General features: G+C 74.0%; 88 protein-coding genes, 2 tRNA genes, 5 pseudogenes and 1 riboswitch. Of the genes and pseudogenes, 46 read left to right on the plus strand and 49 right to left on the minus strand.

The features are described 5' to 3' along the window. Window positions 1–102 precede the first annotated feature (102 nt). The gene (aspS, locus tag ABZ312_RS25525) at window positions 103–1,872 is read right to left on the minus strand and encodes an aspartate--tRNA ligase (protein WP_500331458.1); all 1,770 of its coding nucleotides are present in this window, start codon (window positions 1,870–1,872) and stop codon (window positions 103–105) included. A 108-nt stretch (window positions 1,873–1,980) separates the two neighbouring features. Between aspS and ABZ312_RS25530 the strand changes: the two genes are divergently transcribed. The 4 genes from ABZ312_RS25530 to ABZ312_RS25545 all read left to right on the plus strand — a co-directional run bounded on the left by ABZ312_RS25530 (window position 1,981) and on the right by ABZ312_RS25545 (window position 6,084). After that, the gene (locus ABZ312_RS25530; protein WP_500331456.1) at window positions 1,981–4,089 is read left to right on the plus strand and encodes an ATP-binding SpoIIE family protein phosphatase; all 2,109 of its coding nucleotides are present in this window, start codon (window positions 1,981–1,983) and stop codon (window positions 4,087–4,089) included. Between the two features lie 21 nt (window positions 4,090–4,110). Continuing rightward, on the plus strand, window positions 4,111–4,554 hold the full coding sequence (locus ABZ312_RS25535) for an SseB family protein (protein WP_499512817.1): 444 nt from the start codon (window positions 4,111–4,113) through the stop codon (window positions 4,552–4,554). 105 nt (window positions 4,555–4,659) lie between these two features. Continuing rightward, window positions 4,660–5,613 (plus strand): pirin family protein, encoded by a 954-nt coding sequence (locus ABZ312_RS25540; protein WP_500331454.1) that lies wholly within the window; start codon window positions 4,660–4,662, stop codon window positions 5,611–5,613. 231 nt (window positions 5,614–5,844) lie between these two features. Beyond that, on the plus strand, window positions 5,845–6,084 hold the full coding sequence (locus ABZ312_RS25545; RefSeq protein ID WP_500331452.1) for a DUF397 domain-containing protein: 240 nt from the start codon (window positions 5,845–5,847) through the stop codon (window positions 6,082–6,084). Window positions 6,085–6,106: 22 nt separating this feature from the next. Here the strand turns inward: ABZ312_RS25545 and ABZ312_RS25550 are convergent, their stop codons facing one another. Next, window positions 6,107–6,592 carry an ATP-binding protein gene (locus tag ABZ312_RS25550; protein ID WP_500331451.1) on the minus strand — a complete coding sequence of 162 codons (486 nt, stop codon included), beginning with the start codon at window positions 6,590–6,592 and terminating at the stop codon, window positions 6,107–6,109. A 193-nt stretch (window positions 6,593–6,785) separates the two neighbouring features. Between ABZ312_RS25550 and ABZ312_RS25555 the strand changes: the two genes are divergently transcribed. Both ABZ312_RS25555 and ABZ312_RS25560 read left to right on the plus strand, forming a co-directional pair. Continuing rightward, entirely contained in the window at window positions 6,786–7,655 is an 870-nt protein-coding gene (locus ABZ312_RS25555; RefSeq protein WP_500331449.1) for a Sco1979 family transcriptional regulator, read from the plus strand. Between the two features lie 140 nt (window positions 7,656–7,795). Beyond that, window positions 7,796–8,143: an anti-sigma factor antagonist gene (locus ABZ312_RS25560; RefSeq protein WP_500331447.1), complete on the plus strand. Its 348-nt coding sequence runs from the start codon at window positions 7,796–7,798 to the stop codon at window positions 8,141–8,143. Window positions 8,144–8,166: 23 nt separating this feature from the next. Here the strand turns inward: ABZ312_RS25560 and ABZ312_RS25565 are convergent, their stop codons facing one another. Then, window positions 8,167–8,589: a CBS domain-containing protein gene (locus tag ABZ312_RS25565; protein ID WP_499512811.1), complete on the minus strand. Its 423-nt coding sequence runs from the start codon at window positions 8,587–8,589 to the stop codon at window positions 8,167–8,169. A gap of 126 nt (window positions 8,590–8,715) precedes the next feature. Here ABZ312_RS25565 and ABZ312_RS25570 point away from each other — a divergent pair, with 126 nt between their 5' ends. After that, window positions 8,716–8,985 carry a DUF1876 domain-containing protein gene (locus tag ABZ312_RS25570; RefSeq protein ID WP_499512810.1) on the plus strand — a complete coding sequence of 90 codons (270 nt, stop codon included), beginning with the start codon at window positions 8,716–8,718 and terminating at the stop codon, window positions 8,983–8,985. A gap of 13 nt (window positions 8,986–8,998) precedes the next feature. Here the strand turns inward: ABZ312_RS25570 and ABZ312_RS25575 are convergent, their stop codons facing one another. Beyond that, window positions 8,999–10,183 (minus strand): magnesium and cobalt transport protein CorA, encoded by a 1,185-nt coding sequence (locus tag ABZ312_RS25575; RefSeq protein WP_500331444.1) that lies wholly within the window; start codon window positions 10,181–10,183, stop codon window positions 8,999–9,001. Between the two features lie 639 nt (window positions 10,184–10,822). Between ABZ312_RS25575 and ABZ312_RS25580 the strand changes: the two genes are divergently transcribed. Further along, entirely contained in the window at window positions 10,823–13,363 is a 2,541-nt protein-coding gene (locus ABZ312_RS25580) for a SpoIIE family protein phosphatase (RefSeq protein ID WP_500331442.1), read from the plus strand. Window positions 13,364–13,584: 221 nt separating this feature from the next. Continuing rightward, window positions 13,585–15,237, plus strand: coding sequence for a glycosyl hydrolase family 18 protein (locus ABZ312_RS25585; RefSeq protein ID WP_500331440.1), 1,653 nt, complete (start codon window positions 13,585–13,587; stop codon window positions 15,235–15,237). Between the two features lie 85 nt (window positions 15,238–15,322). On the opposite strand, the gene ABZ312_RS25590 is transcribed toward ABZ312_RS25585, so the two are convergent. Then, complete coding sequence (locus ABZ312_RS25590) at window positions 15,323–16,789, minus strand: cellulose binding domain-containing protein (protein ID WP_500438866.1); 1,467 nt, start codon at window positions 16,787–16,789, stop codon at window positions 15,323–15,325. Between the two features lie 170 nt (window positions 16,790–16,959). Continuing rightward, window positions 16,960–17,490 carry a YceI family protein gene (locus ABZ312_RS25595; protein WP_500438867.1) on the minus strand — a complete coding sequence of 177 codons (531 nt, stop codon included), beginning with the start codon at window positions 17,488–17,490 and terminating at the stop codon, window positions 16,960–16,962. 79 nt (window positions 17,491–17,569) lie between these two features. Between ABZ312_RS25595 and ABZ312_RS25600 the strand changes: the two genes are divergently transcribed. Next, window positions 17,570–18,076 carry a MarR family winged helix-turn-helix transcriptional regulator gene (locus tag ABZ312_RS25600; protein WP_500438868.1) on the plus strand — a complete coding sequence of 169 codons (507 nt, stop codon included), beginning with the start codon at window positions 17,570–17,572 and terminating at the stop codon, window positions 18,074–18,076. Window positions 18,077–18,079: 3 nt separating this feature from the next. Here ABZ312_RS25600 and ABZ312_RS25605 read toward each other — a convergent pair whose 3' ends face one another. The 4 genes and pseudogenes from ABZ312_RS25605 to ABZ312_RS25620 form a co-directional block, all read right to left on the minus strand. Beyond that, on the minus strand, window positions 18,080–18,841 hold the full coding sequence (locus ABZ312_RS25605) for an energy-coupling factor ABC transporter ATP-binding protein (protein ID WP_500322414.1): 762 nt from the start codon (window positions 18,839–18,841) through the stop codon (window positions 18,080–18,082). After that, window positions 18,829–19,590 (minus strand): cobalt ECF transporter T component CbiQ, encoded by a 762-nt coding sequence (gene cbiQ, locus ABZ312_RS25610; protein ID WP_500438869.1) that lies wholly within the window; start codon window positions 19,588–19,590, stop codon window positions 18,829–18,831. Before cbiQ ends, ABZ312_RS25605 begins: the two co-directional genes overlap by 13 nt. 2 nt (window positions 19,591–19,592) lie before the next feature. Next, window positions 19,593–20,608, minus strand: a pseudogene (locus ABZ312_RS25615) (energy-coupling factor ABC transporter permease). A 121-nt stretch (window positions 20,609–20,729) separates the two neighbouring features. After that, window positions 20,730–21,293, minus strand: coding sequence for a histidine phosphatase family protein (locus tag ABZ312_RS25620; protein ID WP_500322418.1), 564 nt, complete (start codon window positions 21,291–21,293; stop codon window positions 20,730–20,732). Window positions 21,294–21,590: 297 nt separating this feature from the next. Here ABZ312_RS25620 and ABZ312_RS25625 point away from each other — a divergent pair, with 297 nt between their 5' ends. Then, on the plus strand, window positions 21,591–21,812 hold the full coding sequence (locus ABZ312_RS25625) for a CbtB domain-containing protein (protein ID WP_500322420.1): 222 nt from the start codon (window positions 21,591–21,593) through the stop codon (window positions 21,810–21,812). Between the two features lie 16 nt (window positions 21,813–21,828). Beyond that, the gene (locus ABZ312_RS25630) at window positions 21,829–22,626 is read left to right on the plus strand and encodes a CbtA family protein (protein WP_500322422.1); all 798 of its coding nucleotides are present in this window, start codon (window positions 21,829–21,831) and stop codon (window positions 22,624–22,626) included. A gap of 37 nt (window positions 22,627–22,663) precedes the next feature. Here the strand turns inward: ABZ312_RS25630 and ABZ312_RS25635 are convergent, their stop codons facing one another. The 8 genes from ABZ312_RS25635 to ABZ312_RS25670 form a co-directional block, all read right to left on the minus strand. After that, window positions 22,664–23,944 carry a Tm-1-like ATP-binding domain-containing protein gene (locus ABZ312_RS25635; protein WP_500322424.1) on the minus strand — a complete coding sequence of 427 codons (1,281 nt, stop codon included), beginning with the start codon at window positions 23,942–23,944 and terminating at the stop codon, window positions 22,664–22,666. 40 nt (window positions 23,945–23,984) lie between these two features. Continuing rightward, the gene (locus tag ABZ312_RS25640; RefSeq protein ID WP_500322426.1) at window positions 23,985–26,099 is read right to left on the minus strand and encodes a SpoIIE family protein phosphatase; all 2,115 of its coding nucleotides are present in this window, start codon (window positions 26,097–26,099) and stop codon (window positions 23,985–23,987) included. A gap of 495 nt (window positions 26,100–26,594) precedes the next feature. Next, window positions 26,595–27,356, minus strand: a complete 762-nt coding sequence (locus ABZ312_RS25645; protein ID WP_500322427.1) for a DUF4118 domain-containing protein — start codon at window positions 27,354–27,356, stop codon at window positions 26,595–26,597. Between the two features lie 41 nt (window positions 27,357–27,397). Beyond that, complete coding sequence (locus ABZ312_RS25650) at window positions 27,398–27,934, minus strand: universal stress protein (protein WP_500322429.1); 537 nt, start codon at window positions 27,932–27,934, stop codon at window positions 27,398–27,400. A 147-nt stretch (window positions 27,935–28,081) separates the two neighbouring features. Then, a complete protein-coding gene (locus tag ABZ312_RS25655) occupies window positions 28,082–29,167 on the minus strand; it encodes an ABC transporter ATP-binding protein (protein WP_500438870.1) in 1,086 nt (361 codons plus the stop codon). Then, window positions 29,164–30,018: a molybdate ABC transporter permease subunit gene (modB, locus tag ABZ312_RS25660; protein ID WP_500438871.1), complete on the minus strand. Its 855-nt coding sequence runs from the start codon at window positions 30,016–30,018 to the stop codon at window positions 29,164–29,166. Before modB ends, ABZ312_RS25655 begins: the two co-directional genes overlap by 4 nt. Continuing rightward, window positions 30,015–30,842 carry a molybdate ABC transporter substrate-binding protein gene (gene modA / locus ABZ312_RS25665; protein WP_500438872.1) on the minus strand — a complete coding sequence of 276 codons (828 nt, stop codon included), beginning with the start codon at window positions 30,840–30,842 and terminating at the stop codon, window positions 30,015–30,017. Before modA ends, modB begins: the two co-directional genes overlap by 4 nt. A gap of 23 nt (window positions 30,843–30,865) precedes the next feature. Next, window positions 30,866–31,252 (minus strand): TOBE domain-containing protein, encoded by a 387-nt coding sequence (locus ABZ312_RS25670; RefSeq protein ID WP_500438873.1) that lies wholly within the window; start codon window positions 31,250–31,252, stop codon window positions 30,866–30,868. Between the two features lie 223 nt (window positions 31,253–31,475). Between ABZ312_RS25670 and ABZ312_RS25675 the strand changes: the two are divergent. From ABZ312_RS25675 to ABZ312_RS25705, 7 genes and pseudogenes are all read left to right on the plus strand, one after another. Further along, window positions 31,476–31,887, plus strand: a pseudogene (locus ABZ312_RS25675) (molybdopterin-binding protein). Between the two features lie 21 nt (window positions 31,888–31,908). Continuing rightward, on the plus strand, window positions 31,909–32,313 hold the full coding sequence (locus ABZ312_RS25680) for a pyrophosphohydrolase domain-containing protein (protein ID WP_500322439.1): 405 nt from the start codon (window positions 31,909–31,911) through the stop codon (window positions 32,311–32,313). 31 nt (window positions 32,314–32,344) lie between these two features. Next, window positions 32,345–32,515: a LysR family transcriptional regulator gene (locus ABZ312_RS25685; protein ID WP_500438874.1), complete on the plus strand. Its 171-nt coding sequence runs from the start codon at window positions 32,345–32,347 to the stop codon at window positions 32,513–32,515. 80 nt (window positions 32,516–32,595) lie between these two features. Further along, window positions 32,596–32,727: pseudogene (locus ABZ312_RS25690) on the plus strand (LysR family transcriptional regulator); the annotation flags it as partial. 77 nt (window positions 32,728–32,804) lie between these two features. Next, window positions 32,805–33,116 (plus strand): annotated as a pseudogene (locus tag ABZ312_RS25695) (LysR family transcriptional regulator substrate-binding protein); the annotation flags it as partial. Window positions 33,117–33,249: 133 nt separating this feature from the next. Next, window positions 33,250–33,648 (plus strand): DnaJ family domain-containing protein, encoded by a 399-nt coding sequence (locus ABZ312_RS25700; RefSeq protein WP_499512782.1) that lies wholly within the window; start codon window positions 33,250–33,252, stop codon window positions 33,646–33,648. 142 nt (window positions 33,649–33,790) lie between these two features. Further along, window positions 33,791–34,681: a YhjD/YihY/BrkB family envelope integrity protein gene (locus ABZ312_RS25705; protein WP_500438875.1), complete on the plus strand. Its 891-nt coding sequence runs from the start codon at window positions 33,791–33,793 to the stop codon at window positions 34,679–34,681. Here ABZ312_RS25705 and ABZ312_RS25710 read toward each other — a convergent pair. Continuing rightward, on the minus strand, window positions 34,651–35,079 hold the full coding sequence (locus ABZ312_RS25710; RefSeq protein ID WP_499512780.1) for a DUF7144 family membrane protein: 429 nt from the start codon (window positions 35,077–35,079) through the stop codon (window positions 34,651–34,653). The genes ABZ312_RS25705 and ABZ312_RS25710 overlap by 31 nt on opposite strands. 26 nt (window positions 35,080–35,105) lie before the next feature. Next, on the minus strand, window positions 35,106–35,591 hold the full coding sequence (locus ABZ312_RS25715; RefSeq protein ID WP_500322443.1) for a hypothetical protein: 486 nt from the start codon (window positions 35,589–35,591) through the stop codon (window positions 35,106–35,108). 96 nt (window positions 35,592–35,687) lie between these two features. Here ABZ312_RS25715 and ABZ312_RS25720 point away from each other — a divergent pair, with 96 nt between their 5' ends. The 6 genes from ABZ312_RS25720 to ABZ312_RS25745 all read left to right on the plus strand — a co-directional run bounded on the left by ABZ312_RS25720 (window position 35,688) and on the right by ABZ312_RS25745 (window position 41,839). Then, a complete protein-coding gene (locus ABZ312_RS25720; protein WP_500438876.1) occupies window positions 35,688–36,983 on the plus strand; it encodes a hypothetical protein in 1,296 nt (431 codons plus the stop codon). A 117-nt stretch (window positions 36,984–37,100) separates the two neighbouring features. After that, complete coding sequence (locus tag ABZ312_RS25725) at window positions 37,101–38,915, plus strand: APC family permease (RefSeq protein WP_500322447.1); 1,815 nt, start codon at window positions 37,101–37,103, stop codon at window positions 38,913–38,915. 59 nt (window positions 38,916–38,974) lie between these two features. Continuing rightward, on the plus strand, window positions 38,975–39,694 hold the full coding sequence (locus ABZ312_RS25730; protein ID WP_500322448.1) for a response regulator transcription factor: 720 nt from the start codon (window positions 38,975–38,977) through the stop codon (window positions 39,692–39,694). Beyond that, window positions 39,691–41,187 carry a sensor histidine kinase gene (locus ABZ312_RS25735; protein ID WP_500438877.1) on the plus strand — a complete coding sequence of 499 codons (1,497 nt, stop codon included), beginning with the start codon at window positions 39,691–39,693 and terminating at the stop codon, window positions 41,185–41,187. Before ABZ312_RS25730 ends, ABZ312_RS25735 begins: the two co-directional genes overlap by 4 nt. A gap of 47 nt (window positions 41,188–41,234) precedes the next feature. Further along, a complete protein-coding gene (locus ABZ312_RS25740) occupies window positions 41,235–41,630 on the plus strand; it encodes a hypothetical protein (RefSeq protein ID WP_500322450.1) in 396 nt (131 codons plus the stop codon). Then, on the plus strand, window positions 41,627–41,839 hold the full coding sequence (locus ABZ312_RS25745) for a hypothetical protein (protein ID WP_500438878.1): 213 nt from the start codon (window positions 41,627–41,629) through the stop codon (window positions 41,837–41,839). Before ABZ312_RS25740 ends, ABZ312_RS25745 begins: the two co-directional genes overlap by 4 nt. Here ABZ312_RS25745 and ABZ312_RS25750 read toward each other — a convergent pair whose 3' ends face one another. Beyond that, window positions 41,840–42,784, minus strand: coding sequence for a ribose-phosphate diphosphokinase (locus ABZ312_RS25750; RefSeq protein ID WP_500322452.1), 945 nt, complete (start codon window positions 42,782–42,784; stop codon window positions 41,840–41,842). Window positions 42,785–42,793: 9 nt separating this feature from the next. Then, window positions 42,794–44,002: a threonine synthase gene (locus tag ABZ312_RS25755; protein WP_500438879.1), complete on the minus strand. Its 1,209-nt coding sequence runs from the start codon at window positions 44,000–44,002 to the stop codon at window positions 42,794–42,796. Window positions 44,003–44,114: 112 nt separating this feature from the next. Between ABZ312_RS25755 and cbiE the strand changes: the two genes are divergently transcribed. Further along, window positions 44,115–45,356 carry a precorrin-6y C5,15-methyltransferase (decarboxylating) subunit CbiE gene (cbiE, locus tag ABZ312_RS25760; protein WP_500438880.1) on the plus strand — a complete coding sequence of 414 codons (1,242 nt, stop codon included), beginning with the start codon at window positions 44,115–44,117 and terminating at the stop codon, window positions 45,354–45,356. Beyond that, window positions 45,353–46,123 (plus strand): precorrin-4 C(11)-methyltransferase, encoded by a 771-nt coding sequence (gene cobM, locus ABZ312_RS25765; protein WP_500322456.1) that lies wholly within the window; start codon window positions 45,353–45,355, stop codon window positions 46,121–46,123. The genes cbiE and cobM overlap by 4 nt, the downstream gene beginning before the upstream one ends. Here the strand turns inward: cobM and ABZ312_RS25770 are convergent. Further along, window positions 46,120–46,548: a DUF3224 domain-containing protein gene (locus ABZ312_RS25770; protein ID WP_500322458.1), complete on the minus strand. Its 429-nt coding sequence runs from the start codon at window positions 46,546–46,548 to the stop codon at window positions 46,120–46,122. The genes cobM and ABZ312_RS25770 overlap by 4 nt on opposite strands. Before the next feature lie 39 nt (window positions 46,549–46,587). After that, window positions 46,588–47,688, minus strand: coding sequence for a cobalt-precorrin-5B (C(1))-methyltransferase (locus ABZ312_RS25775; protein ID WP_500322460.1), 1,101 nt, complete (start codon window positions 47,686–47,688; stop codon window positions 46,588–46,590). Window positions 47,689–47,709: 21 nt separating this feature from the next. On the opposite strand from ABZ312_RS25775, the gene ABZ312_RS25780 reads away from it, so the two are divergent. Continuing rightward, entirely contained in the window at window positions 47,710–48,468 is a 759-nt protein-coding gene (locus ABZ312_RS25780; protein ID WP_500322461.1) for a cobalt-precorrin-6A reductase, read from the plus strand. A 15-nt stretch (window positions 48,469–48,483) separates the two neighbouring features. Here the strand turns inward: ABZ312_RS25780 and ABZ312_RS25785 are convergent, their stop codons facing one another. From ABZ312_RS25785 to cobG, 3 genes are read right to left on the minus strand one after another with little or no spacing between them, the layout of a single operon-like run. Then, window positions 48,484–49,980, minus strand: coding sequence for a precorrin-2 C(20)-methyltransferase (locus ABZ312_RS25785; RefSeq protein ID WP_500322463.1), 1,497 nt, complete (start codon window positions 49,978–49,980; stop codon window positions 48,484–48,486). Continuing rightward, on the minus strand, window positions 49,977–50,609 hold the full coding sequence (locus tag ABZ312_RS25790) for a precorrin-8X methylmutase (protein ID WP_500359143.1): 633 nt from the start codon (window positions 50,607–50,609) through the stop codon (window positions 49,977–49,979). The genes ABZ312_RS25785 and ABZ312_RS25790 overlap by 4 nt, the downstream gene beginning before the upstream one ends. Then, a complete protein-coding gene (gene cobG / locus ABZ312_RS25795) occupies window positions 50,606–51,946 on the minus strand; it encodes a precorrin-3B synthase (RefSeq protein ID WP_500359144.1) in 1,341 nt (446 codons plus the stop codon). Before cobG ends, ABZ312_RS25790 begins: the two co-directional genes overlap by 4 nt. 127 nt (window positions 51,947–52,073) lie before the next feature. After that, window positions 52,074–52,159, plus strand: a riboswitch (cobalamin riboswitch). Between the two features lie 52 nt (window positions 52,160–52,211). On the opposite strand from cobG, the gene cobN reads away from it, so the two are divergent. Beyond that, a complete protein-coding gene (gene cobN / locus ABZ312_RS25800; RefSeq protein WP_500322468.1) occupies window positions 52,212–55,823 on the plus strand; it encodes a cobaltochelatase subunit CobN in 3,612 nt (1,203 codons plus the stop codon). 13 nt (window positions 55,824–55,836) lie between these two features. On the opposite strand, the gene ABZ312_RS25805 is transcribed toward cobN, so the two are convergent. Continuing rightward, on the minus strand, window positions 55,837–56,565 hold the full coding sequence (locus tag ABZ312_RS25805) for a DUF4142 domain-containing protein (protein WP_500359146.1): 729 nt from the start codon (window positions 56,563–56,565) through the stop codon (window positions 55,837–55,839). Window positions 56,566–56,802: 237 nt separating this feature from the next. Here ABZ312_RS25805 and ABZ312_RS25810 point away from each other — a divergent pair, with 237 nt between their 5' ends. Further along, window positions 56,803–57,267: a DUF4442 domain-containing protein gene (locus ABZ312_RS25810; protein WP_500438881.1), complete on the plus strand. Its 465-nt coding sequence runs from the start codon at window positions 56,803–56,805 to the stop codon at window positions 57,265–57,267. A gap of 115 nt (window positions 57,268–57,382) precedes the next feature. Then, window positions 57,383–58,912, plus strand: coding sequence for a PstS family phosphate ABC transporter substrate-binding protein (locus ABZ312_RS25815; RefSeq protein WP_500438882.1), 1,530 nt, complete (start codon window positions 57,383–57,385; stop codon window positions 58,910–58,912). A gap of 21 nt (window positions 58,913–58,933) precedes the next feature. Here ABZ312_RS25815 and ABZ312_RS25820 read toward each other — a convergent pair whose 3' ends face one another. Both ABZ312_RS25820 and ABZ312_RS25825 read right to left on the minus strand, forming a co-directional pair. Further along, complete coding sequence (locus tag ABZ312_RS25820; RefSeq protein ID WP_500438883.1) at window positions 58,934–59,149, minus strand: hypothetical protein; 216 nt, start codon at window positions 59,147–59,149, stop codon at window positions 58,934–58,936. An 11-nt stretch (window positions 59,150–59,160) separates the two neighbouring features. Next, entirely contained in the window at window positions 59,161–59,625 is a 465-nt protein-coding gene (locus tag ABZ312_RS25825; RefSeq protein WP_500438884.1) for a hypothetical protein, read from the minus strand. Window positions 59,626–59,858: 233 nt separating this feature from the next. On the opposite strand from ABZ312_RS25825, the gene ppk2 reads away from it, so the two are divergent. Next, entirely contained in the window at window positions 59,859–60,755 is an 897-nt protein-coding gene (gene ppk2 / locus ABZ312_RS25830) for a polyphosphate kinase 2 (RefSeq protein ID WP_500322474.1), read from the plus strand. A 231-nt stretch (window positions 60,756–60,986) separates the two neighbouring features. After that, a complete protein-coding gene (locus ABZ312_RS25835; RefSeq protein ID WP_500322476.1) occupies window positions 60,987–61,685 on the plus strand; it encodes a cyclase family protein in 699 nt (232 codons plus the stop codon). Window positions 61,686–61,771: 86 nt separating this feature from the next. Here ABZ312_RS25835 and ABZ312_RS25840 read toward each other — a convergent pair whose 3' ends face one another. From ABZ312_RS25840 to ABZ312_RS25850, 3 genes and pseudogenes are all read right to left on the minus strand, one after another. Then, window positions 61,772–63,448 carry an Ig-like domain repeat protein gene (locus tag ABZ312_RS25840; RefSeq protein ID WP_500358603.1) on the minus strand — a complete coding sequence of 559 codons (1,677 nt, stop codon included), beginning with the start codon at window positions 63,446–63,448 and terminating at the stop codon, window positions 61,772–61,774. 256 nt (window positions 63,449–63,704) lie between these two features. Beyond that, window positions 63,705–64,178 carry a hypothetical protein gene (locus ABZ312_RS25845; RefSeq protein ID WP_500322479.1) on the minus strand — a complete coding sequence of 158 codons (474 nt, stop codon included), beginning with the start codon at window positions 64,176–64,178 and terminating at the stop codon, window positions 63,705–63,707. Window positions 64,179–64,261: 83 nt separating this feature from the next. Beyond that, a pseudogene (locus tag ABZ312_RS25850) lies at window positions 64,262–64,894 on the minus strand (Ig domain-containing protein); the annotation flags it as partial. Window positions 64,895–64,959: 65 nt separating this feature from the next. Between ABZ312_RS25850 and ABZ312_RS25855 the strand changes: the two are divergent. The 5 genes from ABZ312_RS25855 to ABZ312_RS25875 all read left to right on the plus strand — a co-directional run bounded on the left by ABZ312_RS25855 (window position 64,960) and on the right by ABZ312_RS25875 (window position 69,407). Next, window positions 64,960–65,766, plus strand: coding sequence for a MerR family transcriptional regulator (locus tag ABZ312_RS25855; RefSeq protein WP_500322480.1), 807 nt, complete (start codon window positions 64,960–64,962; stop codon window positions 65,764–65,766). Continuing rightward, window positions 65,763–66,638 (plus strand): hypothetical protein, encoded by an 876-nt coding sequence (locus ABZ312_RS25860; protein ID WP_500438885.1) that lies wholly within the window; start codon window positions 65,763–65,765, stop codon window positions 66,636–66,638. The genes ABZ312_RS25855 and ABZ312_RS25860 overlap by 4 nt, the downstream gene beginning before the upstream one ends. A gap of 103 nt (window positions 66,639–66,741) precedes the next feature. Beyond that, window positions 66,742–67,605 carry a putative protein N(5)-glutamine methyltransferase gene (locus tag ABZ312_RS25865; RefSeq protein WP_500438886.1) on the plus strand — a complete coding sequence of 288 codons (864 nt, stop codon included), beginning with the start codon at window positions 66,742–66,744 and terminating at the stop codon, window positions 67,603–67,605. Window positions 67,606–67,960: 355 nt separating this feature from the next. Beyond that, the gene (locus ABZ312_RS25870) at window positions 67,961–68,422 is read left to right on the plus strand and encodes a transglycosylase SLT domain-containing protein (RefSeq protein WP_499512750.1); all 462 of its coding nucleotides are present in this window, start codon (window positions 67,961–67,963) and stop codon (window positions 68,420–68,422) included. 184 nt (window positions 68,423–68,606) lie between these two features. After that, window positions 68,607–69,407 (plus strand): maleylpyruvate isomerase family mycothiol-dependent enzyme, encoded by an 801-nt coding sequence (locus tag ABZ312_RS25875; RefSeq protein WP_500358610.1) that lies wholly within the window; start codon window positions 68,607–68,609, stop codon window positions 69,405–69,407. On the opposite strand, the gene ABZ312_RS25880 is transcribed toward ABZ312_RS25875, so the two are convergent. Then, complete coding sequence (locus tag ABZ312_RS25880) at window positions 69,394–69,981, minus strand: histidine phosphatase family protein (protein WP_500438887.1); 588 nt, start codon at window positions 69,979–69,981, stop codon at window positions 69,394–69,396. The genes ABZ312_RS25875 and ABZ312_RS25880 overlap by 14 nt on opposite strands. Window positions 69,982–70,006: 25 nt before the next feature. After that, window positions 70,007–70,951 carry a GlxA family transcriptional regulator gene (locus ABZ312_RS25885; RefSeq protein ID WP_500322487.1) on the minus strand — a complete coding sequence of 315 codons (945 nt, stop codon included), beginning with the start codon at window positions 70,949–70,951 and terminating at the stop codon, window positions 70,007–70,009. Window positions 70,952–71,021: 70 nt separating this feature from the next. Between ABZ312_RS25885 and ABZ312_RS25890 the strand changes: the two genes are divergently transcribed. Then, window positions 71,022–71,975 carry an NADP-dependent oxidoreductase gene (locus ABZ312_RS25890; protein ID WP_500438888.1) on the plus strand — a complete coding sequence of 318 codons (954 nt, stop codon included), beginning with the start codon at window positions 71,022–71,024 and terminating at the stop codon, window positions 71,973–71,975. Between the two features lie 25 nt (window positions 71,976–72,000). Here ABZ312_RS25890 and ABZ312_RS25895 read toward each other — a convergent pair. From ABZ312_RS25895 to ABZ312_RS25905, 3 genes are all read right to left on the minus strand, one after another. Beyond that, window positions 72,001–72,074: transfer RNA gene (locus ABZ312_RS25895), tRNA-Pro, on the minus strand. A gap of 12 nt (window positions 72,075–72,086) precedes the next feature. Continuing rightward, window positions 72,087–72,158: transfer RNA gene (locus tag ABZ312_RS25900), tRNA-Lys, on the minus strand. A 35-nt stretch (window positions 72,159–72,193) separates the two neighbouring features. After that, window positions 72,194–73,573: a hypothetical protein gene (locus tag ABZ312_RS25905; RefSeq protein ID WP_500438889.1), complete on the minus strand. Its 1,380-nt coding sequence runs from the start codon at window positions 73,571–73,573 to the stop codon at window positions 72,194–72,196. Between the two features lie 102 nt (window positions 73,574–73,675). Here ABZ312_RS25905 and ABZ312_RS25910 point away from each other — a divergent pair, with 102 nt between their 5' ends. From ABZ312_RS25910 to ABZ312_RS25920, 3 genes are all read left to right on the plus strand, one after another. Next, a complete protein-coding gene (locus ABZ312_RS25910; RefSeq protein WP_500438890.1) occupies window positions 73,676–74,398 on the plus strand; it encodes a Clp protease N-terminal domain-containing protein in 723 nt (240 codons plus the stop codon). Between the two features lie 67 nt (window positions 74,399–74,465). Further along, window positions 74,466–75,722, plus strand: coding sequence for an SLC13 family permease (locus ABZ312_RS25915; protein WP_500438895.1), 1,257 nt, complete (start codon window positions 74,466–74,468; stop codon window positions 75,720–75,722). 5 nt (window positions 75,723–75,727) lie between these two features. Then, a complete protein-coding gene (locus ABZ312_RS25920) occupies window positions 75,728–76,213 on the plus strand; it encodes a universal stress protein (protein WP_499516884.1) in 486 nt (161 codons plus the stop codon). Window positions 76,214–76,220: 7 nt separating this feature from the next. Here the strand turns inward: ABZ312_RS25920 and ABZ312_RS25925 are convergent, their stop codons facing one another. The 9 genes from ABZ312_RS25925 to ABZ312_RS25965 form a co-directional block, all read right to left on the minus strand. Further along, on the minus strand, window positions 76,221–77,336 hold the full coding sequence (locus tag ABZ312_RS25925; protein WP_500322493.1) for a CU044_5270 family protein: 1,116 nt from the start codon (window positions 77,334–77,336) through the stop codon (window positions 76,221–76,223). Next, complete coding sequence (locus ABZ312_RS25930) at window positions 77,333–77,962, minus strand: RNA polymerase sigma factor (protein WP_500358616.1); 630 nt, start codon at window positions 77,960–77,962, stop codon at window positions 77,333–77,335. The genes ABZ312_RS25925 and ABZ312_RS25930 overlap by 4 nt, the downstream gene beginning before the upstream one ends. Window positions 77,963–78,008: 46 nt before the next feature. Then, window positions 78,009–78,857 (minus strand): class II glutamine amidotransferase, encoded by an 849-nt coding sequence (locus ABZ312_RS25935; RefSeq protein ID WP_500322496.1) that lies wholly within the window; start codon window positions 78,855–78,857, stop codon window positions 78,009–78,011. Window positions 78,858–78,931: 74 nt separating this feature from the next. Next, window positions 78,932–81,358 carry a SpoIIE family protein phosphatase gene (locus ABZ312_RS25940; RefSeq protein ID WP_500322497.1) on the minus strand — a complete coding sequence of 809 codons (2,427 nt, stop codon included), beginning with the start codon at window positions 81,356–81,358 and terminating at the stop codon, window positions 78,932–78,934. Window positions 81,359–81,470: 112 nt separating this feature from the next. After that, window positions 81,471–81,995 (minus strand): GerMN domain-containing protein, encoded by a 525-nt coding sequence (locus ABZ312_RS25945; RefSeq protein ID WP_500322498.1) that lies wholly within the window; start codon window positions 81,993–81,995, stop codon window positions 81,471–81,473. Then, the gene (locus ABZ312_RS25950; RefSeq protein WP_500438891.1) at window positions 81,992–83,461 is read right to left on the minus strand and encodes an ATP-binding protein; all 1,470 of its coding nucleotides are present in this window, start codon (window positions 83,459–83,461) and stop codon (window positions 81,992–81,994) included. Before ABZ312_RS25950 ends, ABZ312_RS25945 begins: the two co-directional genes overlap by 4 nt. A gap of 7 nt (window positions 83,462–83,468) precedes the next feature. After that, a complete protein-coding gene (locus ABZ312_RS25955) occupies window positions 83,469–84,149 on the minus strand; it encodes an MtrA family response regulator transcription factor (RefSeq protein ID WP_499512737.1) in 681 nt (226 codons plus the stop codon). A gap of 17 nt (window positions 84,150–84,166) precedes the next feature. After that, complete coding sequence (gene murJ / locus ABZ312_RS25960; RefSeq protein ID WP_500438892.1) at window positions 84,167–85,825, minus strand: murein biosynthesis integral membrane protein MurJ; 1,659 nt, start codon at window positions 85,823–85,825, stop codon at window positions 84,167–84,169. Then, window positions 85,822–87,018 (minus strand): lipid II:glycine glycyltransferase FemX, encoded by a 1,197-nt coding sequence (locus ABZ312_RS25965; protein ID WP_500322501.1) that lies wholly within the window; start codon window positions 87,016–87,018, stop codon window positions 85,822–85,824. Before ABZ312_RS25965 ends, murJ begins: the two co-directional genes overlap by 4 nt. A 215-nt stretch (window positions 87,019–87,233) precedes the next feature. Between ABZ312_RS25965 and ABZ312_RS25970 the strand changes: the two genes are divergently transcribed. Then, window positions 87,234–88,448 carry a L,D-transpeptidase gene (locus tag ABZ312_RS25970; protein WP_500438893.1) on the plus strand — a complete coding sequence of 405 codons (1,215 nt, stop codon included), beginning with the start codon at window positions 87,234–87,236 and terminating at the stop codon, window positions 88,446–88,448. An 85-nt stretch (window positions 88,449–88,533) separates the two neighbouring features. After that, the gene (locus tag ABZ312_RS25975) at window positions 88,534–89,463 is read left to right on the plus strand and encodes an SDR family NAD(P)-dependent oxidoreductase (RefSeq protein WP_500322504.1); all 930 of its coding nucleotides are present in this window, start codon (window positions 88,534–88,536) and stop codon (window positions 89,461–89,463) included. A 24-nt stretch (window positions 89,464–89,487) separates the two neighbouring features. Here ABZ312_RS25975 and ABZ312_RS25980 read toward each other — a convergent pair whose 3' ends face one another. After that, complete coding sequence (locus tag ABZ312_RS25980) at window positions 89,488–90,453, minus strand: DUF1152 domain-containing protein (protein WP_500322506.1); 966 nt, start codon at window positions 90,451–90,453, stop codon at window positions 89,488–89,490. A gap of 113 nt (window positions 90,454–90,566) precedes the next feature. Here ABZ312_RS25980 and ABZ312_RS25985 point away from each other — a divergent pair, with 113 nt between their 5' ends. Beyond that, the gene (locus ABZ312_RS25985; protein WP_500358623.1) at window positions 90,567–91,433 is read left to right on the plus strand and encodes an alpha/beta fold hydrolase; all 867 of its coding nucleotides are present in this window, start codon (window positions 90,567–90,569) and stop codon (window positions 91,431–91,433) included. Between the two features lie 58 nt (window positions 91,434–91,491). Here the strand turns inward: ABZ312_RS25985 and ABZ312_RS25990 are convergent, their stop codons facing one another. Beyond that, window positions 91,492–93,267 carry an alkaline phosphatase family protein gene (locus ABZ312_RS25990; RefSeq protein WP_500438894.1) on the minus strand — a complete coding sequence of 592 codons (1,776 nt, stop codon included), beginning with the start codon at window positions 93,265–93,267 and terminating at the stop codon, window positions 91,492–91,494. Window positions 93,268–93,502: 235 nt separating this feature from the next. Between ABZ312_RS25990 and ABZ312_RS25995 the strand changes: the two genes are divergently transcribed. Continuing rightward, entirely contained in the window at window positions 93,503–95,176 is a 1,674-nt protein-coding gene (locus ABZ312_RS25995) for an LCP family protein (RefSeq protein ID WP_500322511.1), read from the plus strand. Window positions 95,177–95,306 lie beyond the last annotated feature (130 nt).

Below are 95,306 nucleotides of genomic sequence, written 5' to 3' on the forward strand. Positions count from 1 at the left end.
ACCGGGCAGGAGGCTCAAGGGCCTGTACCGAACCGCGTACGCCGAAGGGCCCGGAACCGTACGGTTCCGGGCCCTTCGGCGTACGCGGCGTGGTGCGGGCCGTCAGGCCTTCTTCTCCGGCGGCAGCCGCAGCGCGAGGTGGAGCTCCTTCAGCCGCGCCTCGTCGACCGTGCTCGGAGCGCCCATCAGGAGGTCCTGGGCGTTCTGGTTGAGCGGGAAGGCGATGGTCTCGCGGATGTTGGGCTCGTCCGCGAGCAGCATGACCATGCGGTCGACACCGGGGGCGATGCCGCCGTGCGGCGGGGCGCCGAAGTGGAAGGCGCGGAGCATGCCGCCGAACTCGTGCTCGACGGTGTCGCGGTCGTAGCCGGCGATCTCGAAGGCCTTGTACATGATCGCGGGCTCGTGGTTCCGGATGGCGCCGGAGGACAGCTCGACACCGTTGCAGACGATGTCGTACTGCCAGGCGAGGATGTCCAGCGGGTCCTTGGTCTCCAGCGCCTCCAGGCCGCCCTGCGGCATGGAGAAGGGGTTGTGGGAGAACTCGATCTGCCCGGTGTCCTCGTTCTTCTCGAACATCGGGAAGTCGACGATCCAGCAGAAGCGGAAGACGTCCTCCTCGAACTGGCCGGCCCGCTTCGCGGCCTCGACCCGGACGGCGCCCATGATCTTGGAGACCTCGTCGAACTCGCCCGCGCCGAAGAAGACCGCGTGGCCGGGCTTGGCGTCGACGGCGGCGAGCAGCGCCTTGACGTCGTCCTCGGTGAGGAACTTGGCGATCGGGCCGGTGAGGGTGAGGTCGTCGCCGACCCGGACCCAGGCCAGGCCCTTGGCGCCCTGCTCGACGGCGTAGTCGCCGAGGTTGTCGAAGAACTTGCGCGGCTGCTCGGCGGTGTCCGGCACCGGCAGGGCGCGGACGTGCTTGCCGGCGAAGGCCTTGAAGCCGGAGTCCGCGAACACCGACGAGACGTCGACCAGCTCCAGGCGGGCGCGCAGGTCGGGCTTGTCGTTGCCGTACTTGACCATCGACTCGCGGAACGGGATCCGCGGGAACGGCGAGGTCACGTGGCGGCCGCCGCCGAACTCCTCGAAGAGGTCGGTCATGACCTTCTCGATGACCCCGAAGACGTCCTCCTGCTCGACGAAGCTCATCTCGACGTCGAGCTGGTAGAACTCGCCGGGCGAGCGGTCGGCACGGCTGTCCTCGTCGCGGAAGCAGGGCGCGATCTGGAAGTAGCGGTCGAAGCCCGCGATCATCAGCAGCTGCTTGAACTGCTGCGGGGCCTGCGGCAGCGCGTAGAACGTGCCGGGGTGCACGCGGGAGGGCACCAGGAAGTCGCGGGCGCCCTCGGGCGAGGTCGCGGAGAGGATGGGGGTGGCCAGCTCGTTGAAGCCCAACGCCGTCATCTCGCGGCGCAGGAAGCTGATCACCTGGGTGCGCAGCATGATGTTGCGGTGCATGCGGGCGCGGCGCAGGTCGAGGAAGCGGTTGGTGAGCCGCATCTCCTCGTTCGCGTTGTCCTCCGGGAAGACCGGGAAGGGCAGCTGGTCGGCGGCGCCGAGCACCTCCAGCTCGGTGACCTCGACCTCGACCTCGCCGGTGGGCAGGTCGGGGTTGACGTTCTCCCCCGAACGGGCGACGACGCGTCCGTCGACGCGGAGCACCGACTCCTTGGACTGGTGGCTCAGGGCCTCGTACGCGGGCGAGCCCGGACGGGCGACGAGCTGGACCACCCCGTAGTGGTCCCGGAGATCGACGAACAGGATGCCGCCCAGATCCCGGCGATTGTGCAGCCAACCACTCAGGCGCACTTCCGCGTCTACGTCGGTGGCGCGCAGCTCACCGCAGGTGTGGGACCGGTACCGATGCATCGTTCATCCAAGTCGTCTGATTTCGGGGATGAGGCCTCCCCAGTCTACGGGGGTACGTGCGCCCGACCCCATTCGTATGAAAGCCGCGGAAAACCATAAACTATGCGAATGCGCATCGAGGACGTGCTGGCCGCGCTGGGCACGGGCGTCTGGCGCTGGGACAGCGCCACCGACACGGTGGAGCTCGACGCCGTGAGCGCCGGGCTGATAGGGCTTCCGCCCCAGCCACAGAAGGTCCATTCGGGGGTGACCCGGGCCCGTTACCACGCCTCCGACTACGTGGACATGGCGGCGGCGGTCGTCCTGGCGATAGCCGAGGGCACCGCGTCGGAGTCGCTGCTGCGCGTGGTCCGGGAGGACGGACGGGTCGTCCGCACGGTGGTGATGCGCACCTTCGGGCTCCCCTCCGCGGGCGGCCGGCCGGAGGAGGTCGTCGGCACGCTGCAGGAGGCCCCCGCGGTGCACGGTCTTCCGGGCGCGGGCACCGGCACCCGCCCCACCGCGGCGGCACCCGCCGCCCCCGCGGACTGGCGGCGGTCCCGCGAGGCCTTCCTGCTGGACGCGGGCCGGGCGCTGGCGGAGGCGGACAGCACCGAGGAGGTGCTCCGCGTGGCCGCCCACCTGTCCATGCCGGGGTTCTCCCCCGACCGCCTCGCCGTCTTCGGGGTCCAGGGCGACCGGCTCCGCGCCATCGGGTTCCACGGGCACCGGCCGGGCGACGAGGTGCCCTTCCTGGACATGCCGCTCCGCACGGAGTACCCGGCGGCGGTCGTGGTGCGCACCGGCCGTGCGGTCTACCTGCCGAGCCCGCAGGCGTACGAGGAACGCTTCCCGGCCACGTGGCCGCTGGTGCGGGACTTCGGGCGGTCGTCCTGGGCGTACCTGCCGCTGGTCGCCGCGGGCCGCACGATCGGCGCGTGGATGGCCGCCTTCAGGGAACGCGTCGCCTTCACCCCGGACGAGCGGTCGGTGCTGACCACCGTCGCCCGGATGCTCGCCCAGGCGCTGTCCCGGGCGCATCTGCACGAGTCGGAGCGGGAGCTCTCCGACGGGCTGCAGCGCGCGATGCTGCCGGGGCGGCGGCCGCAGGTCGAGGGGATGAGGCTGACCGCGCGCTACGTGCCGACCGGCGGCGGGCTGCAGGTGGGCGGCGACTGGTACGACGTGATCGACCTGCCGTCGGGGCGCACCGCCCTGGTCGTCGGCGACGTGCAGGGCCACGACGTCCGCGCGGCGGGGGTGATGGGGCAACTGCGCATCGCGCTGCGCGCGTACGCCGCCGAGGGGCACCGCCCGGACGCGGTGATGTCCCGGACCTCCCGCTTCCTGGCCGGCCTCACCCAGTGTTCCGCCGACGGGGAGGACGGCCGCTTCGCCACGTGCCTCTACCTGGAGGTCGATCCGGTCAGCGGCACCCTGGACGTCGTACGGGCGGGGCACCTGGACCCGGTCGTCCGGCTCGCGGACGGCACGACGATGATCCGGCGCACGGCCGGAGGCCTCCCCCTGGGGATCGCCCCCGACTCCGACTACCCGACCACGCGGCTCACCCTGGAGCCGGGCGAGACGATGCTCATCTGCACGGACGGGCTGGTCGAGACCGGCGGCCACGACCTGGGCACGGGGTGGCGGCGGCTGCGCTCGGTGCTGGAGGACGCGGTCGACGACGGGCTGGAGGCGCTCGCCGACACCCTGGTCGAAGCGGTGCACGGCCCGGCCTCGCACCATCTGACCGGCCCGTTCGCCGACCGCCGGGAGGACGACATCGCGCTGCTGCTGGTGCGCCGCGACCCCGCCGGGACGCTCCGTGACGTCCCGGTGCGGCGCAGCGTGCTCACCGTCGGCCAGACCGACCCCCGGCAGCTGCGGGCGGCCCGGGAGGAGGTCCGCGCGCTGCTGCACGACTGGACGTGCGGGGACCAGGTCGACGCGGCCGTGCTGCTGGTGTCGGAGCTGGTCACCAATGTGCTGCTGCACACGGACGACGACGCGGTGCTGGGCGCGCAGCTGCTCGGCGTGCCGGGTGTCCGGCGGCTGCGGGTCGACGTGACCGACCGCAGCGACGACATGCCGCACCGCCGCACCCCGGGCGAGATGGCCGCCTCCGGACGCGGGCTGCTGCTCCTGCAGGAGATGGCGGACGCCTGGGGCGTGGATCCGCTCGGCGACGGCAAGGCGATCTGGTTCGAACTCCACGAGGCTCCCGTGCCGGGCTAGCGGCCCGATACGCTGTGTGCCGTGTACGGCTACGACCAGAACGGGATGGCAGGGGCGGCACCGCCGATGGGCGGGGCGCCGATGGGCGCGGGCTACCCCGAGCCGTCACCGCCCTCGCTGGCGGACGCGGTGCGCGCGTTCACGACGGGCTCGATGTCGGCGGAGGACTTCCAGGCGGTCTTCGCCACGTCCAAGGTCTACTGCCCGCGCGGCGACAACCCCGGTTTCCTGGCGCTGCACGACACGCAGCAGCCGGTGATCCCCATGTTCTCCTCGCTGAAGCAGCTGCGCCGCTACGCCGGCAAGGAGTCCAAGTACTTCGTGATCACGGGTGCCGAGGTGCTGGACCTGCTGCCGACCGGCTACGGCTTCGTGCTGGACATGGAGGGCGAGCACCGGATGGTGTTCGACGCGAAGGCGGTCGAGCAGATGGTGGAGTTCACCATGCGGCGGATGTACGGCTGATCCGGCCCTCACCCCACGTAAACCGGACAAAGGCCGGGGAACGGTTGCGGGAAGTTCAGCGTTCAACTATGTTGAACGTTGAACAATCCGAGGAGGATCCTGGCCATGCCTGCAGTGACAGTCGAGAACCCGTTGACCCTGCCGCGCGTCCACGCCCCCGCCGACGCGGTGCAGCGGCGTGCGCTGCAGGTGACCACCGCCCCGAGCGGCTTCGAGGGGGAGGGCTTCCCCGTCCGCCGTGCCTTCGCGGGCATCGACTACAAGAACCTCGACCCGTTCATCATGATGGACCAGATGGGTGAGGTGGAGTACGCGCCCGGCGAGCCCAAGGGCACGCCCTGGCACCCGCACCGCGGCTTCGAGACCGTCACCTACATCATGGACGGCGCGTTCATCCACCAGGACTCCCACGGTGGCGGCGGCACCATCACCGACGGTGACACGCAGTGGATGACGGCCGGCAGCGGCCTGCTCCACATCGAGACGCCGCCGGAGGAGCTGGTCATGACCGGCGGCCTGTTCCACGGCCTGCAGCTGTGGGTCAACCTGCCCGCCCGGGACAAGATGATCGCGCCGAAGTACCAGGACATCCGCGGCGGCAACGTCAAGCTGCTGGCGTCCGAGGACGGCGGCGCGCTCATCCGGATCATCGCCGGCGACATCGACGGCCACCAGGGCCCGGGCGCCACGCACACCCCGATCACCATGCTGCACGTCTCGGTGAACCCGGGCGCCCAGCTCACGCTGCCCTGGCGCGCGGACTTCAACGCCCTGGCGTACGGCCTGGCCGGCCGCGGCACCGCGGGCCCGGAGAACCGGCCCTTCCGCATGGGGCAGGCGGTGGTCTTCGGGCGCGGCGATTCCCTCACGATCCGCGCCGACGAGTCCCAGGAATCGCGCAGCCCCAACTTCGAGGTCGTCCTTCTGGGCGGGCTGCCGATTCGTGAGCCGATGATGCAGTACGGCCCGTTCGTGATGAACACCCACGCCGAACTCGCCCAGGCCTTCGACGACTTCAAGGCCGGCAAGCTCGGCACCGTTCCCGCCGGTCAGGAGTGACGGCAGCGGCTCAGGTGCCTCCGGCATTAAACGGCCCCGCCCGGGAATCCGATTCCCGGGCGGGGCCGTCGCATACGGTGGGAGCAATTCCGGCGGGCGGTTCGTTGGCCCTTCATTGGCCGCTACATTCACCCTGAGTGACTGCACGTGCACCTGCACGTGCAGATGCACGTGACACCGTCTCTGGCTATCATCTCCCCTGTCCTGCACGGCACTTACCTGGAGAGAAGCATGCGCCACACGTACAACGGCATGGCAGCGTCCGATCTCCACGGACTGGTGTGGCAGAAGAGCCGGCACAGCAATGCGAACGGTCAGTGCGTGGAGCTGGCCGCGCTTCCGGACGGGGACGTGGCCGTGCGCAATTCACGTTTTCCGGACGGACCGGCGCTGATATATACGAAGGAAGAGATTGAATCCCTCATCGTGGGGATGAAGAACGGGGAGTTCGATCACTTCGTGGCGAGCTGACCGCGGTCGTCCCCGGTATGGCTCAATGTGACGGACCGTCGTCCTGTCCGGGCATACGGAAGAGCGCCCAGACGACTTTCCCCATGCCGGTGAGGGGGTGCCAGCCCCAGGTATCGCTGAAGGACTCCACCAGATGCAGCCCGCGCCCGGACTCGGCGACGAAGTCCGGGGCCTTGGCGACGGGTCCGTGGCTGCTGGGGTCGCGCACCGCGCACACTACGCGCGTTGACCACCTGACCAGGCTGAGCCGGACGCACCCGTGGGCCGCGTCCTCGGGGACCGCGTAGCGCAGGGCGTTGGTCACCAGTTCCGAGGCGACCAGTTCGATGCCGTCCTGGAGTTCTTCCAAGTGCCAGGCGTGCAGGGTCGTCCGCGCGAATCTTCGTGCGTCGCCGACCGCCTCGTAACGCGGCGGCAGTGGGCAGGAGGTGGCACTCGACGACGAAAGGCGCTCCGGAACCAGCCCGTCCCATAAAGGCTGCACCCCGGCCGAGCTCTCAGTCCACATGCGCACCACCCGGTATCGGCACGTACGCAATCGTCCCGTACGGCCTGCGGCCGATGCAAGAGGCGGATGCACGTGCATTTGCATGGCACGAGGCAGATGGGCCGGGAGTGACGATCGAGAGTGACCGATCGAGTACTGAACGCAGCGCGAAGGTGGCAGACTGCTGGATGCCACGGGGAGAAGGTAGGCGCAAATGACCACAGTGCAGTCAGGAAGCGGATCGATGGTGCGCCGCATCCTCCTGGGCTCGCAGCTGCGCAGGCTGCGCGAAGCGCAGGGCATCACCCGTGAGGCCGCGGGCTACTCGATCCGCGCGTCCGAGTCGAAGATCAGCCGCATGGAGCTCGGGCGCGTGAGCTTCAAGGAGCGCGACGTGGCCGACCTGCTCACCCTCTACGGCATCACGGACGACGGCGAGCGCACGGCCCTGCTCGGCCTGGTGCGCGAGGCGAACGTCGCCGGCTGGTGGCACGGCTTCGGCGATGTCCTGCCGGCGTGGTTCCAGACGTACGTGGGTCTGGAGGAGTCCGCCTCGGTCATCCGCTCCTTCGAGACGCAGTTCGTGCACGGGCTGCTCCAGGCCGACGACTACAGCCGCGCCGTCATCGAACTGGGCCACCCGGACGCCCCCGCCGACGAGGTGGAGCGCCGGCTGGACCTGCGGCACAAGCGGCAGAAGCTGCTGACCTCGGAGCTCGCCCCGCAGATCGTGGCCGTGATGGACGAGTCCGTGGTGCTCCGCAGGTTCGGCGGGCGGGAGGTGATGCGGGCCCAGCTCGTGCACCTCATCGAGGCCTCGCAGCAGCCGAACGTGACGGTGCAGCTGCTGCCGCTGGAGTTCACGGGGTACTCCGCGGGCGCCAGCGGGACCTTCACCCAGCTGACCTTCCCGGAGTCCGACGTCCCGGACGTCGTGTACGTGGAGCAGCTCACCGGGGCGATGTACATCGACAAGCGCGAGGAGGTCGACCAGTACCGCGTCGTCATGGCGAAGCTGCGCGCCGACAGCCTCTCGCCGGACGCCACCCGGGACCGGCTGAACGCCGTCCTCCGCGCCGTCTGAGCGCACCCGGCGGCGACGCCGGGTACCGCTCTCCTCCCCTGTGAACAGGGGTTTTGCAGCTTTTCACAGGTCTCACTCGATCGAGTGAAGTGGACCTTGACGCATTGGTCGGCTCATCGGCCCGGTGATCTTATGCTCCGGTGAGCCCGTACCTGCGTACCCGCACGATCGACGGGTGCGTCGTGGTGGAACTCAGCGGGGAGATCGACATCGTCGCGGCGATGGAGATCATTCCGCTGCTCGACGCGCTGACCCGCGCCCCTGGCCCCGGTCTCGTCGTCGACCTGGGCCCCGTCGACTTCATCGACTGCTCCGGACTCGCGGTCCTGTGCCGGCTGCGGAGCCGGGTCCGCGGCCACGGCGGGCAGGTGCAGTTCGTCTGCGCCCGCCCCCCGACCCTGAGGATCCTGCGCGCCACCGGGCTGATGAGGGCCTTCCGCCCGGTGCCGAGCGTGGACGAGGCGCTCGCCCGGATCGGGCGGACGTGACCGCCCCGTCCACATGGCCCCGGTCAGTCCGAGCAGACGGCCGTGACGAACTCGGCGACCCGTTCCTGCGGCAGGTGGCGGGCCACGTCGGCCTCGCTGATCATGCCGATGAGACGGTGCGCGGGATGGTCGATCACCGGCAGCCGGCGCACCCGGTACTCCTCCATCAGTTCCAGCACCCGGTCGATCTGCTCGTCCCCCTCGATGATCTGCGGCCGGCCCATGGCCAGCTCGCCGCAGGAGACCTCGGACGGGTCGCGTCCCTCGGCGACGCACTTCAGCACGATGTCCCGGTCGGTGACGATGCCGACCAGCACGTCGTCGTCCCCGCAGATCGGCAGCGCGCCGATGTCCTGCTCACGCATGATCCGGGCCGCGTCGGCGAGGCTCTCCCGCTCCCCGACGCACATGGCGCCGGGATGCATGATGTCCAGTGCGGTGGTCATGACGGCGCCTCCTCGTGGCAGGGACCGATTTCCTTTTGCTCCATCGTCACCCTGGTGGAGTAGTTCCGCGATAGGGAGCACGCTGGAAGGAGACACCGGGACCGGGACCGCTGGAGGTGTTCCGTCATGCAGACCCTCGTCGGATGGCACATCGAGATGGACTTCCGGGAGGACGGCGCGAGGACGAAGGCCGCCGCGCTGCTCCGCCTTCCGGACGGCACGGAGGTCAGGTCGCACGGCCACGCCAACCGGCACCCCTCCGACCCGGACCAGGAACGGGTCGGCGAGGAACTCGCGGCGGCCAGGGCGCTCAACGACCTCGCGCGTCAGCTCCTCGGCAAGGCCGCGCACGAGATCGAGGAGGTCACGCACGTGCCCGCGCATCCCAGGATCTGAGCCCGCGGGGCCCTCACAGCCAGCCGCGCCGTTTGAAGACCAGGTAGAGGCTGACGCAGACCACGCCCATGAGCAGGATCGCGAAGGGGTACCCGAGCAGCCAGTGCAGCTCGGGCATGTGGTCGAAGTTCATGCCGTAGATGGTTCCGACGAGCGTGGGCGCGAAGAGGATGGCGGCCCAGGCGGAGATCTTCTTGATCTCCTCGTTCTGCTCGAAGCCGGCCTCCGCCAGCGCCCGCATCTCGGCGTTCTGCTGCTGCGCGACCAGGGTCGCGTTGAGGGTGAGCAGGTCGCCGAGCGCCTGCCGGAAGCCGTCCACGCGCTCGATGGTGTGCGTGACGTGGTCGGCGACGTCGCGCAGGTAGCGCTGCAACTCCTCGTCCGTCCCGTACTTCACGAAGCCCGCCTGCAGCCCGTCCAGCATGGGGATGAGCGGACGGGTGGCGCGCTGGAACTCCAGCACCTCCTGGGAGAGCTCATAGATCCGGCGGGAGACCTGGGGGTCGCCGCCGAAGACCTGGATCTCGCTCTCCTCCATGTCCTTCTCGACCCCCGCGACGACCGGTGCGTAGCCGTCGACGACCGTGTCGAGTATCGCGTAGAGCACCGCCTCCGGTCCGAGCGTCAGCAGCTCGGGGTTGCTCTCCATGCGGCGCCGCACGGCGGACAGGTCGGGGGCCGCACCGTGGCGGACGGTCAGGACGAAGCCGGGGCCGACGAAGATGTGCAGCTCGGCGAAGTCGACCTCCTCCGGGGCGTCCAGGTAGCGGGCGGCGCGGAGCACGACGAAGAGGGTCTCCCCGTACCGCTCCAGCTTGGGGCGCTGGTGGGCCTGGATGGCGTCCTCCAGGGCCAGCGGGTGCAGGTCGAACTCCTTCGCCAGCGAGACCAGCTCGGCCTCGCTCGGCCGGTAGAGCCCGATCCAGGCCATCGCGCCGGGCTCGGCGCGCAGCTGTGTGTACGCCTCGGCGAGGGAGGAGGGCGTCGCGATGCGCCGGCCGTCCCGGTACAGGGCCGCGTCCATCACGCTGCTCACGGCGGCGGCCGCGGGGCCCGCGATCCGCGGCTCCAGGGGGCCCTCCCCCTCGCCGGCCGGCGGTGCGGAGGCCTGGGCGGGACGGGCCGACCTCGCCGTCCTGGCCTTCTCCTTCGCCGAGTTCCTCAGTGCGCGCAGGGCACGCAGTCGACGCCCGGACACCGGCAGCACCCCCTCTTTCGGGCCTTCCGAGCAGGGTAGCCCGAGCCCGCCGGGGAAACGGCCGCACCGCACCCGGTCCCCGGCACAGCCGCGGTCAGGCGTCCCGGCCCCGGTCCTCCTCCCCGCCGCCGCGTCCGTACGCCGGCCGCCGCCAGCCGCGGGCTCTTCGGCGGACCGGCAGTGCCGGCGACCAGCCCACCGAGGCCGCGAACGGATGAGCCATGGGCCACGCCGCCCGCGGGGCGTCGGCGATCCGGGCGGCTCGCGGTCTTCGTCCCCTCGGCGATACGGCGGTACGCACGCGGGGGCGCTGACCGGGGCCGACGAGTAATCTGATTTCGCGGGGGACACGGGGGCCGTACTCCGGAGGTCTTGATGGACGTCCCGGTGCTTTTCGGCCGGTCTCTCCCCGCGCCGCCCGTCCCCACGGGGGCCGCCGGCCGCCCCGAGGACCCGTCCCCGCCGGGCACGTTCCTGAGGCCGCCCACCCTCCCCTCCCGCTCCGGCCACGAGCCCGGGCGGGCAGCGGACGGCCCGCTCTCCTTCTTCCCGTGACGCCGTGAGCGGCGTTCGCCGAGTGGGAAGAACAAGAACGGTGAGCGGAGCGTAACGTTGCGGGCGGATACGGAGTGGCTGGCCATGGGGACTCCCGAGGAACGCGTGGACGCGGGCGTGGCGGACGCCGTCACGTTGCTGCTCGACGCCGAGGGGCGGCTGCTGAGCTGGCCGCCCGCCGCCGAGCGGCTGCTCGGCCGGCGGGCAGCGGACGTCATCGACACCCCCGCGGTGGACCTGCTTGCCCCGGAGGACGCGGCGCGGCCGCCGGAGATCGCCGAGCGCTGCCGCACCGAGGGCGGCTGGACGGGTGTGCTGCGGCTCCGCCGTGACGACGGCATGAGGGTCACGCTGGGCGTACGGGTGGCCGGGCTCCCGGAGGGGATCGGCGGCACGTCCGTCCGCTGGATGGTCCTGGCGGCGGAGTCCCGCAGCACCGCCCGCTCCGTGGCGTCCGGGATGACCCCGGTGATGCTGGAGCGGATCGTGGGCCAGACGCCGATCGGGCTGGCCGTGGTCGACACCGAACTGCGCTGCGTGTGGTCGAACGCGGCACTGGAGCGCTTCGGTGGTGGCCCCTCCCAGGAGCGGATGGGGCGCCGGCTCGGGGAGATCCAGCCGGGCCTGAACGCCACGGTCCTGGAGGCGCAGATGCGGCAGGTCCTGGAGACGGGCGTGCCGGTGATCGACTACGAGCACGTCGGGCGGTTCCGCACCGATCCACGCCGCGAGAAGGCGCATGCGATGTCCTTCGTACGGCTGGAGGACGAGCGCGGCGTACCGGTGGGCGTCTGCTACTCCGTGGTCGACATCAGCGACCGCTGGCGGGCCCGGCAGCGGCTGTCACTACTGGACCGGGCCAGCGAGCACATCGGCCGCACCCTGGACGTGATGCACACCGCGCAGGACCTGGCGGACGTGGTCGTGCCCGACCTCGCCGACTACGTCGCCGTGGAGTTGCTGGAGTCGGTCATCAAGGGCGCGGAGCCGCAGCCCGGCCCGCTGGGCGACGCCGTCACCGTGCCGCTGCGCCGCGCCGGGATGCGGGCGGCGCGGCAGGGCGAGCCCGAGCCGGCGTTCGGCATCGGGGCGGTCTCCGCCTACCTGGAGGACACCCCGCCCATCCGGTGCCTGACCGACGGCACCTCCTGGCTCAGCTCCCGGCTGGACCCGCTGGAGCTGGAGTGGGCCGCAGGACCGGCCGGCGACCGCGCGCTCCACTTCGGCGAACTCGGGCTCCACACGGCGATGGTGGTGCCGATCCGCGCCCGCGGGGTCACCCTCGGCGTGACCCTCTTCTTCCGGGTGCGCCGCGCCGACCCCTTCGACGGGGAGGACCTGCGCCTGGCGGAGGAGGTGGTGGCCAGGGCCGCGGTCTGCCTGGACAACGCGCGCCGCTACACCCGCGAGCGGGACGCCGCCCTCGTGCTGCAGCGCAGCCTGCTGCCGCACACCTTCCCGCCGCAGGAAGCGGTGGAGGTCGCCACCTACTACCGGCCGGCCGACGAGCTGTCGGGCGTGGGCGGCGACTGGTTCGACGTCATCCCGCTGTCCGGGGCCCGGGTCGCGCTCGTGGTGGGCGAGGTGGTGGGTCACGGCATCGAGGCGGCCGCGACCATGGGCCAGTTGCGCACGGCGGTACGGACCCTGGCCGACCTCGACCTGCCGCCCGAGGAACTGCTGGCGCACCTGGACGACCTGGTCGTCCAGGTCTCCCGGGAGGCCGGGGAGTCCGCGACCGTCGGGGTGGGCGGCAGCGCGCTCGGGTCGAGCTGCCTGTACGTGACGTACGACCCGGTCAGCAGGCACTGCGTCATGGCCAGCGCCGGGCACCTGCCGCCCGCGGTGCTCCGGCCCGCCGGCGAGCGGTGCGGGGCCGAGGGCGGGGAGGCCGTCCGCTTCCCCCGGCTGCCCATCGGGCCCGCGCTGGGCCTGGGCGGACTGCCCTTCGAGGCGGCCGAGTTGACGATGGAGGAGGGCAGCGTCCTCGCGCTGTACACGGACGGCCTGGTCGCGCCGGCGGACGGCGCGGGCGACGTGCCGGACAGCGGGCGGAGCCGGCTGCGGACCGCCCTGGAAGCCGAGGACCTGCCGCTGGACGCGTTGTGCCGCAGCGTCGTCGACGAACTGGCCCCCGCCCGCCCGCACGACGACGTGGCGCTGCTGCTGGCCAGGACCCGCAGCCTGGACATCGGCCGGGTCGCCTCCTGGGACCTGCCCACCGACCCCGCGGTCGTGGCCCGGGCCCGCGAGCTGTCCACCCGGCAGCTGGAGGACTGGGGCCTGGGCGACCTCGCCTTCACCACCGAACTGGTCGTCAGCGAGCTGGTCACCAACGCGATCCGGCACGGCTCCGGTCCGATCCGCCTGCGGCTGATCCTGGAGCGGGCGCTGACCTGCGAGGTCTCCGACGCCAGCAGCACCTCCCCGCACCTGCGGCACCCCCGCACCACCGACGAGGGCGGTCGCGGGCTGTTCCTGATCTCGCAGTTCGCCCAGCGGTGGGGCACCCGTTACACCGACGACGGGAAGATCATCTGGGCCGAGCAGTTCCTCGACGGGCACGGCCCCGACGTCGGCATCGGCATCGGCATCGACACGGTCACCGTGCGCGAACCGGCCTGACGCCGGACGCCGCCCCCGCGCGCTCCTTCGTTCACCCGTACGCCCCGGCGAGGTCGCCGGGGCGTCGTGCTCCAGGCCGAGGGGTCGAGATGGTCCAGACCTATTGCCATCTGGTCCAGACCTTTCTACTCTGCCAGGGAACTGTGGTGGGCATGACATGGAGTCAACCGCCCACCAGGCGGCACTGGTTTCCCCGTCGGCCCCCACTCGAGGAGCACCCCTTGAGCACTGGAGACACCCCACGCACTCCACGCACCAGACGCATCAGGACCACAGCCGCCGCGGGGCTCACCGCGCTGCTGCTCCCGTTCGCCGCGCTCGTCGGTCTGGCCACGCCGGCCCATGCCGCGGGTACCACCGCCACGTACACCAAGACCCAGGACTGGGGCACGGGGTTCGAGGGCAAGTGGACGATCACCAACAGCGGCACCTCGTCCATCAGCAGCTGGACCGTCGAGTGGGACTTCCCCGCCGGCACGTCGGTGACCTCGGCGTGGGACGCCGACGTGACCGCCTCCGGCACCCACTGGACCGGCAAGAACAAGAGCTGGAACGGCACGCTGGCCCCGGGCGCCAGCATCAGCTTCGGCTTCAACGGCACCGGTAGCGGCAGCCCGAGCGGCTGCAAGCTCAACGGCGGTTCCTGCACCGGCGGTGGCGGCGGCGACCCGACGCCCACGCCGACCCCGACGCCCACCCCGACCCCGACCCCGACGCCCACGCCGACCCCGACGCCGACCCCCACCGGCCCCGCGGGGAACAAGATCCGCCTCGGCTACTTCGCCGAGTGGGGCGTCTACGGCCGCAACTACCACGTCAAGAACCTGGTGACCTCCGGCTCGGCGAGCAAGCTGACCCACATCAACTACGCCTTCGGCAACGTCACCAACGGCCAGTGCGCGATCGGCGACTCCTACGCCGACTACGACAAGGCCTACACCGCCGACCAGAGCGTCGACGGCGTCGCCGACACCTGGGACACCGGCGCCCTGCGCGGCAGCTTCAACCAGCTGCGCAAGCTGAAGAAGCAGTACCCGAACATCAAGATCCTCTGGTCCTTCGGCGGCTGGACCTGGTCCGGCGGCTTCGGCCAGGCGGCCGCCAACCCGACCGCCTTCGCCAACTCCTGCTACAACCTGGTCGAGGACCCGCGCTGGGCCGACGTCTTCGACGGCATCGACATCGACTGGGAGTACCCCAACGCCTGCGGTCTGTCCTGCGACACCAGCGGGGCCTCGTCCTTCAAGACGCTGATGTCCGCGCTGCGCACCAGGTTCGGCTCCAACAACCTGGTCACCGCGGCCATCACCGCCGACGGCACCAACGGCGGCAAGATCGACGCGGCCGACTACGCGGGCGCCGCGCAGTACGTGAACTACTACAACGTGATGACGTACGACTACTTCGGCGCCTTCGACGCGGACGGCCCGACCGCCCCGCACTCCCCGCTCACCTCCTACAGCGGCATCCCGATCGCCGGCTTCTACTCCGACGCGGCGATCCAGAAGCTGAAGAGCAAGGGCATCGCGTCGAACAAGCTCAACCTGGGCATCGGCTTCTACGGCCGCGGCTGGACCGGCGTCACGCAGTCCGCGCCGGGCGGTTCGGCGACCGGCGCCGCTCCCGGTACGTACGAGGCGGGCAACGAGGACTACAAGGTCCTCAAGAACACCTGCCCGGCCACCGGCACCGTCGCGGGCACCGCGTACGCCCACTGCGGCAACAACTGGTGGAGCTACGACACCCCGTCGACCATCGCGGGCAAGATGGCCTACGTGAAGAACCAGGGCCTCGGCGGCGCGTTCTTCTGGGAGTTCAGCGGCGACACCGGCAACGGTGAGCTGATCACCGCGATCAACAACGGTCTGAGCTAGTCCTCGGGAGCGGGCCGTACGGGCCGGAGGGGCGGAATCGTGACCGCCCCTCCGGCCCGGTCGCGTCGGGGCGCGGCGGGGTTCGTCAGCCGGTGGCGCAGGACGCGCCGTCGAGGGTGAAGCCGGTGGGCGGGGCGGAGACGCCCGGCCGGGTGCCGACCAGGCCGAAGCTGACCGAACCGCCCGCGCGCACCGACCGGTTGTAGCCCTTGGCCCGGGCGGTGACCGATCCGCCGCGCTGGGCGAAGTCGGCGTCCCACATCTGCGTGACGCGCCGGCCGTCGGAGTACCTCCAGCCGACCCTCCAGTCGTCGAGGTCCTTGCGGGTCGTCAGGGTGACCGTGGCCTGGTAGCCGTCGTACCACTGCTCGTTCACCTCGTAGGTGATCGTGCAGGACGGCGCCGGCTCCTTCGGGGCCTCCTGCGCGGGCGGCGCGGCGGAGGACGGTGCGCGATCGGCGGCGGGGATGGTGTGCTCGGCTGCGGAGGGCCCGATCTCCTCGGGGAACGGCGCGCTCTCGGCGGGCTCCGGCGCCCCGGAGGCGCCGGACGCGCCCGGCGACGGCAGCGGGGGGAAACCGGGACCGTCCGGGGCGGTGCCGTCCTTGCCGCCCTGGGCCGTCGGAAGGGCCCGGGCGGACCGGGGGGCGGAGTCGTCGGTGGTGACCAGGGCCGTCAGGCAGATCACGGCGGCCAGCACCGCGACCGCCCCGGCCACGGCGGCCCTGCCCCGGGGGACGCGGGTCCTCGCCCGTGCGGCACGGGCGGCGCGCGCGGCCCGCCGCGACGGCGGGGCCGCGGTGGCGCCCCGGCGCCGGGCCTCCAGATAGGCCGGCCCCGCCCAGCCCAGCACCCCTTCGGCCAGCGCCTCGGGCAGTCCGCCGCCGAGCGGGGTCAGGCACACGGCCGCCCGCGCGCACTCGGCGCACCCGCGCAGGTGCCGGCGCAGGTCCTCGGGTGCCGCCTCGACGGGCATCCGGGTGGCCGCGTCCAGCAGCCGGGCGTACCCCTGGCACTCGTCGGAGGGCGGTTCCTCCTGGTGGGCACGGAGGCAGCGGTCGCGGAAGTCCTCGCGGGCCCGGTCGATCTCCCGCTCCACCGCGGTGACGTCCACGCCCAGCGCGTGTGCCGTCACGGCCGCGGGGCGGCACTCGACCTCGGTGGACCACAGCAGTGCCGCGTCCGGTTCCGCCATGGCGCGCAGTCCGCGCAGGGCCAGCGGTTCCGGGCGCGGTGCCCTGCCCCGGCGCGCGGCGCGTTCCGCGTTGAGCCAGATGCGGAACTCCGGCTGCAGGCTGTCGCCCTCGCCCCGGGCCTGCCAGGACGCGGCGGTGTCCCGTACGGCGGTCAGCAGCAGCGGCAGGGGCGGCAGCCCCGGTCCGGGTGCGCCGTCCGCCGCGTCGGGCGTCAGGTCCAGACCGCGGTCGAACGCGTCGGCGGCCAGTCGGCCGCCGTCCTCGGGGGAGAGCGAGCACAGCTGGGCGAAGCACAGCGCTTCCGCCCAGTACTCGGACAGCGGTACGGCCTCGGGGACCGGGGCTGGGGCAGTCATCGAGTGGTGAACCAACCCTTCGGCGTCGGGAGGCGGTTGCGCCTGCGCCTGGTGGTGCGGGGAGCCTTTCACGGTTTCCACACAAGTAGCAAGGCGCGACTTCGTTTGCCGAAGGGGTAGTTGGGGCGTGAGCGGTGATGTCCGCTTCTGCCCCCTTGTGAACGGCGGGATCAGCCGTGGTGGACGAAGCGGGCGGCGACCGAGAGGGTCGCGGCGCCCTTGATCATGCCCATCCGGTTCCAGGTGAGGCCGAAGTCGGCCCGGTCGACGACCGCATCGGCGGTGAGCACGACGGCGTCGGCGGAGGAGGACTCGATGCGTCCGGTGAGGGCGAGCGGGCGGGTGGTGCCGCGGACGGTCAGCTCGCCGTCGACGGAGAGGGCGCCGTCGGTGCCGGCGGTGACCCGGCGGGCGGTGAAGACGATCGCCGGGTGGGTCGCGACGTCGAGGAAGTCGGCGGAGTGCAGGTGGGTGTCGCGCTGCTTGTTGCCGGTGTCCAGGGAGGCGGCGCCCACGGTCAGGGTGCCCTGCCCGGTGCCGTCGGCCGCGAGTTCGCCCTCGCCCCCGACCTCGGTGAACGCGCCCTTCACGGTGGCCATGCCCCACATCGTCCGGTGCGTGAGCCGCACGGCCGAGCCCGCGGGGTCGAGGGCCCAGGAGCCCGTGCGCAGACCGGTGGGGGTGGTCGTCGAGTCGCTCATGGGGTGTCGCGCCCTTCGATAGCTCGCCAGATATTAAGTAGCCAGTTAGACAATAACTGGCGTTGGTACCCTGGGCAATGTGACGGCGGAGATCCACGTGGAGACGGACGGCCGGTGCCCGGACACCGCCGACCTGCACCTGCTCGCGCGGTGGGACGCGCTGCAGTCGGGCTTCCGGCGGCTCACGGACCAGTTGCTGGCGGACGTCGAGGCGCGGTCGGGGCTGGCCCCGTCCTCGTTCCAGGCGCTGTGGTTCCTGATGACCACGCCGGAGCGGTCGGCGCCGATGTACCGGCTCGCGGGGACGCTGGGCTTCACCACGGCGGGCACCACCAAGGTCGCCGACCGCCTCACGGAGGCGGGGCTCATCGAACGCCGTCCCTGCCGGGAGGACCGGCGCGTCACCCTGGCGGTGCTGACCGAACGCGGCCTCCAGGTGGCGATGACGGCGGCGCTCACGCTGGCCGACGCGCTGCGTGAGCGCGTGGTCGGGCCGCTGGGCGGCGCGGAGCGGTTCGACGCGCTCGCGGCGGCGGTCACCGCCGTCGACCCGGAGCCGCCGTCCCGGCCCCCGTGCGGGGGCTGAGGCTCAGGCCCGGACGGTGACCGAGCGGGGGTCGAAGCCGTAGGGCAGTTCGAGGCGGTGGGCGCGCATCAGGGCGTCGTCGGCGAGGAGCTCCTGGGTGCGGCCGTCGGCGACGACGGTTCCACCGCTGAGGACGACCGAGCGCGGGCACAGCTCCAGGGCGTACGGCAGGTCGTGGGTGACCATCAGGACCGTGACGTCCAGCGAGCGCAGGATGTCGGCGAGTTCGCGGCGGGAGGCGGGGTCCAGGTTGGAGGAGGGCTCGTCCAGGACGAGGATCTCCGGCTCCATGGCGAGGACGGTCGCCACCGCCACGCGGCGCCGCTGCCCGAACGACAGGTGGTGCGGCGGCCGGTCGGCGAACTCCGTCATGCCGACCCGCTCCAGCGCCCTGCGGACGCAGGCCTCCAGCTCGGCGCCGCGCAGACCGGCCGCGGCCGGGCCGAAGGCGACGTCCTCGCGGACGGTGGGCATGAAGAGCTGGTCGTCCGGGTCCTGGAAGACGATGCCGACCCGGCGCCTGACCTCGGCCACGTTCTTGCGCTCGCCGACCGGGAGGCCGGCGACGGTCACCGAGCCGGCGCCCGCCTCGAGGATGCCGTTGAGGTGCAGCACGAGGGTGGTCTTGCCGGCGCCGTTGGGGCCGAGGAGGGCCACCCGCTCGCCGCGGGCGATGGTCAGGTCGACGCCGAACAGCGCCTGGTGGCCGTCGGGGTAGGCGTAGGCGAGGCCCTTGACCTCGAGCGAAGGTGTCACAGGAACCATCCCATCAGACAGACCAGCAGCGCCGCGGCCGGGAGCGCGGCGGCGTACGACCACTGGGCGCGCGAGGTCGTCACCTCGTCGATCACCGGCATGCTGCCGGCGTAGCCCCGGCTGACCATGGCCAGGTGGACGCGTTCGCCGCGTTCGTAGGAGCGGATGAACAGGGCGCCCGCGGACTTGGCGAGCACGCCCCAGTGACGCGGGCCGCGCGCCTCGAAGCCGCGCGAGAGGCGGGCGACGCGCATCCGGCGCATCTCGTCGGTGATGACGTCCCCGTACCGGATCATGAACGAGGCGATCTGCACCAGCAGCGCCGGCAGCCGCAGCCGCTGCAGGCCCAGGAGCAGTGCGCGCAGCTCGGTGGTGGACGCCAGCAGGACGGAGGCGGCGACGCCGAGGGTGCCCTTGGCCAGGATGTTCCAGGCGCCCCACAGGCCGTTCACGCTGAGGGACAGGCCCAGCACCTCGGTGCGCGGGCCCTCGGCGACGAACGGCATGAGGAAGGCGAAGGCGACGAAGGGCACTTCGATCAGCAGCCGCCGCAGCAGGAATCCGGCCGGGACGCGCGCCACGGTGGCGACCGTGGCCAGCAGCACCGCGTACAGGCCGAAGGCCCACATCGCCGTGCGCGGGGTGGAGACCACCACCAGGACGAAGCAGAAGACCGCGGCGATCTTGCACTGCGGGGGCAGCGCGTGCACCGGCGAGTGGCCGTGCCGGTAGAGCCGGTGGGCGTGCCCCGCTCCCACGGCTAGACCTCCTCCGCGCGCGGACGGCGGCGGACGACCCAGAAGACGCCGGTGCCGAGCGCGAGGGTGACACCGACGCCGATCACACCGGCGAGGCCGCCGGAGAGCCGGGCGTTGCCGACGTCCTCGGTCCGGTAGTCGGCGAGCGGGGAGTCCTTGGCCGCGTGGTCCTCGGCCTTCTTGTCGATGCCGTGGTCCGCCGCGACCTTCTCCAGGCCGTCCGGGCTGGCGGAGGCGTAGTAGCTGACGAATCCGGCGAGCAGCACGGCGGCGATGAGGCCGGCGATCCACAGCGGCCGTATGCCGCCGCGCTTGGGGGTGTCGGTCACGGCCGCCATCAGACGGTCGCCTCCTTGAGCTCCAGCGGGCGGCGCAGGCCACGGGCGCCGTGGACGAGGTCGGGGCGGACGGCGACGACGGCGCCCACCGTCGCCGCGGTGATCACCGCCTCGCCGATGCCGATCAGGACGTGCACGCCGACCATGGCGGTGAAGACCTTGCCGAGCGAGACGTCGGTCGTCCCGCCCAGCGCGTAGATCCCGGTGAAGGCGACCGCCGCCGCGGGGACGGAGAGCAGGGCCGCGACGAAGGCCGCGCCGGTCACCCCGCCGCGTCCGTTCGGCAGCACCTTGACCAGCCCACGGAAGACGGCGTAGGCGACGACCACGGTGACGATCGCCATGTCGGTGATGTTCACGCCGAGCGCGGTCAGGCCGCCGTCGGCGAAGAGCACGCCCTGGATCAGCAGGACGACGGACACGCACAGCACCCCTGTGTAGGGGCCGACGAGTATCGCCGCCAGCGCGCCGCCGAGGAGATGGCCGCTGGTACCGGCGGCCACGGGGAAGTTGAGCATCTGGACGGCGAAGATGAACGCCGAGACGAGTCCGGCCAGCGGCGCGGTGCGCTCGTCCAGCTCGCGCCGCGCACCGCGCAGGCTCACCGCTACGGCTGCGGCCGCGACGGCACCGGTCGCCACCGACACCGGGGCGTCGATGAATCCGTCGGGTACATGCATGGGGGAGCTCCAGGTCGGGTCCGGCCGGCGGCCGGTCGGGTCGGCGAATCAGGGCGCTCAATCATAGGGTCTTATTGCGACCTGTTTGCAAGAGCCTGTTCGCCGCTGGAGCGCACCCCGCTCAGCCCAGCGGGCGTCCCGCCCGCAGGTTCCAGCGTCCGGACCGCCCGCTGAATTCCGTCGCCGTCAGCGGGGGCACGTCGATCCGCCAGAAGGCGGCCTCGGGCGTACCCAGGACCCGTACCGCGCAGGCCCGGACGATCTCCGGCTCGACGACGGCGAGCACCCGCCCCGGCGTCGCGGCGAGCCCGTCGAGCCAGGCGCCGGCCCGGGCGCACAGTTCGCGCAGCGACTCGGCGTCGTGCGGTGCGGCGTCCGGGTCGGAGAGCCAGGCGGCGACGGCCTCCGGCTCCTCGGCGCTCACCTCGGCCAGTGTCCGCCCCCGCCAGCGGCCCAGCGCCCACCCCGCGGGGGCCGTCTCCCGCGCGGCGAGGCCGAGCGCCTCGGCGGTCGCGCGGCAGCGCACGGTGGGCGAGACGAGCACGGGCCCCGCGGAGGGCAGGGAACCGGCCAACGCGCGGGCGGCGGCGAGCGCGTGCTCGTCCGGCGGCACGTCGTCGTCGAAACGCGCCTCGCGCAGCGCCGCGTTCACCACCGGTGAGATCAACATCACCCGGGTCGTCATGCACCCTCCTCGCCCTGCGGCGACCCCTCGGAATCGCCAACTGCCGCCTCACACCTGGCCGGTCGGTCGCACGGAAGCAGCTCCCGCGCATGCCGGGGCGCATACACGCGCCCTTGGCCGGATCACCGGATCGCGGTACCGTCACGACGACATTCACGACGACACGGCGGAAGTCCGGTGCAAATCCGGCACGGTCGCGCCACTGTAAGCCCAGCCCAGCGCCAGGCGAGTCAGACCCGCAGTCGTCCGACAGAGCTCCACCGACCGGGACGCGAGTTCCCACCAGGAGGTCATGCCATGGCGCAGTCCGCCGTTCCGCCTGCCGTCGCCCCTTCCGCCGTCCCCGTGACGCTGCCGATCCGGGCGATCCTGCCCTGGGCGGCCTTCTTCGGCGTCCTGATGCTGGTCCTGCTCTACTTCGTGGGTGCCGAGCAGGGGGCGACGTCTCTCCTGTCCGGTGAGAACGTCCACGAGTGGGTGCACGACGGGCGTCACCTGCTCGGCTTCCCCTGCCACTGACAGGGGCGCCGCGCCGATGAACCCCGCCGCCTCCGCCACCCCCGTCAACTCCGTCACCGTCAGGCAACTGCTGGTGCGGGGCATGCTGGCCGGCCTCGCCGCCGGCGGGCTCGCCCTGGTCGTCGCCTACCTGCTGGGCGAGTCCCGGGTCGACGCCGCCATCGCGTTCGAGGAGTCGCACGCCCACGAGCACGGCGGCGCCGAACCGGTCAGCCGTGCCCTGCAGTCCACCGCAGGCCTGGCCACCGGCATCCTCCTGTATGGCGTGGCGCTGGGCGGCATCGCCGCCCTCGCCTACTGCTTCGCCCTCGGGCGGATCGGCCGCTTCGGTGCCCGGCCGACGGCGCTGCTGCTGTCGGCCGCCGCGCTGGTCGCGGTCTACGTCGTGCCCTTCCTGAAGTACCCGGCCAACCCGCCGGCCGTCGGCGACCCCGACACCATCGGCAAGCGCACCACGCTGTACTTCCTGATGATGCTGCTCAGCGTGCTGCTCGCGGTCGCCACCGTGATCCTCGGCAAGCGCCTCGCGCCGCGCCTGGGCAACTGGTACGCGACCGTGGCCGCCGGTGGGTTCTTCGTCCTGGCCGTGGGGCTCGCGTACGCCTTCCTGCCCGGGATCAACGAGGTGCCGGAGCACTTCCCGGCGGCGCTGCTGTGGCAGTTCCGCCTGGCGGCGCTGGCGATCCAGCTGACGCTGTGGACCTCCTTCGGGCTGGTCTTCGGCCACCTGGCCGGACGCCTGCTGGAACCGGGTCCGGCGGCCGCCCCCACGGGGCGCGACACCGTGGGCGCGGGCACGGCGGCCTCCGTCTAGGCCTCCGCCGCACCGGCCGTGACCGCCCGTACGACGCTCAGCGCGTCGTGCGGGCGGTCGTGTGTGCGTCGGTCCGTACGTCGGTCCGCGCGTCCGTCCGCGCGGAGATCAGCGTGTGCAGGCGCTCCGCCGCGGCACGGCCGAAGGCCGGGTCGTTGATGTGCGTGTCGTACTCGGCGAGTTCCACCCGGCTGCCGCGCAGCTCCTCGCGGAGGGTGCGGAACAGCACCCCGTCCACCGCACGGTCGTGGTACGGCCCGCCCGGCGCCCCGAGGGTGGACAGCCCGCGCAGCGGCAGCAGGAGCGCGGCCGGGCCGGTGGCCGCGCGCAGCTTCGCCGCGACTTGGCGGCCGAGTTCGGCGCACTCGGCGGCGGAGGTGCGGATCACCGTCACCGACGGGTTGTGGACGTGGACGTGCCGGGCCCGGAAGCGGTCCGGCAGCGAGGCGAGCGGGCCGAACTTGACCATGTCCAGCGCGCCGGGGCTCACCACCTGCGGCAGCCCGGCGCGCCCTGCGGTGCGCAGCCGGTCGGGCCCCGCGCCGAAGGCACCGCCGACCAGCTCGTCGGCGAGCTCGCTGAGCGTCAGGTCCAGCACCCCGCTGAACATGCCCTCCCCGGTCAGTGCCTCCAGGGAGCGGCCGCCGGAGCCCACGGAGTGGAAGACCAGCACCTCGTAACCGAGTTCGGTGAGCCGTGCGCGGGCGGCGTCGACCCCGGGGGTCGTCACCCCCGCCATGCTCGCCGCCACCAGCGGCCGGTCCCCGGCGGGCGCGGCGGGTGCCCCGGCGAAGCCCCTGGCCATCCCGGCGACGGCGTCCGCCGCGTTGGCCAGGATCGGCGCCGAGACCCGGTTGACGCCCGCGATGTCGACGACGCTGTACATCATGGCGATGTCCGTCGAGCCGACGTACGGGGAGACGTCGCCCGCGGCCATCGAGGAGACCATCAGCTTCGGCACGCCGAGCGGCAGCGCCCGCATCGCACGGGTCGCGATCGAGGTGCCGCCGCTGCCGCCGATGGCCAGGACGCCGTGCAGCCGGCCCTCGTCGTACAGCCGGCGCACCACCCGCGCCGCCCCCTCGGCCATGACCGTCACCGCGGCGCCGCGGTCGCCCGCCCTGCGCAGCCGTTCGGCGTCCGCGCCCGCGGCCGACGCCACGACGCTGCGGGGGATGTCCGGGGTGACCAGGGGCTCACCGGCCACGCCCGCGTCGATCAGCACGACCTCCACGGCGCCGCGCAGCAGGCGGTCCCGCAGCCAGCCGTACTCCGTGCCCTTGGTGTCCAGCGTTCCCAGCAGCGCGACGACCGGCATGGACAACAGTGTTGGGCCCGATCCGGGAAGTGACAAGGCCTCATGACGGGGGCACGGGGCGCAGCAGCAGGAGCGCGGTGTCGTCGGTGCGGTCGGTGGCGGGACCGTCGTGGTGCACGAGCACCTCGGCGAGTTCGTCCAGTGGGAGCCGGCCCCGGCAGGACAGGGCCACGGCCAAGGAGGCGATCGCCTCGTCCAGGTCGCGGCCGGGGGTCTCGATGAGCCCGTCGGTGTACAGCGCGAGCACCGCGCCGCGGGGCAGCGTCAGCGTGGTGGTGGGGTACTCGGCGTCCGGGTCGATGCCGAGCAGCAGCCCGGTCGGCAGGCTCAGGATGTCGGTGCGGCCGTCGGGGAAGCGCAGCAGGGCCGGCGGGTGGCCAGCGGAGGCCAGCCTCAGGGCGCCGTCGGTGAGCCGGAGGTGGGCGTAGAGGCAGCTGGTGAAGAGCCCGGTGTCGAGCTCGTCGAGCAGCCGGTTGGTGCGGGACAGCACCTGGTCGGGGGAGGCGCCGGCGGTGGCGTGCGCGTGCACCGCGGTGCGCACCTGGCCCATCAGGGCGGCGGCGTTGACGTTGTGGCCCTGGACGTCGCCGATGACGGCGGCCGCGCAGGTGTCGTCCAGCCGGATCAGGTCGTAGAAGTCGCCGCCGACCTCCATGCCGCTGGTCGCCGGCAGGTAGCGGGCGGCGACCTCCAGACCGGGCAGGGAGGGCAGGGTGTGCGGCAGCAGTCCCGACTGGAGGCTGTGCGCGAGGTGGTGCTTGGCGTCGTAGATCCGGGCCCGGTCCAGGGCCTGGGCGATCAGCCCGCTGAGCGAGGTCAGGGCGGCCCGTTCGTCGGCGGGGAAGGAGCGCTCCCGGGCGAAGGCGAGGATGCAGCAGCCCACGGGACGGCCGGAGGCGATCAGCGGCAGGAACGCCCAGGCCGCCATGCCCGACTGCAGGTCCAGGTCCGGGTAGGTCCGTATGAGGTCCTCGCGTGAGCCGAAGAAGCTGGGGACGCCGTTGGTGAGGGCCCTGGTCGCCGGGAGGCGCGCGGTGAGCGCGGTGCCGTCCAGGGCCGCCATGACCTCGGGCCGGTAGCCGCGGTCGCCGATGACGCGCAGCCGGCCGCCCTCCGCGACGCACAGTACGAAGGCGTCGGCTCCGATGGCGGCCGGGAAGAGGTCGGCGACCAGGCGGACGACGTCGTCCACGCCGACGGCCTCGGTGAGGGCCGTCGCGAGGTGCATGAGGTGGTAGATCGCCCCGATCCGGACCGGCACCGCGGCCTCGTCGTAGGGCGGGGCCGACGGGGCGGGGCCCGCAGCCGCATCGGTGGGGGAGATCCGCACGCTGACCCCGGTCGCGTCCGGGTAGAGCTGGACGAGCAGCCAGTGGTCGGGCGGCCGCAGGGCGGTGAACGAGACCGGCTGTCCGCTGAGCACGGCGGCGCGGTAGCGGTCCTCGTGGGCGGGATCGCGCAGCCAGCGCAGGCTCTCCCAGGGGAAGGTGCCCACGAGCCGCTCGACGGGCACGCCGACCAGCTCGGCCGCGCGGGGGGTGACGTAGGTGAGCCGCCCGTCGAAGTCGAGCGCGCAGGCTCCCTCGGGCAGCCGCCGGGCCCAGTGCGCCGCGGCCAGTGCCTGGTCCGGGTCCACCGGGACCGCCCGCGCGGTCCGCAGCACGCGCGGCTCGGGCCCCGGCAGGATCGGCTCTCCGCCGGCGCCGGCCCGTGCGAGCCGGCCGGACAGGCGCTCGCGGGCGTGCTCCAGCAGCGCGCGCTCCGCGGGCGGCGCCTCGGCGGGGCGCGGCCGGGACCAGATCAGCACGAGCGTGCCGAGCACGGCCTCCCCGTCGGTGAGCGGGGCGGCCACCATGGACAGGTCGTACGGCATGACCAGGGCCGTGCGCGGATAGCGGTCGGCCAGTTCCTCCCGGGAGCCGATCCGGATCGTCCGGCCCTCCCGCACGGCGTCGGCCACCGGGGTCGAGCGCTCCATGGGCAGCCGCGACCAGGGCATCGACAGCTCCCGGGGTGCCCCGGTGATGACCTCCATGCCCAGTGCGCGGCCCCCGGGCATCACCAGGAAGACCGCACCGACATGGGCGCCCGTCTCACGCACCACTTCGGCGAGCACCTGGTCCAGCAGCTCCCGCGCGGGGGCAGTCACCACCATGTGTGGCTCCACCATCGGGCCGACACCACCTATAAGGGGACGATACGCCCCTCCCCGCCCCGCCTCCTCTTGCCGGAAGCGGCACCCTGGCGACGGGCGCGCCGCTCGGCCGGTGGGCCGGGGACGGGTGCCGTTGGTGCGCGGAGGTGTTGCGCCGCGGCGGGGCGACAGGCGGTCGCTCCAGGCCGCCGGGGTTGCTCGGGCCATGGGCCGCGCCGGGCGGGTGTTGTCGACGTGGCGGCCCAGGCGGGGCGGGATCGTCAGCCTCGGCGGCGCGCTCGCCCGTGTCCCCGGCTGCCGCCGCGCGGCGCACGATGCGGCGGGCGACGGTGCGCGGCAGCAGAGCCGACACGTGCGACGAGGCGGGTGGGCCCGACACCGGGCCGTCCCATGGCGGCGTGGTCTGCCCAGGGGCGACAGGCGGCCTCCCGGCGCCCTCCGGGGCCGCGCTGGGCGGGGGTGTGCGGGACCGGGTGGTCGCCCCCGCGGAGCGGGTCAGCGGGCCGGGGCGGCCGGGGTGGCGGCGATCGCGCCGCCGGCCTGGTCGGCGAGGGTGACGGCGACCAGACGGGCCTGGCGGGAGGGGACGGTGCCGGGGGTGGGGAGCAGCATGAAGCGGCCGTGGAAGTGGCCGTTGTGGAAGACGCGGAGCTCGACCTCCTGTTCCGGCAGTCCCAGCGTGTCCGCGTCCCAGGGGCGGCGGCCCCGCACCACGGTGCCGTCCTGCTCGATCCGCGGCGGGTGCCCGACGAGGGTGCCGTACTCGAAACGGCAGCCGCGCAGGTGGAGCAGGCTGACCAGCTGGTCGCGGACGTGCTCGACCACGACGTGCGGGGAGACCGCGGACTGGGCCAGCCGTGCGGTCTCGTGGATGCGCGCGAGGTGGTCGGCGTCGGTGATCGCGATCACCGCGAGCCGCCTGGTGCGGGCGGCGAGCTGGGAGACGGCCAGGCCCACGGCGAGCAGCAGGACCGCCGTCGCCACGTCGCCCGGCCCGCTGATGGTGAACCGCTCGTAGGGCGGGGCGAAGAAGAAGTCGAACCAGGCCGCCGCGGACAGCGCGGCGAGCGCCCCGGCGCGACGGCTGCCGAGGACGGCGACCGCCACGACGGCGACCACCAGCACCAGGGCCACGAGCGTGTTCGACACCTGGGTGCGGAAGGGGACGAGCACCAGGCACACCAGCGGCGGCAGGAGGAGCGCGGCGGGCAGGGCGAGCCGCGTCGGGTGGGGGAACGGGAAGGAAGGGCGCGTCATGGTCATCGCCTCCGTCGAGGGGGCCTGCCGGGCCCCCGTGGTCACCGCAGTGGCGTGGCGGCGTGCAGCGGCAGCCGCCAGGCGTTGCGGCGGTGCACGTCGTCGAGGACCTCGTGGAGCGGGGAGCGGGGTACGGCGAGCACCGGGCAGGCCGCGTGGACCAGGCAGTGCCGGGCCACCGAGGGGCTCAGCAGGCGGCGCAGCCGGCCGCGGCGTCCGGCGCCGACGACCAGCAGGTCGTCCGGGCGGTCCGCGACGTGGGTCAGCGCCCACCCCGCGGGCCCGCGCACGAGGAGCGCGCGCATGGGGAGGTCCGCCGGGAGGCCGCCGAAGGCGGACTCGACGGCGCCGACCAGCTGCTGCCGGGCCCGGTCCTGCCATTCCCGCAGCATCGGCGGGCAGGGGGAGCGCCGGTAGGCGAACTCCCCGCCCGGCGGTTCCCAGGCGAGCACGGTGACCAGCACCGCGCCCGTGCGGCGTGCCTCGGCGGCGGCCCGGTGCAGCGCCGTGAGGCTGCCGAGGGAGCCGCTCACCCCCACGACCACGCGGTGGTTTCCGGCGTCATCCATGCCTTCCATGGAAGACCCGGGCGGGGTGCCGCGGGGGCTTCTTGTCGTCCTCTTGTCGCCGGGCGGCGCACCCCTGACGCCGCCCTGACCCCGCCGGTCCCGACCCGCCGGTCCCGACCCGTCGGCCCTGACCCGCCGGCCCTGACCCGCCGGGGTTCAGGCCGGATAGGCGTGCGCCTGGGCCGCCTTGACGGTGGCCCACACCTCGGCGCCGGGGTGCAGTCCGAGTTCGGCGGTGGCCACCGTGGTGAGGTCGGCGGCGAGCGGGAGTTCGCCCCGGACGTCGACGCGGATCTGGTCGCCGTGCGACTCCAGGCCCGCGACCCGGCCGTGCCACAGGTTCCGGGCGCTGGAGCCGGTGGGGCGGTCCCGGTGGAGGGTGACGGCGCCGGGCGGGAAGGCCACGAAGGCCGGGCCGGAGAGTTCCTCGGTGGTGGTGATGGCCGGTCCGCCGTCGATCCGTACGGTGTGCCCCTCGGCGCGGCCCCGGTAGAGGTTGAGGCCGACGAGGTGCGCGATGTAGTCGGTGCGCGGGCGGCGGGCGATCTCGGCGGGGGTGCCCTCCTGGACGGAGCCGCCGTGCTCGATGACCACCAGCCGGTCGGCCAGCACCATGGCGTCCAGCGGGTCGTGCGTGACCAGGACGGCCACCGCCTCGAAGTCGGCCAGGTGGCGGCGGAGCTGGGAGCGGACGTCCAGGCGGGTGCGGGCGTCGAGCGCGGCCAGCGGCTCGTCCAGGAGCAGCAGGCGGGGTCGGGTGGCCAGCGCCCGGGCGAGGGCGACGCGCTGCGCCTGGCCGCCGGAGAGCCGGCGGGGCCGGGCGGCGGCGTGCTCGGCCAGGCCCATCCGCTCCAGCCACGCGGCGGCCTCGGCGCGGGCCCGCGCCTTGGGCATGCCGTGGCAGCGCGGGCCGAAGGCGACGTTGTCCAGCGCGGACAGGTGCGGGAAGAGCAGGTAGTCCTGGAAGACCACGCCGACCGGGCGGGTCTCGGGGGGCGTGCCGTCCAGGGCGGCGCCGTCCAGCCGCAGGTGGCCGGCGGTGAGCGGGGTCAGCCCGGCCAGGGCCCGCAGCGCGGTGGTCTTGCCCGCGCCGTTGGGCCCGAGCAGGGCGAGCACCTCGCCGGGGGCGGCGGTGAGCGTCACGTCGAGGCGGAAGGCGCCGCGGTCGACGACCAGCCGGGCGTCCAGGCCCTCGGGGGCCGGGCTGCCGGAGGTCGCGGGTGCTTTGTCCAGGGAGGTCATGGCGTGGTCATCCAGCGGTCGCGCAGCCCGGCCAGGACGGCGATCGAGACGGCGAGCAGCACCAGGCTGAGCGCGATGGCGGCGGCCGGGTCGCTCTGCAGGGCGAGGTAGACGGCGAGCGGCATCGTCTGCGTACGGCCGGGGAAGTTGCCCGCGAAGGTGATGGTGGCGCCGAACTCGCCGAGCGCCCGTGCCCAGGCCAGGACGGCCCCGGCGGCGATGCCCGGGGCGATCAGCGGCAGCGTCACCCGGCGGAAGGCGGTGAAGCGGGAGGCGCCGAGGGTGGTGGCGGCCTCCTCGTAGCGCGGGTCGGCGGCCCGCAGGGTGCCCTCGACGCTGATGACCAGGAACGGCATCGCGACGAAGGCCTCCGCGACGACGACGCCCGCCGTGGTGAAGGGCAGCGTCACCCCGAACCACTGGTCCAGCCACCGCCCGGCGATGCCGTTGCGGCCCAGCGCCAGCAGCAGCGCGACACCGCCGACGACGGGCGGCAGCACCAGGGGCAGCGTCACCAGGGCGCGCAGCAGCCCGCGCCCGGGGAACTCGGTGCGGGCCAGCAGCCAGGCCAGGGGCACGCCCAGCACGAGGGTCACCGCGGTGGCGAGGGTGGCGCAGATCAGGGAGAGCCGAAGCGCCTGCCACACCCCGGGACTGGTGAGCTGCGCGGGCAGTTCGCTCCACGGGGTGCGGACCAGCAGTCCGGCGAGCGGCAGCACCAGGAAGACGAGACCGAGCAGGGCCGGCAGCAGCAGCGGCAGGGGCACCGGGGAACGGTGACCCTGCCGGCGGCCGGCGCGGCGCGGCCGGGACTCCAGGAGTTCGGGCGCGCCGCCGCTGTGGTCGGTCATGGGTTGAGGAAGCCCGCCTCGCTCAGCACCTTCGCGCCCTGTTCGGACCGGACGAAGGCGATGAAGGCCTCGGCGGCCCCGGCGTTGGGCGCGTCCTTGAGCAGGACGATCGGGTAGTCGTTGACGGCACCGGCGGACTCGGGGAACTCCACGCCCTCCACCTTGCCGGCGGCGGCCTTCACATCGGTCCTGTAGACCACGGAGGCGTCGACCTCCTTGAGCTCCACCTTCGTCAGGGCGCTCTTGACGTCCTGCTCGTAGGAGACCGGGGTGAGCTTCAGGCCGGCGCCGTCCAGCGCCTTCTGCGCCGCGGCGCCGCAGGGCACCTCCTTGGCGCACAGGGCGACCTTGATCCCGGAGTTGGTGAGGTCCTTGAGGGACGTGACGTCCTCGGGGTTGCCCGGGACGACGGCGATCTCCAGCTGGTTGCGCACGAAGGTCGCGGGCTCGCCGGCCGCGTCGTTGGCGTCGGTGACGATCTGCATGGTCTTGGGGGAGGCGGCGGCGAAGACGTCGGCGGGGGCACCGGAGGTGATGCTGGCGGCGAGCGCGTCGCTGCCGCCGAAGTTGAAGGAGACCTTGGTGCCGGGGTGGGCCGCCTCGAACTCCGTGCCCAGTTCGGTGAAGCTCTCCTTGAGGGAGGCGGCGGCGAAGACGGTGACCGTGCCCTTCAGGACGCCCGCGGAGGAGGTGCCCGCCGAGGGCGAGGACGACGCGGAGGCGCCGGCGGAGTCGTCCGAGGAGGAACAGGCGCTCAGGGCCAGCAGCACCGCGGTGCCTCCGACGGCCAGCTGAAGGGTCCGGCGGTGCGTGAGACGGGTCATCACAGGGCTGCTCCTCCGAGTCTCTACGGTCTCTCGACGACCACGTTGGTCGACTTGATGACGGCGACCGCCGGGACGCCGGGCTCGAGCTCCAGCTCCTCGGCCGACTCCCGGCTGATCATGGACACCACGCGGAACGGGCCGGCCTGGATCTCCACCTGGGCGGAGACGTCGCCGAGGATCACCTCGGTGACGATGCCCGCGAAGCGGTTGCGGGCCGAGGAGCCGGTGTGCTCGCGTTCGGTGCGGTTGAACTCCCGGGCGAAGGCGGCCAGATCGGGACCCTCGATGATGCGCCGGCCCTGCTCGTCGCGCTCCGCCCGCAGCCGCCCGCCGTCGACCCAGCGCCTGAGGGTGTCGGCGCTCACGCCCATGACTACGGCCGCCTCGCCGATCCGGTAGGTGTGCATGACTCGATCATAGTGACGCAGATGCGAGCGGGAAGCCCATTGTCGGATTGCATCAGCCGGATCACGGCGCGTGGAGGGTCGCATGTGCGTTTCCGCGACCGCCGTGCGTGGGTACGGTGATCGGGGGAGGTGGAAGCCCGTGACCGTGTCCGTTCCCGCGCCGCCGCCGGGGCTCGCCGGCTTCAGCCTGAGCGGCGACCTGGCCCGCCCCGCGCCGCTCACGGTGCCCGACCTGCGCGCCTGGCCCCAGCACACGGCCCGGGTGAGCTTCGAGTGCCGCACCAGCGGTGTGCAGCACCACCGTTTCGAGGGCCCGTTGCTCCACGAGGTGCTGTGCTCGGCCGGTCCCGGCTTCGACCCCGGCCGCCGCAAGGACCGGTTGCGCTTCCTCATCGCCGTGACCGGGGCGGACGGTCACCACGCGTTGCTGTCCTGGGCCGAGATCGACCCGGACTTCGGGCACGCCCCCGTGCTGCTGGCCACCCGCATCGACGGCACCCCGCTGGACGCCTGCGGCCCGCAACTGGCTGCCCCAGGACCGCTGCGGGGCCCGGCACATCAGCGGCATCACCGCCATCCGGGTGGACGGGGGCTACGGCGGCGGGCCGGCGGCGGGGGGCGACCAGGGCGTCTGAGCGGACACTACGATCGGCGGAATGCGATCCTCCCCCGCCGGCCTGGTCCGTGAGTTCCACACCGCCTTCGGCCTCGACGTCCGCCCCCGTCCGACCGAGATCACGCCCGAGCACGCGGCGCACCGTCAGGACCTGCTCGCCGAGGAGGTGGCCGAGGTCGCCGAGGCCTCCGGGACCGGTCCCCTGGACCACCTCGCGCACGAACTGGCCGACGTGGTCTACGTCGCGTACGGCACCGCGCTGGTGCACGGCATCGACCTGGACGAGGTCATCGCGGAGATCCACCGCGCCAACATGAGCAAGCTGGGCCCCGACGGCCGGCCCACCCTGCGGGCCGACGGCAAGGTCCTCAAGGGCGAGCACTACCGGGCGCCCGACGTCGCAGCGGTGCTGCGCGCCCAGGGCTGGACGCCCGCCGGGGAGTAACGCGGCAGCGCGGCGTGTGCAACCGTGAGCCATGCTGCTTCGCCAACTGGAGTACCTGGGGGCCCTCGCCAGGGAACGGCACTTCGCCCGCGCCGCCGACGCCTGCTTCGTCTCGCCGCCTCGCTGTCGGCCGGCATCCGCAAGCTGCAACGCGAGCTGGACGTGCCGATCGTGCGGCGGGGCCGGCGCTTCGAGGGGCTGACCCCGGAGGGCGAACGGGTACTGCTGTGGGCGCACCGCATCCTGGCGGAACGGGACGCGCTGCGGCAGGAACTCGCCGAGATGCGCGGCGGGCCGGCCGGCGCGCCGCGGCTCGGCGCGATACCCACGGCGCTGACCGCCGCGTCCCTGCTGACGACGCCGTTCTGCGAGCGGCACCCGGGGGTGCGGGTCAGCCTGGAGTCGCTGTCCTCACGGGAGATCAGCGACCGGCTCGCGGAGTTCGAGCTCGACGCGGCGATGACGTACCTGGACGACGACGCCTGCGCCACGTGCGCCGCTTCCCGCTCTCCGAGGAGCGCTACCTGCTGCTCGGCCCCGCGGACGCGCCGCCGGCCGGGCTGCCGGTGGCGCGTTGGGCGCAGGCGGCCGCGCTGCCGCTGTGCCTGCTGTCGTCGCGGATGCGCAACCGCCGGATCATGGACGAGTGCTTCGCCGCGGACGGGGTCACCGCGTCACCGGCCGTCGAGACCGACTCGGTCTCAGGGCTGTACGCGCACCTGGCGGGCTCGGGCGGGCGTTGGTCGAGCGTCATCTCGCACGCCTGGCTGCACATGTTCGGGGTGCCCGCGGGGATGCGCGTGGTGCCGCTGGAGGGGCCCGCGCACGGTCCCCGGGCGGGGCTGGTGATCGCGGACCGGCGGCCCGGCCGGCGCACGTCGCCCCCGCCCACCCCGCCCTTCCCGCCCCGGGCCGGCGGGAGGGAGAATCGACCCCATGACGGAGCGCAAGCCACCGGGCGTCCCCTTCGAGTCCTGGGTCGACAAGCAGATCCGGGAGGCGGCGGAGCGCGGCGCCTTCGACAACCTGCCCGGCGCGGGCAAGCCGCTGGCCGGTCTGGACCGGCCCTACGACGAGCTGTGGTGGATCAGGGAGAAGATGGCCCGTGAGGGGCTGTCCCACCTCCCGGCCAGCCTCAGGCTGCGCAAGGAGGTGGAGGACGCGATGGACGCCGCCTCCCGTGCCCCCTCGGAACCCGAGGTGCGCCGCATCGTCGAGGAGGTCAACGACAAGATCCGCACGGGCCTGCGCACCCCCATGGACGGCCCGCCGCTCAACCTCGTCCCGTACGAGGTGGAGGACGTCGTCGCGCGGTGGCGCGCGGAGCGGGGCTGAGGGCGCACACAGGCGGCCGCCCGCCGGTGGCCCGGGGCGCGGACAACTCGCGGCGGCCCGCTTCAGGTGCGCCCGGGCGGTCGGCGGGCCGGCGCCGGCGCCCCCGGTTGCGGGGCCCGGCGGGCTGAAAAATAGTCGGACTGTGAAAGGGCGGCCACGGGTCAGGTTCCCGGAGGGGCTCCGTGCGCGGTTCGCGGACCTGCCGGGGCGGGTGCGCGCCCTGCGGGCCGACACGGAGCGGCGGTTCCCCATCATCACCCGGCTCGCCGCCCGGCTGCTGAGCGTCAACGTGCTGGACGCCGCCACCCGGCTGGCCGCCCAGGCCTTCCTGACCGCCGTGCCGCTGCTGTTCGTCATCGCGTCCCTCGCGCCGGAGGGCGTGCGCAAGGAACTCCTGGACTCGCTGGTGCGGGTGCTGGGGCTCTCCGGTCCCGCCCGTGACCAGCTGCGCTCGGTCTACGAGTCCGATCCCGGGAACCTGCGGGGGACGGTGGGCGTGGTGGGCACGCTGATGGCCCTGCTGTCGGCGACGGCCTGCAGCCGGGCGATGCAGCGGGTGTGCGAACGCGCCTGGCACCTACCGAAGTCGGCGGCGCGGATCGCGGCCTGGCGCTGGTTCGCCTGGGTGTGCGCGGCACTGCTCTACCTGGCGGTCCAGGGGCCGCTGCGGGAGGGCTTCGGCGCCGGCCGCTGGCTCGGCGTCCCGCTGTCCCTGGTGAGCGCGGTGGGCCTCTGGTGGTGGACCCAGCACCTGCTGCTGGGCGGCCGGATCGGATGGTGGCCGCTGCTGCCGGGTGCGCTGCTCACCGCGGTGGTCCTGGAGACGGCCGTCTTCGCCGCGCCGCTGTACGTGCCGACGGCGCTCAACCGCAGCCTGCAGACGTACGGCTCGCTGGGCTCGGTGTTCACCCTGCTGTCCGGGCTGATCGCGTTGTGCGTCGTGGCGACGGTGTGCCTCACCGTGGGCGCGGTGTTCCACGGCGACCAGCCCGGGGGCGGCGGTCAGGCGGCCGGTGAGCGCTCCGGCCGGTAGTGGGCGAGCGCCCAGATGATGAAGATGTCGAGCGCGATCAGGATGACCGACCAGAACGGCAGGTAGGGCAGGTACAGGAAGTTCACGATGATGCCCAGGCCCGCCAGGACGACACCCATGATGCGTGACCAGAGCGCGGCGCCGCTGAGCAGCCCCGTTCCGGTGACCACCAGGAGCACTCCGAGGACCAGGTGGATCCATCCCCACCCGGTCAGACTGAACTTGTAGACGTAAGTGCCGACGCGCGCGTACACGTTGTCGGCGGCGATCCCCGAGATGCCCTGGAAGATCGCCAGGACACCGTCGACCAGCAACAGGACGCCGGCGAAGGTGACCCCGCCGCTGACCCAACCGTTGCGGTGGTTGCCGGTCCTGGGTGTCGTGCCGGTGGCTGCCATGGCTGCCTCCTCGCGGTGATGGTGCTTCAGTGCCGCAGCGCCCGCTCCACCTGGGCCTTGACCGTGCCCGTCAGGTCGCGGTTGCTGCGTACCGTGGCCTCGCCGGACTTCTGCGGGGCCACGTCGGCGACGTTGACCACGGCGGCGTCGAGGAGGTTCCCGCTGGTGTCGCGGAAGGTCACCTCGACGGTGTACGTGGCCTGCTTGTCGCCGCTGTTGGTGGCCGTGACCTTGGTGGTGGCCTTGCCGCCCTCGACGGTCACGGGGTCGAGCTTGACGTCGTCCTTCGCGTTGACACCGTTCTTGATCTTCGCCAGCTGGGACTGCGCGGCGGCGGTCGCCGAGGCGACGGCCTCCGCGCCCTCGGACACCAGCGAGGACGCGGCGGACGCGGCCTTCGACGCCTTCTCGGCGGGGGTGCTGTCGTTGTCCGAGCAGGCGCTCGCGGTGAGCGCGACGGCGGACAGTACGACCGCCGCGCACACCGCGCGGCCCCGGTACGGCCTCGTCATTGCCTACCTCCACAGACTCATGCGCCTCAAATGGCACATAATTCACCATACGTATTAAATTGCCGTGTCGCGTGGTGAAGGAGAGGCGGCGGTGGCATGGCGGATTCAGCGCCCCGGAGGCGTGACGATCTCGCCGAACTGCGTGCCCGGCTGTCGGCACTGGAGGCGCGGGAGACCGTTCCCGCACACGCCGGACCGCAGGCCCCGCCGCCTCTCCGACGACGGCCGGTGCGGGCCTTCTTCTCCGCCCTGTTCATCGTCGTGGCCTGCGTCCTGGTGCCGCTGAGCGCGCTGGCGGTCTGGGTCGACTCCGAGATCGGGGACACCGACCGCTACGTCGCCACCGTGGCGCCCCTGGCGAGCGACCCCGCCGTCCAGAACGCCGCCGCCAACCGCATCACGTCCGTGGTGATGCAGCAGATCGACGTCAAGAGCCTCCTGGACGAGGTCGCCCCGCAGGACCGCCCCCGCCTGGACGAACTGCTGGGCCGCGTCTCCGGCCCCCTGACCAGCGGCATCCAGAGCCTGGTGCACTCGACGGCGGACAAGGTCGTGCGCAGCGACGTCTTCGAGAAGGCCTGGACCGAAGCCAACCGCAGGATCCACGACTCGCTGGACAAGGCGCTGACCGGCCAGGGAGGCGGCGCGGTCAAGCTCACCAACGACACCGTGGCCATCGACCTCGCCCCGGTCATCGACCGGGTCAAGCAGCGGCTGGTCGACGCGGGCCTGACGATCGCCGCGAAGATCCCCGAGATCCACACCGACTTCACCGTCGTCCGCTCCGACAAGGTCGGCAAGATCAGGACCGCCTTCCGGCTCCTGCAGCTCGCCGGTTTCTGGCTGCCGATCGTCGCCGTCGTCCTTGCGGCCGCGGGTGTGCTGCTCGCCGTCCGCAGGCGGCGCGCCCTGGTCGCGGCCGCGCTGGGCTTCGCGGCCGCCGCCCTCGTGCTCGGTGCTGCGCTGACCGTCTTCCGGGCGATCTACCTCGACGCGCTGCCCGCGAGCGTCGACCAGCAGGCCGCGGGGACGGTCTACGACACCCTGATCCGCTTCCTGCGCGGGACCGTCCGCGCCGTGTTCGTGCTGGGCGTCGTCGTCGCGCTGGGCGCCTGGCTGAGCGGGCCCGGGCGGTACGCCCGCCGCACCCGCGGGGTGTGGGAGTCCGTGCTGGGCGGCGCGGGCGACGCGGCGCACCGGGTGGGGCTGCGGACCGGTCCCGTCGGCCCCTGGCTCGTCCGCCACAAGGTGCTGGTCGGCTGGATCGTCGTCGCCGCAGGGGCCCTCGCGCTCGCCTTCTGGTCCTACCCGACCGGCTGGGTCGTCCTGGGGCTCGCCCTCGCCGTCGTGTTCGTCCTCGCCGTCGTGGAGTTCCTGGCCCGGCCGGACTGACCGCTCACCCGATCGGCCGCTCCGCGCTGCGCCGGGAAGGCCGCCGCCGGAGGCTGACGGGAGAGCCCGCCGGCGGAGGAGACCAGCCATGAGCCAGACGCAGCCGGCGGGCGGGCGATGACCTTCGGCCTGGCACGCGGCCAGGAGCGGCCCAGGGTGCCGCTGCGGCACGGCGAGGGGGACCGCTCCCTGCTCACCAGCGTCCAGGGGCTCGCCGCGCTGTCGCTGGACGCCCTCAGCTCGGTGGCGTACGGCCCCGAGGCCATCGTCCTCGTGCTGATCGCCGCCGGCACCGCGGCGCTGACCGTGACGCTGCCCGTCATGCTGGTCATCGCGGGGCTGCTGGTCGTCCTGGTCATCTCGTACGGGCAGGTCATCGCGGTGCACCCGGACGGCGGCGGCTCCTACGCCGTGGCCAAGAAGGACCTCGGGAGGCGGGTGAGCCTGCTCGCGGCGGGCAGTCTGGTCGTCGACTACGTGCTCACCGTCGCCGTCAGCCTGGCCGCCGGCGCCGCCAGCCTCGCCTCGGCGTTCCCCTCGCTCACCCCCTACCTGCTGGAGATCTGCCTGGGCGGGCTGGCCCTGCTCACCCTGGTGAACCTGCGCGGCGTCGCCGACAGCGCGCGGGTGCTGATGCTGCCCGCCGCGCTGTTCGTCCTGTCCATCGCGGGGATCGTCGTCGCCGGCCTGCTGCGCGACCACCCCGCGGCCGTCGTCGGCACCCCGCAGCCCGTCCATGTCACCGAGGCGCTGAGCGTCCTGCTGATCCTGAAGGCCTTCTCCTCCGGCTGCTCCGCCCTGACCGGGGTGGAGGCCATCGCCAACGCCGTGCCCTCCTTCCGGCCGCCCAAGGTGCGCCGCGCCCAGCGCACGGAACTGATGCTCGGTGCGCTGCTGGGGCTGATGCTGATCGGGCTGGCGTTCCTCATCCGCCGGGACGAGGTCGCCCCGCGCGGCGGCGTGACCCTGCTGGCCCAGCTGACCGCGGGCTCCTTCGGCACCGGGTGGCCGTACTACGTCAGCAACCTCCTGGTCACCCTCGTCCTCGGGCTGGCCGCGAACACCAGCTTCGGCGGCCTGCCGGTGCTGATGAGCCTGCTCGCCCGGGACAACCGGCTGCCCCACGTGTTCGGGCTGCGCGCAGAGCGGCCCGTCTACCGCTACGGCGTGGTCGCCCTGGCCGTGGTGGCGGCGCTGCTGATCACCGCCGTCGACGCGCAGACGCAACGTCTCATCCCGCTCTACGCCATCGGGGTGTTCACCGGCTTCACCATCAGCCAGACCGGGCTCGTCCGGCACTGGGCGGGGGCACGCCCGCGCGGCTGGGTGCGGCGCGCGGCGCTCAACGGGCTGGGGGCCCTGCTGACCGCGCTGGCCGGGGTGATCCTGGTGACCACCAAGTTCACCGAGGGCGCGTGGATGGTCGTGGTCGTGGTGCCCCTGCTGATGCTGCTCTTCGCACGCATCGAGCACTACTACGCGGAGGTCGGCAGGGAACTCGGCCTCGGTACCGTCCCCGACCGGCCGCGGCGCACCAACAGCCTGGTCATCGTGCCCCTCGGCGGGGTCAGCAGGCTCGCCCGGCACGCGCTGACCGCCGCCATCGCCCTCGGCGACGAGGTCGTCGCGGTGACCGTCGAGCCCGACCAGGACAAGGCGCGCGACCTGCTCGACACGTGGGCCCGCTGGCAGCCCGGCGTCCGCCTCGACGTCATCGAGAGCCCGCACCGCTCACTGGTGCTGCCGATCCTCTCCTACGTCCGCCGCATGTCGCAGGACGGCCGGCAGATCGCCGTCCTCATCCCCGAGATCCAGCCGCGCCACGCCCGGTACCGCATCCTGCAGAACCAGCGCGGCATCCTCCTCGCCACGATCCTGCGCGCCCGCACCGACGCCGTCGTCTGCCTCCTTCCGTACCGGCTGGACATCTGACCCGGCGCCCGCTCCCGGGGCCTGCTCGTGGCCGGGCGGTTGCGCCTACCATCGCGGCCGTGAGAACCGATGCGCACACGGGTGGCCGGGTCCTGGTCGCCGACGACGACGCGGCCATACGCCGGTCGCTGCAGCGGGGGCTGCGACTGGACGGCTTCTCGGTGAGCCTGGCCGACGGCGGCAGGGCCGCGCTCGCCGCCGTACGCGAGGGGGCGCCGGACGTGGTGGTGCTCGACATCTCGATGCCCGACCTCAGCGGGATCGAGGTGTGCCGCGCGCTGCGCGAGGAGGACAACGACGTCCCGGTCCTGATGCTCTCCGCCCTGGACGAGGCGGCCGACCGGGTCGCCGGGCTCCAGGCCGGCGGGGACGACTACCTGGTCAAGCCGTTCGCGCTGCAGGAACTGGTGCTGCGGTTGCGGGCGCTGCTGCGCCGCCGTCCCCCCGCCGCGGGCGGGCGGGTGCGCGCCGGGGGCCTGCTGGTCGACCCCGCGACGCGGGAGGCCCGGCTGGACGGGGAGCCCCTGGCGCTGACCCGGCGGGAGTTCGAGCTGCTGGAGGTCCTCGCGCGCAACGCCGGGCTGGTGCTCACCCGCGACCAGTTGCTGGACCGGGTCTGGGGCTACGACTTCGACGTGCGCACGGACGCCGTGGACACCTTCGTCAGCTATCTGCGGCGCAAGATGGAGGCGGGCGGGCGGCCGCGGATCCTGCACACGGTGCGCGGCGTCGGCTTCGTCCTGCGGGACGACCGGGACGACCGGGGTGACCGGTCGTGAGGCTGTCCACGCGGGTGGCGCTCGCCGTGGGCGTGGTCGTCCCGCTGCTCGTCCTCGCCTCCGGGGCGCTGCTGATCCGGCTGGTCGCCGCCGACCTGCACGCCCAGCAGGACGCCCATCTGCGGGAGCGCGCCACGGCCGTCGCGACGGACGCCAAGGCCCTGCTGCGGGCCACCGCCGCGGACCGTCCGGCCGCCGAACAGGCCCGCACCCGCAGGCTGTTCAGCTCCGCCCTCGACGTGGGGATCCGGCTGACCGGTCCCGAGGGCACGGTGTCGGGCGGCCCCCAGCCGGACGCGTCGGCGCCGCTGCCCGCCCGCGCGTCCGCACCGGTCACGATCCGGGCCGGGGGTGCCCGCTGGCGCGTGCTGTCGGTACCGGTGAACGGCGGCCGCAAGGGGGTCCGGGGCACCTTGTGGCTGTTCTCGCCGGACGCCGCCACGAAGACCCAGCTGCAGCAGGTGCGCCGCCGGGTGGTGACGGTGGCGTTGCTGGCCGCCCCCGTGTCCGGGCTGCTGGCCTGGGCCGCGGCGGGCCGCGCCGTCCGCCCGCTGCGCCGGCTCCAGCAGCGCGCGAGCGGCCTCGACCCGCGCGTCAGCGCCGTCCGCCTGGACCACACCCCGGCCCGGATCACCGAGGTCGACGACCTGGCGCACACGCTGCAGACCGTGCTCGCCCGTTACGACGAGCAGGCCGCCAGGACCGGCGAGGCGCTCGCCACCGCCCGCTCGTTCGCCGCGGTCGCCTCCCACGAGCTGCGGAACCCGCTGATGAGCATGGGCACCAACCTCGACATCCTCGCCGGCCACCCCGGCCTGCCGGACGACGAACGCCAGGAGGTCGTGGACGACCTGCGCGCCGAACACGCCCGCGTGCTGGGCCTGCTGGTCATGCTGCGCGCCCTGGCCCAGGGCGACCTCGTCGAGGAGGACGCCTTCGGCCCGGTCGACGCGGCCGAACTCGTCGACGCCTCCGCGGCCGGCCTGAGGCGCCGCCACCCCGAGGCGCGGGTCGAGGTGACGGCCGCGCCGGGCCTCCTCGTCCACGGCTGGGAGCAGGGGCTGCGCTCGATGACGGACAACCTGCTGGCCAACGCCGCCGTCCACGGCCGCGCTCCGGGAGGGCGGCCCGACGTGGAGGTGCTGCTGCGGCGCAGCCGCGACGAGCGCGCCCCGGCCGTCGTCCTCACCGTCGACGACCACGGCCCCGGCATCCCGCCCGAGGCGCGGGCCGCCGTCTTCGCCCGCTTCCACCGGCGTCCCGACAGCCCCGGTTCCGGGCTCGGACTGACCCTGGTCGCCCAGCAGATCGCGCTGCACCGGGGGACGATCGCCGTGCTGGACCGGCCCGACGGCACGCCCGGCACCCGTTTCGAGGTGCGGCTCCCGCTCAGCGGCGTCCGCGACCCGGAACCGACCCTGCCGCTGCCGCGCCGCGACTGGCTGTCGGAACGCTCCGGGGAGCCACAAGGTTTCCACAAAGACGGTCCCTAGCTTCCGTGGTGAAGGCGCTTCGCGCTTCCGACCCGAGGGAGGACCTCATGCGAGCCCGCACCACCGTCGTGGCCCTGGCCACCGTCGTCACCCTGCTGGGCCTCGCCGGCCCGGCCACCGCCGACAGCGGCAACCCGTCCCCGGCCGCCGCGCCCACCGGGGACGGCGCCAAGGGCCTGTGCAAGCGCGCCGGGAAGATCGACGCGCGCATCGACCGCGCGCTCAAGCGGCTGAACGGGCCGGTCACCCGGCGCGGTTCGGTCGAACGGCTGGAGAAGCGGGTCGCAGGCGCCAAGGCCGCCGGGCACGACGAGATCGCGACCTACCTCAACGACCGGCTGACCTTCCGCAAGTCCCTCGTGCCGACCCTGGAGAAGCGCCGCACCGACCTCGCGCGGGTCCGCAGCTGGTGCGCCTCCCACGACAACGGGGCCGCCTCGTGACCCGCCGCCTCGCGGCACTGGCCGTGGCCGCGGCGGCCTGCGCGGGACTGCTCACCGCCTGCGGCCCGTCCGGCGGTTCCTCCTCGGCCCCGACCGCCCCGCCAGCTCCGTCGGCTCCGGCGGCTCCGTCCGGTTTCTCCCGCATCGTCGACGGCGCGGAGAGCGCGGCCGCCGCGGCGGACGCCGACGCGGCGCGCGGGGACGGCTGATCAGGCCGGGTCGAACAGGGCGCTGACCGACTCGCCGTCGTGGATCCGCCGCACGGCCTCGGCCAGGGCGGGCGCCACGGAGAGCACCCGTAGCTTCTCGGTGTGCTGCTCCTCCGGCACGGGCACCGTGTTGGTGCACACGATCTCCAGCACGTCGGGCTGCTCCGACAGGCGCTTGAGGGCGCCCGCCGCGAACAGGCCGTGCGTGCAGGCGACGCGGACCGAACGGGCGCCGAGCTCCCGCAACCGCGCCAGCAGTTCCAGGACCGTGCTGCCCTTGGCGATCTCGTCGTCCAAGACGATCACGTCCCGGCCGGCGACCTCGCCGATCACCGATCCGATGCTGACCCGGTCGCCGGCGAACCGCTGCTTGGCCCCGGCCGCGACCTGCACCCCCAGCATCCGGGCGAAGGCGGCCGCCTCCTTGGCGTTGCCCAGGTCCGGGGAGACCACCGTGGTGCGCGACAGATCGTCGCCGCGGAAGTGGGCGGCCAGCTCGCGCAGCGCGTGCAGGTGGTCGACGGGGACGCTGAAGAAGCCGTGCACCTGCGGGGAGTGCAGGGTCATGGTGAGCACCCGGCTCGCGCCCGCCGCGACCAGCAGGTCGGCGACGAGACGCCCCCCGATCGAGATCCGGGGGGCGTCCTTCTTGTCCGAGCGCGCGTAGGCGTAGTGCGGCATGACGACGGTGATCCGGCCCGCGGAGGCGCCCCGTGCGGCGTCGCACATCAGCAGCAGTTCCACCAGGTGCTCCTGGACCGGGGCGACCAGCGGCTGGATCAGGAAGACGTCCCGTTCACGGCAGTTGGCCTGCAACTGCACTTCCAGGCAGTCGTTGGCGAAGCGGCTGACGCGCGCCGGGCTGAGCGGCACGCCCAGATGGGCGCAGAGCTCCGCGGCCAGTCGAGGGTGGGCACTGCCGCTGAAGACCGCGATGTCGCGCACGGGGTCATCCTAGGGGCCGGGCTCACCCAGACGGCGCAGCACCGTGTCCCAGTCGGGGGCGGGCGGCGGCACGCGCAGGGTTCCCACTTCGATGTCCTTGAAGCCGCTGGACGTCGACACGCACACCACGGGGCCGTCGAAGCGGTCCGCGCCGTACTGGCGGAGCCCGGCCAGCCCGGCCGCGGCGGACAGCTCCGTCCACAGGCCCGCGCGGGCCAGCTCGGCGCGCGCCGCGGCCAGTTCGGCGTCGGTGACGAGCAGGGCCTCGCCGCCGCTGTCGCGTATCGCCGGGACCCCGCGGTAACTCCCCACCTGGCAGGCGATGGAGTAGGCGGCCGTCGGGGCGACCGGCACGGTGACCGCGGGCAGTCCCCGGCGGAGGGCGGCGGCGAGCGGGCCGCCCGCGGCGGGTTCGCAGCTGAACAGGCGCGGGACGGCGGAGGTGAGGCCGAGGCGGCGGAGTTCGGCGAAGCCCTTGGCGATGCCGAAGAGCAGCTCCCCGTAGCCGGTGGGAACGAACACCGCCGCGGGGACGCCGACGTCGCCGAAGACCTCGTACGCGACGGTCTTGTAGCCCTCCGCGCCGAAGGGGTGCCCGGTGTGCGTCGGGGTCAGGTTGCTCACCGGGTGGAGGCCGTACTCCACGCTGATGCGGCGCACCAGCGGCCGGCGCGCTTCCACGGGCACGGGCAGCACCTCGGCACCGTAGGCGTGCAGGAAGGAGACGACCGCCGGGGGCGCCTGCGGGGAGGTGAGGACGACGCAGCGCAGTCCGGCCCGGGCGGCGTACGCGGCGGCGGAGGCACCGTGGTTGCCGGAGGAGGCGACGACGACGCCGGGCGCGCCGCAGGCGAGGGCCGCGCTGACCGTGCAGCGGTTGAGGCGGTCCTTGTGGCTCCAGGTCGGATTGCGCGACTCGTCCTTGACCAGGACGCCGCCGCCCAGGTCGATCAGTGGGGTGCCGCCCTCGCCCAGTCCCGGCGCCGCGAGCGGCGGCAGCAGGGGCGCCCAGCGGTCCAGGCCGTGCCGGGGGGCGGTGCCCGGGGTGCCGAACAGGCCGTCCGGGACGCGGTCGTAGGCGTAGTCGACCTCGACGGGGTAGGAGACGGTGTCCGTGCTGGTCCGCGGGCAGCCCTCCGTCAGCGGCGGCCACAGGGGGTAGCCGACGGCGGGGTCACCGAGCGAACGCTGGCCGACGGCCAGGGAGTCCGTTGCCACGCGTCCGAGGGTATGCCACAGGGAACGCCCCGGGCCCGGGGCCCACCTGGCACTTCACGTAGAGTGCGGCTGCTGTGCCCGACCGTTCCCGCCGACCTCCGAGGTGACCGTGATGGACGACGACGCGTCCGCCCCCGTGGCCGTCGTCGGGATCGGCGCCGACGGCTGGCCCGGTTTGCCCGGGGCGTCGCGCGAGGCGCTCACCGGGGCCGGGGTCGTCCTCGGCGGCCCGCGCCAGCTGGAGCTGCTGCCCCCCGAGGTGACCGCCGAGCGGGTCGCCTGGCCGTCGCCGCTGCGGCCGGCCGTGGCGGGGCTGATCGCGGCGCAGGCGGGGCGGCGGATCGCGGTGCTGGCCAGCGGTGACCCCATGTTCCACGGCATCGGCCGGACCCTCACCGAGGTGCTGGGAGCGGACCGCCTCCGGGTGCTGCCCCACCCCTCCTCGGTGTCGTACGCCTGCGCGCGGCTCGGCTGGGCGGTGGAGGACACCGACGTGGTGAGCCTGGTGGGGCGGCCACCGGCCACGCTGGCGGGCGCGCTGTACGACGGGCGCCGGGTGCTGGTGCTGAGCCGGGACGCGGACACCCCGGCCGTGGTGGCCGGGCTGCTGCGCGAACGGGGCTACGGCGCCAGCCGGTTGCGGGTGCTGGAGCAGCTGGGCTCGCCCCGCGAACGGATCCTGGACGGCACCGCCGGCGACTGGCCGCACCCGTCCGGCGATCCGCTGAACGTCGTCGCGGTCGAGTGCGCCGCGGAGCCGGCCTCCGCGCCGCGTCCTGGCCTGGTCCCCGGGCTGCCCGACAGCGCGTACGAGCACGACGGGCAGCTCACCAAGCGCCACGTACGGGCCGCGACCCTGGCCGTGCTCGCGCCCGCGCCCGGCGAGCTGCTCTGGGACGTGGGCGGCGGCTCGGGCTCGATCGCCGTCGAGTGGATGCGGGCGCACCGCACCTGCCGCGCGGTCACCGTGGAACGTGACGCCGTCCGCGCGGAGCGCATCGCCCGGAACGCGGCCGCGCTCGGCGTCCCGGCGCTGCGGGTGGTGACCGGCGCCGCCCCGGCCGCGCTGGACGGACTGCCCGTCCCCGACGCCGTCTTCGTCGGCGGCGGGCTCACCGCGCCCGGCCTCCTGGAGGCCTGCTGGGCGGCCCTGCGGCCGGGCGGGCGGCTGGTCGCCAACACCGTCACGCTGGAGTCCGAGGCCCTGCTCGCGCGGTGGTACGCCCGGCACGGGGGCGATCTCGTCCGGCTCGCCGTCGCGCACGCCGCCCCGGTCGGCGGCTTCACGGGCTGGCGCCAGGCCATGCCCGTCACCCAGTGGTCCGCCGTCAAACCCGCGGGAGTGCAGCCATGACCGTCCACTTCATCGGCGCCGGACCCGGCGCCGCCGACCTGATCACCCTGCGCGGCCTGCGGATCCTGGCGGCCAGCAAGGTGTGCCTCTACGCCGGGAGCCTCGTCCCCCGCGAACTGCTCGCCGAGTGCCCGCCGGACGTCCGGCTCGTGGACACGGCCCAGCTCACCCTCGACCAGATCACGCAGGAGCTGGTCCGCGCCCACGAGGAGGGCCACGACGTGGCCCGGCTGCATTCCGGCGACCCCTCCGTGTTCAGCGCCGTCGCCGAGCAGATGCGCCGCCTCGACGCGGCCGGCGTCCCGTACGACGTCGTCCCCGGCGTCCCCGCCTTCGCGGCGGCCGCCGCGGCCCTGAAGCGGGAGCTGACGGTGCCGACCGTCGGCCAGACCGTCATCCTCACCCGCATCGCGCAGCAGGCCACGCCCATGCCGCAGGGGGAGGACCTGGCGACGCTGGGCCGCAGCGGCGCGCTGATCGTGCTGCACCTGGCGGCCCGCTACGTCGACCGCGTGGTGGCCGAACTCACCCCGCACTACGGGGCCGACTGCCCGGCGGCCGTCGTCGCGATGGCCTCGCGCCCCGACGAACTGGTGCTGCGCGGGACGCTCGACGACATCGCGGAGCAGGTCAAGGCGGCCGGTGTGGTCCGCACGGCGGTCATCATCGTCGGCCGCACGCTGGGCGCGGAGCAGTTCCGCGACAGCCACCTGTACTCGGCCGAGCGCGTCCACCGGCACGCGGCGGACTGCGGCGCATCCTCCTAGGGTTCCCGCCCGGGGCCTCGGCCGAGGTCGTAGTCGAACCAGATCCGGTGGGTGCCGTCCTCATCGACCGCGAGCCCACCGGTGCCGGTGATGCCGGTCAGTGCGGCGGTGCCGCTCGTGGGGACGATGACGAAGAACTCGGCGGCGCGGTCGCTCCCGGAGGTCGTCGCCGAGTGCGCGAAGTTGAAGGTGCCCTCACGGCCGTTCAGCGTCCCCTCGAAGGACTCCATCGCCACGTACGTCCCGATGCCGCTCGCCTGGTCGTATGCGGCGGTGAACAGGGTCGACGAGCGGCCGGTGACCTCGCCCTCGAAGGTCTTCCCGATCGTGGCGACCCCGACCGGGGTCCCGGTGGTCACGGCCGGCTCCGGCACGAGCTCGGTCGGCACGAATGCCGTGACGGTGAACGTTCCCGCGGCTCTCATGCGCCGAGCCTAGCGACGGGTCCGGGCCCGCGCGGCGGGTCAGCCGGCGCGGCCGACGATCGTCCCGGCGCGGTCGACGCAGATGACGTCGACGCCGACGGGGGCCTCGCGCAGGACGCCGACGGCGGTGCGGCGGGCGGCCTCGGCGACCAGGTCGCCGAGGGGGACGCCGTGGGCGAGGCACGACTGGACCGCCTGGAGGCCGGTGTTGGCGGTGGCGACGGCCTCGGCCAGGGCCTCGTCGGCGCCGCCGCGGCGGGCCAGGTCCGCGAGGAAGGCCTTGTCGACCTGGGAGCGGGAGGAGTGCAGGTCGAGGTGCCCGGCGGCCAGCTTGGACAACTTGGCGAAGCCGCCCGCGATGGTGAGCCGCGGCACCGGGTGGCGGCGCAGGTACTTCAGCACGGCGCCCGCGAAGTCCCCCATGTCCAGCAGCGCGTCCTCGGGCAGCCCGTGCACGGCGACGGCGACCTTCTCCGACGTCGACCCCGTGCAGCCCGCGACGTGGGTGCGGCCCGCCGCCCGTGCCACGTCCACACCGCGCCGGATGCTGTCGATCCACGCCGAGCAGGAGTAGGGCACGACGATGCCCGTGGTGCCGAGCACCGACAGCCCGCCGAGGATGCCGAGCCGTGGGTTCCACGTGCTGCGCGCCAGCTCCTCGCCGTCGTCGATGGAGACGGTGATCTCGGCGTCACAGGCGGCGCCGTGGCGGGCCGCGACCTCGGCGAGGTGGTCGCGCATCATCGTGCGCGGGACGGGGTTGACGGCGGGCTCGCCGACGGCGAGCGGGAGCCCGGGCCGGGTGACGGTGCCGACGCCGGGGCCGGCACGGAAGACGACCCCGCTGCCGGGGGCGCCGTGGCGCACGGTGGCCCGGACGAGCGCGCCGTGGGTGACGTCGGGGTCGTCCCCGGCGTCCTTGACGACGCCCGCGGTGGCCCAGCCGGGGCCGCGCTCCTCCACCGCCAGGGCGAAGGCGGGGCGCTGCCCCTTCGGCAGGGTGATCGTCACCGGGTCGGGGAACTCGCCGTCCAGCAGGGCGGTGTACGCGGCCGTGGCGGCCGCCGTCGCGCAGGCGCCGGTGGTCCAGCCGTGCCGCAGCCCGGTCCGCTCCAGCTGGGCGCTCCGGCCGCCGCTCACGGCGCACCGTAGGGTGCGGGGGTGACCGGCAGACAGCAGCACGTCCTCGTCCTGGGCGGCACCACGGAGGGACGCCGCCTCGCGGAGGCGCTGGCCGCCGAACCGGCGGCGTGGCGGGTCACCAGCTCGCTCGCGGGGCGGGTGGAGCGGCCGCGGCTGCCGCCGGGCGAGGTGCGCACCGGCGGCTTCGGCGGCCCGGCGGGGCTCGCGGCGTGGCTGCGCGCGCACGCGGTCGACGTGGTCATCGACGCCACCCATCCTTTCGCCGGGACGATGTCCTTCAACGCCGCCGAGGCGGCCTCGGCCACCCATGTTCCCCTGCTCGCGCTGCGGCGCCCCGGGTGGGTCGCCGGTCCCGGCGACCGCCGGCACCCGGTGGCCTCACTGGCGGAGGCGGCCCGGGTGCTGCCGGAGCTCGGCCGGCGGGTCTTCCTCACCACGGGCCGTACTGGGCTGGCGGCCTTCGCGGGGGTCACGGACCTGTGGTTCCTGGTGCGTTCGGTGGACGCCCCGGAGCCGCCGCACCCGCCGCGGATGGAGGTGCTGCTGGACCGCGGCCCGTTCACCCTGGACGGGGAGCTGGAGCTGATGCGCCGGCACCGCGTCGACGTGCTGGTCACCAAGGACAGCGGCGGCACCGCCACCGCGCCCAAGCTCGCGGCCGCCCGCGAACTGGGCCTGCCCGTGGTCGTCGTGGAGCGCCCGCCGGTCCCGGCGGGCGTCCCCGTCGTCCCGGACGTGCCGGGCGCGCTGGAGTGGCTCCGCGCGCGCACGGCCTGAACGGGGTCCCGGGCGTCAGGCCGGGTAGCGCCGCGGCGTCCACACCACCGTGGTGCCGTCGCCGCGCCGCACCGCCCTCGTCTGCGACGAGCCGACGAGCAGCACGCACCGCATGTCGACGGTCGCCGGGTCCAGGTCCTCCAGCGTCGTGACCCGTACGGCCTGCTCGGGTCCACCGACGTCCCGGGCGACGACCACGGGCGTCCCCGGCACACGGCCCTCGCGGAGCACCTTCAGCGCGGTCTCCAGTTGCGTCCTGCGGCTGTGGGAGGCCGGGTTGTACAGGGCGAGCACGAGGTCGGCGGCCGTGGCGGCGCGCAGCCGCTCCTCGACGACCGTCCAGGGCTTGAGCCGGTCCGACAGCGACACGACCGCGTAGTCGTGACCGAGGGGCGCGCCCGCTAGCGCCGCCGCCGACTGGGCGGCGGTGATGCCCGGCACGACCCGTACGCGGACGCCGAGGTAGGGCTCGGCGGAGGCGGCCTCCAGCACCGCCGTGGCCATGGCGAAGACGCCCGGGTCGCCCGAGGACACCACGGCGACCCTCCGCCCGCGCCGGGCGAGGTCGAGGGCGAACTCGGCGCGTTCGGCCTCGACGCGGTTGTCGGAGGCGTGCCGGGACTGCCCGGGGCGGACCGGGACGCGGTCCATGTAGGTGGTGTAGCCGACGAGTTCGTCCGCCCCGGCGAGCGCGGCCCTCGCCTCCGGCGTCAGCCACATCGGCCCGGCAGGGCCGAGGCCGACGACCACGACCTCGCCGTCCGCCGGGGACGGGTCGGGGGCGGGCCGTTCGTCGACGCGGCTGGGCAGCACGGCGACGGCGAAGTAGGGCACCGACTCCGGGTCGACGTCGGCCAGCATCTCCAGGCGCTCGGCGTCCATCGTGGCCCGCTCGACGTAGTGCGCGTCCGCCAGCCGCCCGGCGGTCCCCAGGGCCCGGCGCACGGCGGGGAACGTGCGGCCGAGCTTCATCACGGCCGCCGCGTCGGCGGTCGCCAGCCGGGCCGCCAGCTCCTCCTCCGGCAGCGTGCCGGGCAGGATCGTCAGGACCTCCTCGCCCTCCACCAGGGGCCGCCCGATGCGTGCGGCGGCGGCGCTGACGGAGGTGACGCCGGGGATCACCTCGGCCGGGTAGCGGTCGGCGAGCCGCTTGTGCATGTGCATGTACGAGCCGTAGAAGAGCGGGTCGCCCTCCGCGAGCACGGCGACGGTGCGCCCGGCGTCCAGGTGCGCGGCGAGCAGCTCGGCCGACTCGGCGTAGAAGTCGTCCAGCGCGCCGCGGTAGCCGCCGGGGTGGTCGGTGGTCTCCGTCGTGATGGGGTACATCAGCCGCTCCTCGATCTGCTCGGGGCGGATGTGCGCCGCGGCGATGGAGCGGGCGATGCTGCGGCCGTGCCGGGCGCAGTGGTACGCGATGACGTCGGCGGAGCGGATGACCTCCACGGCCCGCACGGTCATCAGGGAGGGGTCGCCGGGGCCGAGGCCCACTCCGTAGAGACGGCCGGTGGTCATAGGATTTCGCTTTCGGTCGCAATGGCGTTGAGGGCGGCCGCCGCCAGGGCGCTGCCGCCGCGCCGGCCCCGCACCACCAGGTGCTCCAGGCGCGAGGGGTGCGCGGCCAGGGCGTCCTTGGACTCGGCGGCGCCGACGAAACCGACGGGCACGCCGATGACCGCCGCGGGGCGCGGGGCGCCCGCCTCGATCATCTCCAGCAGGCGGAACAGGGAGGTCGGGGCGTTGCCGACGGCGACGACGGCGCCCTCCAGCCGGTCCCGCCACAGTTCCATCGCGGCGGCGCTGCGCGTGGTGCCGAGTTCGGCGGCGAGCGCCGGGACGGCGGGGTCGGAGAGGGTGCAGACCACCTCGTTGTCCGCGGGCAGCCGCTTGCGGGTCACGCCGCTGGCGACCATCTGCACGTCGCAGAGGATCGGTGCCCCGGCGCGCAGCGCGGCGCGCGCGTCCGCGACCACCGAGGGGCTGTAGGCCAGGTCCCGTACGAGGTCGGTCATGCCGCAGGCGTGGATCATGCGGACGGCGACCTGCGCCACGTCCGGTGGCAGGCCGTCGAGTTCCGCCTCGGCGCGGATGATGGCAAAGGACTGACGGTAGATCTCCGGTCCGTCCTTCTCGTACGCGGTCACGTCGTCCTCGGGGGTGGTGGGGTGCTGGTGCTGGCGCGGCGGGCGGTGTGCAGGGCGGCGGGCAGGTCCGCGGTGACGTCGGCGGGTTCGGCGGAGGCGGCGCCGGCCACGGCGACGCGGTAGCGGCCGTCTGCGCCGGCGACCGCGTCGACCCACGAGCCGTCCGGGTGGCCGCAGCGGCGTTCACAGCCGGAGAAGTGCACGGGCAGCAGGCGGTGCCCCGGTTCGGGGGCGGCGTCGCGCAGCGCGGCCCCGGCGTCGGCGCGTACGTCCGCCAGCGACTTGGCGCACCCGGGCCGCCCGGCGCAGGCGGTCACCCCGCGCCACGGGGAGTCCTCGCCCGTCAGGAACCCGGCGGCGGCCAGGCGTTCCAGCGCCTCGGGGGCCGCGTCAGCCGGGAGTCCCGGCAGGACGGCGCCGCGCCAGGGCGTGATCCGCAGCTCGCCTTCGCCGGAACGTGCCGTCTCCGCGAGGAGCCGCCAGGCCCCGGTGGTGAGGCGGCCCAGGCGTACGCCCACGGACAGCGCGCAGGTGGTTCCGCCCGGGTGCGGGACGGGACCGAGCCGGGGAGGGCCGCCCGCGGTGGCGTCCGAGGGGCCTGCGGGAGGGGCGCCCGCCGCGTGCAGCAGCACGGCGAGGGCGGTGCCGTCCGGGTCGATGTCGGTGACGCGCCAGGCACGGGCGCCGCGTTCGGCGGCGAGGGTGAGGAAGGTCTCCGCGGTGCGTACCGCCCAGCGCGGCGCGTCGTCGGCCGGTACCTCCGCGACGGGCCGCCCGGCGATGCGGAGTTCGGCCGTGGCGGTGCCGGACCGCGCGATCAATGTCACATCGGCGCCGAGCGCTGCGGTGTCACCGCGGCCGTCGTCGAGGGCGAACAGGAAGCGGCCGGAGAGTCCCGCGGCGGCCGGTGAGGCGCACAGCAGGGCGTCCAACTCGCGTATCCAGCCCCGCAGGTCGCCGTGGCCGCGGCCGTCGAGCCCGGCGAGCGGCGAGGCGACGACGTTGCGGGCCCGTTCGTGGGCCCACGAGGGCAGCAGTCCCACCGCGCCGAGCAGCGCCGCCAATTCCGTCCCCGCGCCGGGATCGCGCAGCCCGCGCACCTGCAGGTTCCCGCGGGAGGTGAGGTCGATGCGGCCGTCGCCGAGGCGGTCCGCGGCGGCCGCCAGGGCCTCGGACTGACGTACCGTCAGCAGCCCGCCGGGGATGCGGATCCGGGCCAGCGCACCGTCGTCGGCGGCGTGCAGCCGCAGTGCGCCGGGGCAGGCGTCGTCGCGTCCGCGCCCCGCCGTCGCTGCGGCGAAGGCGCCGCTCACGGGGGGATCGGAGGGCGACGGCATGGCCGCGAGCATACCCGCGGGGTACTCGGGGACCTACGGGCCGCGGGGCCCGTGCGAGCGGCCCAGCGCTTACTATGCTGCGCGGGCAGGTCACCCAGCCGCGCCCACGCCATCGACGGCATCAGCGGAGGAAACCGGTGCGATTCCGGTGCGGTCCCGCCACTGTCACCGGGGGTCGGCGCAGGAGCGCCGGGCCTCGGGAGCCAGGAACTCCCGCCGTCCTCCACCGGCCCGGGGCGCGGACCCCGAGGAAGGCACGCCTGACGTGATCCTGCTGCTGTCGACCTCCGACACCGACCTGCTCAGCGCCCGCGCCGCGAACGCCGCCGGCGGTGCCGTCCCGTTCCGCTTCGCCAACCCCGCCCGGCTGGGGCCGGAGGACCTGCCCGGCCTCCTCGACGGCGCCGACCTGGTCGTCGTACGGCTCCTCGGCGGACGCCGCGCCTGGGAGGAGGGCCTGGACGCGCTGCTCGCTGGGCCCCGGCCGGTGGTCGTGCTCACCGGTGAACAGGCCCCGGACGCACAGCTGATGGAGCTGTCCACCGTGCCCGTCGGCATCGCGGCCGAGGCCCACGCGTACCTCGCGCACGGCGGCCCGGCCAACCTGGAGCAGCTGGCCCGCTTCCTGTCCGACACGGTGCTGCTCACCGGGCACGGCTTCGAACCCCCCGCCTCCGCCTCCTCCTGGGGCAGGCTGGAGCGCGCCGCGACCGTCACCGACGGCCCGCTGGTCGCCGTCCTCTACTACCGGGCCCACCACATGAGCGGCAACACCGCGTTCGTGGAGGTCCTGTGCACCGCGATCGAGCAGGCCGGCGCCCGGGCGCTCCCGCTGTACGTGGCCTCGTTGCGCGCGCCCGAACCCGAGCTGCTCGACGCCCTGCGCGGTGTGGACGCCGTCGTCACCACCGTGCTGGCGGCCGGCGGCACCCGCCCGGCCGACGCCTCGGCGGGCGGCGACGAGGAGGCCTGGGACGCGGGGGCGCTCGCCTCGCTGGACGTGCCGGTGCTGCAGGCGCTCTGCCTGACCTCCTCCCGTGGGACGTGGGAGGGCAGCGACGAGGGCCTGTCCCCGATGGACGCCGCGACGCAGGTCGCCGTCCCCGAGTTCGACGGCCGGCTGATCACCGTCCCGTTCTCCTTCAAGGAGGTCGACGAGGACGGCCTGCCCATCTACGCCGCCGACGCCGAGCGCGCCGCCCGCGTCGCGGGCATCGCCGTCCGCCACGCGCGGCTGCGGCACATCCCGGTCGCGGAGCGCCGTCTGGCGCTCGTGCTGTCCGCGTACCCGACCAAGCACTCCCGGATCGGCAACGCGGTGGGCCTCGACACCCCCGCCAGCGCGGTCGCGCTGCTGCGCCGGCTGCGCGCGGAGGGCTGGGACTTCGGGCCCGGGCACGAGATCCCGGGCCTGGTCTCCGGTGACGGCGACGAGCTGATCCGGGCCCTGATCGACGCGGGCGGCCACGACCAGGAGTGGCTGACCGAGGAGCAGCTGGCCGCCAACCCGGTGCGCATTCCGGCCGCCGACTACCGCCGCTGGTTTGCCGCGCTGCCGCAGGAGCTGCGGGACGCGGTGACGGAGCACTGGGGCCCGCCGCCCGGCTCGATGTTCGTCGACACCAGCGCCGATCCCGAGGGCGACATCGTGCTGGCCGCGCTGCGCCGCGGCAACCTGCTGATCCTCATCCAGCCGCCGCGCGGCTTCGGCGAGAACCCGATCGCCATCTACCACGACCCGGACCTGCCGCCCTCCCACCACTACCTCGCCGCGTACCGCTGGATCGCCACCGCGCAGGCCGACGGCGGCTTCGGCGCCGACGCGATGATCCACCTGGGCAAGCACGGCAACCTGGAGTGGCTGCCCGGCAAGAACGCGGCCCTGTCCGCCGCCTGCGGCCCCGACGCCGCCCTCGGCGACCTCCCGCTGATCTACCCGTTCCTCGTCAACGACCCCGGCGAGGGCACCCAGGCCAAGCGCCGCGCCCACGCCACCCTCGTCGACCACCTGGTCCCGCCGATGGCCCGCGCGGACTCCTACGGCGACATCGCGCGCCTGGAGCAACTGCTCGACGAGCACGCCGCGATCGCCTCCATGGACCCGGCCAAGCTGCCCGCCGTGCGCGCCCAGATCTGGACGCTGATCCAGGCCGCGAAGCTCGACCACGACCTGGGCCTGGAGGACCGGCCGCACGACGCGGAGTTCGACGACTTCCTGCTGCACGTCGACGGCTGGCTCTGCGAGATCAAGGACGCCCAGATCCGCGACGGCCTGCACGTGCTGGGCCAGGCCCCCACCGCCGCCGCGCGTGTCAACCTGGTGCTGGCGATCCTGCGTGCCCGGCAGATCTGGGGTGGCACCACCGCGCTGCCGGGGCTGCGCGAGGCCCTGGGCCTCGACGAGTCCGCGGCCACCCGCGTGACCGCGGACGCGGCCGAGGAGCAGGCCCGCGCGCTGGTGCAGGCCATGGAGGACGCGGACTGGGCGCCGGAAGCCGTCGCCGAGACCGCCAAGGGCCTGCCAGAGGACGTGGCCCGCGTGCTGGAGTTCGCCGCCCGGCAGGTCGTGCCGCGGCTGGCCCGTACGACGGACGAGACCGATGCCGTCGTGCACGCCCTGAACGGCGGTTTCGTGCCCGCCGGCCCGTCCGGCTCGCCGCTGCGCGGCCTGGTCAACGTGCTGCCGACCGGCCGCAACTTCTACTCCGTCGACCCCAAGGCCGTGCCCAGCAGGCTCGCCTGGGAGACCGGCCAGGCCCTCGCGGACTCCCTCCTCGCCCGCTACCGCGAGGACAACGGCGGCACCTGGCCGGAGTCGGTGGGCCTGTCGCTGTGGGGCACCAGCGCGATGCGCACCGCGGGCGACGACGTCGCCGAGGCGCTGGCGCTGCTCGGCGTGCGGCCGGTGTGGGACGACGCGTCCCGCCGGGTCACCGGCGTCGAGGCCGTTCCCGCGCAGGAGCTGGGCCGCCCGCGCGTCGACGTCACCCTGCGCATCAGCGGCTTCTTCCGGGACGCGTTCCCGCACGTCGTGGGCCTGCTGGACGACGCGGTACGGCTGGCCGCGGGCCTGGACGAGCCGGACGAGGTCAACTTCGTGCGCGCCCACACCCGCGCCGACCTCGCCGCGCACGGCGACGAACGGCGCGCCACCACCCGCATCTTCGGCTCCCGGCCGGGGACGTACGGGGCGGGTCTGCTGCAGCTGATCGACAGCCGCGACTGGCGCAGCGACGCCGACCTCGCCGAGGTCTACACGGTCTGGGGCGGCTACGCCTACGGGCGCGGCCTCGACGGGCGCCCGGCCCGCGAGGAGATGGAGACCGCCTACCGGCGGATCGCGGTGGCCGCGAAGAACACCGACACCCGCGAGCACGACATCGCCGACTCCGACGACTACTACCAGTACCACGGCGGCATGGTCGCCACCGTCCGCGCGCTGACCGGCCGTTCCCCCGAGGCGTACATCGGCGACTCCACCCGCCCGGAGACGGTGCGCACCCGCTCCCTGGCCGAGGAGACCTCCCGGGTCTTCCGCGCCCGGGTCGTCAACCCCCGCTGGATCGAGGCGATGCGGCGGCACGGCTACAAGGGCGCCTTCGAACTGGCCGCCACCGTCGACTACCTCTTCGGCTACGACGCCACGACCGGTGTCGTCGCCGACTGGATGTACGACAAGCTCGCCCGCACCTACGTCCTGGACCCGGAGAACCGCGCCTTCCTCCAGGAGGCCAACCCCTGGGCGCTGCACGGCATGGCGGAGCGGCTGCTGGAGGCGGAGTCGCGCGGCATGTGGGCCGAGCCGGACCCGGAGGTCGTCGAGCAGTTGCGGCAGGCCTTCCTGGAGACCGAGGGCGACCTGGAGGGCGGGGAGTAGGGCGCCGCGGGCGTCACCCGACGGTCGGCGCCGCCGAGGCCGGGGGCGGCGCGGCCGAGGGGTTGACGATGAGCGTCGGCTCGCCCGGGACGGGTGTCGGCGCGATCAGGTCCTTGGGGTCCGTGGTCGGACTGGCGGTGGTCTGCGCGACGATCGTCGGGAAGTCCACCAGCCCGGTCCGCTCCATGACGGTGATGTGGTCCAGCACGGTGTCGTTGGCCTGGTCGGCCAGCTGCCGTACGAGGCTGTTCATGGTCGTGGAGCGGACCTTGGCGATCGTGTTGAAGATCTGGCCGTGGGTCAGCCGCAGGATGTTGGCGAGCTTGCTGTCGAAGTCGCCCCCGGAGGCGGAGGACAGGGTGCCGAGGAAGCCCATCTGCTGCGGCGTGGGCTGGTTGGGCAGCGGTATGCCGAGCTGCGCGGCCACCGTGCGGTCGGCGCTGTCCAGTGCCGTGTGCCCGTCGATGAGGTGCCGCCCGGCGGTCTTGACCGCCTGGGTGGTGCCCTTCTGCTCCGCCATCTGCCCGGCGGGGAACTCCCACAGCCCGGCGAGCCGCACCTTGACGACGAATTCCCGGTCGAGGGGGGTCAGCGGCCCGTACGGGGTGGTCACCGCCTGCGCCTCGGGGGAGGACGCCGCGACGTTCGCCCCGGACATCGCCGGGTACACGAGCGCGGCGATCGTGCACACCAGCGCTCCGGCGACCAGGGCGGTCCCCGCCGTGAACCGGTTGGCCTTCATCGCGCCTCCTGGGTGGGTCGGGATCCGTACGCGCTTCCGGACGGTAGGGCCCGTCGCGGGGCGGTGGTACTCCTGCGCGATTTCCCTGAGCGCGGGCGGTGGCTGTTGGTACGGTGCAATCTTTCGCCTGTGCAACGGAAAGTGCCCGGGGCGGCGCGGGCATGTCTCCCCCCGGTCTTGGGCGGGGCGACGGCCCCCCGTAACGCGGACGTCGGCCGGGAGCGCGAGCCTGGGCGCATGGACGCCACCGCGCTGGCACGTTCCCTGCTGGAACCGGTACCGGCCCATCGGACCGCGGGGATCCAGGTGCTGCGGGCCGAGGACTGCGCCGCCGAGGTGGCGTTGGACACCCCGCACGGGCTGACCAACGTGATCGGCAGCCTGCACTCCAGCGGGCTGATCGCCCTGCTCGACGCGGCGGGTCTGGCCGCGGTGATCGCCGCGGTCGAGGGCCCGGGGGAGTTCGACGGCGTGGTGCCGCTCGGGGCCGCGGCGACGGTGGAGTTCCTCGCTCCGGCACGCGGCCGGCTGGTGGCCTCCTGCGCGCTGGACGAGTCCGCGCGGCACACGCTGCGGGGCGTGCTGTCCGGGGACGGCGACCGGGCACGGCTGGCGACGGTCGCGGAGATCAGGGACGCGACGGGCGCCGTGGTGTGCCGCGGAGGCTTCGACTGGAGCGTCCGCCGGGTCCGCCGCGCCTGACCGGGAAACGCCCGGCGAACATCCGACGGCGGGACGGGGAAGGCGCCGCCGGGGCCCCGGCGGCGCCGTACGGTGACCGCACTGCAGGAGAGATCACCGGGGAGCGGGGCGAGAGGTGGGAGACTGGCTGAGCGCCGACAACGTGGTGGCGGTGCTGACCGCGCTGCTCGGTCTGGTGGTCTCCGTCGGCGTGGTCTGGTACGAGCGCCGCGTCCCGCGCCGGCGGCGCATCGGCTACCGCGTCCAGATGGACACCCCCATCGGCAGCGACGACCCCGACGGCGGGGGCGGCGGCCGCAGCGTACGGCTCGGGCTCTTCAACGACCTCCCCGACATGTCGGACGCCACGCTGGTCCTGATCCGGGTCGAGAACGACGGCGGCGAGGCCGTCACCGACACCGACTACACCAACCGCGACCCGGACCGGGCGCTCACCGTCGTCTTCGCCGGCCGCACGGTACGCGGCGTGGCCGTCACCGAGGCCGATGCCGGGCCGCTGATGGACCACTTCGCCCCCGCGGGGGACACCGGCGGCGTACGGCACCAGGGCAACGTGATCCACCTGCCACGGGTCCCCCTCAACCGGGGCCAGCACTTCAAGCTGCTCGTGCTGCTCAGCGGCGGCCACGTCGGCGGCGGCGTCCGGGTCACCGGCGGCGTCCGCGACGGCGTGGTGGTCCCCAACAAGGCCATGCCGGTGGACGCCAAGCCGCCGCTGTTCAGCCGGGCCGCCCGGTGGATCACCATCCTGCTCACCCTCCACGTGACCGTCCTGGCCGGCATCATCGTCGTCCGCGAGGACCCGCCGCCGCCCATCGGCTGCGCCGCCGGACGGCTCACCGTCACCGGCTCCACCGCCTTCGCCCCGGTCGTGGACGAACTCGCCCGCCGCTACGCCGGGGACTGCCCCGACGCGAGGATCACGGTCGACGCGCACGGCAGCAACGAGGGCGTCCGCGAACTCGCCGACACCCGGGCCTCCGGCGTCGTCGCCCTCTCCGACGGCCCCAAGCCGGACGGCGAGCCGCGCCTGGAGGAGAACCGCGTCGCCGTCTCCGCCTTCGCGCTGGTCGTCAACGACGACGTCCCGGTCCGGGACCTGACCGTCGAGCAGATACGGCGCATATACAGCGGGTCCGTCGTCAACTGGAGGCAACTGGGCGGCCCCGACCTGACCGTCCTCCTCGTCAGCCGCAACGCGGACTCCGGCACCCGCGACCTGTTCCGCCGCCACATCCTCGGCGGCCACGGCGAGCCCGCCTTCACCTCGCGCGACTGCCGCACCCGCAACTCCCCCGACGACAAGGCCATCCGCTGCGAGCTGGACAGCACGGAACAGGTCCTCAAGACCGTCGCCCGCCTCCCCGGCGCCATCGGCTACGGCGAACTGCGCGCCGCCACGGCCTCCCAGGGCCTGCACACCCTGAGCATCAACGGCCGCACCCCCACCCCGGCCGCCATAGGCGACAGCAGCTACCCCTTCACGGAGATCGAGTACGCCTACACCTACGACCGCCCCGCCACGGGCTCGCTCGCCGCGAGCTTCCTCACCTACATGATCCGCGGCGCCGGCCAGGACGTCGTCAAGTCCCACGGCCACCTCCCCTGCTACAGCCCCGAAGGCCTGGAACGCTGCCGCCGCTGACCCCCCGCCCCCGCCCCCGGCTCACCCGCCCGCCCGGCCACCCCGTCCGCGCACCCACGACCGGACACCGTGCCGTGCGCCCGCGCCGAGGACGAGCGCGACGAGGACCGCCCCCCAGTCGACGACATGGGGCAGACCGGGGAAGAAGGCGAAGAACGCGAGCGTGGCGACACTCGTCGCGGCGAAGGCCGCGATCCCTGCCCTGCGCAGTTGCTGCGGCTGGTTCTCATCGCTCATGGCCGGCCTGCTCACTGCGTGACGTAGTGGCACTGTGAGACGCGCCGGGTGCCGTTGACGACCAGGTGGGCGCAGGCCTTGCCGAAGAGCGGCAGGGTCTGAGGGGCGTTGTTGCGCATGGGGTCGATCTTGCACTCGGCGTGCGTCTTCCCGGGGGACGTCCGGTACGTCCGGTTGTTGGTGTCGGCATACGTGAAGTCGATGCGCCAGTTGCAGAAGCCGCGTGTGAGGGCGGCTGCGAAGGCACAGTCGACCCCCGCGTTCTGGTAGGTGATCCGGCGGCCGCTGCCACGCACGATGTGGGTGAACGTGCAGCCGGTGGGGATCTTCACGGTGGCACCGCCGACGCTGTACTCGAAGGTCGAGACGGGGGTGGTGCCCACGGCCGTGGCATGGGCCTGCTGGGGGCCCGACAGGGCGAGCACGCAGGCCGCCGCGGAGGTGGCGGCGAGCCGCAGGATGTGTTTAGTGGCCACGGGAATGTCCTTCCGGGTGGGTGGGACCGGATAAACCCTGAGGTCGGGGCCGTGGTTGTGGTCGGGGCGTCGCTTCACCCCCATCGTGTGATCTTGAAGCACGCCGGGGCACGGGAGATGTACCGGTGTACGTCATGCGGGTTTCGCCGGGGCGTGGGGCGGGGTGGCGGGGGGCAGCGTTACGGTGGGAAAGGCGTACGCCCGTTCCCGCGGACCCGGAGGTGAGAGGCGGCATGACGACGCTCCCGCACCCCGCGGACCTGGATCTGCTCGCCGGGATGCAGGTCGACTACACCGACCAGGACGACCCCGTGCTGATCCGGCCGGACGGCAGCCCGGTCGAGACGTGGCGCGAGAACTACCCGTACGACTTCCGCATGGAGCGCAAGGAGTACGAGTGGCACAAGCGGCTCCAGCAGATAGAGCTGCTGAAGCTGCAGAGCTGGATCAAGGAGACCGGCCGGCGGCTGGTGATCGTCTTCGAGGGGCGCGACGCGGCCGGCAAGGGCGGGACGATCAAGCGGTTCACCGAGCACCTGAACCCGCGCGGGGCGCGGGTGGTGGCGCTGGAGAAGCCGACCGAGCGCGAGCGCGGGCAGTGGTACTTCCAGCGGTACGTGGAGCACCTGCCGACCGCGGGCGAGATCGTGCTCTTCGACCGGTCCTGGTACAACCGGGCCGGCGTGGAGCGGGTCATGGGCTTCTGCACGGAGGACGAGTACCAGCGGTTCATGCGGCAGGCGCCCGCCTTCGAGCGGATGCTCGTGGACGACGGCATCGACCTGGTGAAGTTCTGGTTCTCCGTGTCGCGCGACGAGCAGCGGACCCGCTTCACGATCCGCCAGGTCGACCCGGTGCGGCAGTGGAAGCTGAGCCCGATGGACCTGGCCTCCTTGGACCGGTGGGACGACTACACCGAGGCCAAGGTCACGATGTTCCGGGAGACCGACACCGAGCAGGCGCCCTGGACGGTGGTGAAGAGCAACGACAAGAAGCGGGCCCGTGTGGAGGCGATGCGCGCCGTGCTGGGCCGCTTCGACTACGGCGACAAGGACGAGGAGGTCGTGGGCGTGCCCGACCCGAGGATCGTCGGTGCCGCCGCGAACCTGCTCGAGGCCGGCGAGGCCTGAGCCTTCGCCCCCGGCGCGGGCGTGGTGGATGATCCGTCCATTCCCGGCCGGCGGCCCGCGCGCCGGGACCACCGTCCACATCCAGCCCTGGACCTGGGATGATCCCCTGCGCCCACCCACCCCCGCGCGCCCCCAGGAGCCCGCTTTGGCCGACACCCCCAGCCCCGTGCCGCCGGTCACCGGGCCCGGTGCGGACGATGCGGACCGGGCCGTCCTGGCCGGAGCGGAGGCATGAGCGTGGCGGCCGGTGGCCCGGGGTGGGTGGACCTGTCCGTGCCCGTGGTGACCGGCATGCCGGTGTACCCCGGCGACCCCGAGGTCGAGGTCGTTCCCGCCCTGCGGGCCGCCGAGGACGGGGTGAACGTGCTGCGGCTGCACCTGGGCTCCCAGTCCGGCACGCACGTCGACGCCCCCTTCCACGTGGACGACGCCTGGCCCGCCCTGGACGAGCTGCCGCTGGACCGCTTCGCGGGACCGGCCGTCGCCGCCGACGTGCGCGGGCTCGCCCCGAGGGCGGCCGTCACGCCCGGGGCGCTGGCCCCCGCGCTGGCGGCGGCCCGCCCGGGCTCGGTGCTGCTGCTGGCCACCGGCTGGTCCGCCCACTGGGGCACCGGCCACTACGCGGCCCACCCCTGGCTCACCCCGGAGGCGGCGCGAGCGGTGGTGGACGCCGGGATCCGCACGGTGGCCGTCGACGCCCTCAGCGTCGACCCGACGCCCGATCCAGGCGACCCGGACCCGGACTACTCCCTCCCCGCCCACCGCGTGCTGTGCGGGGCGGGCGGGGTCATCGCGGAGAACCTCACCAACCTGGCCCCGGTCCTGGCCGCCCTGGCCGAGGGCCGCGCGGTCGACGTCGCCCTCTTCCCCCTCCGGCTCGCCGCCGCGGACGGCGCCCCGGTCCGCGCCGTCGCCCGCGTCCACGGCTGACCCGCGACGCGGGCGAGGCCGCCCCGGAAACCTCCGGGGCGGCCTCGCCCGTGTGCGTCGTACCCGTGTGCGTCCGCCGGACGGCGTCACTTGGTGAAGTACAGGTACTTCCACGGGCCGTAGGTGGTGGCGTTCAGGCTGTCGCCCGAGCTGCCCTTGATGTACGAGGAGCGCATGCGGGCCCGGATCCCGGCCTCGCCCGGGGCCCCCAGCTGCACGCGGCACTTGCCGTCGGTCCCCAGCTGGAAGTACTCGGTGCCCGCGGAGTACCAGCGGCCCTGGTAGTAGACCTGCAGCTCGAACCGCTGCGAGCGGCCCGCGTGGTAGGTCATCGACGTCGTGAGCAGCGGGTCGGTGTTCTTGTGGAACCAGTAGTACGTGGTCGAGCCGATCTTGCCCGTCTTGTAGTGATGGGAGACGGACGTGGAGACCTTGACCTGCGTGCCGATCGAACGGGACACCGACTTCGGCGCGTAGGAGAAGTCGCCGCCGAACGACGCCCAGAACGTGGTGTTCCGGGTGACCTTGTACGTCACCTTGAAGTCGCCGGAGGAGTTGACCTTGCCGGTCTTGACCAGCTTCTTCGTGCCGTCCGACGCCTTGGCGTAGATCGACAGCACACGGCTCTTGCCGGTCTTGCCGAGGTGACCCGTGACGGTGGCGGTCGAACCGTAGGAGTAGGTCGAGTGGTTGGTCTTGATGCTGACCGAGGTGGCCGCCCGGGAGACCGCGACGCTGTCCTTGCCCAGGGCGGCGACGTGCGTGGCGTCGCCCGCGAAGTGCGCGGAGTAGGTGACGGTGCCGCCGGTGTACGGGGTGTCCGTGAAGCTGAACGTGCCGTTGGACGCCACCGTCTTGGTGCCGAGCGACTTGCCCTTCGGGGTGGTGAGGTCGGTCCGCGTCACCGTGACCTTGGTACCGGCCGGGAAGGGCGCGGAGGCCGTGAGCTTGCCGCTGACCGTGATCTTCGTGGTCCGCTTGGCGGTGGCGGGGGCGTTCACGGTGAGCGTGGTGGCGGCCCGGGTGACGTTGACGGTCCTCTTGGCGGTGGCGGCGGCGTGGGTGGCGTCGCCCGCGTAGCTGACCGTGTAGGTGTTGTTGCCCTGGACGGCGGGGGTGTCCTTGAGCTGGAAGACGTTGTACTCGCCGATCGTCGCGGTACCCAGCGGGGTGCCGGTCCCGCCGTGGCTGTCGGTGCGGGTGATGGTGACCGCGGTACCCGGCGCGTAGTCCTCGGTCGAGCCGAGGGAGCCGCTGATCGTGACCTCCGCGCCGGGCAGGGCCGTCGCCGGGGCGGACACGTTGAGGGTGGTCGAGGCCCGGGCGACGGTGACGGTGGCCGTCGCGCTGGCGGCGGCGTGGGTGGCGTCGCCCGCGTAGCTGACCGTGTAGGTGTTGTTGCCCTGTACGGCCGGGGTGTCCTTGATCTGGAAGGTGCCGTCTTCGGCGATGGCCGCGTTCCCGAGCGCGGTGCCGGTCGTGTCGGTCGGGTCGGTGCGGGTGACGGTGACCTCGGTCCCGGCCGCGAACGGCTCGGTGGAGCCGAGGATGCCGGTGACCGTGACCTCCGCGCCGGGCACCGCCGTGGCGGGGGCGTTGACGGTGAGGGTGGTCGCGGCCTCGGCGACGTTGGCGGTGTCCCCGGCGGTCGCGACGGCGGTGGGGCCGTCGGCGGCGGCCGGCGTCGCCGTGACCCCGAGCAGGGACGCGGTGGCGAGCAGGACGGACAGAGCCGTCCCGCCCGCGAGGTGGCGGGTGCGCAAGCTGGTTCCCCCCAGGCAGGCGTGGGTGGCCGGAGGTCTTCCGGCGAGACGTGGGTGCGCCGCGGGGCGCGGACCCCGTGGCGGGCCCGGCGCGCCTTCGTCGGCGGCAAGAGGGAACGCTACGTCATGCCTCTGACAGCGGGCCACCGCATTGTCGGCCCGCGCCGATCCGTAACCGGCGCTTCGCCCGGCGGTGGGGATACCGTGGCCGATTCGATGCCCGGCTCCGTACAACCTCCTTGCCGGGAAGGCGTGTTCACCGGTCGGCGACCCGCACGGTGACGGTCCACTCCCGCAGTCCCAGGCAGGCCACCTGGTCCGGGGCGGTGGGTGTGGCGCACAGCGGCTGGGTGGCGGTGAGCCGCGCCGTGCCGGGGGCGGTGGCGCGGTAGGCGGCGATGGTGTCGCCGCGGGGGGCGCCGATGCCCGCGTTGGTGGGGGCGAGGGCGCCGCCCTCGCCGGTGACGGGGGACCACGGGCGGTCCGGCGTGCCGTCGAGGGTGACGCGGACGGTGCCGCCCGCGGTGACGCAGACGGTGCGGCCGGTGTCCGCGGCGGTGAGCGCGGCCCCGGCCGCGCAGGCCCCTCCCGAGCCCGCCCCGGAACCGTGGCTGCCGGTGGCGCCCGGGGCGCTGCTCCGGCCGCCGTCCGCGGGGCCGCCGGACTGCGTGCCGCAGCCGGTCAGCAGGAGTGCGGTCGCCGCGAGGACCGCGGCTGTCGTGTGACGCATGGATGGCCTCCTTTCCTCTTTGACGTGTTCCAGGCGCAAAAGGGTCCCGGCCGCCTGCCGGCGGCCGGGACCCTTCCCGCGGGGGCGGTGTCGTCGACCACGAAGCCGGTCTGCAGGGAGGAGTCCTCGGTGCCGGTGAACTTCAGGGTCACGGTGGAGCCGGCGAAGGAGGACAGGTCGAAGGACTTCTGGGTGCACCCGGTGCCCTTGTCGAGGTTGGACCAGGTCGCCAGGGTGGTGGAGCCGGCGGTCAGGGTCAGCTTGTCGTAGGCGGTGGTGGTGGTCGTCTCGGCGGAGTCGACGTGCAGCCACAAGGTCAGCGTGGCACGGCAGCCGCTCGGCACGCTCACCGTCTGGGAGAGCGTGTCGGTGTGGGTGGAGCCGTAGCCGTCCAGCCAGGCCTTGTACGTGCCGCCGTGGGCGGCCTCACCGAAGTCGCTGGTGATGACGCCGCTGGACGCCGTCCACGAGGTGCTGCCGGACTCGAAGCCCGGGTTGCCGAGCAGCTGGGCCGCGGTGCAGGTGCCGCCGCCCGCGGGGGAGACGGTCCAGCCGAAGGAGGCGGAGCCGGAGGCGCCGGTGCCGTCGGTGGCGGTCACCGTGGTCTGGCAGGTGCCCGCGGCCGTGGGGGTGCCGGAGATCAGGCCGGTCGAGGCGCTGATGCCGAGCCCCGTGGGGGCCAAAGGTCCGGGGCCGGATTTCCCCAGGGTTTTCCCTGTATGCCCGGCCCGCGCCGTCCGGTCCTTGACCTTGTCGCAGCGTCAAGGTCTCTACTGGGCTCATGCGCATCGGAGAACTCGCCGCCCTCGCCGGGGTCACCACCCGCACCGTGCGGCACTACCACCGCATCGGGCTGCTGCCCGAGCCCGCGCGCCGGGTCAACGGCTACCGCGACTACGGTCTGCGCGACGCCGTCGAGCTCACCCGCATCCGGCGCCTGACGGAGCTCGGCCTCGGCCTCGACGAGGTCAGGGACGTGCTCGCGGACGACGCGGGCAAGGAGCTGCACGAGGTGCTGGCGGAGCTCGACGCGGACCTCGCCCGGCAGGAGGAGGCCATCCGGTCGCGGCGGGTCCGCCTCGCCGAACTCCTCGCGCAGGCCGAGGCCGGCGGCGGACTGCCCGCGGAGGCACCGGTCTCCCCGGAACTGGCCGTGCTCTTCGCCGAGATGGCCCGGACCTCGGCGGAGCTGGCCGGGCCCGAGCCCGCGATGGCCGTGAAGGAGCGCGAGTTGCTCGCGCTGCTGGACACGGCGGCCACCCCCGAGGCCCGGGGCTGGCTCACCGGCCTGCTGCGCTCCATGGGCTCCGATCCGGGCGCGATGCGCCGCGCCTACGAGGTGTACGCGCGGATGGACGAACTGGCCGGGGCGGCCGTGGACGACCCCCGGGTCGCGGAGGTGGCCCGGGCGATCGCCGACTCCGTCCCGGACGAGGTCGCCGCCTCGATCGACGCCGCCGGTGAGGACGGCACGGTGGAGGGCGGTGCGGAGGGCGGCTTCGCCGCCGCGTTCTTCGACGACCACGCGCCCGCCCAGGCCGAGGCCGTACGGCAGGCGATCCGGCTGCTGCGCGAGCGTGCCCGGTGAGCCGCCGGGGGGCGTGGGCGCTGGGCACCCTGGTGGTGGCCGAGGCGGTGCTCGCCGCGTGCCTGGTGGCGGGCGTGCCGGTGCCGGAGCCGGTGCTCTGGGGCGCGGAACTGTGCATGACCGCCGTGCTGCTGTGGCGGTTGCCGAAGGTGGTGCGGGCGCACCGGGACGCCCGGCGGCGGGGCCTGTCGCGCCGCCGGGCCGCGTGGACCGCCGTGCGGGACACCGTCCCGGTGCCCGCGCGGCGCCTGATGCGCCATGAACTCGCCCTGTCCGTGAGCCTGGTGCGCTGGATCGCGCGCCGTCCGCACGGGGTGGGCGAGGGCGCCGTGGCCGTCCCGTACACCGGGGCGCAGACGGCGACGATGTACGGCTTCCTCTTCGTCTCCGTCGTCGAGACGGTGGTGCTCGCGCTGGTCATCCCCTGGCCAGCGGTGCACGCCGTCACCCTCGTCCTCGACGTCTGGGGCTGCTTCTTCGTCCTGGCCCTGCACGCGGCCTGCGTGGTGCGCCCGCACGTCGTGGGGGCGGACGGCTCGCTGCGGCTGCGGTACGGCGCTCTCGTCGACGTCCGTGTACCCGCCGGGCGCATCGCCGCGGCCCGTGTCGACCGGCGCTTCCCCGACGGACGGCTCGTCACGCTCGCCGGGGACGGCACCGTCGACCTGGTCGTCGGCGGCCAGACCACGGTGACCGTCGAACTGACCGAGCCCGTCACGTTCCTGCGCCCCCTCGGGGTGCCCGCGCAGGCCCGCGTCCTGCGCTTCCACGCCGACGACCCGCGCGCCGCCGTGGCGGCCCTGGGGGTGGGCGCGGTGCCGGGGGCTCGGGTAACGTTGCCGTCCCCAGCAGCGGACGTACCGAGGAGGTGAGACCCATTACCGCCATGTCAGGTTGGGTGCTCTCCCCCTGCGGCCCCGCGGTCCGGACGACCTAGGCCGTCGAGAGCGCCCCGCGGCGCCCCGAAAGGCCCCCATGTCCTCCGCTTCACGCGCTCCTTCCGGCTCGTCTCCCGCCGGCTCCTCCTCTTCCGCCCTTCCGCCCCCCGCGTCGCTCGCGCCGGTCGTGTCCGTGCTCCGGGCGGCCGGCTGCGTGTTCGCCGAGGACGAGGCCCGGCTGCTCGTCTCCGCCGCCCGGACACCCGACGAGCTCGCCACCCTGGTGGAGCGCCGGGTGGCCGGGCTCCCGCTCGAACACGTGCTGGGCTGGGCCGAGTTCTGCGGCCTGCGGATCGCCGTCGGCCCGGGGGTCTTCGTCCCGCGCCGCCGTACGGAGTTCCTCGCCCGCGAGGCCGTCGCGCTCGGGCGCGCCCTGGGCCGGCCCGGCGCCGTCGTCGTCGACCTGTGCTGCGGCTCCGGCGCGGTGGGCGCCGTCCTGGCCGCCACGCTCGACCGGCCCGTGCTGCACGCGGTCGACATCGACCCGGCGGCGGTCGCCTGCGCCCGCCGCAACCTCGCCGCGGCGGACGGCCGCGTCCACGTCCACGAGGGCGACCTCTACACCCCCCTTCCCGCGGAGCTGCGCGGCCGCGTCGACGTCCTGGTCGCGAACGTGCCCTACGTCCCCAGCGAAGCCGTCGCCCTCCTCCCCCCGGAGGCCCGTGACCACGAGCCCCGCGTCGCCCTCGACGGCGGGGCCGACGGCCTCGACGTCCTCCGCCGGGTCGCGGCCGCGGCGCCCGCGTGGCTCGCGCCGGGCGGCCGCCTCCTCTTCGAGACCGGTGAGGAGCAGGCCCCGGACGCCGTCGCCGCGGTCGCCCAGGCCGGGCTGGAGGCGCGGGTGGCCGTGTCTGAGGAGCTGTACGCGACGGTCGTGATCGCCTCGGCCCCCGTGGTGTAGCCCGCCGGGACCCGCGCCCGTCGGCCGGACCCCGTGCCCGCCCGAAATCCTCGCCGTGGGTGAAACCGCGGTTCCTCCGTGTGAATCAACGCCTTATTGGGTGACGCAGGCCACATGGCCTGCGTCACCCAATGGGCGATTTGTCTGGGTCTGCGTGTGACGTGGCCGATATGACGTGCGCCACTTTCGCGGCTCCTTAGTAGAAGCCGTCCCGGAATCCCCTTCCCACGCCTGAGCGGCGGGACTTTCGTCCCTGGTCCCACAACTAATCCCGTTAGTAATAGGGGTGCATTGACCCCGGGATTTAAGTCGGCCAACAATTCATGGCGTACCCCACGGAAGAGGAATTACTCGAATGCAGATCTCCGCTATGTCGAAGCTCAACCGCGTCGCCAAGGCCAAGAAGATCTCCCTCGGCTGCGCCGCTGCCGGCGTCGCCGTCGTCGCCGGTGGCGTGGCCATGGCCCCCACCGCCTCCGCCGCCCCCATGGCGCAGTCGGGCTCCGTCAACACGTGGATCAACGAGTCCCTGAAGGTGATGCGTGCCAACGGCATCCCGGGCACGTACAACGGGATCTACAAGAACCTGATGCGTGAGTCCTCCGGCAACCCGAGCGCCATCAACGGCTGGGACTCGAACGCGGCCAAGGGAATTCCCTCGAAGGGTCTGATGCAGGTGATCGACCCGACCTTCAAGGCCTACCACGTCCCCGGTACCTCGTGGAACATCTACGACCCGGTCGCCAACATCACCGCCGCCTGCAACTACGCGGCCCACGTCTACGGCACGATCGACAACGTCAACTCGGCGTACTGATCGCCCGCGCGCGACGCTTTCCGCGCGACGCATCCCTGGGGACGCCCCCGGCAGCAATGGCTGCCCGGGGGCTTCCCCCTTTTCGCGTTCCCGGATTCCACGCGCTTTTCCGGGCACGGTTCCGCCCCGGCTTTTCCTCCCCGGACCTGGACAGACGAACCGTGCTGGTCCACGCTGTCCGACCATGACCGTCGCCCCTGACCGCCCGGCCGAGGCCGAGGCCCTGCACGCCGCCGCCGAGGACATAGCCGCCCTGCTCCGCGGGTGCCAGGACACCTCGGTGCCGATCCCCGGTGCCGAGTGGACGGTCGGGGAGGCCGCGGCGCACCTGATGCTCGCAGGCGAACTCATGGCCGCCCTGGCGGAGGGCCGTGAGCAGCCGTACGGCGACGGCACCCCCGGCAGCCTCGCCGCCGCGAACGCCGCGTCCCTCGACGCCTTCCCCGAACGCGACGGCGCGATCCTGGCCGACGGGATCGTGCGGCACGCCCGCGCGTTCACCGACGCGGCCGCGACCCGCGCGCCCGGCATGCCGGTGGTCACCCCACTCGGCCCCATGGACCTGGCCACGCTCGGCTCGTACCTGCTCACCCACATGCTCGGCCACGGTTACGACATCGCGGTCGCCCTGCGCCGTCCCCACATGATCGACCGCGAGCGCGTCGCCCGCTGCATGCCCTTCCTCAAGGCGGCCATGCCCCGGGTCGTCGACGCGCGGGCGGCGGCCGGATTCTCCGCCTGCTACGCGCTGCGCGTCCCGGGGATCACACGCTTCGCCGTGACCTTCACCGACGGTGCGGCCGAGCTCGCGGACGAGCCGCCGCGCCGACCCGACTGCACCATCACCACCGAGCCGGTCACCTTCTTCCTGATCGCGCTCGGTCGCCGGGGCGCCACCGCCGCCATGGCCCGCGGCAAGATCGCCGCCTGGGGCCGCCGCCCCTGGCTAGCCCCCCGCTTCCCCACCCTCTTCACCGCTCCCTAGTTCCGGCCGGGTCCCGGTCCGGCCCCGGCCAGTCGCCGGGGAGGGTGTACGTCCAGCCCGGCTGCCAGACGAAGGGCGCCAGGACGCTCTCCGTCAGGGGGATCCCGCCCAGCAGGCAGGCCAGGACCCAGCGGTTGGCGGAGTGGGCGATCAGCAGGACGCGCCGGCCGTCCCACCGCCGGGCCAGGTCGTGCAGGAGCGCGTCGGTGGCGGCGAGCACCTGCCGGTAGCTCTGACCGCCGCCGGGGAATGGCTCGTCGACGCGCCGCAGGCGCTGGGCCGCGACGAGCCGGACCGGGCGTCCGTTCAGCGCGCCGTAGTCGCACTCGCGCAGCCGGGGGTCCTGGTGGACCGGCGGCCGCCCGTCGGGGAAGGCGAGGGCCGCGGTCTCCACGGCACGGTGCAGGTCGGAGGTGTACACCGCCGCGATGTCCTGGCCGCGGCGGCGTTCGCCCAGCTCCCTCGCCTGCCGGCGGCCGCGCTCCGACAGCCGGCCGGGCAGCCGGCCGGTGGCGATGCCCGCCTCGTTGTCGGTGGTCGTGGCGTGCGTCTCGTAGATCAGCTCCACAGCCATCGGGGCCTCCCCGGGGTCGGGTGCGTCAGAGGGTGGCGGCAGCCCGGAAGGTGCGCCGGTAGGCCAGGGGGGAGACGCCGATGGCGGCGTGGAGGTGCTGCCGCAGGGACGTCGCGGTGGCGAAGCCCACCTCGCCGGCGATGCGGTCGACCGGGAGGTCGCTGGACTCCAGCAGGTGCCGGGCCCGGGCGACCCGCTGCTGGATGAGCCACTTGCCCGGGCTCGTGCCGACCTCGTCCCGGAAGCGCCGGGCGAAGGTCCGCAGGCTCATCCGCGCGTGGTCCGCGAGGTCGTTCAGGGTGAGCGGCAGGTCGAGGTGCTCCAGCGCCCACTGCCGCGTCGCCGCGGTGCCGGCGTCCGCGGTCTCCGGCACGGGCTGGTCGATGTACTGCGCCTGGCCGCCGTCCCGCCAGGGCGGCACCACGCAGCAGCGGGCCACGAAGTTGGCCACCGCGCTGCCGTGGTCCTCGCGCACCAGGTGCAGGCAGACGTCCACGCCGGACGCGGCCCCGGCGGAGGTGAGGACGTCGCCGTCGTCGACGAAGAGCACGTCCGCGTCGAGCGCCACACCGGGGAACATCCGCCGGAAGCGTTCGGCCAGCGCCCAGTGGGTGGTGGCGGGGCGGCCGTCGAGGAGACCCGCGGCGGCGAGCGCGAAGGCCGCCGTGCAGATGGAGACGATGCGGGTGCCCGGCCGGATCGTGCCGAGCGCGGCCGCGACCGGGGCGGGGAGCTCGGCGGTGATCCGCGACTGGTCGTACGGCGGGATCACGACGGTGTCGGCGGTGGCCAGCACCTCGGGGCCGTTCTCGACGGCGACCGAGAAGTCGGAGTCCGTGCGCACGGGGCGCCCGTCGACGGTGCAGGTCAGCACCTCGTAGCGGCCCCCGGCGGAGCCGAAGACGCGGTTGGGGATGCCCAGCTCGAAGGGGTAGACGCCGTCAAGAGCGAGGACGACCACACGATGCATGGCACGATCTTATCGGAGGATGGCAATCAGGCCATTTCCCCGGGCCCGCGCGGTCGGCAGGCTGGGGTCCATGACCGAAACACCCCGCACCATGTGCGCGATCACCCAGGACGTCCTCGGCGGACCCGAGGTACTGCGGGAGGCGGAGCTGGAGCGCCCCACCCCCGGCGTCGGGCAGTTGCTCGTCCGCGTCCACGCCGCCGGGCTCAACCCGACCGACACCAAGCACCGGCAGACCGGGCTCTTCCTCGGCGGCCCGCCGCCCGTCCTCGGCTGGGACGTCTCCGGCGTCGTCGAGGAGACCGGGCTGGGAGTGGCCCTCTTCCAGCCCGGCGACGAGGTCTTCGGCATGCTCCCCTACCCGCACGGTGTGGGCTCCCACGCCGAGTACGTCACCGGGCCCGCCCGCGCCTTCGCCCGGAAGCCGTCCGGCATGAGCCACGTGGAGGCCGCCGCGGTCCCGCTGGTCGCGCTCACCGCCTGGCAGGCCCTCGTCGACGTCGCCGCCGTCCGCCCCGGGCAGCGCGTGCTCGTCCACGCCGCCGCGGGAGGCGTCGGCCACGTCGCCGTACAGATCGCCAAGTCCCGCGGCGCGTACGTCATCGGCACGGCGAGCGCCGCCAAGCACGACTTCCTGCGCGGCCTCGGCGCCGACGAACTGATCGACTACCGCACGGCCGACTACGCCGAGGCCGTCCGCGACGTGGACGTCGTCCTCGACCCCCTCGGCGGTGCCGAGTCCCTCCGCTCCCTGCGCACCCTGCGCGAGGGCGGGCTGCTCGTCACCATCCTCCCGATCGGCCTGCCCGAACTCCTCGCGGAGGCCGACCGCCTGGGCGTGCGCGCCACCGGCATGATCGTCGAGGCCGACCACGCCGGCATGACCGCGATCGCCCGCCTGGTCGAGGAGGGTGCCCTGCGCGTCACGGTCGCCGACACCTTCCCCCTGTCCGAGGCCGCGAAGGCCCACGCCGCCCTGGAGACGGGACGTACGACCGGGAAGCTGGTCCTCACGGTGCGCTGACGTTCCTGGGCTCGCGAGCCGTACGGGCACCGGGGCAGGGCTCGAACCTGCGTCCACCCGGTCCCGAGCCGGGCGCTCCACCGCTGAGCTTCCCGGTGCCCGTACGGCCCCCGACGAGGGCAGGGCTCGAACCTGCGTCCAACCGGTTAAGAGCCGGCCGCTCCACCGCTGAGCTTCCCCGTCGGTGCCCCGATCCTGGCCGCCACGGCGGCCGGGCGTCAATGCAATTGGGCGTCGAGGTCCGCCGCCGCCGGGCGGAGCGGACGTCCGGAGAAGAAGCCCGCCGACCGCAGCACGCCGGCCAGTACCGGGTCGCCGACCTCTACCCCGTGCACGAGCTCCGGCGTGGGCCGGAAGGGCACCGGGGCGGCCGCCGGCCGCGGTTGCGTCCAGCCGCCCGCGACGGGATCGACGCCGTGCCGCCGGCACACCTCCTCCACCAGCGACCGCGGGCACACCGCCTCGCCGCGCAGCACCTGCCAGGGCAGCGGCAGTTCGGCCCACACGCCGGTGTCCGGGTGCAGTCCCCCACCGGTCTGCCGGTGCCAGGCGGCCACGTCGGCGGCGACCAGGAGCAGGACCTTGCCGGGGCAGAACCGGTCGGCGACCTCCTCGGCGGCCATGGCCCGCAGGAGCGAGAACCAGTGGGCCCGGGCCTTGGTCCAGGCCCGGGCGGTCTGGTTCCAGGTGGTCGAGTCGTCGCCGCGGCGCACGACCATCGTCGTCCGGTCCAGGGGCTGCCGCCGCCATGCGGCCTCGAGCAGCTCGGCCACGTCCAGCAGGAAGCGGTACCAGATCCCGAGCAGCCGTCCCCGCTGCCCGTCGTCGAGGTGGCCGAGCACCTCTGCGGTGGGGTGGACGTGCGCGACGGCGTACCAGTTGGTGCGGTGCGGCCGTCGGCGCAGCTCCTCGAACAGGGCGTCCGCCACCTCGTCGTACGGGGGCTGCTGGCCCGAGACCGTGAACTCGCTGCGCAGGTTGGCGCGGGCGGTGAGGTAGGCCACGAAGGCCGCGGTCGGGGTGTCGGCCGCGAACTCCTCGTAGGCCAGCCGGGAGGCGAGTCCGCTCCTGCCGACCAGCGTCACCTCCCGCTTGCGCTGCTCGACCAGGATGCGCGCCAGCTTGGCCTCCATACGGCGCAGCAGCCGGAACCGCTTGTTGTACAGCCGCTTCGACATCTCCCCGAGCCCCGCGTCCGCGCGCCCGGCCCGGTCGAGGCGGTCGGTGAGGAAGTCGTTCGCCCCGAACCGCTTGGCGATCCGTTCGCCGGCCGCCCGGATCGCCGTCTCCACCTGCGCCGGATCGTCCCCGGACGCCCCGGCCGGCTCCGGCAGCCCCGGGAACAGCTCCGCGGCACGGGCCAGCTGGCGCTGGGCCCCGACGGGCCGGGCGAAGTCCTCCAGCATCGAGGTGTAGCCGTGCCACAACGTGTTCAGCGAGCCGCTCGCCGCCTTCTCCAGCGCACGCCGGGTACGGCGAGCGGGCCGTCGGCCGTCGCCGTCGAGCAGCCGGAGGGCGAGATGGGCGATGTCCTCGGGGCGCTTGCGCCGGTCGAGGGACGCGTACAACTCCCGCAGGACCGAGGTGTTCTGGGACATGTGCCCAGGCTGGCGCACGCGGCGGGGAGGGCACCACCGGTTAATGCCGACGATCGTCAACTTTCGGTTGACGATGAACCATCGTCAACCTATCGTTGACGCATGACGCAGCAGATCCGGCTCGACGATCTGATCGAAGCCATCAAGAAGACCCATCCCGACGCCCTCGACCAGCTCTCGGACGCCGTCATCGCCGCCGAGCACCTGGGGGAGGTCGCCGACCACCTCATCGGGCACTTCGTCGACCAGGCCCGGCGGTCCGGCGCCTCCTGGACCGACATCGGCACGAGCATGGGCGTGACCAAGCAGGCCGCCCAGAAGCGCTTCGTCCCCAAGGACCTCGGCTTCCCCGACCTGGACCCCTCGCAGGGCTTCTCGCGCTTCACCCCGCGCGCCCGCAAGGTCGTCATGGCCGCCCACACCGAGGCCAAGACCGCACACAACCCCGAGGTCCGCCCCGAACACCTCGCCCTCGGGCTGCTGAGCGAGCCCCAGGCCCTCGCCGCACTCGCCATGGCGGCCCAGGGCGTCACCCCCGACGCCGCCCGCACCACCCTCACCGCGGCCCTCCCCCCGGCCGTGGACGAGGTCCCCGAGCTCGTCCCGTACGACCTCGCCTCCCGCAAGGTCCTCGAACTCACCTTCCGCGAGGCCCTCCGCCTGGGCCACAACTACATCGGCACCGAGCACCTCCTGCTCGCCCTCCTCGAACTCGAGGCGGGCGACGGCCCGCTGACCTCCCTCGGCCTCGACAAGGCCACCACCGAGCGCCACGTCGCCGCGGCACTGGCCGAGATCGTGGGCGGCACGCAGCAGGAGGGGTGAGCGGTGTCCCGGGTGGGGCGTGGTTCCATGAGGGGCCATCACGGTCCCACCCGGGAGGAACGGAACCCTGAACACCACGATCGCGGAGGCGCTGTCCGTCGCGCTGCTGCTCCTCGTGCTCGTCGGGGCGGTGATCCGGCCGTTCGGTCTTCCGGAGGCGGTGATCGCCGTCCCGGCCGCGGCGGTGGCCGTGGGGAGCGGGGCGATCCCGCTGGAGCACGCGCGGGAGGAGGCGGCGCGGCTGGGGCCGGTGATCGGGTTCCTGGCGGCGGTGCTGGTGCTGGCGAGGCTCTGCGACGAGGAGGGGCTGTTCCGGGCCGGCGGGGCGTGGATGGCCCGGGTGGCCGCGGGGCGGCCGCGGCGGTTGCTCAGGGCGGTGTTCGCGCTGGCGTCGGCGGTGACGGCGGCGCTGAGCCTGGACGCCACCGTGGTGCTGCTGACCCCGGTGGTGTTCGCGACCGCCGCCCGGCTGGGGGTACGGCCGAAGCCGCACGTGTACGCGTGCACCCACCTGTCCAACACCGCCTCGCTGCTGCTGCCGGTCTCGAACCTGACGAACCTGCTGGCGTTCGCGGCCAGCGGGCTGAGCTTCACCCGCTTCGCCGGGCTGATGGTGCTGCCGTGGCTGGTGGCGATCGCCGTGGAGTACGGCGTCTTCCGCCGCTGGTTCCGCGCCGACCTGGCGGCCGCCGTCGCGGTCCCGGACGGCGCCGAGGTGCCTCCGTTGCCGGTGTTCGCGCTGGTCACGGTGGTCTGCACACTGGCGGGGTTCGTGATCACCCCGGCGCTCGGCATCGATCCGGCGTGGGCGGCCGCGGCCGGTGCGCTGGTGCTGGCCGTACGGGCGGTGGCGCGGCGGCGGATGACGGTGCGCGCCGTGGCGGGGGCGGTCGGGGTGCCGTTCCTGGCGTTCGTGCTGGCGCTGGGCGTGGTGGTGCGGGCGGTGGTCGACAACGGGCTCGCCGGCGCGCTGGGCCGGATCGTGCCCGGGGGCACCGGGCTGGCGGCCCTGCTCGGCGTCGCGGCGCTGGCCGCCGTCCTGGCCAACGTGATCAACAACCTGCCCGCCGTGCTGGTCCTGCTGCCGCTGACCGCGCCCGCCGGGCCCGGCGCGGTCCTCGCCGTCCTGCTCGGGGTGAACATCGGCCCCAACCTGACCTATGCGGGATCCCTGGCGACCCTGCTGTGGCGGCGTATCGTGCACCAGCACGAACACGACGTGGACCTGAAGGAGTTCACCGTCCTCGGCCTGCTCACCGTGCCTGCGGCGCTGGGCCTTGCGGTGGTGGCACTGTGGGGTTCGCTGCACGTCCTCGGAGGCTGATGTCCGTGATCGTGACCGCCTGGATCGCCGAAGGAACCTGGCCCGCCTGCGTCGACGCCGTCCGCGTCCACGCGCCGGAGGCCGCCGACGTCGTCCTGCTGCACGTCAGCGGCCCCGACGTCCCCGGTCTGGCGCATGCCGCCTACGCCGGGCTGCTGGGCCGCGGGCACCCGGAGAACGATCCGGGCACCCGGCTGGAGGGCCTCGGCGCCGACTCCGCGGGACGGCTGCTGGACGCCGCCGCCCGGCGCCTGGGCCGTCCGTGCCGCCGGGAGGAGCGGTCGGGGCGGGTGGAGCGGGAGGTGGTCGCCGCCGCGGCCGGGACCGATCTGCTGGTGATGGCCCGTGACGGCGACCTCGTACGGCTCGGGCCGCGGAGCCTGGGCCCGGCGGCGCGCTTCGTCGTGGACCACGCGCCCTGCCCGGTCCTGCTGGTGTGGCCCGCGGCCGCGCCGGACGTGGCGACCCTTCCCCCGCCCCCGCCCCACTGACCCGGACTCAGCCCGCGGCGCCGGGGAGCTGCTTGATGCCGTCGACGGCGGAGCGGGTCAGCACCGCGGTGGTGAAGACGACCGTGCCGCGCGGCATGACCGCGTCCGGGTCCCGCTCGGCCTGGACGGTGCGCTCGCCGAGGAAGACGTGGGTCTTCGGGTCGAAGATCCACTCGGTGCGCTGGCCGCTGGTCTCGTCCAGCCGGGCCACCGCGACCCCGTGCCGCCCGGTGGCGTCCACGGCGTCGTCCACGGCGACCACGCCGGGGATCTTGGCGGCGGCCTTGTAGAGCGCGGTGGTCAGCCCGGCCGGCGGGTAGCTCTCGCCCAGCAGGTCGCCGATGGTGGTGAAGGCCTCCTGGTCGGGGCCGTTGCCCATGCCCTTCGTCTCCTTGTAGATCTTGGCCAGGAGCACGTCGGGGTCGGTGGGCAGGGTGGTGAGGTAGTCGTAGCTCGGCGCGTTCAGGGTCGGCTCGGGCACGTTGCCCTGCTCGTCGGTGCCCGCCAGGGTGATGCCCTCCGGGCCGGTGGTGCCGGGCTCGATCAGCCAGCCGTCCCGGCCGTCGCGGGACTCCCAGACCTGGCGCCGGTGCAGCGGGGTGCCGGCCAGGCTGGTCGTGCCGTGCACGTGCCGCACGACGGTGCCGGCCGACTTCGACTCGATGTAGACGTACTGGCCGTCCCCCACCGGCGCGGCGGGCGACTCGGCGGCGGCCAGCGAGACGGTGTCCAGCAGGCGGGCGGCGCCCTCGGGGTCCGCGGCGCCGAGGCGGGTGGTCAGGGCGGGGCCCGCGGCGGAGGTGCCGGAGCCGCCGCCCGCGCCGCTGCCCTCCGCACCGCCGAACACGAACAGGCCGGTCGCCAGGGCCCCGGCCAGCACGCCGGCGGTCAGCGGGACGAGGACCATGCGGCGCAGGAAGGGGTTGCGGCGCGCGGCCGGACGGGCGGCGGTGGCGGTGTCGGCGGTCGTGGCGGTGGACGGCTCGGTGCCCGTGCCGAGGTCCTCGTGGATCCGGTTCATCAGACGCTCCTTGTGCAACTGGTGACGGTCCGCCGGCAGGTCCCGCTCCACGCGCGGCAGGAGACGGGCGGTCTCCTCCCATTCCGAGGGATGGGCGTTCATCGGATTCCTTCCTGTGCGGGCCGGACCGCGTTCGCGCGGTCCCCTTCTGTCTGTCGGCGGCGGGCGGCGGGTTCCATCTCCGCGTCGGCGAGCTTGCGCAGTCTCGTGCGGGCCCGGGACAGCCGGGACCGCACGGTGCCGACCGGGATGCCGAGGGCCTCGGCGGCCTCGGCGTACTCCAGGCCCTCCCACAGGCACAGCGTCAGCACCTCGCGCTCGGGACGGCGCAGCCGGGCGAGGGCGGTGAGGACGGCGGAGATGCGGCGCCGGTCGTCGACCCGGCCGGCCACGAGGTCGGCGTGGTCGGGCACTTCGAGCGCGGCGGTCCCGGCCTGGGCGCCGGCGGCGACCACGGCCCGGTAACGGCGGTTGCTGCGGCAGTGGTTGCGCGCGATGTTCGTGGCGACGCCCAGCAGCCACGGCCGCAGCGAATCCCCTTCGGGGTCGACGCGCCCACGCAGCCGCCAGGCCTCCAGGAAGGTGGCCGACATCACGTCCTCGGCGACCGACCAGTCGGCGGTCAGCCGGAAGGCGTGGTTGTAGACGGTACGGGCGTACGCGTCGAACAGTTCCGCGAAGGCGGCGGGGTCCCCGTCCCGTACCCGGGTCCGTACATGAGTGGTCACTTCTGTCGGCTGTCCGTCCGTCCGCCGTGGGTTCCTGTGACGTACGTCACGCGGCGACGCCGTCGGGTGCCGCGGGCGCGAAGGGCATCAGCTCGTCCTGGCCGGGCCGCACCACCCCGAAGGTGCTCTCGGGGACCTCGTGCCACGCGTCCGGTACGTCGCCCAGGGGCTCGGACACCACGAGCCGGGTCTGCGCCGACACGCCCTGCAGGAACCACAGGTCCGGGTGGAGCTCCCGCAGCGTGTCCACCTTGCTGCTGTAGAACAGCGACCGCGACGCGTGCTCGCTGGAGTAGCGGAAGGCCCACAGGCTCTCCCCGTCGCTGACCGCCAGCGTCATCTGGACGGGGAACTCGACCCCGTGCTCATGACCGGTCCGCTCCACCAGCCCGGCCATCCGCGACACGGCGCCGGGCACGTCCTGGTCGAGACCGAAGGTGAGCGCGAGGAAGAACATCACCTCGGAGTCCGTCGAGCCCTCGATGGAGGAGAACAGCGCCGGGTCGACGGCGAGCGAGAGGTCGCGGCGCAGCCGGTGGAAGTCGGTGATCGCGCCGTTGTGCATCCACAGCCAGCGGCCGTGCCGGAAGGGGTGGCAGTTGGTCTGCTGGATCGCGGTGCCGGTGGAGGCCCGTACGTGGGCGAAGAACAGCGGCGAGGTGACGTGGCGTGAGATCTCCCGCAGGTTGCGGTTGTTCCACGCGGGCCCGATGTCCCGGATGACCGCCGGGGTCTCCAGGTCCGTGGCGTACCAGCCGATGCCGAAGCCGTCCCCGTTGGTCGTCTCGACCCCCATCCGGGAGTGCAGGCTCTGGTCGATCAGCGAGTGCCGCGGTTTGTAGAGGATGTTGTCGAGCAGCATGGGCGTGCCCGAGTAGGCGAGCCACCGGCACATGGTGCACCCTTCCCTTCCTCGTCTCCTCGTCCGCCGTCCCCGGGCCTCCGCCGTCCCCGGGCGTCCGGCCGTCCTCAGGCGTCGGCCAGGGCGACCTCCGCCCAGATCGTCTTGCCCTCCTGGGTGTGACGCGTCCCCCAGCGTTCGGTGACCTGCGCCACCAGCAGCAGTCCGCGGCCGCCCTCGTCGAAGACCCGGGCCCGGCGCAGGTGCGGCGCGGTGCCGCTGCCGTCGGAGACCTCGACGATGAGCGTGGAGTTGTGGATGACGCGCAGCCCGATGGGCGGGGTTCCGTACCGGATGGCGTTGGTGACGAGTTCGCTGACCACCAGCTCCGCGGTGTACGTGATGTCCTCCATCCCCCACTCGGCCAGTCGGCGGGTGACCTCGGCGCGGACGCCGGCCACCGCAGCGGGCTCGGCGGGCACCTCCCAGCTGACGACCTGGGAGGCGTCCAGCACCTTGGTGCGGGCGACGACCAGGGCGACGTCGTCGTCCGGGGGTTCGGGGACGAGGGCCACCAGGCTCTCGCAGACGGACTCCAGGGAGCGGGCGGGCCGGGTGAGCGCGTGGCGGAGCCCGGCCATGCCCGTGTCGACGTCCCGGTCGGCGGTGGCGATGAGGCCGTTGGTGTAGAGCACGAGGAGGCTGTCCGGGTCGAGTGCGCACTCGACGGTCTCGAAGGGCAGCCCGCCCAGCCCGAGCGGGGGTCCGGGCGGCAGGTCGAGGAAGTGCGCGCCGCCGTCCGGCGCGGTGAGCACCGGCGGGGGGTGGCCCGCGCTGGCGGCGGTGCACATCCGTGAGACCGGGTCGTAGACCAGGTACAGGCAGGTGGCGACGAGGTCGGTGACGAGGTTCTCGCCGTCGCCCTCGGTGACCTCCTCCCCGGCGAGGTGGGCGACCAGGTCGTCGAGGTGCACGAGCAGTTCGTCGGGCGGCAGGTCGACGTCGGCGAGGGTCCGCACGGCCGTCCGCAGCCGTCCCATGGTGGCGGAGGCGCGCAGCCCGTGGCCGACCACGTCACCCGCGACCAGCGCGACCCGGGCCCCGGACAGCGGGATCACGTCGAACCAGTCGCCGCCCACGCCCGCGCCGCTGCCCGCGGGCAGGTAGCGCGAGGCGACCTCCACCGCCTCCTGCCGGCCGAGCCGCTGCGGCAGCAGGCTGCGTTGGAGGGCCAGGGCGGTGGTGCGTTCGCGGGTGTAGCGGCGGGCGTTGTCGACGGCGACCGCCGCCCGGGCGCCGATCTCCTCGGCGACCTGCAGGTCGTCCTCGTCGAAGGGGTCGGGTCTGCGGTGCCGGGCGAGCACGGCGACACCGAGCGTGATGCCGCGGGCCCGCAGCGGGATGACCATCACCGAGTGGATCCCGTGCCGCCGCAGCATCCGGGCGCGCCCCGGATCGCCCGCGGCCCAGACGTCGATGGCCCGGTCCACGGTGCCGTGCAGCGAGGCGCGGCCGGTGACGAGGGAGCGGGCGGGCGGGGAGTCCACAGGGTAGTGGTCCAGTTCCCCGGTCGCGGTCACCGACTCGGGCATGCCGGGCAGGACGGACTGCTGGGCGGCGCGGCGGAGGGCGACGCCGGGGTCGCCGGCCTTCGGCTCCACCCCGTGGAACAGCGGGTCGAGCAGGTCGACGGTCGCGAAGTCGGCGAGGTTGCCCACCACGACGTCGGCCATCTCCTGGGCGGTGCGGCCCACGTCCAGCGTGCTGCCGATCCGGGTGCTGACCTCGTTGAGCAGGGCGAGCCGCTCCCGCGCCAGGTACTGCTCGGTGGTGTCGACGGCGGTGAGCTGGACGCGGGGGGTGCGCCGCAGTGGATCGGCGAGCGGGGAGAGCGTGACCGACCAGGTGCGTGGCGCCGGTGCCGTCCGTGAGCGGATGCGCAGGTGCAGGTCGTGGGACGCACCGGTGGCCAGGACGTGCCGCACGCCCTCCTCGACGGCCTCGCCCGCGCTGCCGGGCAGGAACTCCGAGGGGCGTCTGCCCCGCATCTGCTCCTCGGTGCGTCCGGTCTCGCGCTGCATGCCCTTGCTGGTGCGCAGGGTCCGCAGCTCGTTGTCGAAGATCGCCATGGGCAGGGTGGACTGGTCGAAGGCCTCCTCGACCACGCTGTCCCCCACTCCCCAGTGCCGCCGGTCCACCGGGGAGACCACGACGAGCCGCTGCGGCCGGCCGCGGCCGTCCAGCGACGGGTAGACCCGCACGGAAACGTCCAGGTGGCGCCCGTCCCGGCGGCGCAGCACCGATCTGCCGCCCCAGCCGAAGGGCATCGCGAGGAACCACTCGGTGGACCGGGCGGCGTCCGAGCCGAGCAGCCGGGCCGCGGGCTGCCCCACGACCTCGTCGTGTCCGTACCCGAGCAGCCGCTCGGCCTCGCTGCTCCAGCCGGTGACGATGCCGTGGGCGTCCACGACGGCCGTGGCGGGTACGGCCGGTTCGGGCCGGGGACGGAGGCCGCCGTCGAAGTCGTCGTCGAGGCTGGAATCTCGCATCGCCATCCGTCGCCGTTCTCGCCCGTCCTCTCCCGGCCCCCTCCGGGAGGCGGCTGCCTGGGCCCTCCTCCACTTCTACCGCTCCTGGGGCGTGCCCGCAGGTCGGCGCCGTCCGGGTTCAGCGCGAGGCCGCGCCGGGCACGACGCCGCCGCAGCGTACGGGCGGGAGGGCGCCGTCGCCGCCGGCGAGGACGACCTCGGCGGTGCCCTCGTGGCCCTCGGCGTAGGCGGCGGTGCAGACCACCTGGCGCACGGCGCCGTCCTTCAGGCGCCGCACGGGGAACGGAAGCGTGACCCGGACGGTGCCCCGGGACGACGTGACGTCCACCGGCCCGGCGGAGGCGGGCAGCCCGGTGCCGAGTCCCGCCGCGCGCTCCTCGGGGGCGGGGCCGTCCAGCAGCGCCGTGAGGACCTTCGCGGCCGCTACCGGCGGGGCCTGCGCGTCGTCCTCGGTCGCGCGCAGGACGGGCGTCAGGCGTCCCTCGGGGGACAGGAAGAAGAGCGTCAGCCGGTCCGGTGTCCCGGGGAAGGCGTCGACGGTGGCCGGGCCGCCCGCCTCGACGACCCCGGACCCCGGGACCCCGCAGCCGGCCAGCAGGGCCGCCGCGGTGAGGAGGAGGACCGGGACGGGCCGGCGTCTCACGGTGCCGCCTCCGCGGCCGTACGGGGAGTGCCCAGCGGCATCCGCACGGTGAGGACGGCGCCGCCGTGCGGGCCGTTGGCGGCGCGGACCGTGCCGCCGTGCAGGCGGACGTTCTCCAGGGTGATGGCCAGGCCCAGTCCGCTGCCCGAGGAGCGGGTGCGGGCCGCGTCGGCCTTGTAGAAGCGGTCGAAGATGTGCGGCAGGACGTCCGGGGCGATGCCGGGACCGCTGTCGGAGACCTCGACGGCGAACCGCGCCTGCCCGCCGTCGGGTGCCTCGGTGTGCAGCCGCACCTGGACGGGGGCGCCGCCGTGGCGCAGCGCGTTCCCGACGAGGTTGGCGACCACGACGTCGAAGCGCCGCGGGTCGAGCCGGGCCCGGATGCCCGTGGGCAGTTCGGTGGCGACCTGCGCGGGATCCGTCCAGTGCCGGGTCGCCAGGGTCTTGCGGATGGTCTCGGCGACGTCGACCTCGTCGGCGTTGAGCTCGGCGGCCTTCGCGTCGAAGCGGGAGATCTCGATCAGCTCCTCGACCAGGACGGCGAGCTTGCCGGTCTCGGCGCTGATGAGGCGGACGGCGGCGGCGGTGTCCGGCGCGAGCCGGTCGGCGTCCTCGTCGAGCACCTCGGTGACGGCGAGCATCCCGGCCAGCGGGGTGCGCAGTTCGTGCGAGACGTCGGAGGCGAAACGGCGGGCCCGGGCCTCGGCGCGGCGCAACTCGTCCACCGTCCGCTCCAGTTGCAGCGCCGAGTCGTTGAAGGTGTACGCGAGGTCGGCGAGTTCGTCGCTGCCCTTGACGGGGATGCGGGTGTCGAGCTCGCCGCGGCCCATGCGCTGCGCCGCCGTGCGCAGGTCGCGGACCGGGCGGAGCACGCTGCGGGCGGCGAGCAGGGCGGGGACGAGGGCGATGAGCAGCGCGGGCAGGGATCCGTCGCGGGCGGCGGTGAGCATCGCCCGGATGTCGTCCTCCTCCGTGGTCAGCGGCATCACGGCGTAGAGCACGAGCCCGCTAGCGCGGGCGGACAGCCCGGTCTTGAAGACGGTCGGCACGGCCATCGTCAGCCAGGGGGTGCCGTCCTTGTCGACCCGCTGGAAGACGCCGCGGGGACTGGCCAGCGCGGCGCGGCGCAGCTCGGGCGTGATGACGGTGGAGACGGGGCTGGTGCCGGAGGAGACCCGCATCGAGCCGTACTCGGCGAACACCACCCAGGTGTGCGGCTTGCCCTTGCGGGCAATGTCGCGCAGCACCTCCTGGAGGGCCAGGCGGTCCATCGGGAGGGTGGTGCCGACGGTGCCCGCCTGCTCGCGGAAGGAGGAGACGGCGGTGTCCTGGGCCTGTTCGAGGATGGCGTTGCGCGCCTCGCGGTACGTGAGGGCGGCGGTGGTGCCCGCGCTGACGGCCGCGACGAGCAGGAAGGCCAGCACCAGCCGGGTGCGCAGCCCGATCCGGGCCCTCCAGCGGATCACCGGCGGCTCACAGCGGCCCGAAGCGGTAGCCGAAGCCGCGCAGTGTCTGTATGTAGCGGGGGTCGCCGGGCACGTCCTCGATCTTGTTGCGCAGCCGCCGGACGCAGGCGTCGACCAGCCGGGCGTCCGCGTGGTAGCTGTGCTCCCACACGTGCTCCAGCAACTGCTGCCGGCTGAAGACCTGTTCGGGCGCGGCGGTCAGGAACAGCAGCAGCTTCAGCTCGGAGGGCGCGAGCGCCAGCCGCTGCCCGGACTTGGCGACGCCGAGTCCGGCCCGGTCGACGGCGAGGTCGCCGTGGAACTCGACGGCCGGGCGGCCCCCCGGCTCCTCGATGCGGCGCAGCACGGCGCGGATGCGGGCCTCGATCACCTCGGTGCGGGCGGGTTTGACGATGTAGTCGTCGGCCCCGGCCTCCAGCCCGACGACGACGTCGAAGTCGTCGCCGCGGGCGGTGAGCATGATGATCGGCAACTGGCTCGTCTCGCGCACCTGGCGGCAGACCTGGACGCCGTTCATGCCGGGCAGCATCAGGTCCAGCAGCAGCAGATCGGGCTGGAACTCGCCGACGGCGGCGAGCCCGGCCTCGCCGGTCGCGGCCGTCCGTACCTCGTGACCGCGACGGCGCAGGCCCAGTTCGACACCTTCGCGCACGGAGGGGTCGTCTTCGATCAGAAGAACGCGTGGCATGACCGGAGTATCGCAACTCATCGTGCACCGCGCCGCAGTTTGCCGAGCAGGGTCCGCCGGGCGGCCTCGACCTCGGTCAGCCGCAGCGGGCGGGCCGCGGCCGCGAAGACCAGCACGACGGCGGCCGCGCCGGCCGCCACGGCGGCGAGCGGCCCCGGTGGCGCGGCGAGGCCGGTCGCGAGCCGGCCCAGGGCGGCGGCGGGCACCGCGACGAGCAGCAGCCGGGCCAGCGAGCCCGCGGTCGGCGACCGCCATGGCCCTGGGCCGCCCTCCGGCGCCGCCAGCCTGCGGTCCAGCACGGACGCGGTGACCGCCCATCCCGCGAAGAGCGCCACCGAGTACGCCGCCGCCATGCCGGTGACCGCCCAGCGCGCGGGCAGCAGCAGGTAGGCGGTGACGGACAGCCCCGCGTTGAGCCCGGAGATCACCAGGTTGAGCAGGAAGGGGGTACGGGTGTCGCCGAGCGCGTAGAAGGTGCGCGACAGCACGTACTGCCCGGAGAAGGCGACGAGGCCGGGGGCGAAGGCCACCAGCGCGTTCGCCATGACCGCGACGTCGGCGGCGTCGGTCCTGCCGTGCTCGAAGACCAGGGCCATCGCCGGTCCCGCGAGCGCCAGCAGCGCGCACGCGGCGGGCACCACCATCGCGGAGCTGCTGCGCAGCGCGTACGCGACGTCGCGGCGCACCCGCGCCGGGTCGCCGTCGGCCGCCGCCGCGCTCATCCGCGGCAGCAGGGCGGTGACCAGCGAGACCGTCACGATGCCGTGCGGCACGGCCCACAGCAGGTAGGCGTTGTTGTACGCGGTGAAGCCGGCGCCGCCGTCGATGCCGAGGGCCGCGGCGCGCTGTCCCGCGGACGTGGCGAGCCGGGTCACCACCCAGTAGGCGACCTGGTTGGTGAGCACCAGCAGCACCAGCCACCCGGCGGAACGCAGCGGCCGGGCCAGCCCGCTGCCCCGCCAGTCGAACCGCGGCCGCCAGCGGAAGCGTGCCGCCCGCAGCGAGGGCACCAGCGCCAGCGCCTGCACCGCGATGCCGGCCGTGGTGCCCCAGCCGAGCAGCGCGGTCTCACCGGCGGTCAGCCCGCCGCCGGTGCCGGCGGTGACCAGGTAGAGGCCGAAGACGGCGATGACGACGAGGTTGTTGAGGACGGGCGTCCACATCATCGCGCCGAACCGGCCCCGGGCGTTGAGCACTTGGCCGAGCAGCGTGAACAGGCCGAGGAAGAGGATCTGCGGCAGGCAGGAGCGCGCGAAGGCCACCGTGGTCGCCGCCTGCGCCCCGGTGTAGCCGGTGTACGCGGCCACGATCGCGGGCGCGGCGAGCACGGCCGCCGTCGTGATCAGCAGGAGTGCGACGGTGCACACGGTCAGCAGCCGGTCGGTGTAGGCGGCCCCGCCGTCCTCGTGTTCCTTGGCGGCCCTGACCAGTTCGGGCACGAACACCGCGTTGAGGGCGCCGCCCAGCAGCAGCATGTAAACGATCGTGGGCACCGAGTTGCCGACGGAGTAGCCGTCGGCGGCCAGGCCGACGCCGAGCGCCGCGGCGACGGTCGCGGACCGTACGAAGCCGGTCGCCCGCGAGACCACCGAACCCGCCGCCATGACGGCGCCGCTGCGCAGGACCGAGCCGGCGGCGGGGGCACCGGCCGGGCGGGCCGCCGCGGGGGCGCTCACCGGCGCGCCATGTAGGCCTGGAACGCCCGGTAGAGCGTGTGGTTGGCGGTGCCGTCCAAGGCCGTCTCCCATTCCCCCAGGGTCTCGACGACCTGCCCGCCGGTGCCGAGCTTCCATCGGGTGAGGCCGAACGCCCGGTCCTCCGGGTCGAGTGTGGAGGGTACCCCGCGCATGTCGTACTCCAGTGCGCCCTGTTCGTGGGCGTCCCGCAGCATCCGCCACTGCAGGGCGTTGGAGGGGCGGACCTCGCGGCGGTGGTCCGCCGAGGCCCCGGTCTGGTACCAGACCCGCCGGCCCACGGTGATCAGGGTGTGGGCGGCGAGCACCTCGCCCTGGTGGCGGGCGAGGTAGAGCTTCATCCGGCCCGGCTGCTCGGCGTTGAGGGCCGCGTACTGGCGCTGGTAGTACTCCAGCGAGCGGCCCAGCCGGAAGCCGTCGCGCTCCTCGGTGATCCGCAGCAGCCGGAAGAACTCGGGGAGGTCCGCCGCGCCGCCCACGGTCACCTCGACGCCCGACCTCCCCGCCCGCCGTATGTTGCGGCGCCACTCCTGGTTGAGTCCCGACCACAGGTCGTCGGCGCTGCGGCCGGCCAGCGGGACCCGGAAGACGTGGCGGGGCTGGGCGTCCGCGTCCCCGCCGCCGTCCGGGCCGTCGCCGCCGCAGCGCCGCCAGCCGCGGGCCCGCAGCCGCTCGGCCACGACCGTGCCGAGCGGGTCGACCTCGCACGCCAGGACGTCGGACAAGCGGCGGCCGAGGCCGGTCGCGCCCTTCAGCGCGGCGGCGTCCCAGCGGCGGTGGGCGGGCGAGGGGCCGATGCGCACGGCGAAGGCCCCGAGTCCGCGCAAGTGGCGCAGGAGCGGCGTCAGCCAGGCGTCGACGTCCGGGTCGGCCCAGTCGGCGACCGGCCCCTCGGGCAGGTAGGCGAAGGACTTCCGCGTCCCGGGGAACTGCCGCAGCAGCACCAGCGCGCCCCCGCGCAGTTCGCCGCGCCCGGCGCCGTCCCCGGCGCCCCAGCCGAGGAACCGGGGCCGCCACCCCGGCTTCACCAGTGCCCACGACGGGTGCTGGAGGAAGCTCGGACCGAGCGCCGACCCGGTCCGGGACGCCAGGAACGAGCGGTACGTCTCCGCGCTGACCGGTCCGAGCCAGGCCTGCCGGGGGCCGCAGCCCGCCGTCACGAGCAGTGCCGACACTGCGCCTCCCTGAGGTGTGGTCGGGTGGTAACACAGGAAGGCTCACAGCCCTTCGTGACCGCCCCGAGCGGCGAATGTGACCGGACCATGACCGTTTCTCACCAGCTGCCGTCATACGACTCCCAGGCGCTCCACCAGCGCTTTCCGCGGCCTAGAGTCCCCGGGGTCCGGCCGTTTCCCGGCCGTGCTCTCCCCGTCCTTCCCGGAGGTCTCCGTTGTCCCGGAAACGTGTGGGCCCGATACGCCGGCCCCGCCTGCGCACCGCCGCCGTCGCGGCCGCCCTGCTGTCCGCCGTGCTGACCGCCTGTTCGGGCAGTGCCCCGGCGGTGACGCACGCGGCCGGCGACGCGGGGCCGCCGAAGGAGCGGGCGGCGACCGTCACCGTCACCCCGCACGGGGGGCGGGTCCGGGCCGGCGAGCCCGTCCGGGTCACCGCCGAGGGCGGCACCCTCACGACGGTCACCGTCGCCGGGCCGCACGGCAAGGGCGTGACCGGCACCCTGTCCGCGGACCGCCGCACCTGGACCTCGGACCGCAACGTCGTGCCCGGCGCCTCGTACACCGTCGAGGCTGTGACCCGCACCCCGGGCGGGACCGCCGGCACCAGCGAGTCCAGCTTCACCACGGCCGCCGCGGGAAAGGTCAACAAGGTGGACTGGCGGCCCGGCGACGGCACCACGGTCGGCGTGGCCCAGCCGGTCTCCCTCGTCTTCGACAACCCGGTGACCGACAAGGCCGCCGTGGAGAAGCAGCTCAAGGTGACCACCTCCGACGGCACCGAGGGCTCCTGGGGCTGGCTGAAGGACTACTCCGGCCGGGACCGCGTGGACTGGCGGCCCAGGCAGTACTGGCGGCCGGGCACCGAGGTCACCCTGGATGCCCGCCTGGACGGCACCGACTCCGGACCGGGCGGCGGCTGGTTCGTCCGCGACTACCGGGCCTCCTTCACCGTCGGCGCCCGGCAGGTGGTCAAGGTCGACCTCGACCGCAAGCGGCTCACCCTGCAGCGCGACGGCCGGACGGTCCGCACGGTCCCGGTCTCCGGCGGTACCCCCGGCCCGGACACCGGTTCGTGGCGCGGTACGGCGGTGGTGCTGGCGAAGGAGGGCACGGTCCGGATGAACTCCGAGACCGTCGGCCTCGGCGACGCCTACGACGAGACGGTCGAGGACTCGATCCGGCTGACCTGGTCCGGGATGTACGCGCACGCCGCCCCCTGGAACGCCGCGTTCTTCGGCCGGGCCAACCGCAGCCACGGCTGCGTCGGGATGAGCGACGCCGACGCGGACTGGCTGTACTCCCAGGTCCGGGTCGGCGACCCCTTCGAGATCACGGGGTCGGAGGCCAAGGGCACGGTCGCGCCGAACAACGGCTTCGGCGACTGGAACGTGGACTGGGACCGGTGGCAGGAGAAGAGCGCGCTGCACTGACCCGCGTCCGGGGGCGCCGGGGACGGCCCGCGGTGGTTGCCTGGAAGGGGTGGCACCACCGCACCGCCGAGAGGAAGGCAGCGCCATGACCGGCTCCGGCTTCACCGCACAGTCCACCGCCGCCGAGGTCGCCGGCGGCATCGACCTCACCGGCCGCCGCGCCGTCGTCACCGGCGCGGCCTCCGGCATCGGCCTGGAGACCGCCCGTGCCCTGGCCGGCGCCGGTGCCGAGGTCACCCTCGCGGTACGGGACACCGCCGCCGGCGAACGGGCGGCCGCGGCGGTCGCGGGCGGCGGCGGGCGGGTCCTGGTCGCCCCCCTCGACCTCGCGGACCAGCGCTCGGTGGCGGCCTTCGCCGCCGCCTGGCACGGCCCCCTGGACGTCCTCGTCAACAACGCCGGGGTGATGATGACCCCGCAGACGCGCACGCCCGAGGGCTGGGAGCTGCAGTTCGCGACCAACCACCTCGGGCACTTCGCGCTCACCATCCGCCTGCGCCCTGCCCTGGCCGCGGCGGGCCGCGCCCGCGTGGTCTCCCTCAGTTCGGTCGCCCACCTGCGCAGCCCCGTGCACTTCGACGACCTCCACTTCCGGGTCCGCCCGTACGACGCCGGCCTCGCCTACGCCCAGTCCAAGACGGCCAACGTCCTCTTCGCGGTGGAGGCCAGCCGGCGCTGGGCCGCGGACGGTGTGACCGTCAACGCCGTCCACCCGGGGGCGGTCCTGGGCACCAACCTGTCGCGGCACCTCACCCGCGAGGCCCTGGACGCCGCCGCCGCGTCCGGCGGTCACACCTTCAAGACCCCGCAACAGGGGGCCGCCACCGTCGTGTTCGTCGCCACCGCGCCCCGGCTGGAGTGCGTCGGGGGGCGTTACTTCGAGGACTGCGCCGAGGCGCACCGCCACATCCCCGGGACGTCCGGCGGAGTCGCCGACCACGCGCTGGACCCGGACGCGGCCGCGCTGCTGTGGCAGGTGTCCCTGGACGCCCTCGCGGCGGACGTGCGCGGCTGACCGCCACCGGCGAGGCGGGGACGGTCAGTGCGGGAAGGTCCGCGGCGGCCGTTGGCGCGGCAGTTCGTCGCGGAACTCCTCGACGACCGAGCTGATCTGCCGGGTGAGCTGCGTCCCCTCCAGCCGGTCGAGGTAGAGGTTGCGGGCGGCCAGGCCGACCGCGTCCACGCAGAAGTAGACCGCCATCAGCGGGTTGACGAACAGTTCGCTGTGCCGGGTGCGCTCGGTGAACCGCACGTTCCCGAAGTCGCCGCGCACCGCGGCCGCGACCGAACCGTGGACGATGCTCGGGTGGTCCGGGGTCGCCTCCTGGGCGTGCGCGACCGCCGCGAGGTAGAGCCGCCCCTCACGGCTGTCGCGGGGCAGTGAGAACGCGCCGAGGTACGCCCCGTCCCGCTCCAGGGCCGCCAGGTTCTCCAGCACCAGGGAGTGGTTCACCCCGTGGTACGCGTCGACGCCGAAGCCGAGGCAGGCCACCAGCCGCTGCGGGACGCCGGTGAGCCCGCCCACCGCGGCGAGGCTGGCCATGTCCTCCTCCGGTGTGCCGAGTCCGCTCTCGTCGCCGCGCATGAGGATGTCGGTGCCGCCGTCCACCAGCACGATCGCGTCGACCCCGCCGAGGTGGCCGATCAGCGCCCGGTACGCGGCGCGCAGCGGTTCGACGCCCGCGCGGCACAGCGCGTACACGGTCGAGGGCAGGCCCTGCGACTCCAGCCAGCGGGCGAGGGTCCGTTCGGGGAAGTAGTCGCCGCGCGCGGCCGTCGAGGGGCGCACGGCGGCGACGTCGTGGTCCAGCCAGACGCCTGGGTCCAGGCCGTACAGGTCCGCGAAGGAGAGGTTGGCCAGGTGCACCTCCTTGCCCGCCTCGCGCAGCGCGAGCGCGATCGGCAGCCCGGCGTAGACGTCGAAGCCGCCGCCGGCCCCGGCGACGAGGACCCGCCGCGCGTCGCGCAGCCGGGTGAACAGGGCGGGTTCGAGGAGGGAGAACACCGGGGGACGGTAGCAGCGGGCCGTGCGCCGGGACAGTGGGTTTCCGCTCCCGGGGCGGGCGTTGGCCCGCCGATCCCGGGGCCGTGTCGGTGCCCGCCCCTAGACTCGGCCGGATGGTGACGGAGACGGATATCGCACTCGCCGACGGGCGGACGCTGCACGTGTACGACACCGGGCCGGTCGGACCGGGCGGCCGGGAGGACGGCGCGGAGCTGGCCGTCCTGTGGCATCACGGCACGCCCAACATCGGCACGCCCCCCGAGCCGCTCTTCGCGGCGGCCGCCGGGCACGGCATCCGGTGGGTGGGCTACGACCGCCCGGGATACGGAGGTTCGACGCCCCGCCCGGGCCGGGACGTCGCCTCGGCCGCCGGTGACGCGGCGGCCGTCGCCGACGCCCTGGGCATCGGCCGCTTCGCGGTCATGGGCCACTCCGGCGGCGGCCCGCACGCGCTGGCCTGCGCGGCCCTGCTGCCGGACCGCGTCCTGGCGGTGGTCAGCGGGTCCGGCCTGGCGCCGTTCGGTGCGGAGGGGCTCGACTGGTTCGCCGGGATGGGGCCGTCCGGCGCGGCGGAACTCGGCGCGGCGGTCCGGGGGCGGGCGGCGCTCGAGGCGCAGCTGGCCTCCGGCGACTTCGACCCCGAGCTGTTCACCCCCGGGGACCACGCCGCGCTGGCGGGTGCGTGGGGATGGCTGGGTGACGTCGCGGGCAAGGGGATCGAGAGCGACCAGGGCGGCATGGTCGACGACGACCTCGCCTATGTGGCGCCGTGGGGCTTCGACCCGGCGCGGGCCGCCGCGCCCGTCCTGGTCCTGCACGGCGAGGCGGACCGCATGGTGCCCGCCGGGCACGGCGTGTGGCTGTCCCGGCGGTGCCCGGACGCGGCGCTGTGGCTGCGGCCCGGCGAGGGGCACATCTCGGTGCTCGGCTCCGCCGCCGCCGCGCTGGACTGGCTCGCCGAGCGGTCCCGGCGCGGCTGAGCGCGCGCCGGCGCCGTCCACAGGCTGTGGACGGCGCCGGGTGCGTACGGGAGGGCGGTCAGGGGGAGGGCCGGGACCCGTACGCGGTGAGGAAGCGGTCGCGGAAGGTGTCCATCCGCCAGACCGGGGCGTCGTGCGCGGGCTGCAGCCCGTCGGACCAGCCCCAGCCGTCCGTCCGGTCCAGCACCGCCTTGTCGTACGCGACGATCGCGACGGGAACGTCGCTGGTCGCGTCGCTGCCGGTGACGACGGGGGAGGGCTGGTGGTCGCCGAGGAAGACGAGCACGGTGTCCTTGGTGCCGTACTTCGCCACGTACTGGACCAGGCTGTTCACGGAGTACTGGATGGAGTTGCCGTACTCGGTGCGGATGCTGGAGCGGTCCTTCCACACCTCGGCCGGGTCCTTGCCCTGCTCGCTGATCCCGTCGTAGACCGAGCCGTCGCCCACCCGGTCCCAGTCGATCATCTCGGGGATGGGCGCCCAGGGGCGGTGGCTCGACACCAGGATGATCTCCGTCATCAGCGGCTTGTCGTGCGGCTCGCCGTGCTCCAGCCGCTGGAAGGCCGACAGGCTGTACTGGTCGGGTACCGGCGCCCAGCTGAACTTCGGGCCCTGGTAGCCGAGGTCCCGGGAGTCGTAGACGTGGTCCAGGCCGTAGAACGCCCCCTCCGGCCAGGAGGCCGTGACCCCCGGCATGATGCCGACCGTGCGCCAGGCGCCGGTGCGCTTGAAGGCGTCCGTCAGCGTCAGCCGGTCGCTCGTGACGACCGAGCGGTAGCGCTGCTGGTGGGGCACCCACAGGCCGGACAGGAAGGTGGAGTGGGCGAACCAGCTCCCTCCGCCGTACGTGGGTGAGGTCAGCCAGCCGCTCCGGGAGGAGAACCCGGCGGCCTGCAGCCTGCGGGTCCCGTCCGCCAGCGCCGCGTCGACCCCGGGCGCGATCCTGGGGTCCTCGACGGCGCTGCGGCCGTAGCTCTCGACGAAGGCGAAGATGACGTCCTTGCCGCGGAGCGCGGTCAGCATCCGGTCACTGGGGGTGCCGGCGAAGGCGTCGTGCGCCGCCGCCTCGGCGAACTCCTCGCGGTCCCGCAGCGAGGCCCGGACGTCGTCCGCGCGTTCCCGGACGAAGGCCGACGACTCCCGCGAGGCGACCGGCGCGTCGCCCGTCTCCAGCCCCAGCGCCGCGCAGAGCACCCAGACGGTGCCGAGCACGAGGGCGGCCCGGGCCGCCCCCCGGCCGTCGCGGTCCACGAGCCGGCCCAGCCGGACCGCCGACAGGATCGTCAGGGCCGGTACCAGGAGGACGAGGAACGCCACCCCGACCGCCGCTGCGACGGCGTACGCCCGGCCGGAGGTGGCCGTCAGGTACCCCTCGCCGTCGGCGAGCAGGCTCCAGTCGAAGACCGGGTCGAAGCGCCGGGCGAACACCTCGTAGAAGCCCATGTCGAGGAACTTCAGCAGGAGCAGCAGGCCCAGGCCCAGGCCGATGAGCACGGCCACCGGTCTTCGGGCGCGCCGCGGCAGGGCGATCAGAAGCACCGCCCCGAGCAGCCCCTCCACGGGCAGCCGGACGAAGTGTCCCGGCCCCATGGAGGAGAGCCGGTCCGGCAGGACGAGCGCGGCCAGGACGACCACCGCGGCCAGCGCCGTCGTCCCCGCGCGCAGCGCCCGGGCCGCCGCGGGACGTCGCTCCCGCCATCCGGTGCGCGCGGGGGTGCCGCCGCCGGGGGCGCCGCCCCCGTCCGCGGGTGGTCCGTCGTCCGGCGGGTCGCCCTCCACCGCCGGTCCGTCGTCCGTCGTGCCCGGCCGGTGAGAGCGCGTGAAGAGCGACACCCCGAAGGTCCTTCCCTGTGAAGTGCGGTGACGGCACGGCGGGCCAGGCGCGGGTGTCGGGACCGCCGCCACTGGTACGGCCCGGCGGCGGCACGGGTTCAACCCCCACGGAAGTGCCTTGGTCCCCCGTCCCGCAGCGGGAGTTGACCGCCCCGGGGGCAACCATGTGCGGCATTCGTATGTCTGAACGGATGCCCCGGGCCGGCCGGGGTGTGGACGGAGGCCCCGTACGACCGTGGACAGGCACGACGGCAGCGACATCGACCCCGCGGACCAGTGGGTCCTCGACCCGGAGACCGGTTCCTACCGGCTGCGGCTGGATTCCGACGCCCCACCGGCGCCCACGGTGCCCCGGCAGGGCGGGCGGCGGGCACGCCGCGAGGAGCAGCGGCCCGTCCCGGCACCGCGCGGCGGCCGCCGCGCGGGGACCGCGACGTCCCGCAAGGCCAAGCGGTCCACGAAGCGCAAGGTGCTGATGTGGACCGCGGGCACGCTCGGTTTCCTGGTGCTCGCGGGCAGCGCGGGGGCCTACCTCCTGTACCGGCATCTCGACGGCAACATCGCCACCGTGGACGTCGGCACGGCGGGCAGCAAGCAAGCGACCAGCAAGGACGCGGTGAACATCCTGGTCATCGGCACCGACAGCCGCGAAGGCCTGGGCGCGAAGTACGGGGACGCCGGCAGCGTCGGCCACGCGGACACCACGATCCTCTTCCACGTGGCGAAGGACCGGTCGAACGCGACCGCGATGAGCATCCCGCGCGACATGGTCACCGGCATCCCGGACTGCCCGACCAAGCAGAAGGACGGCTCCACCAAGACCATCCCCGGCACCCCCAAGGCCGGGACCAACCCGCGCTTCAACCAGAGCCTGGGCCAGGACGGCCGCGACCCGGGCTGCACCATGCGGACCGTCACGAAGATCACCGGCCTGCCGATCGACCACTTCGTGCTGGTCAACTTCGAGGCCGTGAAGACCCTGTCCACCGCGGTCGGCGGGGTGCCGGTCTGTCTCACCCACCCCATCCACGACACGACCGACGAGGGGGAGGGTTCGCACCTGAACCTGTCCGCGGGACCGCACAAGGTCCAGGGCGAGCAGGCCCTGGCCTTCGTCAGGACCCGGCACTCGCTGAAGAACGGCAGCGACCTGGACCGCATCGACCTGCAGAAGCAGTTCCTGGCGTCGATGATCCGTCAGATGAAGTCCGGTGACACCCTCACCGACCCCGGCAAGCTCTTCCAGCTGGCGAACGCCGCCACCAAGTCGCTCACGGTGGACACCGGCATCGGCGGCGTCGGGAAGCTCACCGACCTCGCCAAGGACCTCAACCGGGTCGACCCCGAACACATCACCTTCACCACGCTCCCGGTCGTCGACAACCCGGCCGAGGTGGGTTTCCACGCGACGGTCGTCGTGGACGACACGAAGGCGCCCGCGCTCTTCAAGGCGATCAAGAACGACGTCTCGCTGACCGCCGCGAAGAAGAAGCCCGCGGCCGCCGACTCCAAACTCCGCGGCGCCAAGGCGGACCCGTCGCAGGTCCGCGTCGTCGTCTACAACGCCGGCGGCCCCCAGGGCGCGGCGCAGGACACCCTGGAGTGGCTGCAGAACACCGAGGGCGTCTCCCACTCCACCAACGGCGGCAACGCGCCCGGGGGGAAGCAGGACCGCACGACCCTGGCCTACGGTCCCGACCAGGCGGACCAGGCCCGGGCCCTGGCCGCGATGATGGGCCTGCCGTCCGGCGCCCTGCACCCCGCGACGGCCGACGCCGGACCCCGCGCGGACATGACCCTCACCCTCGGCGGTGACTACCTGGGCGCCGGGAAACCGCTCGCCGACCCGGACGCGGTCCCGGACGACATCCCGCAGTCGCACGCCGACAAGAAGGCGTGCGTCGGCTGATCCGCGGCGGTGCCGGGGGGGGGGGGGGGGCCCCCGGGGGGGGGGCGCGGGGGGGGCGGCGCCGGGGGGGGGGGGGGGGGCGCCCGCGGGCCCGTGGGGGCCCCCGCCGTGCGCGGGGTGGGGCCCCCCC

This window comes from Streptomyces sp. NPDC006207 (assembly GCF_040613835.1).
In the GTDB taxonomy this organism is placed as follows: domain Bacteria; phylum Actinomycetota; class Actinomycetes; order Streptomycetales; family Streptomycetaceae; genus Actinacidiphila.

Excerpts from the sequence above, each read along its gene's own strand:
- aspS (WP_500331458.1), bottom strand. The coding sequence starts at position 1,872 with ATGCATCGGTACCGGTCCCACACCTGCGGTGAGCTGCGCGCCACCGAC.
- ABZ312_RS25530 (WP_500331456.1), top strand. The coding sequence starts at position 1,981 with ATGCGCATCGAGGACGTGCTGGCCGCGCTGGGCACGGGCGTCTGGCGC.
- ABZ312_RS25540 (WP_500331454.1), top strand. The coding sequence starts at position 4,660 with ATGCCTGCAGTGACAGTCGAGAACCCGTTGACCCTGCCGCGCGTCCAC.
- ABZ312_RS25545 (WP_500331452.1), top strand. The coding sequence starts at position 5,845 with ATGCGCCACACGTACAACGGCATGGCAGCGTCCGATCTCCACGGACTG.
- ABZ312_RS25550 (WP_500331451.1), bottom strand. The coding sequence starts at position 6,592 with ATGTGGACTGAGAGCTCGGCCGGGGTGCAGCCTTTATGGGACGGGCTG.
- ABZ312_RS25555 (WP_500331449.1), top strand. The coding sequence starts at position 6,786 with ATGACCACAGTGCAGTCAGGAAGCGGATCGATGGTGCGCCGCATCCTC.
- ABZ312_RS25565 (WP_499512811.1), bottom strand. The coding sequence starts at position 8,589 with ATGACCACCGCACTGGACATCATGCATCCCGGCGCCATGTGCGTCGGG.
- ABZ312_RS25570 (WP_499512810.1), top strand. The coding sequence starts at position 8,716 with ATGCAGACCCTCGTCGGATGGCACATCGAGATGGACTTCCGGGAGGAC.
- ABZ312_RS25580 (WP_500331442.1), top strand. The coding sequence starts at position 10,823 with ATGGGGACTCCCGAGGAACGCGTGGACGCGGGCGTGGCGGACGCCGTC.
- ABZ312_RS25590 (WP_500438866.1), bottom strand. The coding sequence starts at position 16,789 with ATGACTGCCCCAGCCCCGGTCCCCGAGGCCGTACCGCTGTCCGAGTAC.
- ABZ312_RS25595 (WP_500438867.1), bottom strand. The coding sequence starts at position 17,490 with ATGAGCGACTCGACGACCACCCCCACCGGTCTGCGCACGGGCTCCTGG.
- ABZ312_RS25605 (WP_500322414.1), bottom strand. The coding sequence starts at position 18,841 with ATGGTTCCTGTGACACCTTCGCTCGAGGTCAAGGGCCTCGCCTACGCC.
- ABZ312_RS25620 (WP_500322418.1), bottom strand. The coding sequence starts at position 21,293 with ATGACGACCCGGGTGATGTTGATCTCACCGGTGGTGAACGCGGCGCTG.
- ABZ312_RS25625 (WP_500322420.1), top strand. The coding sequence starts at position 21,591 with ATGGCGCAGTCCGCCGTTCCGCCTGCCGTCGCCCCTTCCGCCGTCCCC.
- ABZ312_RS25630 (WP_500322422.1), top strand. The coding sequence starts at position 21,829 with ATGAACCCCGCCGCCTCCGCCACCCCCGTCAACTCCGTCACCGTCAGG.
- ABZ312_RS25635 (WP_500322424.1), bottom strand. The coding sequence starts at position 23,944 with ATGCCGGTCGTCGCGCTGCTGGGAACGCTGGACACCAAGGGCACGGAG.
- ABZ312_RS25640 (WP_500322426.1), bottom strand. The coding sequence starts at position 26,099 with ATGGTGGTGACTGCCCCCGCGCGGGAGCTGCTGGACCAGGTGCTCGCC.
- ABZ312_RS25645 (WP_500322427.1), bottom strand. The coding sequence starts at position 27,356 with ATGACGCGCCCTTCCTTCCCGTTCCCCCACCCGACGCGGCTCGCCCTG.
- ABZ312_RS25650 (WP_500322429.1), bottom strand. The coding sequence starts at position 27,934 with ATGGAAGGCATGGATGACGCCGGAAACCACCGCGTGGTCGTGGGGGTG.
- ABZ312_RS25655 (WP_500438870.1), bottom strand. The coding sequence starts at position 29,167 with ATGACCTCCCTGGACAAAGCACCCGCGACCTCCGGCAGCCCGGCCCCC.
- modB (WP_500438871.1), bottom strand. The coding sequence starts at position 30,018 with ATGACCGACCACAGCGGCGGCGCGCCCGAACTCCTGGAGTCCCGGCCG.
- modA (WP_500438872.1), bottom strand. The coding sequence starts at position 30,842 with ATGACCCGTCTCACGCACCGCCGGACCCTTCAGCTGGCCGTCGGAGGC.
- ABZ312_RS25670 (WP_500438873.1), bottom strand. The coding sequence starts at position 31,252 with ATGCACACCTACCGGATCGGCGAGGCGGCCGTAGTCATGGGCGTGAGC.
- ABZ312_RS25680 (WP_500322439.1), top strand. The coding sequence starts at position 31,909 with ATGCGATCCTCCCCCGCCGGCCTGGTCCGTGAGTTCCACACCGCCTTC.
- ABZ312_RS25685 (WP_500438874.1), top strand. The coding sequence starts at position 32,345 with ATGCTGCTTCGCCAACTGGAGTACCTGGGGGCCCTCGCCAGGGAACGG.
- ABZ312_RS25700 (WP_499512782.1), top strand. The coding sequence starts at position 33,250 with ATGACGGAGCGCAAGCCACCGGGCGTCCCCTTCGAGTCCTGGGTCGAC.
- ABZ312_RS25710 (WP_499512780.1), bottom strand. The coding sequence starts at position 35,079 with ATGGCAGCCACCGGCACGACACCCAGGACCGGCAACCACCGCAACGGT.
- ABZ312_RS25715 (WP_500322443.1), bottom strand. The coding sequence starts at position 35,591 with ATGACGAGGCCGTACCGGGGCCGCGCGGTGTGCGCGGCGGTCGTACTG.
- ABZ312_RS25720 (WP_500438876.1), top strand. The coding sequence starts at position 35,688 with ATGGCGGATTCAGCGCCCCGGAGGCGTGACGATCTCGCCGAACTGCGT.
- ABZ312_RS25725 (WP_500322447.1), top strand. The coding sequence starts at position 37,101 with ATGACCTTCGGCCTGGCACGCGGCCAGGAGCGGCCCAGGGTGCCGCTG.
- ABZ312_RS25740 (WP_500322450.1), top strand. The coding sequence starts at position 41,235 with ATGCGAGCCCGCACCACCGTCGTGGCCCTGGCCACCGTCGTCACCCTG.
- cbiE (WP_500438880.1), top strand. The coding sequence starts at position 44,115 with ATGGACGACGACGCGTCCGCCCCCGTGGCCGTCGTCGGGATCGGCGCC.
- cobM (WP_500322456.1), top strand. The coding sequence starts at position 45,353 with ATGACCGTCCACTTCATCGGCGCCGGACCCGGCGCCGCCGACCTGATC.
- ABZ312_RS25770 (WP_500322458.1), bottom strand. The coding sequence starts at position 46,548 with ATGAGAGCCGCGGGAACGTTCACCGTCACGGCATTCGTGCCGACCGAG.
- ABZ312_RS25785 (WP_500322463.1), bottom strand. The coding sequence starts at position 49,980 with ATGACCACCGGCCGTCTCTACGGAGTGGGCCTCGGCCCCGGCGACCCC.
- cobG (WP_500359144.1), bottom strand. The coding sequence starts at position 51,946 with ATGCCGTCGCCCTCCGATCCCCCCGTGAGCGGCGCCTTCGCCGCAGCG.
- ABZ312_RS25805 (WP_500359146.1), bottom strand. The coding sequence starts at position 56,565 with ATGAAGGCCAACCGGTTCACGGCGGGGACCGCCCTGGTCGCCGGAGCG.
- ABZ312_RS25810 (WP_500438881.1), top strand. The coding sequence starts at position 56,803 with ATGGACGCCACCGCGCTGGCACGTTCCCTGCTGGAACCGGTACCGGCC.
- ABZ312_RS25820 (WP_500438883.1), bottom strand. The coding sequence starts at position 59,149 with ATGAGCGATGAGAACCAGCCGCAGCAACTGCGCAGGGCAGGGATCGCG.
- ppk2 (WP_500322474.1), top strand. The coding sequence starts at position 59,859 with ATGACGACGCTCCCGCACCCCGCGGACCTGGATCTGCTCGCCGGGATG.
- ABZ312_RS25835 (WP_500322476.1), top strand. The coding sequence starts at position 60,987 with ATGAGCGTGGCGGCCGGTGGCCCGGGGTGGGTGGACCTGTCCGTGCCC.
- ABZ312_RS25845 (WP_500322479.1), bottom strand. The coding sequence starts at position 64,178 with ATGCGTCACACGACAGCCGCGGTCCTCGCGGCGACCGCACTCCTGCTG.
- ABZ312_RS25855 (WP_500322480.1), top strand. The coding sequence starts at position 64,960 with ATGCGCATCGGAGAACTCGCCGCCCTCGCCGGGGTCACCACCCGCACC.
- ABZ312_RS25865 (WP_500438886.1), top strand. The coding sequence starts at position 66,742 with ATGTCCTCCGCTTCACGCGCTCCTTCCGGCTCGTCTCCCGCCGGCTCC.
- ABZ312_RS25870 (WP_499512750.1), top strand. The coding sequence starts at position 67,961 with ATGCAGATCTCCGCTATGTCGAAGCTCAACCGCGTCGCCAAGGCCAAG.
- ABZ312_RS25875 (WP_500358610.1), top strand. The coding sequence starts at position 68,607 with ATGACCGTCGCCCCTGACCGCCCGGCCGAGGCCGAGGCCCTGCACGCC.
- ABZ312_RS25880 (WP_500438887.1), bottom strand. The coding sequence starts at position 69,981 with ATGGCTGTGGAGCTGATCTACGAGACGCACGCCACGACCACCGACAAC.
- ABZ312_RS25885 (WP_500322487.1), bottom strand. The coding sequence starts at position 70,951 with ATGCATCGTGTGGTCGTCCTCGCTCTTGACGGCGTCTACCCCTTCGAG.
- ABZ312_RS25890 (WP_500438888.1), top strand. The coding sequence starts at position 71,022 with ATGACCGAAACACCCCGCACCATGTGCGCGATCACCCAGGACGTCCTC.
- ABZ312_RS25905 (WP_500438889.1), bottom strand. The coding sequence starts at position 73,573 with ATGTCCCAGAACACCTCGGTCCTGCGGGAGTTGTACGCGTCCCTCGAC.
- ABZ312_RS25910 (WP_500438890.1), top strand. The coding sequence starts at position 73,676 with ATGACGCAGCAGATCCGGCTCGACGATCTGATCGAAGCCATCAAGAAG.
- ABZ312_RS25925 (WP_500322493.1), bottom strand. The coding sequence starts at position 77,336 with ATGAACGCCCATCCCTCGGAATGGGAGGAGACCGCCCGTCTCCTGCCG.
- ABZ312_RS25935 (WP_500322496.1), bottom strand. The coding sequence starts at position 78,857 with ATGTGCCGGTGGCTCGCCTACTCGGGCACGCCCATGCTGCTCGACAAC.
- ABZ312_RS25940 (WP_500322497.1), bottom strand. The coding sequence starts at position 81,358 with ATGGCGATGCGAGATTCCAGCCTCGACGACGACTTCGACGGCGGCCTC.
- ABZ312_RS25955 (WP_499512737.1), bottom strand. The coding sequence starts at position 84,149 with ATGCCACGCGTTCTTCTGATCGAAGACGACCCCTCCGTGCGCGAAGGT.
- ABZ312_RS25975 (WP_500322504.1), top strand. The coding sequence starts at position 88,534 with ATGACCGGCTCCGGCTTCACCGCACAGTCCACCGCCGCCGAGGTCGCC.
- ABZ312_RS25985 (WP_500358623.1), top strand. The coding sequence starts at position 90,567 with ATGGTGACGGAGACGGATATCGCACTCGCCGACGGGCGGACGCTGCAC.